At 38.7% G+C, this 115,343-nt stretch carries 99 protein-coding genes and 1 other annotated feature (2 of these 100 running past the window's edge); of the genes, 43 read left to right on the top strand and 56 right to left on the bottom strand.

Annotation, left to right across the window (positions count from 1 at the left end; translation table 11 throughout):
• Window positions 1-457 carry the 5' portion of a DMT family transporter gene (locus H5117_RS01370; protein WP_182735994.1) on the bottom strand. Its footprint begins 437 nt before the window's first position, so 457 of the gene's 894 nt are visible here — the first part of the coding sequence; its start codon is at window positions 455-457; its stop codon lies off the left edge, out of view.
• Window positions 458-673: 216 nt separating this feature from the next.
• Between H5117_RS01370 and H5117_RS01365 the strand changes: the two genes are divergently transcribed.
• Window positions 674-1,876 carry an aromatic amino acid transport family protein gene (locus tag H5117_RS01365; protein WP_182724557.1) on the top strand — a complete coding sequence of 401 codons (1,203 nt, stop codon included), beginning with the start codon at window positions 674-676 and terminating at the stop codon, window positions 1,874-1,876.
• Window positions 1,877-1,949: 73 nt separating this feature from the next.
• On the opposite strand, the gene H5117_RS01360 is transcribed toward H5117_RS01365, so the two are convergent.
• The 4 genes from H5117_RS01360 to H5117_RS01345 all read right to left on the bottom strand — a co-directional run bounded on the left by H5117_RS01360 (window position 1,950) and on the right by H5117_RS01345 (window position 5,891).
• Entirely contained in the window at window positions 1,950-3,140 is a 1,191-nt protein-coding gene (locus H5117_RS01360) for an amino acid aminotransferase (protein WP_002962951.1), read from the bottom strand.
• 80 nt (window positions 3,141-3,220) lie between these two features.
• Entirely contained in the window at window positions 3,221-3,880 is a 660-nt protein-coding gene (locus tag H5117_RS01355; protein WP_182724556.1) for a GAF domain-containing protein, read from the bottom strand.
• Between the two features lie 56 nt (window positions 3,881-3,936).
• Window positions 3,937-5,586 (bottom strand): SpoIIE family protein phosphatase, encoded by a 1,650-nt coding sequence (locus H5117_RS01350; protein WP_182712753.1) that lies wholly within the window; start codon window positions 5,584-5,586, stop codon window positions 3,937-3,939.
• Window positions 5,586-5,891 carry an STAS domain-containing protein gene (locus H5117_RS01345; protein ID WP_149602997.1) on the bottom strand — a complete coding sequence of 102 codons (306 nt, stop codon included), beginning with the start codon at window positions 5,889-5,891 and terminating at the stop codon, window positions 5,586-5,588. The genes H5117_RS01350 and H5117_RS01345 overlap by 1 nt, the downstream gene beginning before the upstream one ends.
• Window positions 5,892-6,026: 135 nt before the next feature.
• Here H5117_RS01345 and H5117_RS01340 point away from each other — a divergent pair, with 135 nt between their 5' ends.
• The gene (locus tag H5117_RS01340) at window positions 6,027-6,356 is read left to right on the top strand and encodes a translation initiation factor (RefSeq protein ID WP_002962947.1); all 330 of its coding nucleotides are present in this window, start codon (window positions 6,027-6,029) and stop codon (window positions 6,354-6,356) included.
• 12 nt (window positions 6,357-6,368) lie between these two features.
• Here the strand turns inward: H5117_RS01340 and H5117_RS01335 are convergent, their stop codons facing one another.
• Entirely contained in the window at window positions 6,369-9,383 is a 3,015-nt protein-coding gene (locus H5117_RS01335; RefSeq protein WP_182735993.1) for an EAL domain-containing protein, read from the bottom strand.
• Between the two features lie 192 nt (window positions 9,384-9,575).
• Window positions 9,576-9,693 (top strand) — a sequence feature (Phe leader region).
• A gap of 44 nt (window positions 9,694-9,737) precedes the next feature.
• On the opposite strand from H5117_RS01335, the gene H5117_RS01330 reads away from it, so the two are divergent.
• On the top strand, window positions 9,738-10,895 hold the full coding sequence (locus H5117_RS01330) for a chorismate mutase (protein ID WP_002962945.1): 1,158 nt from the start codon (window positions 9,738-9,740) through the stop codon (window positions 10,893-10,895).
• Window positions 10,896-10,956: 61 nt separating this feature from the next.
• Here H5117_RS01330 and tyrA read toward each other — a convergent pair whose 3' ends face one another.
• From tyrA to ffh, 6 genes are all read right to left on the bottom strand, one after another.
• Window positions 10,957-12,090: a bifunctional chorismate mutase/prephenate dehydrogenase gene (gene tyrA / locus H5117_RS01325; protein ID WP_002962944.1), complete on the bottom strand. Its 1,134-nt coding sequence runs from the start codon at window positions 12,088-12,090 to the stop codon at window positions 10,957-10,959.
• A gap of 276 nt (window positions 12,091-12,366) precedes the next feature.
• Window positions 12,367-12,726, bottom strand: a complete 360-nt coding sequence (rplS, locus tag H5117_RS01320) for a 50S ribosomal protein L19 (protein WP_002962189.1) — start codon at window positions 12,724-12,726, stop codon at window positions 12,367-12,369.
• A 33-nt stretch (window positions 12,727-12,759) separates the two neighbouring features.
• Complete coding sequence (gene trmD, locus H5117_RS01315) at window positions 12,760-13,527, bottom strand: tRNA (guanosine(37)-N1)-methyltransferase TrmD (protein ID WP_002962190.1); 768 nt, start codon at window positions 13,525-13,527, stop codon at window positions 12,760-12,762.
• On the bottom strand, window positions 13,527-14,063 hold the full coding sequence (gene rimM, locus H5117_RS01310; RefSeq protein WP_024596584.1) for a ribosome maturation factor RimM: 537 nt from the start codon (window positions 14,061-14,063) through the stop codon (window positions 13,527-13,529). Before rimM ends, trmD begins: the two co-directional genes overlap by 1 nt.
• Window positions 14,064-14,080: 17 nt before the next feature.
• Window positions 14,081-14,329, bottom strand: coding sequence for a 30S ribosomal protein S16 (gene rpsP / locus H5117_RS01305; protein WP_002962192.1), 249 nt, complete (start codon window positions 14,327-14,329; stop codon window positions 14,081-14,083).
• A gap of 260 nt (window positions 14,330-14,589) precedes the next feature.
• A complete protein-coding gene (ffh, locus tag H5117_RS01300; protein WP_002962194.1) occupies window positions 14,590-15,969 on the bottom strand; it encodes a signal recognition particle protein in 1,380 nt (459 codons plus the stop codon).
• Between the two features lie 252 nt (window positions 15,970-16,221).
• Between ffh and H5117_RS01295 the strand changes: the two genes are divergently transcribed.
• Window positions 16,222-17,028 carry an inner membrane protein YpjD gene (locus H5117_RS01295; protein WP_002962197.1) on the top strand — a complete coding sequence of 269 codons (807 nt, stop codon included), beginning with the start codon at window positions 16,222-16,224 and terminating at the stop codon, window positions 17,026-17,028.
• A 61-nt stretch (window positions 17,029-17,089) separates the two neighbouring features.
• A complete protein-coding gene (locus H5117_RS01290; RefSeq protein WP_002962198.1) occupies window positions 17,090-18,358 on the top strand; it encodes an HlyC/CorC family transporter in 1,269 nt (422 codons plus the stop codon).
• A 49-nt stretch (window positions 18,359-18,407) separates the two neighbouring features.
• On the opposite strand, the gene H5117_RS01285 is transcribed toward H5117_RS01290, so the two are convergent.
• A complete protein-coding gene (locus tag H5117_RS01285) occupies window positions 18,408-19,019 on the bottom strand; it encodes a transglycosylase SLT domain-containing protein (protein ID WP_002962200.1) in 612 nt (203 codons plus the stop codon).
• Window positions 19,020-19,166: 147 nt separating this feature from the next.
• The gene (gshA, locus tag H5117_RS01280; RefSeq protein ID WP_182735992.1) at window positions 19,167-20,744 is read right to left on the bottom strand and encodes a glutamate--cysteine ligase; all 1,578 of its coding nucleotides are present in this window, start codon (window positions 20,742-20,744) and stop codon (window positions 19,167-19,169) included.
• 589 nt (window positions 20,745-21,333) lie between these two features.
• Between gshA and H5117_RS01275 the strand changes: the two genes are divergently transcribed.
• Complete coding sequence (locus H5117_RS01275) at window positions 21,334-22,881, top strand: methyl-accepting chemotaxis protein (protein WP_182724992.1); 1,548 nt, start codon at window positions 21,334-21,336, stop codon at window positions 22,879-22,881.
• A gap of 52 nt (window positions 22,882-22,933) precedes the next feature.
• Here the strand turns inward: H5117_RS01275 and clpB are convergent, their stop codons facing one another.
• The 3 genes from clpB to rluD form a co-directional block, all read right to left on the bottom strand.
• Window positions 22,934-25,510, bottom strand: coding sequence for an ATP-dependent chaperone ClpB (clpB, locus tag H5117_RS01270; protein ID WP_182735991.1), 2,577 nt, complete (start codon window positions 25,508-25,510; stop codon window positions 22,934-22,936).
• Between the two features lie 96 nt (window positions 25,511-25,606).
• Entirely contained in the window at window positions 25,607-26,338 is a 732-nt protein-coding gene (pgeF, locus tag H5117_RS01265) for a peptidoglycan editing factor PgeF (RefSeq protein WP_182735990.1), read from the bottom strand.
• Window positions 26,338-27,315, bottom strand: a complete 978-nt coding sequence (rluD, locus tag H5117_RS01260) for a 23S rRNA pseudouridine(1911/1915/1917) synthase RluD (protein WP_149594281.1) — start codon at window positions 27,313-27,315, stop codon at window positions 26,338-26,340. Before rluD ends, pgeF begins: the two co-directional genes overlap by 1 nt.
• Before the next feature lie 141 nt (window positions 27,316-27,456).
• On the opposite strand from rluD, the gene H5117_RS01255 reads away from it, so the two are divergent.
• Window positions 27,457-28,221, top strand: coding sequence for an outer membrane protein assembly factor BamD (locus H5117_RS01255; RefSeq protein WP_002962210.1), 765 nt, complete (start codon window positions 27,457-27,459; stop codon window positions 28,219-28,221).
• Between the two features lie 50 nt (window positions 28,222-28,271).
• Here the strand turns inward: H5117_RS01255 and glnB are convergent, their stop codons facing one another.
• The gene (gene glnB / locus H5117_RS01250) at window positions 28,272-28,610 is read right to left on the bottom strand and encodes a nitrogen regulatory protein P-II (protein ID WP_002962211.1); all 339 of its coding nucleotides are present in this window, start codon (window positions 28,608-28,610) and stop codon (window positions 28,272-28,274) included.
• 160 nt (window positions 28,611-28,770) lie between these two features.
• On the opposite strand from glnB, the gene H5117_RS01245 reads away from it, so the two are divergent.
• Both H5117_RS01245 and H5117_RS01240 read left to right on the top strand, forming a co-directional pair.
• A complete protein-coding gene (locus H5117_RS01245; protein ID WP_165723617.1) occupies window positions 28,771-29,334 on the top strand; it encodes a GspH/FimT family pseudopilin in 564 nt (187 codons plus the stop codon).
• A 79-nt stretch (window positions 29,335-29,413) separates the two neighbouring features.
• On the top strand, window positions 29,414-29,944 hold the full coding sequence (locus H5117_RS01240; RefSeq protein ID WP_024596577.1) for a GspH/FimT family pseudopilin: 531 nt from the start codon (window positions 29,414-29,416) through the stop codon (window positions 29,942-29,944).
• A 6-nt stretch (window positions 29,945-29,950) separates the two neighbouring features.
• Here the strand turns inward: H5117_RS01240 and H5117_RS01235 are convergent, their stop codons facing one another.
• The 13 genes from H5117_RS01235 to murJ all read right to left on the bottom strand — a co-directional run bounded on the left by H5117_RS01235 (window position 29,951) and on the right by murJ (window position 44,861).
• Entirely contained in the window at window positions 29,951-30,367 is a 417-nt protein-coding gene (locus H5117_RS01235) for a type IV pilin protein (protein ID WP_024596576.1), read from the bottom strand.
• A 9-nt stretch (window positions 30,368-30,376) separates the two neighbouring features.
• On the bottom strand, window positions 30,377-33,595 hold the full coding sequence (locus H5117_RS01230; protein ID WP_182715387.1) for a PilC/PilY family type IV pilus protein: 3,219 nt from the start codon (window positions 33,593-33,595) through the stop codon (window positions 30,377-30,379).
• Window position 33,596: 1 nt separating this feature from the next.
• Window positions 33,597-34,100: a pilus assembly protein PilX gene (locus H5117_RS01225; protein WP_165723619.1), complete on the bottom strand. Its 504-nt coding sequence runs from the start codon at window positions 34,098-34,100 to the stop codon at window positions 33,597-33,599.
• The gene (locus H5117_RS01220) at window positions 34,088-35,065 is read right to left on the bottom strand and encodes a PilW family protein (protein ID WP_182712589.1); all 978 of its coding nucleotides are present in this window, start codon (window positions 35,063-35,065) and stop codon (window positions 34,088-34,090) included. Before H5117_RS01220 ends, H5117_RS01225 begins: the two co-directional genes overlap by 13 nt.
• A 1-nt stretch (window position 35,066) precedes the next feature.
• On the bottom strand, window positions 35,067-35,627 hold the full coding sequence (gene pilV, locus H5117_RS01215; protein ID WP_182735989.1) for a type IV pilus modification protein PilV: 561 nt from the start codon (window positions 35,625-35,627) through the stop codon (window positions 35,067-35,069).
• A gap of 185 nt (window positions 35,628-35,812) precedes the next feature.
• Window positions 35,813-36,514 (bottom strand): LytTR family DNA-binding domain-containing protein, encoded by a 702-nt coding sequence (locus tag H5117_RS01210; RefSeq protein ID WP_024596571.1) that lies wholly within the window; start codon window positions 36,512-36,514, stop codon window positions 35,813-35,815.
• Window positions 36,511-37,545 carry a sensor histidine kinase gene (locus tag H5117_RS01205; protein WP_002958233.1) on the bottom strand — a complete coding sequence of 345 codons (1,035 nt, stop codon included), beginning with the start codon at window positions 37,543-37,545 and terminating at the stop codon, window positions 36,511-36,513. The genes H5117_RS01210 and H5117_RS01205 overlap by 4 nt, the downstream gene beginning before the upstream one ends.
• 29 nt (window positions 37,546-37,574) lie before the next feature.
• The gene (gene ispH, locus H5117_RS01200; RefSeq protein WP_002958232.1) at window positions 37,575-38,504 is read right to left on the bottom strand and encodes a 4-hydroxy-3-methylbut-2-enyl diphosphate reductase; all 930 of its coding nucleotides are present in this window, start codon (window positions 38,502-38,504) and stop codon (window positions 37,575-37,577) included.
• Entirely contained in the window at window positions 38,504-38,944 is a 441-nt protein-coding gene (fkpB, locus tag H5117_RS01195; RefSeq protein WP_002958231.1) for an FKBP-type peptidyl-prolyl cis-trans isomerase, read from the bottom strand. Before fkpB ends, ispH begins: the two co-directional genes overlap by 1 nt.
• On the bottom strand, window positions 38,941-39,441 hold the full coding sequence (gene lspA / locus H5117_RS01190) for a signal peptidase II (protein WP_002958230.1): 501 nt from the start codon (window positions 39,439-39,441) through the stop codon (window positions 38,941-38,943). The genes fkpB and lspA overlap by 4 nt, the downstream gene beginning before the upstream one ends.
• 12 nt (window positions 39,442-39,453) lie before the next feature.
• Entirely contained in the window at window positions 39,454-42,282 is a 2,829-nt protein-coding gene (gene ileS / locus H5117_RS01185) for an isoleucine--tRNA ligase (protein WP_182715389.1), read from the bottom strand.
• 5 nt (window positions 42,283-42,287) lie between these two features.
• Window positions 42,288-43,238, bottom strand: a complete 951-nt coding sequence (gene ribF / locus H5117_RS01180) for a bifunctional riboflavin kinase/FAD synthetase (RefSeq protein ID WP_096793492.1) — start codon at window positions 43,236-43,238, stop codon at window positions 42,288-42,290.
• An 84-nt stretch (window positions 43,239-43,322) separates the two neighbouring features.
• The gene (gene murJ, locus H5117_RS01175; protein WP_370660919.1) at window positions 43,323-44,861 is read right to left on the bottom strand and encodes a murein biosynthesis integral membrane protein MurJ; all 1,539 of its coding nucleotides are present in this window, start codon (window positions 44,859-44,861) and stop codon (window positions 43,323-43,325) included.
• A 295-nt stretch (window positions 44,862-45,156) separates the two neighbouring features.
• Here murJ and rpsT point away from each other — a divergent pair, with 295 nt between their 5' ends.
• Window positions 45,157-45,417, top strand: a complete 261-nt coding sequence (rpsT, locus tag H5117_RS01170) for a 30S ribosomal protein S20 (protein ID WP_002958225.1) — start codon at window positions 45,157-45,159, stop codon at window positions 45,415-45,417.
• Between the two features lie 108 nt (window positions 45,418-45,525).
• Here rpsT and H5117_RS01165 read toward each other — a convergent pair whose 3' ends face one another.
• The gene (locus H5117_RS01165; RefSeq protein WP_002958224.1) at window positions 45,526-45,909 is read right to left on the bottom strand and encodes a response regulator; all 384 of its coding nucleotides are present in this window, start codon (window positions 45,907-45,909) and stop codon (window positions 45,526-45,528) included.
• Window positions 45,910-46,022: 113 nt separating this feature from the next.
• Here H5117_RS01165 and H5117_RS01160 point away from each other — a divergent pair, with 113 nt between their 5' ends.
• Window positions 46,023-46,466 (top strand): hypothetical protein, encoded by a 444-nt coding sequence (locus H5117_RS01160; RefSeq protein ID WP_024603734.1) that lies wholly within the window; start codon window positions 46,023-46,025, stop codon window positions 46,464-46,466.
• A 106-nt stretch (window positions 46,467-46,572) separates the two neighbouring features.
• A complete protein-coding gene (locus tag H5117_RS01155) occupies window positions 46,573-46,818 on the top strand; it encodes a hypothetical protein (protein ID WP_002958222.1) in 246 nt (81 codons plus the stop codon).
• A gap of 194 nt (window positions 46,819-47,012) precedes the next feature.
• On the opposite strand, the gene H5117_RS01150 is transcribed toward H5117_RS01155, so the two are convergent.
• A complete protein-coding gene (locus H5117_RS01150) occupies window positions 47,013-47,159 on the bottom strand; it encodes a hypothetical protein (protein ID WP_002958221.1) in 147 nt (48 codons plus the stop codon).
• A 96-nt stretch (window positions 47,160-47,255) separates the two neighbouring features.
• The gene (locus tag H5117_RS01145) at window positions 47,256-48,176 is read right to left on the bottom strand and encodes a glyoxylate/hydroxypyruvate reductase A (protein WP_182696008.1); all 921 of its coding nucleotides are present in this window, start codon (window positions 48,174-48,176) and stop codon (window positions 47,256-47,258) included.
• 129 nt (window positions 48,177-48,305) lie between these two features.
• Between H5117_RS01145 and H5117_RS01140 the strand changes: the two genes are divergently transcribed.
• A complete protein-coding gene (locus tag H5117_RS01140; RefSeq protein ID WP_024596629.1) occupies window positions 48,306-50,012 on the top strand; it encodes a lysophospholipid acyltransferase family protein in 1,707 nt (568 codons plus the stop codon).
• Between the two features lie 412 nt (window positions 50,013-50,424).
• On the top strand, window positions 50,425-51,078 hold the full coding sequence (locus H5117_RS01135; protein WP_024596630.1) for an OmpW family protein: 654 nt from the start codon (window positions 50,425-50,427) through the stop codon (window positions 51,076-51,078).
• 82 nt (window positions 51,079-51,160) lie between these two features.
• On the opposite strand, the gene H5117_RS01130 is transcribed toward H5117_RS01135, so the two are convergent.
• The gene (locus H5117_RS01130) at window positions 51,161-51,700 is read right to left on the bottom strand and encodes a thioesterase family protein (RefSeq protein WP_024596631.1); all 540 of its coding nucleotides are present in this window, start codon (window positions 51,698-51,700) and stop codon (window positions 51,161-51,163) included.
• A gap of 106 nt (window positions 51,701-51,806) precedes the next feature.
• On the opposite strand from H5117_RS01130, the gene H5117_RS01125 reads away from it, so the two are divergent.
• Entirely contained in the window at window positions 51,807-52,301 is a 495-nt protein-coding gene (locus H5117_RS01125; RefSeq protein ID WP_182696007.1) for a hypothetical protein, read from the top strand.
• 28 nt (window positions 52,302-52,329) lie between these two features.
• Here H5117_RS01125 and tyrR read toward each other — a convergent pair whose 3' ends face one another.
• From tyrR to bcsE, 4 genes are all read right to left on the bottom strand, one after another.
• Window positions 52,330-53,886, bottom strand: coding sequence for a transcriptional regulator TyrR (gene tyrR / locus H5117_RS01120; protein ID WP_002958215.1), 1,557 nt, complete (start codon window positions 53,884-53,886; stop codon window positions 52,330-52,332).
• A 171-nt stretch (window positions 53,887-54,057) separates the two neighbouring features.
• Complete coding sequence (bcsG, locus tag H5117_RS01115) at window positions 54,058-55,638, bottom strand: cellulose biosynthesis protein BcsG (RefSeq protein WP_182735988.1); 1,581 nt, start codon at window positions 55,636-55,638, stop codon at window positions 54,058-54,060.
• Window positions 55,635-55,811, bottom strand: coding sequence for a hypothetical protein (locus H5117_RS01110; protein WP_182735987.1), 177 nt, complete (start codon window positions 55,809-55,811; stop codon window positions 55,635-55,637). The genes bcsG and H5117_RS01110 overlap by 4 nt, the downstream gene beginning before the upstream one ends.
• Window positions 55,812-55,814: 3 nt before the next feature.
• Complete coding sequence (gene bcsE / locus H5117_RS01105) at window positions 55,815-57,431, bottom strand: cellulose biosynthesis protein BcsE (RefSeq protein WP_182735986.1); 1,617 nt, start codon at window positions 57,429-57,431, stop codon at window positions 55,815-55,817.
• Window positions 57,432-57,545: 114 nt separating this feature from the next.
• Here bcsE and bcsR point away from each other — a divergent pair, with 114 nt between their 5' ends.
• The 12 genes from bcsR to H5117_RS01045 all read left to right on the top strand — a co-directional run bounded on the left by bcsR (window position 57,546) and on the right by H5117_RS01045 (window position 77,534).
• Window positions 57,546-57,740, top strand: a complete 195-nt coding sequence (gene bcsR, locus H5117_RS01100) for a BcsR/BcsP family cellulose biosynthesis protein (RefSeq protein WP_182735985.1) — start codon at window positions 57,546-57,548, stop codon at window positions 57,738-57,740.
• Between the two features lie 15 nt (window positions 57,741-57,755).
• Entirely contained in the window at window positions 57,756-58,469 is a 714-nt protein-coding gene (bcsQ, locus tag H5117_RS01095; protein ID WP_182735984.1) for a cellulose biosynthesis protein BcsQ, read from the top strand.
• 2 nt (window positions 58,470-58,471) lie between these two features.
• Window positions 58,472-61,144 (top strand): UDP-forming cellulose synthase catalytic subunit, encoded by a 2,673-nt coding sequence (gene bcsA / locus H5117_RS01090; protein ID WP_182735983.1) that lies wholly within the window; start codon window positions 58,472-58,474, stop codon window positions 61,142-61,144.
• Window positions 61,137-63,383 (top strand): cellulose biosynthesis cyclic di-GMP-binding regulatory protein BcsB, encoded by a 2,247-nt coding sequence (bcsB, locus tag H5117_RS01085; RefSeq protein WP_182715392.1) that lies wholly within the window; start codon window positions 61,137-61,139, stop codon window positions 63,381-63,383. The genes bcsA and bcsB overlap by 8 nt, the downstream gene beginning before the upstream one ends.
• The gene (gene bcsZ, locus H5117_RS01080; RefSeq protein ID WP_182712578.1) at window positions 63,383-64,513 is read left to right on the top strand and encodes a cellulose synthase complex periplasmic endoglucanase BcsZ; all 1,131 of its coding nucleotides are present in this window, start codon (window positions 63,383-63,385) and stop codon (window positions 64,511-64,513) included. Before bcsB ends, bcsZ begins: the two co-directional genes overlap by 1 nt.
• The gene (locus H5117_RS01075) at window positions 64,504-68,322 is read left to right on the top strand and encodes a cellulose synthase subunit BcsC-related outer membrane protein (protein ID WP_182735982.1); all 3,819 of its coding nucleotides are present in this window, start codon (window positions 64,504-64,506) and stop codon (window positions 68,320-68,322) included. Before bcsZ ends, H5117_RS01075 begins: the two co-directional genes overlap by 10 nt.
• A gap of 247 nt (window positions 68,323-68,569) precedes the next feature.
• Window positions 68,570-70,063 (top strand): peptide MFS transporter, encoded by a 1,494-nt coding sequence (locus H5117_RS01070; RefSeq protein ID WP_182735981.1) that lies wholly within the window; start codon window positions 68,570-68,572, stop codon window positions 70,061-70,063.
• A gap of 147 nt (window positions 70,064-70,210) precedes the next feature.
• On the top strand, window positions 70,211-72,940 hold the full coding sequence (locus H5117_RS01065; RefSeq protein WP_182735980.1) for a metallophosphoesterase: 2,730 nt from the start codon (window positions 70,211-70,213) through the stop codon (window positions 72,938-72,940).
• Window positions 72,941-73,258: 318 nt separating this feature from the next.
• A complete protein-coding gene (hppD, locus tag H5117_RS01060) occupies window positions 73,259-74,305 on the top strand; it encodes a 4-hydroxyphenylpyruvate dioxygenase (protein ID WP_002958202.1) in 1,047 nt (348 codons plus the stop codon).
• Window positions 74,306-74,441: 136 nt separating this feature from the next.
• Window positions 74,442-75,755 carry a fumarylacetoacetase gene (gene fahA, locus H5117_RS01055; RefSeq protein WP_182735979.1) on the top strand — a complete coding sequence of 438 codons (1,314 nt, stop codon included), beginning with the start codon at window positions 74,442-74,444 and terminating at the stop codon, window positions 75,753-75,755.
• A gap of 143 nt (window positions 75,756-75,898) precedes the next feature.
• The gene (locus H5117_RS01050; RefSeq protein WP_182735978.1) at window positions 75,899-77,062 is read left to right on the top strand and encodes a M23 family metallopeptidase; all 1,164 of its coding nucleotides are present in this window, start codon (window positions 75,899-75,901) and stop codon (window positions 77,060-77,062) included.
• Entirely contained in the window at window positions 77,052-77,534 is a 483-nt protein-coding gene (locus H5117_RS01045; protein WP_002958196.1) for a polymer-forming cytoskeletal protein, read from the top strand. Before H5117_RS01050 ends, H5117_RS01045 begins: the two co-directional genes overlap by 11 nt.
• Window positions 77,535-77,555: 21 nt before the next feature.
• On the opposite strand, the gene H5117_RS01040 is transcribed toward H5117_RS01045, so the two are convergent.
• Window positions 77,556-78,029 (bottom strand): hotdog fold domain-containing protein, encoded by a 474-nt coding sequence (locus H5117_RS01040; RefSeq protein WP_182735977.1) that lies wholly within the window; start codon window positions 78,027-78,029, stop codon window positions 77,556-77,558.
• Window positions 78,030-78,212: 183 nt separating this feature from the next.
• On the opposite strand from H5117_RS01040, the gene H5117_RS01035 reads away from it, so the two are divergent.
• From H5117_RS01035 to H5117_RS01025, 3 genes are all read left to right on the top strand, one after another.
• Window positions 78,213-79,412 carry a multidrug effflux MFS transporter gene (locus H5117_RS01035; RefSeq protein WP_182735976.1) on the top strand — a complete coding sequence of 400 codons (1,200 nt, stop codon included), beginning with the start codon at window positions 78,213-78,215 and terminating at the stop codon, window positions 79,410-79,412.
• The gene (locus tag H5117_RS01030; RefSeq protein WP_024595670.1) at window positions 79,409-80,053 is read left to right on the top strand and encodes a LysE family translocator; all 645 of its coding nucleotides are present in this window, start codon (window positions 79,409-79,411) and stop codon (window positions 80,051-80,053) included. Before H5117_RS01035 ends, H5117_RS01030 begins: the two co-directional genes overlap by 4 nt.
• Before the next feature lie 66 nt (window positions 80,054-80,119).
• On the top strand, window positions 80,120-80,584 hold the full coding sequence (locus tag H5117_RS01025; protein WP_002958191.1) for a methylglyoxal synthase: 465 nt from the start codon (window positions 80,120-80,122) through the stop codon (window positions 80,582-80,584).
• 19 nt (window positions 80,585-80,603) lie between these two features.
• On the opposite strand, the gene yegD is transcribed toward H5117_RS01025, so the two are convergent.
• The 6 genes from yegD to H5117_RS00995 form a co-directional block, all read right to left on the bottom strand.
• On the bottom strand, window positions 80,604-81,968 hold the full coding sequence (gene yegD / locus H5117_RS01020) for a molecular chaperone (protein ID WP_024595669.1): 1,365 nt from the start codon (window positions 81,966-81,968) through the stop codon (window positions 80,604-80,606).
• A 62-nt stretch (window positions 81,969-82,030) separates the two neighbouring features.
• Window positions 82,031-82,873, bottom strand: coding sequence for a DNA ligase (locus H5117_RS01015; protein WP_182735975.1), 843 nt, complete (start codon window positions 82,871-82,873; stop codon window positions 82,031-82,033).
• A 33-nt stretch (window positions 82,874-82,906) separates the two neighbouring features.
• Window positions 82,907-83,563: an HAD family phosphatase gene (locus H5117_RS01010; RefSeq protein WP_024595667.1), complete on the bottom strand. Its 657-nt coding sequence runs from the start codon at window positions 83,561-83,563 to the stop codon at window positions 82,907-82,909.
• A gap of 75 nt (window positions 83,564-83,638) precedes the next feature.
• Window positions 83,639-83,938, bottom strand: a complete 300-nt coding sequence (locus H5117_RS01005) for a hypothetical protein (RefSeq protein ID WP_002958185.1) — start codon at window positions 83,936-83,938, stop codon at window positions 83,639-83,641.
• 105 nt (window positions 83,939-84,043) lie between these two features.
• Window positions 84,044-86,314: a TonB-dependent receptor gene (locus tag H5117_RS01000; protein WP_182735974.1), complete on the bottom strand. Its 2,271-nt coding sequence runs from the start codon at window positions 86,312-86,314 to the stop codon at window positions 84,044-84,046.
• Between the two features lie 414 nt (window positions 86,315-86,728).
• On the bottom strand, window positions 86,729-87,589 hold the full coding sequence (locus H5117_RS00995; protein ID WP_002958183.1) for a mechanosensitive ion channel family protein: 861 nt from the start codon (window positions 87,587-87,589) through the stop codon (window positions 86,729-86,731).
• Window positions 87,590-87,785: 196 nt separating this feature from the next.
• On the opposite strand from H5117_RS00995, the gene H5117_RS00990 reads away from it, so the two are divergent.
• The 5 genes from H5117_RS00990 to H5117_RS00970 all read left to right on the top strand — a co-directional run bounded on the left by H5117_RS00990 (window position 87,786) and on the right by H5117_RS00970 (window position 93,684).
• The gene (locus H5117_RS00990; protein WP_002958182.1) at window positions 87,786-87,992 is read left to right on the top strand and encodes a hypothetical protein; all 207 of its coding nucleotides are present in this window, start codon (window positions 87,786-87,788) and stop codon (window positions 87,990-87,992) included.
• A gap of 213 nt (window positions 87,993-88,205) precedes the next feature.
• Window positions 88,206-90,341: a M3 family metallopeptidase gene (locus H5117_RS00985; protein WP_024598247.1), complete on the top strand. Its 2,136-nt coding sequence runs from the start codon at window positions 88,206-88,208 to the stop codon at window positions 90,339-90,341.
• 115 nt (window positions 90,342-90,456) lie between these two features.
• On the top strand, window positions 90,457-91,308 hold the full coding sequence (locus tag H5117_RS00980) for a carboxylate/amino acid/amine transporter (protein WP_182733495.1): 852 nt from the start codon (window positions 90,457-90,459) through the stop codon (window positions 91,306-91,308).
• A 70-nt stretch (window positions 91,309-91,378) separates the two neighbouring features.
• On the top strand, window positions 91,379-92,704 hold the full coding sequence (locus H5117_RS00975) for a glycerophosphodiester phosphodiesterase family protein (RefSeq protein WP_182735973.1): 1,326 nt from the start codon (window positions 91,379-91,381) through the stop codon (window positions 92,702-92,704).
• A 245-nt stretch (window positions 92,705-92,949) separates the two neighbouring features.
• The gene (locus tag H5117_RS00970; protein WP_024597042.1) at window positions 92,950-93,684 is read left to right on the top strand and encodes a dienelactone hydrolase family protein; all 735 of its coding nucleotides are present in this window, start codon (window positions 92,950-92,952) and stop codon (window positions 93,682-93,684) included.
• A gap of 19 nt (window positions 93,685-93,703) precedes the next feature.
• Here H5117_RS00970 and H5117_RS00965 read toward each other — a convergent pair whose 3' ends face one another.
• Window positions 93,704-94,627 (bottom strand): LysR family transcriptional regulator, encoded by a 924-nt coding sequence (locus H5117_RS00965; RefSeq protein ID WP_182733496.1) that lies wholly within the window; start codon window positions 94,625-94,627, stop codon window positions 93,704-93,706.
• A 156-nt stretch (window positions 94,628-94,783) separates the two neighbouring features.
• Here H5117_RS00965 and H5117_RS00960 point away from each other — a divergent pair, with 156 nt between their 5' ends.
• The 5 genes from H5117_RS00960 to H5117_RS00940 all read left to right on the top strand — a co-directional run bounded on the left by H5117_RS00960 (window position 94,784) and on the right by H5117_RS00940 (window position 101,177).
• A complete protein-coding gene (locus H5117_RS00960) occupies window positions 94,784-95,467 on the top strand; it encodes a type 1 glutamine amidotransferase domain-containing protein (protein ID WP_024597040.1) in 684 nt (227 codons plus the stop codon).
• Between the two features lie 116 nt (window positions 95,468-95,583).
• Complete coding sequence (locus H5117_RS00955; RefSeq protein WP_002958175.1) at window positions 95,584-96,165, top strand: rhomboid family intramembrane serine protease; 582 nt, start codon at window positions 95,584-95,586, stop codon at window positions 96,163-96,165.
• A gap of 87 nt (window positions 96,166-96,252) precedes the next feature.
• Window positions 96,253-97,098, top strand: coding sequence for a glutathione-dependent disulfide-bond oxidoreductase (gene yghU / locus H5117_RS00950; RefSeq protein WP_024597039.1), 846 nt, complete (start codon window positions 96,253-96,255; stop codon window positions 97,096-97,098).
• A 259-nt stretch (window positions 97,099-97,357) separates the two neighbouring features.
• Window positions 97,358-99,298: a bifunctional diguanylate cyclase/phosphodiesterase gene (locus H5117_RS00945; RefSeq protein ID WP_024597038.1), complete on the top strand. Its 1,941-nt coding sequence runs from the start codon at window positions 97,358-97,360 to the stop codon at window positions 99,296-99,298.
• 499 nt (window positions 99,299-99,797) lie between these two features.
• Window positions 99,798-101,177, top strand: coding sequence for a VCBS repeat-containing protein (locus H5117_RS00940; RefSeq protein WP_024597037.1), 1,380 nt, complete (start codon window positions 99,798-99,800; stop codon window positions 101,175-101,177).
• 88 nt (window positions 101,178-101,265) lie between these two features.
• On the opposite strand, the gene H5117_RS00935 is transcribed toward H5117_RS00940, so the two are convergent.
• Window positions 101,266-101,721 carry a hypothetical protein gene (locus tag H5117_RS00935; protein ID WP_024603529.1) on the bottom strand — a complete coding sequence of 152 codons (456 nt, stop codon included), beginning with the start codon at window positions 101,719-101,721 and terminating at the stop codon, window positions 101,266-101,268.
• 12 nt (window positions 101,722-101,733) lie between these two features.
• Entirely contained in the window at window positions 101,734-102,009 is a 276-nt protein-coding gene (locus H5117_RS00930) for an EF-hand domain-containing protein (RefSeq protein ID WP_007581281.1), read from the bottom strand.
• Window positions 102,010-102,311: 302 nt separating this feature from the next.
• On the opposite strand from H5117_RS00930, the gene H5117_RS00925 reads away from it, so the two are divergent.
• Window positions 102,312-103,169, top strand: coding sequence for a PA4780 family RIO1-like protein kinase (locus H5117_RS00925; protein WP_002958167.1), 858 nt, complete (start codon window positions 102,312-102,314; stop codon window positions 103,167-103,169).
• 24 nt (window positions 103,170-103,193) lie between these two features.
• On the opposite strand, the gene H5117_RS00920 is transcribed toward H5117_RS00925, so the two are convergent.
• From H5117_RS00920 to fucP, 7 genes are all read right to left on the bottom strand, one after another.
• Entirely contained in the window at window positions 103,194-103,868 is a 675-nt protein-coding gene (locus tag H5117_RS00920; protein WP_024597035.1) for a response regulator, read from the bottom strand.
• Between the two features lie 38 nt (window positions 103,869-103,906).
• Window positions 103,907-105,352 (bottom strand): ATP-binding protein, encoded by a 1,446-nt coding sequence (locus H5117_RS00915; RefSeq protein WP_182735972.1) that lies wholly within the window; start codon window positions 105,350-105,352, stop codon window positions 103,907-103,909.
• A complete protein-coding gene (locus tag H5117_RS00910; RefSeq protein ID WP_024597033.1) occupies window positions 105,352-105,882 on the bottom strand; it encodes a hypothetical protein in 531 nt (176 codons plus the stop codon). The genes H5117_RS00915 and H5117_RS00910 overlap by 1 nt, the downstream gene beginning before the upstream one ends.
• Window positions 105,883-105,891: 9 nt before the next feature.
• On the bottom strand, window positions 105,892-107,547 hold the full coding sequence (locus tag H5117_RS00905; protein ID WP_182733501.1) for a YHYH protein: 1,656 nt from the start codon (window positions 107,545-107,547) through the stop codon (window positions 105,892-105,894).
• Between the two features lie 79 nt (window positions 107,548-107,626).
• The gene (locus H5117_RS00900; RefSeq protein ID WP_182735971.1) at window positions 107,627-109,552 is read right to left on the bottom strand and encodes a S9 family peptidase; all 1,926 of its coding nucleotides are present in this window, start codon (window positions 109,550-109,552) and stop codon (window positions 107,627-107,629) included.
• Between the two features lie 43 nt (window positions 109,553-109,595).
• Window positions 109,596-110,204: a flavin reductase family protein gene (locus H5117_RS00895; protein ID WP_182712565.1), complete on the bottom strand. Its 609-nt coding sequence runs from the start codon at window positions 110,202-110,204 to the stop codon at window positions 109,596-109,598.
• 131 nt (window positions 110,205-110,335) lie between these two features.
• A complete protein-coding gene (gene fucP, locus H5117_RS00890) occupies window positions 110,336-111,643 on the bottom strand; it encodes an L-fucose:H+ symporter permease (RefSeq protein ID WP_029753314.1) in 1,308 nt (435 codons plus the stop codon).
• Between the two features lie 226 nt (window positions 111,644-111,869).
• On the opposite strand from fucP, the gene H5117_RS00885 reads away from it, so the two are divergent.
• Together H5117_RS00885 and H5117_RS00880 are read left to right on the top strand one after the other, a co-directional pair.
• Window positions 111,870-113,087: an ROK family transcriptional regulator gene (locus tag H5117_RS00885; RefSeq protein WP_100218334.1), complete on the top strand. Its 1,218-nt coding sequence runs from the start codon at window positions 111,870-111,872 to the stop codon at window positions 113,085-113,087.
• A gap of 234 nt (window positions 113,088-113,321) precedes the next feature.
• Window positions 113,322-115,343, top strand: partial view of a TonB-dependent receptor gene (locus tag H5117_RS00880; protein ID WP_182735970.1) — the 5' portion only. It continues 567 nt past the right edge of the window; only the first 2,022 of its 2,589 coding nucleotides appear in the window; the start codon lies at window positions 113,322-113,324; the stop codon falls past the right edge of the window.

Raw genomic sequence — 115,343 nt, 5'->3', positions numbered from 1 at the left:
ACACATAAAGTAACCCGAGCCCTTGAGTTTGCGAGTTTTGTACTTGGTTATAACTAACAAAATATAAGCCGATTAGGGCGCACGCTAACGCCACTAATTTAATCGGGCTAAATTTAGGTTCATTTAGTAATTGCTGAGCAAGCAACCCTGACAAAATAGGTGCAATGCCAAACATAAGCGAAATAATACCCGAAGGGACTGTTTTAGCTGCCATATAGCTCAACAACATACCGCCAAAAATACCTATACTCGAATAAAAATAAAGTAAGCATGCATTTTTGCTCCAAGGTACTCTAATGTTTGTTATGGCAACAATTAAACCACCTAAAAACAACCCCACCAGCATACGCATTAATACAGCAAGCGTTGGCGATACTGTTTCACTGCTCCACACAATCCCCAGTGGTGTAGTAGACCAAATGAGAACCATAAAAAAATACGATACTTTTACCGGCACATGCCAATCCTTAGCGTTTTATAACGCAATCCAACGTATATAAAATTATACCCTCACCACCCTATTTTAATACTTTTAAATGCATACAAGTCCTTAATAAATACAGTTGTAAATTGTAGGTTACATTTTAATACCGCTCTTTTATTACAAAACTATTTGAGATTTGAGTAACTAGTTATATCGTGCATGTATATTAATAATAATTAAGGTAATTAAGTGCTTAAAAATAAAACAACTGGAAGCATGTTAATTGTTGCAGGCACAACTATTGGTGCAGGTATGTTGGCATTGCCAATTGCATCTGCCGGGCTTGGGTTTAGTACCGCGCTTGCATTGATAATTGCTAGCTGGTTACTAATGACCTACACCGCACTACTCATGCTAGAGCTACACCAATATGCACCACACGATGCAACGTTAAATACGTTGGCTAAATTATGGCTTGGAAAGCGCGGACAATACATCGCGAATTTTTCGATGGTTTTTTTATTTTACGCTTTATGCGCTGCTTATATTGCAGGTGGTGGTGCACAACTTCAAGCGCGTATAAATATAGGCTTTGATGTAAATATAGCCCCACAGTTTGGCTCTGTGATCCTCGCTGTTATTATTGCAAGTGTGGTAACGCTGGGCACTAGCAAGGTAGATAAACTAAACAGAGTGTTATTTACAATAAAAATTATTGTATTAGCTAGTTTGTTTTACATGCTAACCCCTTATGTACAAGGTAAGCATTTATTAGAGATACCTGTAGAGCAAGGGTTAATCCTTTCAGCTATACCGGTTATATTTACTTCGTTTGGCTTTCATGGCTCTATTCCTTCTATTGTTAAATATGTTGGTGTAGAAATAAAAGTACTGCGCAAAGTAATGATTGCTGGAGCCGCCCTGCCTTTAGTCATTTATATTTTTTGGCAACTACTTAGCCAAGGTATTATGAGCCAAGCTGACTTACTCAACAGCCAAGGCCTTAGTGGCTTTGTATCAAGCGTGGCAAGTATTGCGCATAACCCAAGTGTAGCAACGGCCGTTAAGTTATTTGCTGATTTAGCACTTGCGACATCATTTTTAGGGGTGAGTTTAGGGTTATTCGATTTTTTTGCTGATACATTTAAAAAAGGTGACAATAAAACGGACCGAATTAAAACGGCCTTAATTACGTTTATTCCGCCGCTTGGCTTTGCATTATTTTATCCTCAAGGCTTTATTATGGCTTTAGGTTACGCTGCAATAGCACTTGTCGTACTTGCAATATTTTTGCCTGTAGCAATGGTTTATAAACAGCGTACAACATCAAGTAAAACAGGCTACAAAGTTAAAAGTGGGAATGTTGGGCTTGGCATAGCAGCTATATGTGGCATAACGATTATTGCTGCGCAGTTTATGCAAATGGCGGGGCTAATTCCTGCTATCGGTTAAAGCTTTTTGTTTTAATTTAGATATAAAAAAACCGCACATCATTAGATGTGCGGTTTTTTTATATTAACTGCGTTTATTTACAAACGTCAGCTACAGCATTTGAAAAGTATTCAATATTTGACTGGCTAACACCTGCAACATTTACGCGGCTAGAACCTACAATGTAAATACCATATTCTTTTTGTAGGCGAGCAATTTGCTCTTTATTAATACCTAAGAAAGAAAACATACCGTTTTGACGTTCAATAAATGAGAAGTCTTGCGCAATATCTTTAGTTGCTAAGCTTTCTTTAATTAAGCTACGTAAGCCATTTATGCGGCTACGCATTTCATCAAGCTCAGAGTGCCATAATTGTGTAAGCTCTGTACTGCTTAAAATAGTATTAACAATATCAGCACCATGCGCTGGCGGCATTGAGTAAATACTACGTACAACGCTTAGCATTACAGAGTTTGAAATATCTGCTGTTGCGCTATCTTTTGCAATTAGTGAACATGCACCAATACGCTCGCGGTATAAGCCAAAGTTTTTAGAACATGAAGAACAAATAATTAGCTCTTCTACTGCATCAGCTAAAATACGTAAGCCACGTGCATCTTCTTCAAGTGAAGCTCCAAAGCCTTGGTATGCAATATCAACAAGTGGTGTAAAGCCAACTTCTTTTGCAAGTTCGGCAACTGTGTTCCACTGTGTTTCGTTTAAGTCCATACCGCTTGGGTTATGACAACATGCATGCACTAAAACCACATCACCTTTAGGCACTTGTTTAAGTGTGTTGATCATTTCATCAAACAGTAAGTCTTTATTTTCGTAATCGTAATACGGGTATTCTTTTACTGTTAAGCCTGCAGCTTCAAACAAGCTAATATGGTTTGCCCATGTTGGATTAGTTACCCATACTGTTGCATCTGCATTGCAACGCTTAATAAATTCAGCTGCAACGCGAAGTGCACCCGTACCACCTGGCGCTTGCGCAGTACGTACGCGATTTGCTAGCAATGCTTGATGTTCGCCTAGTAGTAACTGCTCCATCTTTTGGCAGTAATCTAAGTTACCCGCTAAACCAATGTAAGATTTGCTCATTTCGTTTTCAAGACGAAACGCTTCAGCTTTTTTAACCGCTTTAAGAACCGGTGTATTGCCTTGCTCATCTTTGTAGACACCTACACCTAAATCAATTTTATTAGGGTTTGTATCTTGTTTATAGGCCGCCATAAGGCCAAGAATAGGATCTGTTGGTAATGGTTTTAATACTGAGAACATTGGCTATCTCTTATCGTTATTTAGGGGTTAGCTGTTAAGCTAAGCTTAACATAAAAGCACATCATGTTGACTAGCGTTATTTACACTAGAAAGTGAGGAATTTTAATACAACATGCAATTAAAACGGCAAGCGTCTTTTCATCAAAAAAATCATTTTTAAAGGCTTCAGCATCTACAATACCAACACATTCATTTTGTGTATTAAATAAAGGTAAGCAGGTTTCTGATTTAACTTTAGGATCGCATGTGTAGTATTCACCACCTTGTGATAAGTACTCTTCAACGTTATTAATAATACGGCCCTTGTGAGATAGCGCAACCTGCACGTTATTACTACCTGCCGCAAATGCTTGCGTTAAAGGGAACAACGGACGACTAGGCGCACCATGATAAGCCAATTTTAATAGTTGCTTACCTTCACTAGTATTAGTTGATTGATAAATACCATACCAATCAACACTTGTTTGGTGCTCAATGTAGCTCACAATACTTTGTAAATTAGCTAGCTTGAACTGGGTTTGCTCATCATTTTCAAGATAATCAGTTAATTTGAATGGCTCATCTTGTAGGTAACCAAATAAACTACACGCACCGCCCTCGCCAAGCTCAGGTATTTGATACTCCCAACATACATCAGGCAAAGCTGTGTTTGCTAAATGTAGCTCAAGCTTTTCAAGCTCTGTTGAAATCAAAGCTGGATTAGCACTTAGTTGTGCTTTTTTTAGGTAAGAAGAAATCATTTGGCCATCCATACATCTAAAGTTTCGAGAATAATAGCATGGATATTTTTGCAGAGCTAGCTCAACTTGTAGCACATTTCAACTTGGTTACCGCTGGCGTTATAAGTTACTTTTTCGGCTATTTCTTCTAGTAAAGACACCCCTCTACCAAATTCATTATTAACCTTTGCCAACTCATCGTGCTTACTACTAAACCCTCGGCCTGAATCACAAATAATGAAATATAAACTGAGCGTGTCGGGGCAATAGCGCATATCAATAATAATCATAGCATCTGTAAGTTTAGCAAGAGCTGCCTCTCTTAGTTCGTAATATCGAAAAAAGCCGTCTTCTTGTTTTTTAATCTCTGAGTTAAGTCCTAGTACGCCATGATCAAGCGCATTGTTATAAGCCTCAGACAACAGTAAAAATATATTAGAACGATGGGCATTTAGCCCCCCAACACTGCTTAAAATATTAACAACGTCGTAAACGGGGTCTGTTTTTTTTATTTGTTCTGAGTTTAAACTCAAAGATAAATTAAACGCTAAAGTTGAGAATGCTTCTCGCTCTTGCTCCTCAGGGACTAAAGGCAGGCAGTTTAGTAAAACAATGCTTAAATCGTCTTGCTGTTTAGTGCCATCTGCAAACTTAGTAACGTCAGCCACTATATCTTCGCTACTAATCATCGATTTACTTTTTAAGGTTTGTAAAAAACGCTCTTCCCCAAAAAATGTATCTTCTTTGTTTGCTGTTTCTATAATACCGTCGGTTGCTAATACTAGGCGTGTATTACTATTCGTTTCAAAGTGAATAACTTCATATTCAAATTCTTGGTCGTCTAAAATCCCCAGCGCCATATGTTGCGACTCTAATGTTTGTTTTACATTACCGTCTTTATCTATTAGGTACGCATCTGGCAGGCCGCCCATCCATGCAGAAATACTTTTACCGGATGCACTAAGCTCTATAATGGTTGCAGCACAAAACATGTGTCCAGGTAGGAGATTGTAAAGCAGTGTATTTAGCTCACAGGCAATGTCATTAATCGCCATGCCTTTTTGTACCATAGTATAAAAAACACGAGAGATAGGTAATGCACCAATAGCTGCCGCTAAGCCGTGCCCTGTAAAGTCTCCCAACATGCAATACAGATTGCCTATTGGACTTTGCGCCACTAAAAACATATCGCCGTTAAACATAGACGCCGGCGATAAATTAAAATCGAGGTACTCTTTAAACTTGCCTTGATTCTCTAATGAGTTATTAAAAATATGCTCAATTATTTCGTGTTCACGTTCAATTTGATTGTGATGATATTCAAGCAGTTTTTTTTGTTGATTCGATTTTTTACTTAGCTCTCTGGTGCGGCTATGTGCTTTAATTTTTGCATGCAAAATAACTTTTTCAAATGGTTTATGAATAAAGTCATCGCCACCTAACGCGAGGCACCGCTCAAAACTTGCTTGATCTTCTAAGGAGGTTATAAAAATAATCGGTAAGTAAACTTCACTATACTGCTGCTTTATTTTTTCAGCTGCTTCAAAACCATCCATTACGGGCATTAATACATCGAGTAAAACAATGTCTATTTGCTCTCTTTTAAGTACATTAAGTGCATCTAGCCCATTGTAAGCCACTGAAATTTTGTAACCTTCCTGCTCAAGCATTTTACTTAGTAAAATGCGATTGAGCGCCTGATCGTCAACAATCAACACATGTATCATTAGCTAATATCAAACTTTTTATCAAAACGTGAAATTTGTAGGATTTTTCTAAGCTGAGGCTGGCAATTACTTATTTCGATGGTTTGTACTTGGCTATCAATGGTTTTTTTCATGTTAAGTAACATGCCAAGTGCTGAACTATCCATATAATCAGTCTCTCTTAAATCGATAATAACCTTTACTGTTTTTTCGCTCATTTGAGCATAAGCTTGGCGAAACGATTGCACTAAATTAAAATCAAACTTACCTTTAATTTGTATTGTTAATGTAGTGCCATCGACTGATTCATTCTTAGTTAAACTCATATTAAACTCCAATAATATTTCCTTTGAACTAAATATAACCTGTTAAAAGTATTTAGCAAAAAGAAAAACACACAACTTCAAATTTGCTATCATTTACACCAGTATTTAATTCATTTTTATCCACAAAGGTAAGGTATGAGTGATAGTCACTTAGTATATTCAACTAGTACGGGTCGCATTGACCAGCCGAAACCAGAAAAAGAGTTGCACGCTAAACTTTTTAAAGATGGTTTTATTCGCATTGAGCGTCAAACAAAAGGGCGTAAAGGCAAAGGCGTAATGCTAGTTGTTGGCATTGATCCAAAAGATCATGATTTAAAAAAGTTAGCTAAAACTATAAAAAGCAAAATGGGCCAAGGCGGCGCAGTAAAAGAAGGCATTATTGAAGTACAAGGTGATGACCGAGATAAACTAAAAGGCATTTTAGAAGCGTTAAAATTTAAAGTTAAAATTGCGGGTGGTTAACCCGCAATTTTATTAACTAGTTACTTCGCTATTTGCGAGTTCATTTAACCTTTCATACAAATTCGGTAGTTCGTGCTCAGCAATTGGCTTACTAAAATAATAGCCTTGCACAATGAAGCAATTATTATTTTGTAAAAACTGCATCTGCTCTATTGTCTCAACCCCTTCTGCGACCACGTCTAGCTTTAACTTTTGCGCCATGGCAATAATAGCTGCAGTGATTTCCATATCATTTGTATCCTCTGGGATATCTTTTACAAATGAACGGTCAATTTTCAATATATCAACCGGGAACCGTTTTAAGTAACTGAGCGACGAATAACCTGTACCAAAGTCATCAATAGAAATAGATATACCTAATGCTTTAAGCTCGTGCAATTGTGTAATGGCTGCCTCTACATTACCCATTAGCATGCTTTCGGTCAGCTCTAAATGAAGGCGCTTTGCTGAAACACCCGACTTAATTATCATTTTGCTCAGTGTTGTAACTAAGCTTGAGTCTTTAAACTGGCGGGCCGATAAGTTTATCGATATATTATTTTCTAGACCTTGTTCTGCCAATCTTACGGCAAAATTACAAGACTCTTGAAGCACCCATTCACCTAATTCAACTATAAGGCCTGTCGCTTCTGCAATAGGAATAAATTTATCTGGAGGGATTGCGCCTTCAGTTGGGTGGAACCATCTTAATAACGCTTCATAACCAACGACCTGATGAGTACGGCTATCAACTTGAGGTTGGTAGTAAACTACAAATTGCTTTTCTTTGAGCCCTATACGTAACTCATTTTCGATAAATAAACGCTCATTTGCGGCCGCGTTTAATTCTTGGCTATAAAAGTGGAAGGTATTACGTCCTTTTGCTTTTGCCTCATACATTGCCAAATCAGCATGTTTGAGTAACTGATCTTCCTCTAAGCTATCGTAAGGAGCCATAGTTATACCAATACTTGCACTGACAATAACTTCATTGCTACCTAGTTTTATGGGCACGTTCAGTGTTTTTTGAATTGTATTGGCAACATCAGCCGCGTGAGCTTGGCTTTCTATACCACTGAGCAACACTGCAAATTCATCACCACCTAAGCGCGCTATGGTGTCCTCGGCTCGTAAACGTTTTTTAAGTCTGTTTGCCACTTCAATTAATAATTGATCGCCAGCATCGTGCCCTAATGTGTCGTTAATACGCTTAAATTCGTCTAAGTCAAAGTAAAACAAAGCAAATGCATAATGCCCGCGCTCTGCTAATGCCATTGATTTACGCAATTGCATTCTAAAAAACGTTCTGTTGGCAAGTCCCGTAAGGGTGTCAAAGTAAGCCAGTTGTTCCATTTTACGCTGGCTTTCTTTTACAAACGAAATATCTTGTGCTGATGCTACATAACTGGTTATTTCACCGCCCTCTTCACGAATTGGCGAAACACTTAAAGACACCCAAATTGGCTCTTTGTTTAAACCAGCTATTAATGTGTCCCCGCGCCAGTAATTACGGCTGCGTAAATCTATGTCTATATCTTCAATTAAAATAGACATTTCTGAGGCAATAATATTAAGTAATGGTGCTCTATTAAAATGGCTTTCTGGATAGCCTGTCATTTCGAGCATTTTGGGGTTTACGTACTCAATGACAAAATTTTCATCGGTGATCACAACCCCAGTGCCCGAGAACGCGACCGCTTTAGATAAACGATTAGCTGCTTTTTCAGCAATTTCTTTTTCTGTAATTCTTTGGTTTAAACCATCAATAAGTTTGCGGATTTCTACCGTCATGTCTCTAAATGAGCCATTAAGGGTACCAATCTCATCTTTGTTTTCTGGCGGAAACTCTGTTGTTAGCTGACCTTTACCAAAGCTTGTTACTGCATAAACTAAAGTATGTAAACGGCGAAGTACTAGTTGATAAAGCGCCTGATGCAGCAATAAAGCAACTAATATTGCGTATAAAATAAAGAGCCCAAAAAACTTCAGTTTTAAATCTTGTAACGCAGATAACGTTGATGAACGTTTTTTATAAACCCCTATGTACCAATCTAAATCATCAATTTTACGGATATTAATAATGTGAGCTTCATCATTTTGTTCAAATGAATTGGCATATTCTGGTAACTTCACCGCAATTGCATCGTCAATAATTGACTGCAGTTCTGGGTTTACAAATTCGTTAGTAGCGAGTGCTTTATTGTCACTACCGTAGTCAGCTAATAATGCAGGGTTTAGATTGGGATGGGCTAACAATTGCCCTTTACTATCAAATACAAGTAAGTGTTTTTCTTTATCGCCAACAGGTAAAAATGAAATAAGTTTGTTAAGGGAAATATCGCTTCCCGTTACACCTAAAAACTCGTTATCAACATACACCGGCACTAGTAAGCTAATAACCCACTTTCGCCATACTGTATCGTAATAAACTTTTGACCATGCAGGCTCACGCTCTGACCCCAACATACTTTTAATATATTTATACGTTGTACCTTGCGTAACTCTAAACTCGGCTGGTGCATTTAATGCCCAGTTTGGAGGAGAAACACGAATGAAATCGTCATCGGTAATTAAATAAAAGTTAAAAAAGTCGTGTACCAGAGTCGGAGAAATTATACGCCATAACATTTCAGAATCATTAAATAGGCGTTTATAAAAAGGAGAGTAATTTTGCTGTGGTAAAAATGCTGCTGATAATCCATCAGCCGAGGCACTTCGAATGGTACCATCGCTATTAAACTGTAACTGTGATTTATTACCTAAATTAATTGGTGAATTAGATTGAAAAAGCTGCTCTGTCACTACGTTATTAGCTTGCTGAGCAATATTTATTTTTGTTTTAATACGCTCATTAAACTGCTTCACTAATAAATCTGTAGAGCTTTTTAACACCTCATGTTCTTCAAAAACAAGTTGTTTCTCTTCAGATTTAAGCATTAAGGCAGCCGCACATACCCCTGCTATTAAACAAATAGCAGATATAAGCAGTGAAAGTTTTACACTTAAAGAATTCAATCCAAAACGAGATGGAGGCCGTCTGTAAACCACGGGTCAACCTTAATTATTAATAATTGTTATTATTTGAACCAGTTAACGAAATATACCAGATCCGCATTCATATTTATAAATTATTTGTAAAGTTTCTATAATAATCACCTAAGGTAAATAAATAGTACCCTAAGCTTATTTAGATCTTTATTGACATTGTTGGCAACTCTCCATACATTAACCGTATGAACATATTTATATCTCGCACTTTTTTTTCGTTTTTTAGCTTCTTTATATAGAAGAGGCTTCCCTGTTTGTGAGATAAAATCAATCGAATAGTAAAGCCTCCCAACCGGGAGGCTTTTTTGTTTTTGCTGTGTAATAACAGCCTACTTTTGGAATGAGGATACCAAAATGACAAATGATGTATTAAATGCACTAAGACACGATATAAATGAAATAGACTCCGACCTACTCGTGTTATTAGCTAAACGTCGTCGCATTAGCCACGGTGTGGTTGAATATAAAATCGCCAACAACAAGCCAATTCGCGATGAAGCACGTGAACTCGCGCTTCTAGAAAAATTAATTGGTTATGGTAAGTCACTGGGTTTAGATGCTTACTACGTAAATAATGTGTTTCAAACTATTTTGGAAGATTCAGTTTTACACCAACAAGCAATGTTACAAAAAAACCTTAATCCAGACGCACTGAGTGAAACACACCGTGTAACTTACTTAGGTGGTCAGGGTTCTTATAGCCAGCTTGCATGTCATAAATACTTTAGTCGCCGCCCTGGTAAATTAATTGAAATTGGCTGTACATCGTTTGACGAAATAACAGGTAAAGTAGAAAACGGCCAAGCTGATTTTGGTTTATTACCGATTGAAAACACAAGCTCTGGTAGCATTAACGAAGTATTTGACTTATTACAGCACGCACAAGTCTCTATTGTTGGAGAAGTCACTCACAGTGTAGAGCATTGCTTACTCGCAAACCCTGATACTGAACTTAGCCAACTAACAAAAGTATTTGCACACCCACAACCATTTGCACAGTGCAGCCGTTTTTTACAGGGCTTAGGTGATTTACAACACGAAACATGTGACTCTACATCAAGCGCATTACAATCAGCTCTAAACACACCAAATAGTGCTGCAATTGGCTCTGCACAAGCAGGAAAAAATGTCGGCCTTGAAGTCATCAAATCAAATCTTGCTAATCAAAGCGAAAACCATAGCCGCTTTATTGTTGTTGCGCGTAAACCTCTGCAAGTGTCTAACCAAATTCCAACTAAAACTAGTTTAATCATGTCGACAAAACAGCAAGCGGGCTCACTAGCCGATGCGTTGATGATTTTTAAACAGCATAAGATTAATTTAGTAAAACTTGAGTCGCGCCCAACTCCGGGCAATCCGTGGGAAGAAGTATTTTATGTAGATCTTGAAGCAAACTTAGCTGATAGCCAAGTAAAAGAAGCGCTAGAAGAGCTTAAAGAACACACCCAATATGTGCGTATTTTAGGCTGCTATCAAAGCGAGTCATTACAGGCAGTAAGCGTTAATACCTAATACACACTTTCATAATTAAAAAGGGCCGATATCGGCCCTTTTTAGTAAAAAGTGACAAGTATTAGTCTAAAACTTTTGAATCATTCGCTTTATTTAATAAGCTTCGGCTTTGTGTTAAAAAGTGCTCTGTTGAATCAGAAAAGTAAACTTTCGCCTGTGCAAAGGAATCAATAAGCGCTGCTTTATCTCCTGCTTTTAATTTTTCCAATGTACTTGCAAAAGTGTCTTGGTACTGTGCGAGTAGGCTCTCTACATCATCGAATTGCGCTAACATAATATCTGAGTACAACTCCGGCGACTGTGCAAATAAACGCCCTACCATCATCAGCTCTAATTGATAAATAGGTGACGAGCAACTACGTAACTCTTCTAGTGTATGACTTTGTTTTGCTAAAAACTGTCCGTACACAAATGTTGTTAAATGGCGCATTACCTGAATAATTTGCATTGCTTCGTCGTGCTTTTTAGCATCAAGCTCAACAAGCTGACAACCCCATACTTGTAACTGCTGTAACAAGCCTTTTGCCGCTTGGTGCTCTCGCCCTTCACATACAACGACCGTTTGTTTTACCCAATGTGATATGTCAGGGCCAAACATAGGATGCAAACCAACCACAGGGCCACTGTGCGCAGCTTTTAGTGCTTTAATAGGCGATTGCTTTACCGATGTAATATCAACTAGTAAACAGTCATCATCTAGTTTAGGTAACTTAGCAACTACTGCGTCCAATGCATTAATTGGTACGCTAATCATTACCAGCTTGGCACCTTTTAAAATATTTTGCGCATCGTTTTGCTGATCTTTATCTAAAACTTTAACTTCGTAACCTGAGCGAATAAACTGCTGAGCAAATAGCTGCCCCATAGCACCTTGACCACCTACAATAACAATTGGCGAAAGCTCTGGCGCTGCACATGCAAGTTTTGCTTGTTGGTTTTGATAGGCTTCTCGCATCATGCGTCTTAGTATATCTTCAACTAGATCGGGGCTTACATTTTGATTTATTGCTTCTTGTCTTCTTGCCGCTAATAGCTCTGCTTCACGATTAGGTGCATGCAAAGGCGCGCCTGTTTGTTGTTTTATCTCACCAATTTTTTGCGTAATACCATTACGTTTAGCAAGTAAGGCAACAAGTTGTGCGTCGCATTCATCTATACCTTCTCTCAGCTGTGCTAAATCACTTATGTCAGCCACGTTCATACCACCTTAAAAAACAAATAACGTAAATATAAATTTACATAAAAGTAAACTAATCAATACGATAAATACTAACAGGATCAGCTAATTGATAAAAGGCTAAAGCTTAAATTTTACTAATAAGGAAATAAGAATTGATAATTGATAATTGATAATTGATAATTGAGAATTGAGAATTGAGAATTGAGAATTGAGATAATAATATTCTAAAACCAAAACGGGTTGCAACCCGAAGGATGCAACCCGTTTTTTTGCGTTGATAAACAGCGCGTATTAGTTAAGTTTTTCTCTAATACGTGCAGATTTACCAGAACGCTCACGTAGGTAGTAAAGCTTAGCACGGCGAACTGCACCGCGACGCTTAACTGCTACGCTATCAATAAGAGGGCTGTGCGTTTGGAATACACGCTCAACACCTTCACCGTTCGAGATTTTACGAACTGTGAATGCTGAGTGAAGACCACGATTACGCTTAGCGATTACAACACCTTCAAAGGCCTGTAGACGCTCTTTAGCACCTTCTTTTACTTTTACCTGTACAACCACTGTATCACCAGGGCCAAATGCAGGAACGTCTGTTTTAAGCTGCTCATCTTCAAGCGCTTTAATAATATTTTGGTTTACTTTTGCCATTATGTTTCTCACTTTCCTAGGTGTAACTGTCTTCTAGCCACAAGCTTTTTGGTACTCTTGCTGAAATTCTGCGAGTAATACCGCTTGCTCCTCAGTCAGAGCTAGGTTATGCAACAAGTCAGGACGTCGTAACCAAGTTCTACCTAATGACTGCTTAAGCCGCCACTTTGCTATCTCTTGGTGGTTTCCACTGAGTAATACAGCAGGAACCTGTTTGTCGTCCAATGTTTCTGGTCGTGTATAGTGTGGACAATCTAACAAGCCATCTGAAAACGAATCTTGTTCTGCTGACTGGTTATGACCTAACACACCTGGCACTAATCGCGCTACTGCGTCAATTAATGTCATGGCAGGTAGTTCACCACCACTCAAAATAAAATCACCAATTGACCATTCTTCGTCAACATATGATTCTATTATTCTCTCATCTATACCTTCATAGCGACCGGCAATCAAAATCAGTTTATTAGAGTTAGCGAGTTCGCTAGCGCCCTGCTGATCAAGTTTGCGCCCTTGCGGGGACATATAAATTACTTTAGCGCCATCACCAGCTGCTTTTTTAGCTTCGGCAATCGCTTTTTTTAATGGCTCAACCATCATTAACATACCTGGTCCGCCCCCGTAAGGACGGTCATCTACGGTTCTATGCTTATCTAAAGCGTAGTCTCGCGGATTCCAACAGTTAAAATCAATTAAACCATTTTTTACTGCGCGACCGGTAACACCTTGGTCTGTAATAGCGTCAAACATGTCTGGAAAAAGGCTTATCACCCCTACCCATAATGAACTAGTTTGCGTCATTAAAACCCTGGGTCCCAATCTACGGTAATTTCTCTTGCGTCGTATTTAACTTCTTTAATAACTGAATCAGTTAAAAAAGGAATCAAACGTTCAGCTTGACCAAATGCGTCTTTACTGTTTGCTTTCACAACTAGTACGTCATTTGACCCTGTCTCCATAAGGTCATCAACAATGCCTAAGCTATAACCTTTATCGGTTACAACAGACATGCCAATGAGATCTCGCCAATAGAACTCACCTTGCGGAAGTTCTGGTAAATGCGCTGCATCCATTGAGATTTCAGCATGGGTATAAGCCATTGCTTCGTCTCGGTCGTTTATCTGCGCAAATTTAGCGATAAAGCCTTTGTTGTGGCGACGCCAGTCGACCACTTCTAAGGACTGCCATTTACCTTGCTGCCCTATCAACCACGGGCTGAAATCGAAGATCCCTACGGGATCATCAGTAAATGAATGTACCTTAAGCCAGCCCTTTATACCATATGGGGCACCGAGCTTTCCTACGACAATTATTGATGAGGTGTTCTCTTGACTCATGGTTACACTTACGCCTATTAAGCCGCTTTACGAGCGTCTTTTACTAACTTAGCTACGCGATCTGAAAGAGATGCGCCCTGACCTACCCAGTGTTCAACACGTGGTAAATCTAAACGAATTTTTTCTTCTTGACCTGAAGCAATTGGGTTAAAAAAGCCTACTTTCTCGATGAAGCGACCGTCACGCGAGAAACGGCTATCCGCAACCACAATTTGATAGAAAGGGCGTTTTTTAGCGCCACCACGTTGCAAACGAATAGTTACCATACCGTCCTCTATAAAGATTGACTGTTTTCATTAATAAGATTTACTCCCCAGAATGGGGAGCTGGGGAATTGTACGAGTTTTTGGCAATAACGCAAGCAAGAAGTGAAGCAAAAAGACAGTTTAGTAGGTTAAACCGTGATCTCAACGACAAATTAGGGTTAAAGGTGTATTACATGCATAATTTATTCAACAAAAAAGGAGCTATTTGCTCCTTTAAATATGATTCGCTATTATTTTAAAAAATAACTCAAAAGTATTTTTTAAAACTTAGGACCACCGCCACCCATCATCCCAGGTGGTAACATGCCTTTCATACCACGCATCATTTTAGTCATGCCGCCTTTACCTTTCATCTTTTTCATCATTTTTTGCATTTGCGTAAACTGCTTAAGCAACTTATTAATCTCTTGTACTTGTGTACCAGAGCCAGCAGCTATGCGTTTTTTACGCGAACCTTTAATGATTTCTGGACGTGCGCGCTCTTTTTTAGTCATTGAGCTAATAATAGCTTCCATTTGGATAAATGTTTTGTCACCCATTTGGCCTTTAACAGCATCTGGTAAGTTAGACATACCAGGGAGCTTATCAAGCATCGACATCATGCCACCCATATTTTTCATTTGCTTTAATTGATCAGCAAAGTCGTCAAGGGTAAAACCGGCACCTTTAAATACTTTTTCAGCAACTTTGGCAGCTTGCTCTTTATCTACTTTCATTTCGACTTCTTCGATTAATGAAAGTACATCACCCATACCTAAAATACGCGACGCTATACGGTCTGGATGAAAAGGCTCAAGTGCGTCAGTACGCTCACCCACACCCATAAATTTAATTGGTTTGCCTGTGATATGACGAATAGATAAAGCAGCACCACCACGTGCATCACCATCGGTTTTTGTTAATATTACACCGGTTAGTGGCAGGGCTTCGTCAAATGCTTTAGCTGTATTTGCCGCATCTTGACCCGTCATTGCATCAACAACGAATAAAGTTTCAATTGGGTTGATTGCTTTGTGAAGATCTTTAATCTCGTCCATCATGTTGCTGTCAACATGTAAACGACCTGCGGTATCAACAAGTACTACATCTATAAATTTCTTTTTAGCATGAGAAATTGCAGCGTTTGCAATATCCACTGGCTTTTGCGAAATATCACTTGGAAAGAAATCAACGTCAACTTCTGTAGCAAGCGTTTCTAGCTGTTTAATCGCAGCAGGGCGATAAACATCGGCACTTACTACAAGCACTGATTTCTTTTTGCGTTCTTTTAAAAACTTAGCAAGCTTAGCTACACTGGTGGTTTTACCCGCACCTTGCAGACCCGCTACCATAACAACGGCTGGCGGTTGTGCATTTAGGCTTAGCTCTTCATTGGCCTCACCCATTGCTTTTTCTAGTTCTTCACGCACTATTTTTATAAATACTTGGCCTGGGCTTAAGCTTTTTGTAACTTCAACCCCAACTGCACGTTCTTTAACTTGTTTTACAAACTCGCGAACAACAGGCAGTGCCACATCGGCTTCTAAAAATGCCATACGCACTTCGCGAAGTGTGTCTTTTATGTTGTCTTCAGTCAGACGGCCACGGCCACTGATATTTTTTAAGGTTTTACCTAATCGTTCTTGGAGGTTCTCAAACATGTAACGGTTCCGATAAGACGTTTATATCAATCCATTAAAATTTTACGGTTAGTTTGATTTTCAATTAACCAGGATTGACTTATTAAGTTTCAATTAAAAGTAGTATACCGTATATGGCGTCTTACAATACAGTGTTCAAGTGCACCTTGTTGAGTTTCTTTTTTTAAGGTCTATGCATTTGCTTTGCTATAAAATACAATGGCTATATAACAACAAGGATTATTTTGTCTCAAATTAAGTGGCCCAAGCACAATGCTGATTATTAGTTTAACTATTATTGCCAGTTTATTTTATGTGTTAGCAACGTCTCACGTGCTCTCACGCCTGTTTCATCAACAAGGCCCTAGCCAAAAGGTAACCGTCATATTGAGCACGGTTGCTATAGTGGCGCATATGCTGCTGTTAGTTAACTCTGTTTTTAGATCCGACGGTCAAGACTTAAGTATTGTAAACGTCTCCCTTTTAACATGCTGGGTTATTGTAGTTTCAGTAACAGCTGTGTCGCTAAAGTTCCCTGCCACTTTATTATTGCCCGTTGTTTATGGTTTTGGTGCTTTACTTACAATTGCCAGTTTATTTATTCCTCATCATATTTTACTGCAAAGCATTAATATTGAGGTTGGCTTAGTAACACACATTTCCTTATCCCTATTGGCCTACTGTATTTTAATTATTGCTACTTTATATGGTGTACAATTCTACTTTATTGATAAACGTTTAAAACGTAAAGATTTAGCAATTGTGCATAGTCACCTTCCGCCTTTGATGGTTGTTGAGCGCCAGCTTTACCAACTCCTTAATTTAGGCACCATATTACTCACGTTCGCATTACTCTCGGGGTTTGTATTTCTTGATGGGATGTTTGCTAAAGAGTTCATTCATAAAACGATATTGTCGTTAGTTGCGTGGGCTATTTTTGCCATTGTAGCCATCGGGCATATGAAAAAGGGTTGGCGCGGTAAACCTGTGGTTATTACGATCATGGTCGCTGCATTTGTCCTCACACTCGCATATTTTGGCAGCCGTTTCATACAAGAAGTGATACTAAATAAGTTTTAACTTGACTCTGCTTGCTCACTCTAGCTTAATACTCATTGATTTATAAGAAAAGGATCCATCGTTGGACGACATATCGACAAGTACCCTATTTATCATTTTAGGTTTTTTGGTGCTTTTTTCTGCTTATTTTTCTGGTTCAGAAACCGGAATTATGTCAATCAATCGTATACGCCTGCGACACCTCGCTAAAGAGGATCATCGTGCAGCTAAACGAGTCAGTAAATTACTTAGCCGTCCAGATAGGCTCATCGGTTTAATCTTAATTGGCAATAATCTTGTCAATATAGCTGCAGCTCAAGTTGCTACCATTATAGGTATTCGCCTTTACGGTGACCTTGGTATTGCTATCGCTACGGGTGTGTTAACTTTAGTCGTGCTTATATTTGCCGAAGTAACACCTAAAACTCTTGCTGCCCTCTATCCTGAAAAAGTTGCTTTTCCAAGCTCAATAATACTTAAAGGGTTACTAAAAATTCTTTTTCCTTTTGTTGTTATCGTTAACTGGATGACCAACGGGATATTGCGATTATTTGGTATTAGTGCCGCTCAAATCGACGAGCACAGCATGAGCAAAGAAGAATTAAAAACAGTGCTCAATGAGTCAGGCGCACTTATCCCTGCTCGCCATCAAAGTATGCTGACCTCAATTTTAGATTTAGAGCAAGTAACCGTTGAAGATATCATGATCCCACGTAACGAAATTGTGGCTATTGATATTAATGATGATTGGAAACTAATTAGTCGCCAGCTTACCCATGCACAACATACTCGCGTGTTGTTGTATCGCGACAATATAGATGACGCAGTAGGTTTTATTCACTCTCGAGATGCACTTCGTCTACTTACAAAAGAGCAATTTGATAAACCATCGTTGCTGCGTGCTGTACGCGAAATTTACTTTATCCCAGAGGGAACATCACTTAACACTCAGCTGTTAAAGTTTCAGCAGTCTAAAGAGCGTATTGGCTTAGTAGTAGACGAGTATGGCGATATTCAAGGATTAGTAACGCTTGAAGATATTTTAGAAGAAGTTGTTGGCGATTTTACAACTACACAAACTCGTACGCCAAGCGAAGAAGTAGAAACTCAAACTGATGGCTCTTGTATTGTAGATGGCGGCGCTAACGTACGCGATTTAAATAAAGAGATGGGTTGGGATTTCCCACTAGACGGCCCAAAAACTTTGAGTGGTTTAATTGTTGAATACTTAGAAGATATTCCCGATGCAAATATTAGTCTACGTATTGCGGGCTACCCTATTGAAGTACTTGAAGTAAAAGAGAATATGATAAAACAGGTGAAGATTCAGCCTAATAAGCGTTCTCGCTAAGTAAAAAAAGGAGCCGATTGGCTCCTTTTATACATCCATTAATAACTCTCTAGCCAAATATAAGACGTTCAAACCAACCTTTATCAAGCTCGTCTTCACAGCGCTTTAATTGCGCGCCATAACGGCTCGCTCTGTGTTTAACTTTATTTGCTACACCCATTAACCACTTTTTCTTTTTATATGTGCCACGCTTATAGCCACCCCAACCTTCATGATAATTAAGGTATTGTGCGTAAGCATCCCATTTAGAGATTTTATTTACTTTATGCGTTTTATAAACAAACCACGCCATAAAGTCGATTGCATCGTCAAAGTCGTCTCTATCAGCACCATTGTTGCCTGTTTCACGAATATAATCTGACCATGTTGGTGTTTTAGCCTGTGAGTAACCATAAGCATCACTTGCGCGACCGGTTGGAATTATCCATAAGAAGTACTCCATAGGCGGAGCGGCATCATGCTTAAATGAGCTTTCCTGGTACATCATACTCATGAGTACATGCTTAGGAGAACCCCATTTTTCTTGCGCATCTTTTGCGTCAAAATACCAATCAGGTTTTTCTTCAAAGATTTTACATAGATCGTTAGGTTGTTTTGGAGGGGCTGTAGCACAACCAGCTAAAGTAATGGCAAGAGATAAAATAATTGCATTTTTTTTCATTTTTCTAAGATCTCACAGAACTTTTCTAAAAAGTGTGGGTCTGACTCAATGAATGCAGCAGTACAGCATTAGTTCATCCCTGAATATATATTTACGCAGCCTACTTAGGCTGCGTTTTTTTTGCTTAAATTTTACTAAGTATTAAGATTATTTACCGCCAAAATACGCATCTAAAAAGGCGGTAAATGACTGAGTATCTGCTTGCTCAATTGCAGTTTGTGCTTCGTTAGACTCTACAACTTGTTGTTCCAGCCAAGGCTTTAAAAACTCACTGTAATCAGTGTCTGCGTGGCTTTGTTTGTATTTATTAGCCAGTGCTAGTGCAAAGTGACCGTTGTCTAAACCAGACTCTTTTAATTGCGACACGTAACGTCCAGAATAAGTAAGCTCTGGATTATGCACCCACGTTGCCATGCGCTTTATAGTATCGGAGTAATAATTAACACCATAAGCATTATCCATCCATTTAGCGACATCAGTGAGCTGGGTAAATATTTCATCGCCCCACGACTGAAGACTACGCTGTGTGTTATTAAAGTTAAGCATTAGCCCTTCTTCTCGACCTTGATTGACTACTGTGTCGAGATTTTCAGTACTGCGTGCTTGTTCTTTCCAATCCATTGGAGCTGAATCTTTTAATAAACAATACGTTAAAAACACATCTAAAAAGTGAATTTGCTCAATATCAATACCAACTTCGCTAAACGGATTAACGTCTAATGCGCGAATTTCTACGTATTCAATGCCTGCTCGAAGCAGTGCATCTGTTGGCGTTTCGCCACTTTTAGCATTACGCTTAGGACGAATTGGCGAGTAAAATTCGTTTTCAATCTGCAGAATATTTTTATTTAACTGCTTAGGGTTTTCACTCTTATAGTCATCAAGATCACCATAAATTTCTGATGGTGTGTTGATTGCTTTTTTAAGGCCTGCTACATATTCATCTAACGAGTTATACATTACGCGTAGTGACGACTGAGCGCTATTTGTATAACCTAAATTGCCTAAACGCAGTGCCGTACCAACTTCTAAGTAAAGTGTACCTTTACCTAGTTTTTTAAATGGTAAATCGGTTTTTCGACCTTGTAAAAATGAGTTACACAATGCTGGCGATGCGCCAAACATATAACTTATTAGCCATAGTTCGCGTTTAAAGTTACGAATAAGCGCTAAATAACCTTCTGAAATAAAATCTTGAAGGCTTGCATTACTTTGTTGTAACGAATGAAGCGATTGCCAAAGCGTATCTGGGAATGAAATATTAAAGTGAACACCTGCAATTGCTTGCATCATACTTCCGTAACGATTTTTTAATCCTTCACGGTATAGTGTTTTCATTTGACCAGTATTTGAACTACCAAATTGAGCTAAAACAATATCATCTTGGTGTTCAATAAAGCATGGCATACTAATAGGCCAAAGCAGTTCATCGTCCATCTTTTCTAGAGTGAACTTTTGAAGATCTTTTAATTGCTTAAGAGTTTGCGTTGACGACTCACTAACTGGAGTAATAAATTCAAGTAAAGATTCAGAAAAATCAGTTGTGATATGGCCATTAGTTAATGCACTGCCCACCCCTTCTGGGTGGCCTTTAGGTGATATAGCACCATTCTCTTGTATTCTCAGCGACTCTCGCTCTATGCCACGTTTAATGCCTTTAACTGCATGTTGGTGCTCATTTACTGATAACGCTTCAAGTGCGTTAGCTAAATCATGTGTTGTCAAAAAATCTTTCCTCGGGCCACGTGGCTTAATCATAAGGTTATGGGGACTAATTACTTAGACTCAAGATTAATACCAATTTTTATTGAAAATATGATCATTGTATCGCATTAAATAGCGCACTCACTGCGTTAAAAATTATTCATATAGAACAACTATATGCCATAATTTTCGCCTTGCTATTGTGCTATTTTCTTAGCGCTATAATAGATCACTTATTTAATGCAACTGGTATAAATTGCTAAGAACTATATAACTTTTCAAATTTAATAATTATTTCCCCACTTTATACATGCGCTTAATATGACCAACATCATTATATTAAGTCGTAATATTGCCATTGCTATGTGCATTATACAAATGCTTTAAATACGTATTTAACTATAAATCAAATAAGTAAAATATCAGCTTAAAGTAATAGACCGGAACTTATGCAAAATCAGTTCGCTTTAGCTGTCCGGTATTTAAACTTGATCTAGATCAATAAATACAATTATTAGTCTTATGAGCATAGAAGGAAGGACGCTATTTTTTGCTTTGTAGAGTGTAAGCAATATAATGACTGCAACAATAAAGGATGATAATAAATACAATGCACAATGATAAAAGCTTAAAAAATGAAGAAGTATACTTTGATGAATCACAAGAGCTGGTTTCCACTACTGATCTTAAAGGTGTAATAACATACGTCAATCAAGCGTTTTGTGCTGTAGCAGGATATAGCGCACAAGAGCTTATCGGTCAGCATCATAATATTGTTCGCCACCCTGATATGCCAAAAGCAGCCTTTAAAGAAATGTGGGCAACATTAAAACAAGAACACTCGTGGCGCGGTATGGTTAAAAACCGCTGTAAAGATGGCCGCTATTACTGGGTAGATGCCTTTGTAACCCCCATTTTTGAACATGGCCGACTTGTTGGTTATCAATCTGTAAGAACCAAAGCAAACTCTCAACTTAAGCAACGTGCACAAACACTTTACAACAAAATAAATACCAACAAGTCATTATTTAAACTACGAGAACACACCACAATAAGACAAAGCCTTACTTTTATAAGCCTATTATTTTGGCTGATTTTTATTGCTGTTGCGGCATCAATCACCATTGCTGCAATTAGCCTATTTATTTGTGCTTTAGTTATTGTGCTAAATTATGACGAACTCATTGTTACCCCTAAAATATTACGCGAACAAAAAGCAAAAGCCGATTCAATCTCTCGTTATATTTACAGCGGCCATACACCGCACAGTGTAAGTGATTATAGAGAGCAAATGCTAAGTGCAAAATTGCGCACCGTCCTTGGCCGTATGAAAGACTCAACATTAAGCTTTAATGGCATCGCAACTGATTTAGACAAACAATCAACACTCACCGAAAAAGGGATTTCTTCTCAAGGTGAGCGTTTAGAACAAATTGCATCAGCGATGACTCAAATGAGTTCTACTATTGGTGAAATATCAGTAAATACCGCTCAAACAGCGGATAAAGTGAATAACACCCATCAAAGTTGCTCAGAGATAAAAGACCACATTGCTGATAATAGTAAAATGGTATCTGACTTAGCTTCTCAAGTAGAACAAGCTGCAAATACAGCCACCAGCTTAGCCTCTGAAGCAGATAAAATTGGTAAGGTAATGAGTGAAATAGAAGGAATTGCCGATCAAACTAACTTACTTGCTCTTAATGCAGCGATTGAAGCAGCTAGAGCGGGAGAACATGGTCGAGGCTTTGCTGTAGTCGCCGATGAGGTAAGGACTCTTTCGTCACGCACTCAAAATGCTACGACACAAATCCATAGTTCTATTAAAGAAATACAAGACACTTTATTTAGCTGGTCCAAAGTAATGCAAAGCACTAAAGCACAAGCCGATAACTGTGTTTTGACAACCGATAAAACCCAAGTTGAATTAGAGGATATTTTTATCCAAATCAGTGAAATATCTCACTTGGCAATACAAATATCATCCGCTGCAGAAGAGCAACAAATGGTTAGTAACGACATTAGTAATAATGTTTCGCAAATTAAAGATTTTGGCGATAACAACTTAAGTTTAAGCTTTAATGTGGCAAAAGGTGCAGCTGAGCTTGTTGAAGGCTCACGTAGAGTGAATGATTTATTACTAACCTTTAAAGTTTAACAAACATAAAAAAGCCGCTATTTCAGCGGCTTTAGAGTTTAATTATTTACAATCAGCGTTTGGTAAATACCAAAGAGTCGTCATTTGCATCAATAACAATCACGCTACCTGGTATGTAGTCCCCATTAAGTAGCTTTTGTGCTAGCGGATTTTCAATCGTTTGCTGAATAGCACGCTTAAGCGGGCGTGCACCGTACACAGGATCAAACCCACTTGCTGCAATTCGCTCAAGTGCAGCATCGCTTATTTCAAGCAGATACCCCATCTCTGTTAAACGCTCACGTAATTTCATTAACTGAATATCAGCTATTTCTTTTATATGCTCGTTTGCTAACGGGTGGAATACAACAGTCTCGTCAATACGGTTAATAAACTCAGGTCTAAACTCATTAATCAATACTTCCATTACTTTAGCTTTAAGGGTCGTATAGTCATTATTCCCCGCTTGTTCTTGGATAATATCTGAGCCTAAATTTGATGTCATGATAATAACAGTATTTTTAAAATCAACGGTTCTACCTTGTCCGTCAGTTAATCGGCCATCATCTAACACTTGCAGTAAAATGTTAAACACATCTGGGTGTGCTTTTTCTATTTCATCAAGCAATATAACTGAGTAAGGTTTACGACGAACAGCTTCTGTTAAATAACCGCCCTCTTCATAACCCACATAACCTGGAGGTGCGCCCACTAGGCGTGCAACTGAGTGCTTTTCCATAAACTCAGACATGTCGATACGTACCATGGCATCTTCGGTATCAAACATAAAACCTGCCAGTGCTTTTGTAAGCTCGGTTTTACCCACACCTGTTGGACCTAAAAACAAGAAAGAACCAATTGGGCGATTAGGATCTGCAAGTCCTGCACGTGAGCGTCGTATTGCGTTAGCAACAGCAACGACCGCTTCATCTTGCCCTATTACTTTACTGTGTAACTTATCTTCCATTTGCAGCAGCTTTTCACGCTCACCTTGTAGCATTCTTGCAACAGGAATACCTGTCCAGCGAGATAAAATTTCAGCAATTTCATCCTCACCTACTTGGTTCTTAAGCAGAGTCATTTCTTGCATTTCAGCTTGTGAGGCTAAATCAAGTTTTCGTTCAAGCTCTGGAATTCGCCCATATTGCAGCTCTGACATACGCTGTAAATCACTTGCTCTTCGCGCTACATCTAAATCTAATCTTGCTTGTTCAAGTTCGGCTTTAATTACTTGTGTACCTTGAAGCGATGCTTTTTCAGCATTCCAAATTTCGTCTAGTTCACGATATTGCCCATCAAGGTCGGTGATCAACTCTTGCATTTCAGTGCGACGTTTTTGACTCGCCTCATCTTTTTCTTTAGCAAGTGCATTATCTTCTAATTTTAATTGGATAATACGACGCTCAAGCTTATCTAACGACTCTGGTTTTGAATCAATTTGTAATCGAATTGAAGAACCCGCTTCGTCAATTAAATCAATTGCTTTATCTGGTAACTGACGATCGCTAATGTAGCGGTGAGATAACTGCGCCGCAGCAACTATCGCGGGATCAGTAATTTCTACTGAATGATGTAGCTCATATCGCTCTTTTAAGCCACGCAATATTGCAATGGTATCTTCAACCGACGGCTCTTCAATGAGTACCTTTTGGAATCGACGCTCAAGTGCTGCGTCTTTCTCTATATATTTACGGTATTCATCAAGCGTGGTTGCGCCAACACAGTGTAACTCACCGCGTGCTAAAGCAGGTTTTAGCATATTACCCGCATCCATTGCGCCATCACTTTTGCCTGCACCCACAATAGTGTGTATTTCATCAATAAATAAAATGACTTGGCCCTCTTCTTTAGCCAATTCGTTTAACACTGATTTTAAACGCTCTTCAAATTCACCGCGATATTTAGCGCCCGCAACTAGTGCTCCTAAATCAAGCGATAAAACACGTTTGTTTTTTAATCCTTCAGGTACTTCACCATTAATAATACGCTGTGCTAAACCTTCTGCTATTGCTGTTTTACCAACACCTGGCTCACCGATTAATACAGGGTTATTTTTAGTACGGCGCTGTAATACTTGAATCGTGCGGCGAATTTCGTCATCACGACCAATAACAGGGTCAAGCTTACCTTGCTCTGCTCGCTCAGTTAGATCAATCGTGTACTTTTCAAGCGCTTGGCGTGTTTCTTCGGCATTTGGGTCATCAACTTTTTGACTACCACGAATCGCTTTAATTGCTGTTTCAATTTTAGTGGAGGTAATATTTAACGATCTGAATATATCGCCAAGTGGACCTTTATCGTCGCATGCTGCCAGTACAAACAATTCACTTGAAATGTATTTGTCTTTGCGTTTTTGCGCATACTTGTCACATAGGTTAATAAGTGAAGCCATATTATTTGATAGCTGCACGTCGCCACCTACACCTTCTACTTTAAATAGTTTTTCTATTTCTTGAGAAAGCTTGGTGTTAAGTTCATCTGCGCTGACCCCCGTTTGTGCAAATAACGCGCGCACACTGGAGCCGCTTTGCTGCAGTAGTGAATACATTAAATGTACGGGTTCAATAAATTGATGGTCGCGGCCAAGGGCTAGCGATTGCGCATCAGAAAGCGCAGATTGAAATTTACTTGTAAATCTATCTAAACGCATGGTGTTACCTATTAAATAATCTAATTGCTTAATTAATGGGTATGTTTAGGTGTTTGTTCAAGGTGTAGAGAGAAATATAATAGCTAAAGGTGCTAATTACTTGCGCCAGATCAAACTTGCCATACGTCCGGTTTGCCCATCCCGTCGATAAGAAAAAAATAAGTCACTTTGAGAGACTGTACAATAGTCGCCGCCTGTAATATTTTTAACGCCTTGCTGGGTAAGTAAAGTACGCGCAATGCCATAAATATCAGCAAGAAATTTGCCATTAGCTTGTGGTGTAAATGCTTGAATAAATGAAGAAGACCTTTTTTGAAATAACTCAAACACTTCAGCGCCAACCTCAAATTGAGTTGGCCCAATTGCAGGCCCTAGCCAAGCATTTATATTTTCATACTTTGAGCTAAAACATTCTAAAGTATTTTTAATAATTCCCTGCTCAAGCCCCCGCCAGCCACCATGTATAGCTGCAACTTCCTTCTCATCATCACTCACTAATAAAATAGGCAAGCAATCGGCAGTCATGATAGCCAAAGGCTGATTTAATAACTGAGTATAAAGCGCATCAGCATTGTGTAACTTATTAGAGTCAAAATGTTCATCAACAATAACAACATCAGAGCTATGAACTTGATTTAGCCACACGGCAGGTTTAGGTAAGTGTTTGGTTAATAGTGAGCGGTTTTTTGATACATGATCTTGATTATCTCCAACATGGTATCCCAAATTGAAACTTTTAAATGGGTTTTTTGAAACACCACCTCCACAAGTAGTACTTAACGTTCCTACTTTATGAAGGTTTTGCCATGTCGCTGACAATAAGTGCATTATCTATCGATATCAGGATTAGCTTTAGTATCTTCACGTAGTGCATGTGTCATAGCAACCATATCATCAGGGATAGGTGCTTGCCATGTCATCATTTCACCCGTGATTGGATGCGCAATGCTCAATTTTACAGCATGTAGTGCTTGGCGTCTAAAGCTACGAAGTAACTCGAATAACTCTGGTGTTGCACCTTTAGGTGGACGCGGACGGCCGCCATAAGATTGATCGCCAATTAGCGGATGATTTAAATGTGCCATATGCACACGAATTTGGTGAGTACGACCTGTTTCTAAACGCAAACGTAAACGAGTATGAGCACGGAACTTTTCAGCAACACGGTAATGCGTAATTGCCGGCTTACCCATTTCATGTACGGCCATATGCGTACGCTGCGTAGGATGGCGGCCAATTGCTTTTTCAACCATACCACCAGCAGTCATGGTGCCATTACACAGTGCTTCATATTCACGAGTGAAATTTTCGCGCTTTTGTAGTGCTTTCACTAAATGCGTTTGGGCCTGAATCGTTTTAGCTACAACCATTAAACCGGTCGTGTCTTTATCTAAACGATGTACAATACCTGCGCGTGGCACGTTAATTATTTCAGGGTAGTAATGTAGCAATGCGTTTAGCACTGTTCCATTAGGGTTACCCGCACCTGGGTGAACCACTAGGCCCATTGGTTTATTAATTACCAAAATATCATCGTCTTCATAAACAATGTTTAATTTGATATCTTGTGCTTCGTATTCGCGTGGTGCTTCAATTGTTGTTTCAACACTTACAACTTCACCACCTAGTAGCTTTTCGCGTGGAGTGTTGAAAATTTCACCGTCTACAGTGATTTTATCATCCAAAATCCACGTTTTTATACGAGAACGCGAATAATCAGGGAACAATTGTGCTAATACTTGGTCTAGACGTTTACCACCTAATTCGGTTGGAACGTCGGCTTGAAGAGAAATTTGCTCTGACATTAGTAACTTTACCCAATTTACCAGTGCAAGCTTTGCTCGACTGGGTTAGAATCGCTTTTAATAAAAGCATAATATAATACGCATAGTTTACTCGGTTTTACCGACTTGGCCTAGCCGAAGACATCGAAGGTAACAAATAAAATGATAAATAAAATAGGGAAACGTGCATTTGCCATTGTTTTTTCAGTTTCTGTACTTAGTTTAGGCGCTTGTTCGTCTGCTCCAGACCAAGAAGACATTCAACGTGTACCGAATAAGTCTGCACACGCTTTATATGAAGATGCAAAAGAAACGCTAGATTCTGGTTTATATGCTCGTGCAATTGAACTTTTGAGCGCTATAGACTCTCGCTACCCATTTGGCCCATTCTCTAAGCAAGTACAAATGGACTTAGTCTATGCACATTATCAATCAGGTAATACTGAACAAGCACTTGCAACCATTGACCGCTTTATTCGCTTAAACCCAAATCATAAAGATTTAGACTACATGTATTACATGCGTGGTTTAGTAAATATTAAAGCAGATAAAAATGCGTTCCAAGAGTACTTTGGTGTAGATAGAGCCGACCGTGATGCTAACCGTACTCGTGTTGCATTTACAGATTTATCGACATTAGTAAAACGTTTTCCAAAAAGTGATTACGCGCCTGAAGCTAAGCGTCGTTTAGTGTGGCTTTTAAACCGCATGGCACGTTATGAATTAAAAGTAGCAACTTACTATTACGAACGTGAAGCTTATTTAGCTGCTGCTAATAGAGGTAAGTTTGTTGTTGAGCATTATTCACAAAGCAGTTACTTAGATCCCGCGCTTGAAATGATGGAGAAAAGTTACGACCAATTAGGTTTAACTGAGCTTAGTGAGCACGCAAAGCAAACACGAAAACTAAATAAAAGAACTAAATAAATAAAAAAGGCGCTTACTAAAGCGCCTTTTAACTACATAGAAAAACAAGCTTAAATCGCTTCTTCATCTTCCTCTGCAGTACGAATACGTATTACACGCTCAACATCTGTGACAAATATTTTACCATCACCGATTTTTCCTGTTTGCGCCGTTTTTACAATAACTTCAATTGCACGGTCTACATCTTCATCAGTCAATACAATATCAAGTTTTACTTTAGGTAAAAAATCGACCATATACTCTGCGCCACGATATAGCTCTGTGTGACCTTTTTGACGTCCAAAGCCTTTAACTTCGCTTACCGTCATCCCCGTAATACCCACATCTGACAACGCTTCACGCACATCGTCTAACTTAAAAGGTTTGATAATTGCTTCTATTTTTTTCATATTAATTACTTTTGAAAGCTTCAGTTGCCTCGATTTTAGACAATCATAGTGTTCATAGCAAACAAAGCAATTGAATTACGGTGATAAAACAACCGATCGTGGTATAATTTATTATATAAAAATAGCTATACTTAAATGACTAGCAGTAAATGAGATTAATATGAAAAACAAACAAAACGGGTTCACCCTTTTAGAACTCATGGTAACCGTTGCTATCGTTGGCATTATTGCATCAATTGCGATTTGGAATAGCAGCGATATGCTAGAAGAAAATAGAGCTGAGAATTTTTTGTTGGAATTAAAAAGAAATATTAGCTACGCCCGTGCTCAAGCTGCAAGTACGGATGAAATTGTTATCATATGCCCTGCTCCTATAAGTAAAGTTGAGATTAATAGATACTTTAAATGTCAAAGTTCATGGGGGGAGGATTCAATCATAACTCTCTTTGTAGATACTAATAATAACGGAATATATAACTGGAAAGAAGATACTATTTTACGCACCATGGAGCAGATAAATAGTATAGACAAGGTTAAATTTACTGGTGATAGTAGCCTTCGCTTTAATACTAGTGGGCGCATTACAACAAACCTAAACACCAGCGGTAACTTTGCTGGCTTTGTATACTGCCCTAATAATGACAATGAAAACAATAAAGCGCTGAATGTATCAGTATCTGGTACTGCTTTCTACCTTGGTGACACCACTGAAAAGTGCGATTAAAAAACGTACAATTATATCTTGTCATATTTGTATCATTTACTAGACTGAGTTAATCATTTATTAACTCAGGTCTTCAAGGATGAGATTATCAATATCAAAAAGTAAGGGAGTAACACTTCTCGAATTAATGGTATCTATGGCTGTTGTCAGTATTATCAGCCAATTATCTATGTGGTTTTACCCAGATTTTTTAGCTAAAAACCGCTTAGATAACCACGTAAACCTCCTACACCGAAATATAAATTATGGCCGTTTATATGCCATTGAAAATACTACTTACGTCACGCTTTGTGCACTAAAAGACAGTCAATGTACAAAGGACGAGTGGAATGGCCAAATGTCACTCTTTATCGACAAAGATAAATCAACCTCGTTAGATGATGATGAACTACTCTTAAGTACTTTTGAGGAGATCCATGAAGCTGACAGTCTTAAATACCCTCGCAGCGCAATTACGTTTCGTCCTGATGGTTCTTTGAATGGTTTTCAAAATGGTACTTTTATATATTGCCCCAACAGCAATAAGGCCAACCTCGAGGGGTTGGCCTTATCAGTAAGTCAGACTGGCAGAATACGTATTAAATCAACTGATAAGTGCCAGAAGAAGTAATCTAGGCTATCGACCCCAGCAATAACCAATATCGGTGTCTCCTTTAGACCCTTTTGCACCTTTGAGACCAATATCAGTGATTGAAAGCTCTTTACAATCAGTATCTCCTTTTACAGCACCGTCTATAGGCTTAGCTGTAATAGTGAAGGTATTACTATCGACTACGCTGATAGATAGTTCAAAGTGACCATTTTCGGTTTTACTTTGTAGCCCTAAGTCAGTAAAGGATTGCGTATACTCACGATTATCTACAAAATATTGCTCCTCTTTGTTTGCAGCATCTAACAATGCTGCAGCAGCTTCAGCGCGCGAAGCACGCTTTACATATTCTGTATAATTGGGCAATGCAATTGAGGCAAGTATGCCTACAATTGCAACCGCTATCATCAGCTCAATTAAGGTAAACCCATGTTGTTTCTTCATTTAATTTCCTTAATTATTAACTTCGTCATTTTCTTCACGTTTATAGATATATGTTTGTTGAGTTTTAAAGCCAAACCCTACAGCATTGTCATTAACCAATACAACTTTACCATCAACAATTGTTAAGCCAGGGCCCTTTATCTCAACAGGCTTCATTGGGTTTTCAGCATTTTCACCTTTGATACCCGGCCCAATTAGATAAAACTGACTTTCTTGTGTTACGTCAACTGTTGGGTTGTCATCACACTTACCATCTCCATTACCATCTACGCATGAAGGGCCTTCGCCAAAGTATAACTGAGGTGTATCTGGTACATCATAGCTGGTTGTAAATTTAAGATCGTCATACACTTTCGTACCATAATGTAGGTGAAATGCGTATAAAGAACCACCACCACCACTTAGGGAACATTGGTTTTCAGTCGATGTATCTGATGCAGGTGTGAAACTTGTAAAATAAGCAACACCTCCAACAACTGTAGCAGCAGCTAGTGATTTTTCACCCGTTCCTAACTCATATCTCCAACCATTAAATTTAGCCAAGTCGACTTCTAAGTCAACAAAATCATCAACGTCATCTAGAGCATTACCAAATGGGTCTGAATTCATTTGCATCAAATCAGCAGGTACAATAGTATCCGGTGCATTCGTTTTATATGATTTAGTAACTGTATTTTCATCTCTGATCATAAACAGTTGATCTTTTTCATTGGTACCGGTTGGTTTTGAGCGGTTACCACTACCAATAACTATTGCATCATACGGCGTATCTAAGCGTGTTATAACGGTACTACCATCAACGGTTGTCTCGCTTACTTTACTATAAATGGTTCGTGCAACGAGTGGTTTGTAAAAAAAGCGTCTGTCCTCAGTTGCTTTATTACTGCCAAGCTCAGCTAATTTAAAGTGACTAAATTCACTAGTACTAGTGCCTGGCATATCTATACGCCAAATATCTCCACCAGTATCTGCCGCATAAATTCGGTCTATATATCCATCATAATCTGAGTCAAGCGTGGTAATATCTGCAGCAATACTATGCTTACCTTTAAAGCCATTAATATCGGGTGTTAATGCCCATACTCTTTTACCTGTTTCTGCTTCAACAATGTAAATACCTCGCCCTGTACTATCTTCACTTTTAATCACCGCATCTTTGTTTGTATCGTACCCAGCACCAAAAATTAATAAAGGCTTGTCACCAAATGCTTTAATGTAGGCTATTTGCGGTTTTGACCATGTTTGCGCAAGCTCTTTAAAATCACCTTTTCCGCCTTCTATTGGTGCGCTCCATAGTTTTTTAGGCTGATCGGGATTTGTTATATCCAGTGCGTAGTAGTTTTTACCACCTCGACGCATTCCTGCAAAAGCCCATACTTCATCATCACCACTCGCATCAATAATCCCGTCGTTTAAACCATCGCTATTTAAGTTTTTATTATTAAAATAAACGCTGATTGGACCATCCATACCATATTTTTTACCCGTTTCTTTGTTGCGCAGCGGTTGAATAATGCTGTACAGATCTGAGGGTATAAATGCCCAGCTTTCAGATACTTCATTATTTGTATCATCGTCTTTAAACATATGCAAAAAGCCAGCATTGGTACCAATAAGAATACGAATATCATCATTACCGTAATCAAGCGCAACAGGCTTTGAATGCAGAGGATCACCAAAAATATCATCTCTTTGATCCGTGGTATCGTTATCGTTATCTTCATCATCAACATCAATACCCATAGCCCATTTAATATCTGAACTAGATAAGCTAATTGGGTTATTAGTTATTAAATCAAGAATGTCACTAACAATCGATGTAGTAAATCGTACTATATCGCCTTGTTTATCTGTATATAGTGTTCTTCGTTCTTCTGCGTTGGTTCCTGTTAAGGTACTTAGTTGATAATTAACGCCACCTTGTGCTACTAAGTTCCCATCTGCTGACTTACCATCAGGAAGCCAAAATGTTTTTGCATCAGTGTCTATCAAACCATTAGAATCAAGCGCTACATTGCCCGCTGAATCAACTATGTTACTACCCGATACCTTTAACTTTTTTAAGTTACCGCCCCAGCGGGTATTTGTCTCTGGGTAAAACATTGCAAAATAAATAGCATCTCGACTACGGGTTTGATCTACGTTGTTACTAGCAACGGACGGCGATGAAAAGCTATCATTTACTTCACGAATACGAGAAATTGCACTGTTTAATGATTCAGAAAGCTCATCTGGCGTACTTGCGGGCAAGTTTTCACCACCACCTAAAGAAGCGGCCCTACGTAAAAGCTCTTGTCCACTCGCGCTCATACCAGAGCCAAAACCGATAGTATATAAACGGCCTGTTTCATGAATATCGGGAGTCGACGGGTATAAATCAACAGTAGTATCACTTGTACCATGAATAATTTTAGCCATTTGGTGTAGGTAACTACTGTAGTAACTATCCGTATTCCAGTTTAATCCTTCCCCAAAGTACTTCTCATGCTCTGCACTAATTTGGCTGTCACTATCATTATCACCAGATGGGTCGCCATCGGTCATATAAATGATATTTATCGAGTTGTCGCAGCGCTTAGCCTCAGCGGTGCTATCTGCAAAGGGCGATATGTAAGTATACTCATAATTATTTGTAGTTACATTTTCACACTCATAACTCCAGCGACCTCTATTTCTAACCCAACCACATTCAAGCTGTGTAAACTCACTTCCAGTTCTTAACTCGACACTCGTATCACGTTCAAGAATTGTGGCCTCTAAGCCATATTGAACTTTTTGCCCTGTAATATATAAATAAGCTTCCCAAAGGGTTTCTGTCAAAGGAGTACCGCCAGCAGCAGGTAAAGCAGCAAGTGAATTTCGTATAATTGTAGAATCTTTACCAACTCCATTAACTATATAACCACCGTCTGTGGCTTTAAAGCGCATTAAACCAAAGTCGATAGTATCTTCGTTATCGGTAATAACTTTATTCATCGCAAACTGTGCTGCAGCTAATCGACTATCAGAACATAAAACCCAACCTCCACTCGAATATTGCCCACAATTACTACCTGTACTTGATGAAAAAGCCATGCTTCCTGATGTATCAAAAATCAGTAATACTCGAGGTTTTTCTTCAACATCCACATCATGATTAACATAAAGCTCTATATCTTCAGCATAAACTGACGCACTTATTGTTAAGCCAAGTAAAGAGGCTAGCACTTTGTTTAATTTAAATTTCATCTTAAATCCCCTTACTTACGCTAGCCATTTCTTGTGCTACACCTGTAACAATGGTTAGTTCATGCTTACTTTTAGAGCCATATTCTATTGTCGTGGCGACCTGTAACATATTGCACGATATACCTGCAGTAAAATTAAAGCGTCGAGGACACTCTAGGTCAAGCGCACCTTTGTTTAGATTAACCATTTTGCTTTGCATACCATCATGTGTTGCGATCACCATGCCTTCTTTATCAGAGGCTGCAATCGAAGTGACTTCATCTGGACTCAAAAAAAACTGATTATTCGCACCTTTATTTGCTTCATCAGAAATCATGCGCTGTACTTCGCCAATAAGTTCATTTTCGGCCACTTCACGCTCTTGCGCTGCATTGGTAATTTTAATATCAATACTACTACTGCTCATAAGAGTCACCGCTATACCCGTCACTGCAATTACCATTATTAGAGCAGTGATCAGTACTACACCCTGCTGCTTTTTCTGTGATTGTTTTAAATACGCCATAAATTTGATCCAACATTATTTAATCGAATAGTCGTGGTAAACACTGTGCGTCTGAAACTATCTGTGAATTTCAATTCACGCTTGTTTTCATCTTCACCTAATATGTAAGTTTGGTTTTTAATTTTAACCCCAGGGTCTGGCTCCAATGCGCGTATTAATAAAAATACCTGTACTGTTAAAATACCCTTTCGATTTTCCCAATCAGTGTGCTCCATACTTTTAATACTTCGGTATGTATCTACACGATTGTCGCTGTTTGTATCGAGACCAAAAACAAACCGCATGTTTTCGACACCTTCCATAATAGTTTCTGTGGTGATATTTCCACCAACTAAGCGCTTTCTCATTAATGCAGGTACAGTTAGGTTCTTGTTATTTACTTTATATGTTTGCTCTGAAATATAATAAACATGATGGCTATACGGCCAAATAGAGGCATTAACAGAACTTCCTGTAATTTCACCTCGCTTGAATTGAGCTCTCTCTTGCTCCGCTATGAAATAGTTTTCACTCGTTTGAGTCTCAGCTTCAGTTAATTGATCACCTTGTAAAAACTTTAACTGAATAATATCGGTACCTTTTACTGGACTCGTTACGCAGTTTAGTTCTTTTGAAGCATCTGCAACCTTCGCATAAATAGTTCTAAAGTTACTCGCAGTTGCCAAATCAGGAAAACTACCGTTATTTAGTCCTTCGAAACAGTCATTTAGCGGGTTTGATAATGCTTCTGTGTTTACCGAAGTAAAAGAATCATCATAATAAGTGCCCCAAAAGCCAATTTGCTCAATATCACGTTGCATTATGTTAATCGCAAGGCGTCCTGATTCTTGAAGTTCACCAATAGTCATCGTATCTTTAGTGGTTACTTTCATACCTATATAGGTAAACATAACGCCGCCTAAAATTAACCCACCAATAAATAATGAAATCATCATTTCTACAAGTGTAAAACCTTTTTGCTTCATGTTAGCTCCTAAGGTAAATATAACTAGTTAAAACAACTAAACGGCGCTTTTTATCAGCCGTTCCACACTTTATAGCGCCAGTAGCATCATTTGCATTAAACTCTTGACGCCCTTGCCAAGATACAACGACCTCTAAATTAAATGCTTTACCACCTGTACCTGCAACTGCAGTAGCCGCAATACATACAGTTGCGTCATCTAAAGAGCCTGTGTTTTCCCTTGCTTTTATAGCTCTTTTCCATTGCTCAAGGTCTAGGGCTGCAACTTGCGCTGCGCTACAAGTGCTTGTAAAACACGTCTGTGAGGTTTTAGTTGAGGCTTCGCTATTAAATGTTTGGGTATATAGGCTAGCTATTTGCGGGGTATCGTTAGCACGGATACGCTGCACAATATCATTACCAAGTGCAACTGCAGCAGCACGCTGCATAGAATCAAAGCTTGCTTGCTTTGCTTTTGCTTGCAAAGCAACTGCGCCTAAAAGGCCAAAACTAAGAATAATAAATGCAATTAGCACTTCAATCAGAGTGAAGCCTCTTTGCACTTTTACGTGAGGTGATTGCATAATAAAACCAAATAAAAATTATCTGATTTTAAGTTTATGTTATTTATTTGAGGAATCAATGAGGACTAAGACAAGCGGTTATATTTGTTGATAAACGGTTAATTAAACCTGTTTATTCAATAACACCGTTGATAATTAAGACTCAAATGTATTTAAATCAAGGGGAGGTTAATTGCAAGGTAAGCCTAAAGCGAATTTTTTACTAATTTAAGCTCACGGCGGCTCACTGGCAATAACTCACTGCACCCTTGTAGCTCAATCATATGATTGCCATTCGCTTTTGAATGCAAAGCAATTACTTTTTGTTTATTAACCAATGTATTGCGATGAATTCGCAAAATATGTGTAGGAAATTGTAACTCTAATTGTTTTAGACTTTGTTCAAGTAAAGCTTCTCCGCCACAGAATATCATTTTGGTATACTTTTCTTCGGCACTAAAATACAAAACATCATTTATATCAACACTGCGTAGAGTACCAGCTAGCTGATAAGAGATTTTTACATTTTGTTGTTTTTGAATATGTACTTTATTTAAGCGCCCGACTTGCTTAAGCACCTTTTGCAATGATTGCTCTGAAATAGGTTTAACTAAATAACCTGCAGCGCTTAATTGTAAAGCATCGAAGGCATGCTCAGGGTGAGCAGTTATAAAAACAATAGCAGGAGGTAGAGTTAAACTATTGAGCTCATTAGCAACTTGTAAACCATTCATACCAGGCATATCAACATCTAAAAAAATCAAATCCGGCGTTTGCTTTTTAGCCAGTACTAGGGCTTCATTACCATTACTTGCCTCGCCTTGTACAACTATGCTTTTATCATGTGCCAACAAACGAATTAAGCGCGATCTCGCAAGAGGTTCATCATCAACAATGAGTACGTTCATACACTGCCCTCAATTAGCTTAGGAATAACGACCTTGACCCTAAACACATCATTTTTATTAGTAATTGTTAGCTGCGCTTTATTTTTATAATAAATATTTAATCGCTGGCGAATATTTTCAAGCGCCATGCCGTTATTAGGCCTAGTTTGAGCATTAGAAATTGTTATAGGGTTAGAAACAATCATGGTTATATAGCCGGTAGTAATATGTAGCTCTACTTTTATTTCTGCACCATGCTCACTTGTTTCAACACCGTGGCATACTGCATTTTCAATTAATGGCTGCAGGGTTAAACAAGGAATGCTCAATGCAGGTAGTTCATTAGGTATTTGCCAATCAACGCTTAAGCGATTACCGAAACGCCATGTTTCAAGTGCTATATATTGCTTACTCAGCGTTATTTCATCGTCAAGAGATACATTTTTTCCTGAGTGCATTGCAGCCTGCGATAAGGCGGCTAATGCTAAAATAGCCTGCTCTGCCGCATCGGCATCATGATGAGTAAGCTCTGCAGCGGTGTTTAAACTATTATATAAAAAATGAGGACGTATTCTAGCTTGCAAGGCATCAAGCTCAGCTCGAGAAAGCGCTTTAGTTTGCTGCTCTTTCTCAAAATGAATTAATAAAAATTGGACGAATAAAGCCGCCAGCAAAGCCACTATAATGCAATTGCGAAGTGTGAAATAAATTAAGTTATCTGTATCATCTATATCAAAAGCAAAATGGGAAAATAAAATACTAAAAATGCATGTAGATAATAAAAAAAAGATAAAAAACAAACTTAATTGAAAAGTTTGAGTGCGCGTTTGTAAGAAAAATCTACAAAAGTATAAAGAAGAGGTACCGACTAAAACAATTAAATGCATAAACAAACTGATGATCCCAAGTCGAAGCCAAATATCTCCTTCTACATTGGGTGCAAAGGCTAAAACAATAGCAATAACTTGAGAAACAATAAGCGAAGCTAGTACGCCTCGCTCATTAAAAAGAGCCGAAAAAAGCAAACCATCATTTTTTAGTGACTTGCTCATAACGACTCTCCTATAATCTAAATTTTAAATTAACGTAGCTCTACAGGAACAGCAAATACGATATTCTCTTCTTCGCCTGGGTTTTCAACAACCTGCGTACCACCAAGATCTTTTAATCGGCTTATAACTTGTTGTACAAGTACTTCTGGCGCAGATGCACCCGCAGTTACACCCACTGATTTAGAACCTGAAACCCACTGCTCTTGCACATCAGTTGCATCATCAATTAAATAAGCAACAGTGCCCATTTTATCTGCAAGTTCACGTAAGCGATTAGAGTTAGAGCTGTTTTTAGCGCCAACAACTAATAGCACATCAACTTTGTCAGCTAAGTCACGAACAGCATCCTGACGATTTTGCGTTGCATAACAAATATCATCTTTACGAGGTCCGTCAATTGATGGAAACTTATTGCGTAGTGCGTCAATAACATCTGCTGTGTCATCAACTGAGAGTGTTGTTTGGCTGCAATAAAAAAGATTTTCAGCATTTTTTACATTAAGCGCAACAACATCATCAACGGTTTCAACAAGATAAATACCACCGTCTGAGTTATCATATTGTCCCATTGTTCCCTCTACTTCAGGGTGACCATGATGTCCAATTAAAATACACTCAATACCTTTGCGACTCGCACGTGTAACTTCCATATGCACTTTAGTTACAAGCGGACACGTTGCATCAAATACTTTTAAATCACGACGTTTAGCCTCGCTGCGAACCGCTTGCGATACGCCATGTGCGCTAAAAATAACAATACTGTCGTCAGGTACTTGATCAAGCTCTTCAACAAATACCGCACCACGACTTTTTAGTCCATCAACCACATAGCGGTTATGTACTACTTCGTGGCGAACATAAATTGGCTTTTCAAAAATATCTAAAGCGCGCTCAACAATACTAATAGCACGGTCAACACCAGCGCAAAAGCCGCGAGGATTAGCTAATAATATTTCCATTAACCTTCCACCTCAATAATATCAACTTCAAACGTTAAACGCTGGCCAGATAAAGGGTGATTAAAATCAATCGTTACCGACTCACCTTGCACTTCGCGGACTAAACCAGGAAGCTCAGTGCCATCAGGTTGAGTAAACGCAATAATTGCACCTACCTTAGCTGGTGTTTCTGGACCAAACTTACTACGGTCAACGTAGTAAATATTATCTGGGTTTGGTTGACCAAAAGCATCTTCAGGTTCTAATTCAAACGTTTTACTTTCACCTGCAGTTAAACCTAATAAACACTTTTCGAAGTTTGCCGTTAAGCTGCCATCACCCATTGTTAATTTAGCAGGTTTGTTGTGCACCTTGGTAGAATCAGCGGCAGAGCCATCTTCTAATTTAATAGAAAAATGGAAAATAACTTGCGAGTTTTCACCAATTACAGCTTGGCTCATGCTTTATGCTCCTTTGGACTCTCGCCGGTGAAGGCGTCAAATAACAATAATGCTGCGCCAATACAAATAGCGCAATCGGCAATATTGAATACAGGAAAATGTGAGTCTTTATAAAAAACGTGAATAAAGTCGATTACATAACCATACGCAATACGATCGTATAAATTACCAATAGCGCCAGCAAGTACCAATGCATAAGCACCGCATAGTACTTTATTTGTAGCAGGTAAGCGTTTTAGCCACCATACAAGCAAAGCACTAATAGCAACGGCAATTGCACTTAAAAACCAACGCTGCCAACCACCCGCTTCACTTAAAAAGCTATAAGCAGCACCATAGTTATGTACATAAGTAATACTAAAAACAGGGAGTAAGTTTATAGACTCTTGATAAGCCATAGTCCCTACAACAAGTGTTTTACTGGCAAAGTCTATTACTAAAAGTAATAGACTCAACCAAAGCCACACTAAACCACTTTTTTGGGCTAGTTTGCTCACTAAGAATAACTCCTAAGCGAATTGACGCTTTTCACCTTCGCCGTCAACATTACTTACACAACGACCACAAATTTCAGGATGAGCAGGCTCAACGCCTACATCTTCGCTGTAATGCCAACAACGCTCACATTTAGCAGCATCTGTTGCAGCAACGCTAATGAACAAACCTTCAATCTCGGTAGCTTGTGTATCTACAGGCTGGCTATCAACTTCAGTAACATTCACGGCTGATGTTAACAATACAAAACGCAGTTCATCACCAAGCGCGTTTAATTTAGCGGCAAGCTCTTTACCCGTAAATAAATTCACCGTTGCTTGAAGTGTTGCACCAATGACTTCTTCTTTACGTGCAGCTTCTAATAAGCGGTTTACTTCGTCACGTACAGTTAAAATCTCTAACCAATCATCGTTACTAAATTGGCTATTTGTTGGTGCTTGTAAGCCATCGTACCAAACTGATGTAAATACGTAGTCACTACGCTCACCAGGTAACGCTTCCCAAATTTCTTGTGCGGTAAAGCTCATAATAGGTGCCATCCAACGCGTCATTGCTTCTGCAATATGATAAAGCGCAGTTTGACAAGAACGACGTGCATGGCTATCACTCTTAGCTGTATATTGACGATCTTTAATAACATCTAAATAGAACGAGCCAAGCTCACCCGTACAGAAGTTCATTAGCTTTTGAGTTACTAATAGCATTTGGTAGCTGTCGTATGCGGCTAAAATCTCGTCTTGCAACTGAGCTGCGCGACCAACAATCCACTTATCAAGCTCAACCATATCATCAACAGCTACTTGATCTGTTTCTGGGTTAAAACCATTTAGGTTAGCAAGCAAGTAACGGCTGGTGTTACGAATACGGCGGTAACGATCGGCTGAGCGTTTAAATATTTCATCCGACACAGTCATTTCTGCCGTGTAATCGGTAGAAGCCACCCACAAACGTAGAATGTCAGCACCTAGTTTATTCATCACATTTTGTGGTGAAATAACATTACCTAGTGACTTAGACATTTTGCGGCCGTTTTCATCAACAGTAAAACCATGAGTCAATACTTGGCGGTATGGCGCATGACCATTAATAGCAACAGATGTCATCATTGATGACATAAACCAACCACGGTGCTGATCAGAACCTTCAAGGTATAAGTCAGCTGGACCAACCAGGTCTTCACGTGCATCTACTACACAAGCGTGTGACACACCTGAGTCAAACCATACATCTAGCGTATCTTGCACTTTCATGTATTGCTTGGCGTCTTCTTCACCAAGTAAAGTAGCTGGTTCTAAATCGTACCATGCTTGTATACCAGACTTTTCAACAAGCTCTGCTGCTTGAGCAATTAACTCTTGTGTATTTGGGTGAAGTGCACCGGTGTCTTTATCAACGAACAATGCAATAGGAACGCCCCAAGTACGCTGGCGAGAAATACACCAATCTGGGCGGCTTTCAACCATGTTAGAAATACGGCTTTCGCCCCACTCTGGTAACCACTGCGTGTTTTTAATCTCAGCAAGAGAATCTTGACGTAAGTTAGCCTGATCCATACTTACAAACCATTGTGGTGTAGCACGGAAAATGATTGGTGTTTTATGACGCCAGCAATGTGGGTAACTATGCGTAAGCGCATGGTGATGCATAAGCGCACCACGCTCTTTTAACACTTCAATTACGCTCGCATTCGCCTTAAATACATGCTGACCTGCAAAAAGTTCGGTATCTGGTAAATAAACACCATTTGCACCAACAGGGTTAGCCACTTCAAGGTTGTAATTTAAACCAGCCACGAAATCTTCTTGACCATGGCCTGGGGCGGTATGTACAACACCAGTACCTGAATCAGTAGTTACGTGTTCTGCAACAATCACTGGTACATTAAAATCATAAAAAGGATGGGCTACTTGCAAGTTTTCAAGCGCTGCACCTTTTACATACCCTAGTACGTGAAAGTGATTAAAACCAAAACGGTCCATAGCATCTTTAACAAGCTCAGAACCTAAAATTAGACGTTGTTGTACGCCTTCATCTTCAACCTGTACTAACGCATACTCTAAATCGGCATGCACAGCCACAGCGCGGTTTGCAGGAAGCGTCCACGGTGTTGTTGTCCAAATAACAGTACCAACACTGCCTTCACCTTTATGACCATCAGCCAGATCAAAGGCACTAACAACAGCATCTTGATCAACAAATGTAAAACGCACATCGATTGCTGGTGACTGCTTATCTTGGTATTCAACTTCAGCTTCTGCTAATGCAGAGCCACAGTCTGTACACCAATGCACAGGCTTGGCGCCTTTATGCAAATGACCTTTTTCAATAATTCGACCAAGCACACGAATTGCATTCGCTTCAAAGTCAAAGTTCATTGTTAAATATGGCTTATCCCAATCTGCAAATACGCCTAAACGTTTAAAATCAACTTTTTGACCTTCAACTTGTTTTTTAGCGTATGCACGGCATTTTTCACGAAACTCACTCGCAGTAACTTTTACACCCGGCTTGCCTACTTTTTTCTCAACCATTAACTCGATTGGTAAACCATGACAATCCCAACCTGGAACTAATGGTGAATCAAAGTCAGATAATGTTTTAGACTTAACAATAATATCTTTTAATATTTTATTAACTGAGTGGCCTAAATGGATATCGCCATTTGCATACGGAGGGCCGTCATGCAAAATAAAGGTTTTTTTACCTTTCTTAGCGCTGCGAATTTGACCATAAAGGTCGTCCTCATACCATGCTTTAAGCATTTTTGGTTCACGTTGTGCCAAATTGCCACGCATTGGAAACGGTGTTTCCGGTAAGTTCAAAGTATGTTTATAGTCGCTCATTTATCCTACATTCCGTCTCTATCGGCTACCTGATTTAAACCAAAACACTGCTTAGCGGCAGCAACATCAGTTGCTATTTGCGCCGTTAATTGTGTTAATGTCTCGAATTTTTTCTCATCGCGAAGTTTTTTTATTAACTCCACATGCATAAATTGTCCGTAAATATCCTGTGCAAAATCAAAAAGGTGAACTTCTAATAATGCACGAGTTCCATTAAATGTCGGCTTATTACCTACATTTGCAACTCCAAAAATCTGTTTTCCTGCAATCGTTGCTTGCACTGCAAACACTCCGTTGACAGGACACACTTGGCGTTTTAGGGCTATATTTGCCGTTCTAAAACCGAGTTCACGTCCTCTTTTCCAACCATGTATAACACGCCCAGAAATAGCATAATCGTGACCAAGCATTATTTTAGCACTCGCTAAGTCACCGGATGCTAAAGCATCTCGTATTAAAGTGCTGCTTACTCTAGCATTTAATTGACGAAAGCTCGCGGTGCTTTTTACATCCATGCCCGCTTGCTTACCCATGCTAGCAAGTAAGTGAAAGTTACCTTGGCGTTGCTTTCCAAACTTAAAATCATCACCAACAGTAAGTGCTTTAACACCTAACTTTTTAATCAAAATCTCATTAACGAATTGCTCAGCATGCATGTTTGCAAATTGCTGATTAAAGCTAATGCAAATAACTCGCTCAATACCTAAATCACTCAATAAACGTAACTTATCTCGTAAGCGCGTTAACCGTGCAGGGGCATTGTTTTTAGCAAAAAACTCTTGTGGCTGGGGTTCAAACAGCATTACAGTGCTAGGCAAACTATGCGCTTTAGCATCGCTAAGTAAACCTTTTAGTACTTCTGCGTGGCCTAAATGAACGCCGTCAAAATTACCAATAGTTAACACACAACCAAAATGGTGTGGGCGAATATTGTGTATACCTCTAATTAACTCCATGCCACCTAATGCCTTGTTTAGCGAGCTATTAATTACGGCTAAAAAATGATTAAAGCCGCAGAGTTGCCGATTATAATCTTTTTTTTAGTTTGATTCAGTAATTGCTACACTTTTTATCGTATTTAGTCTAACGCCCATCACAAATAGCATTGCAAAGTAGCTAATACCTGCCAAAGCCACTAGCGCTACTAATAATATTACTTGCTGTGTAAAGGCCCATGTAGCCCAATAATAGTAACTGCTCACAAACCATGTGACAGCTCCCATAACAATACTTGCAACAACACATTTAAGTGTAAAACGCATACTCATTGATGAGAACTGGTATACATTTTCTTTTTTAAGCTGTCTGTATAATAAAAATGCATTGCAGCTAGCCGATAACGAAGTAGCAAGTGCCAACCCTAAATAACCAATGAAAGGAGCCAGCATAATGTTAAACACCATATTAAGTACTAAGGTAATAATACCAATACGCACCGGTGTTTTTGTATCTTGACGAGCATAAAAGCCAGGAGCGAGTACTTTTATTAGCATAAAGCTTACAAGTCCGACCGAATATGCGACTACGCCTAAGCTTACAGCTTTGACATGATCAATACTGTCTTCTTTAAATGCACCGTGGTCGAACAACACGGTAATAATAAGTGGGCTGATGATCATCAAACCTATCATTGCTGGCAGGCCTAAAAATATAACAAAACGAACTCCCCAATCGAGAGTATGCTGAAAGTCGCTACTTTTTTTACTGCTATGTAGTTTAGAAAGCGCCGGTAAAATAACTGTCGCAATACCAATACCAAATAACCCCAGCGGAAATTCAATTAAGCGGTCTGAATAGTAAAGCCATGCAATTGAGCCCGTCATCAGTAATGACGCAATCATGGTATCGAGCAACAGATTAATTTGACTAATAGAGACACCAAACAAAGCCGGTAGCATAAGTTTTCGTACTTTTTTTACGTTTTCGTCTTGCCATGCCCAGCGCGGACGCGCCAACATTTTAGCGCGATACAAGAACGGTAATTGAAATAGTAGCTGCACTACACCACCGACAAATACACCTATGGCAAGTGAATAAGCACCTACCGAAAATTTATCATGTAAAAAAATTGCACACGTAATAATAGAAACATTAAGCAAAACTGGTGTAAATGCAGCAACAGCAAAACGGTTATACACATTCATTACCGCACCACTAAGTGCAACTAAACTTACAAAAAATAAATAGGGGAATGTAAGTTTAAGTAGTGAACTTGCAAGTTCAAATTTTTCGGCATTAGGTCCGCCTTGCCACCAATCTATAAACCAACCGGTACCAAATAGTGCTGCAATAACAGGGGAAGCAACAACACCAATAATAGTGACAATTAGTAAAATGGTTCCTAATGTGCCTGCTGCTTGTGCAACAAAAAGTCTGACCTTGTCGTCGCCTTGCTGTTCTTTAATTTCACTTAGCACAGGTACGAATGCTTGTGCGAAGGCACCTTCTGCAAATAAACGGCGTAAAAAATTAGGAATACGGTTAGCAAATAAAAAAACATCAGCCGCTGCACTTGCGCCTAATAAATTGGCAACGACAGCATCTCGAACGAGCCCTAAAATACGCGATATCATAGTCATACAACTAACAATCATACCAGAGCGAAATAAACCTTTTGACACCTTAAACCTACTCAAAAATCCTCAAGATAGGCGATTATGCCACAGTCTTTTTTATAAATCGCTTTAAAGCACTAGGCTGGGGGTCTGTGCTTTGTTACAATGTCTATATTAACTGCTAAAGCGGCAAATTGATGCTCGTTATATGGTGCAGTTTTTCTTGGATTGTTAAATTTAAATTGACATCCATGATAGAAACAGGCATATTCCACGGCCTTTAATTTAAGCTTTATTTTAAGATTGTTAGGAGCAAACCTTGGCTAACATCAAGTCTGCAAAAAAACGCGCTATCACAAGCGAAAAAAACCGTCAGCACAACGCAAGCCGTCGTTCAATGATGCGCACTTACTTCAAAAAAGTAATTGTTGCTATTGAAGCGGGCGATAAAGAAGCTGCACAGCAAGCTTTTTCTGTTGCTACACCTATCCTAGACCGTTACGCAACTAAGGGTCTAATTCACAAAAACAAAGCAGCTCGTCATAAGAGCCGTATAGCAGCTAAGATTAAAGCTCTATAATTTGTTTTTGATAGAATATAAAAAACCGGCTTTTGCCGGTTTTTTTTTATCTAAGATTTAATCTCATACTTTAATAACAGTCGACATAAATATTTAAACAGATTGGTGTCATACATTTTCCAAGTCTGGATAAAACTTCTTAAGCATTGCCGCTATTTTTTTAGGTGTAAACGGCTTCACTACAAATCCTTTAGCGCCTTTATCAATTGCATCCTTAACATTTTCAATACCTGAATGTGCAGATACCATTACTACATTTGTCTCAGGGCTTAATTCATTGATTTGCGCAATCAAATCTTTGCCATCGCCGTCCGGCAGTTCTATGTCTAAAAAAATGATATTATAATTTGCAGCCTGGCACTCACTAATACATTGTGAGGCAGTAGATGCTTCCTTTACGTTATCTATCCCTAAGTGCATGAGCGTTTGGCTCAAAAAACTACGCACTGTGCTAACGTCATCTACAATTAAAATTGATAGCTGCGTATTCATCTTTATTCCTCGTAGGCTATAAGCTAACTTTAAGTTATCATAATAATTAGCTTAGTATATAAATTTGCTCATTTAATTATAGAGACCTACGGAAAAAAGGCCAGATTTGCTTTATGTCTAAAACCCCAAATAAACAGTCGTTGCTAGGTAAAGCACCAACAAGAAAAAAAACAGCGCAAAAAAGAAAGCCGCAACGCCCTACTCAGCGCTCTATACCCGCAGAGGAAAAAACAAACATAAACAATGGCACTAGCCAAAAAACAAAGTCAAAAAAGGGGCTATTTATATCTCTGGCCATTGTTATTGTAATAATTTTAGCTTTTCCAAAACCAACCTTGCTCACCTATAAAAAATTAGGGATGGTAAGTGAGAGTGTTTACTGGCCTGGACTTTTAGGTTACGGAGCTACTTTAATTGATTCCAACTTGCACCCCAACTATGATTCTAGCCGTGAATCCCTTTATTTATGCAGTGATTTACAAAAACCACAGAGCTGTCAGAAGTATCAAGTAATTGCTGACAATGGTTTGTTTTCGGCAATTGGCAGTTACTTTTAGCATTAAAAAAACTAATCTGAAAATTTAAAATTACTTGGTTGAAAGGTGTGCAAAAGATCAACATAATGGCGCTCCTTTTTTCAACAACTGAACTATTGAAACGACCATGCTAAATGAGCTAGATTGGCTTTTAAATACTACACTACTTGCACTAGGTTTAGGTGCATTCTTTATTAACCAGATAACACTGCTGCGCGTTGCCGCCATTAGTGCATGTGGTTTATTATTCTTATCATTTAGCCTAGATCTTATGTCGTCGAGCGTTATTTCAAATATGAGTTTAGTGTTGATCAACACTTTTTACCTGTTTAAAGTTTATACATTTGGGCAATTTAATGTAACCCAAAGTTAACAACTTCTCCTTAGAATATTTAATAGCCCAGCATTGCTGGGCTTTTTTGTTGCGAATTTTTAAAATATTAGAAACACGTTAGATCAGGACAGTATTAAGCGCCACTAAAGCACCACTGCAATAATGGTGCTGTGCATGTACTGTTGAGTGAAACGAGAAGAAAGACGAAAACTGAAAATACCTAATAAGCTAGGTTAATCTGCTATTGTTAATTCACTTTGGGTTTGTGTTTTAGATGGACTATCTTCAGCGTTAGCCTGATTAAACCAAGCTGAAACACCTAGCACGATAATTGAAATAACAACGAGGCTTAATTTAGCCCCACTTTGACTGGATTTCATAACACCCTCTTTATATTTTTATTAGTGAGAATACCTTTTACACTAATGAAAATTACAAATGTTAACAAGCTGTTTTTTAAACTAATTAGCTATCAGCTAATAACCTTTAGTTCTATCCACTGAATTATTGAGTGCTAAGCCCATATTCAAACGTTCAATATTATCGGCTATTTGGTCTATAACGCTATTTAAATCAGATAGCGCTGCACAATGTGGTGTAAGTGTTATTTTGGGGTTTCCCCAGTAAGGGTGATTCTGCGTTAAAGGTTCTTGGTCAAAAACATCCAAGGTAGCAGCGCGTAAGCTATCGTTATTTAATGCATTTAATAAATCTTGCTCAACCACATGAGCACCACGTGCTACATTAATAACAACAGCATGTGAAGGTAGCTTAGCGAGCATTGAGTGATTAATAATACCCTTCGTTGCCTGCGTAAGAGGTAATAAGCACACGAGATAATCAATCTTACAAAGCATATCGCTAAGTCCTTCATCGCCATAATAAACCTCGACATTAGTCGTGTTTTTATTACTTTGCGCCCAGGCACTTACTTTAAAACCATTAGTTACAAGTTTTTGCGCACATGCTTTACCTAATTCGCCAAATCCAAGTATACCAACATGTTTATTACTAAAAGCTCGTTTTGGCTTCCATGTTTGCTGTGTTTGTTTAGTGTAATACTCTTTTAAGCGTAATTTTTGAGCTAAGACATGTGTAAGTACATATTCCGCCATATCTTCAGCAAGTTGCATGTCAACAATACGTACTACTTCGACATGTTCAGGTAATAATGTTAAATCGATACTGTCTACGCCTGCACCAAATGACGACACAGCTTTTAAGTTAGGCAGCTGCGGCCACAGAGACTCAGGAGCATTCCACGCAAGTACAAAATCCACATTATTTGCGTTTTTGCAATCAGGCCATTGCTCTATCAATGTATTTGGTAATCGCTCTTGTAACTTCGTTATTAGCTTTTCGTTGTTGCGCCCCGTTATAGCCACCAATACCGACATAAATTCTCCTAGCAATTCACAGTTTATAATTTAGTACTTTAAAAAGTCACACTACTGCAAAGTAACTGTCACACCCTTTTTTTAATCTTACATGTATAGCGAATAGACCAAACGGGATATGAGGTTAATATGATAAGTGTTGATAAAGTAATTGCAGCAAACTTACCACAACTAGAGAACTCTCCAAAAGTAAAAGGTTTAGTAAAAAAGGGCTTAGGTTACTTATTGCATGAACAAGAGTTTATCACCTTTGGTAATACGTACCCTCACCTACAAGGATTAGAATTTGTTGAGCAAGTACTTGATGAACTCAATTTTGATACGCGCTATAAACCTAAGCAGATAGAACATATTCCTAACGAGGGTAAACTTGTTATTGTTGCTAACCACCCTATTGGTTCACTAGATGCTTTAGCACTTATCAAAGTACTCTCTACAGTAAGGCAGGATTTAAAAGTAGTCGCAAACCGCATGTTAATGTCGGTCAGCGCAATGCATTCTCTTTTACTCCCTGTTGATAACTTATCTGGTATGAGTAAAAAGCAAGAGCTTAGTAATATACAAAACCATTTAAAAGGTGGAGGTGCCTTACTTATATTTCCTGCAGGGGAAGTGTCGCGCCTAGGACCAACCGGTATTAAGGATTGCAAATGGAATAGCGGTTTTTTACGTATGGCAAAAAAAGCCAACTGCCCCATTTTACCTATTTTTATTAAAGCCAAAAATAGTCCGCTTTTTTATGGTACATCAATGATTTATAAACCTTTGGCAAGTTTACTATTAGTGGCCGAAATGTTTAAGCAGCGCCAAAAATCTTTAGAGTTTGAAATTGGTGCTTCTATCCCTCCTGAGTCCTACTTGATAGAAAACCTTAAAGATAAAGAAATTGTAAACCTCATACGTAAGCAGCTTTATAGGCTTACAACTAAAAAAACACTGCCGCTAAAAACACAAACACCTATTGCTGTGCCCGAGTGTAGAAAAGAACTAAAAAGAGCAATTGAGCAATGTCAGCTTCTGGGTAAAACACACGATGGCATGCACATTCATTTATATCAATATGTAGGTAGTTCACCTATTTTTAGAGAGTTGGGACGCCTCAGAGAAATTGCATTTAGAGCAGTAGGTGAAGGAAGCGGTAAGCGTCGTGATATAGATAAATACGATATGGATTACCAACACCTTGTACTGTGGGACCCTATGCAACTAGAGCTAGTAGGTGCTTATCGATTAGCCTGCGCACAACAGATAATACAAAAACATGGACGTGAAGGTTTATATACCGATAGTTTATTTTCTTACACCGACGCTATGACGCCCTATCTGCACCAAGGTATTGAGCTTGGTAGAAGTTTTGTACAACCTAAGTATTGGGGACGTAAGAGTCTCGACTATTTATGGTACGGTATTGGTGCTTTTATAAAAAACTACCCACAGTATAGATATTTATTTGGGGCTGTAAGCGTGTCCAACGCTCTACCTGAGCAAGCCAAAGCCATGCTCGTTTATTACTATCAACATTATTATAAAAGCAGTATAGAACTAGCTACGCCTAATAATGAGCTTAAATTAACTGAGCAACAGCTAACTCAATGCAATATTCTTTTTAATGGAAACGATGTTAAAGAAGATTTTGTAGAGTTAAAACATGTGTTAGCTAATATGGGCGCTCAAGTCCCTACTTTATTTAAACAATATACTGAGCTTTGCAACCCTGGCGGTGTACAATTTTTAAGCTTTAGCATTGATCCCGATTTTAATAATTGTATTGATGGATTGGTATTAGTCGATCTTAAAAGTGTGAAAGAAAACAAAGCTAAACGTTATTTAGAATAACTATTGATAAGTAAAGTCAGTGCACCGAGTATTTTATGTATTATAAAATACTCGGTTTATATTTCATTATACAAACCGACTCAATCGCATTTAAGTCTTCCAATACTTTTTTAAGTGTCGGCTGTTTTAATTATTTTTTGAACCCTGCTAAAAACATATTTTCTTGTTTATTAAGGCCCTTGGTTAAACACGAGATTATGGCAAGGCAGTGCCTGCCTTAATATATTCATGTGACTGTTAATTAAATAAATATGTCAATCTTTACAAAAGCATAACGACACTAAAATTAATCTAAATCAATAAAATATTTTATAAGCTTCAAATGCTTTTTAAACTTTGATCTAGAACAGGTTTTCATATTTATTGCTCGGTAATAATAGCGCCAATCAAACAGTAGTTCTTGGAGAACAACATGAAAACTCAAATTAGCATCGCATTATTAACCTCTTTATTAGCACTCTCTCCAGCTGCACACGCTAACTTTAGCGTAAATGTTGGCGCTATTAACGTAAACCCTGATAACAGTAGCTCAGCGATTAATGAAGCACCTACGCTAGGCCTTAAAGGTGATTCAGATACTCAACTAGGTATCACCGTAGATTATGCATTTAACGATCAATGGGTGTTAGAGCTGATAGCAGCAACACCGTTTTCACACGATGTAAATGGCGCAGACGGCTTAGCAGGCAACAAAATTGCAGATATAAAACAACTTCCACCGTCATTGGTTGCACAATACCACTTTTTAGATACAAGCTATGCGCTAAGACCTTTTATAGGCGTAGGCATAAACTACACTACATTTTTTGATGAGCAACCCTCTCAAGCACTTAAAGCAACGCTAGGAACAGACGATGTAGAAGTAAAGTTAGATGATTCGTTTGGCTTTATGGCTCAGGTAGGTGCTAACTATAAAATTGATAAAAACTGGGGTTTACACGCTATGGTATCAATTATGGATATTGATACCGATGCCACTGTTTATGCTAATGGTGCAAAATCGCTTACATCAACTGTTGAGCTTGACCCTGTTGTGGCTATGTTTGGTGTTAGGTACAGCTTTTAAAGCATATATGAAGTAGTACATAGTTACCCAATTACAATGTATGTTAAAAGGCCGAAAGGCCTTTTTTCTCATTTGTAGGGTATTAGCGATTTGGCAGGTTACTTAACTTTTTCTGCTCTAACATTTCTTTCCAGTGCATTACTTCACTTGGCAATATAGGTGTTTGCCCATCAAAACCAGCAACTTCAAGCATTTCTTCAATACTTATAATACCCTTTTTACTTTTAAATACACCGCGTACATAAGCAATAGCATGTAAGCCTCGCTCTGAGTGAAACTTTTGCTCAATATAAAAGTATTTATGATCCCAGCCAACTAACTTAGTACTTATTGTATATCGCTGCATAGGTTTAATATCGCGGATATAAGTAATAGCAGTTGCGTTAACAATCGGAAACCAACGACGCTTCATTATTTGCTTTAGTAAGCCAACACGCTCCGTCATCCACGTGCGAGATAAATCCATCATCGCAAGATAGCGTGAGTTCGTTAAATGTAGATTAATATCACAATCAGTCGGCAAAGCTTTGTAATCAATATCTACTGTATCAAGTAGATTTTGATATTGCTTATTGCGTTTAATTTTGAAAAATAATAATAAAAGTCGAATATATAAGTTCACAGTAAAGGTCTTACCAGTTAAATTTATTCGAGTGTAGCATAGCCCCTTGCGAAGACGAATATTCTACTTTAATCTTAAATCATTATTACAATAAAAAAGATAGCTAATGAAATCAAAACTAAAAATTATCGCTGCACTGGCCCTATTAGTCCCTAGCTACAATGCTTTTGCCGATTTCTCGTTACCAGGTAAAGGCTCAGTAACTTACCCTACCGGTGTAGTTAAAGAATTTAAATTTGGTTTTGAATGGCAGCAAAAAGCTGAGAAATTCACTATTGGATCTAAAAGTTACAATATGGAGCAAATTCCTAGCTCTTACTCTGTCGCCATCACGCTTTCAAAAGATGACAGCCAAGTATGGGTTCAAGAATTTAATAACGGGTTTATTGAGGAGTTTGAATGGCAAATTGGCGAACATACAGTCACTCTAAAAAAGCAGCAGTTTAGCGATCCGGTAAAAGGTGACTATGTTATTGAGCTAAATGGCCGTAGCTATTTTTTCACTCGTAATAACGCCAGTATCGTAATGAACTTTAACGGAGAAGGTATTGAGACGATTGCAATTGATGGGGTAACAAAAAATATGGGCACTAAAAATTAGTCCCCATATTTTAATTTCTTTAAGTCAATTACACTTTTACTGTTTTTCGATTAATCCCGTAATCACGTAACTTATTAGCTACAGCGGTGTGACTTAGGCCCAATCGCTTAGCTAACTGACGCGAGCTTGGGTAAGCGGGGTAAAGTTTACGAAGTAAAGTCGCTTCAAAGCGCTTAACAGCTTGATCTAGTGAGCCCTCAAAATCAGACTCTAAATACCCTAAATCATGGGTAAAAGTTGGTAACTGTAAATGCTCTACGCGAAGCTCGCTATCATCTAGTAACGACACTGCACGGTAAATGGCATTTTCCAGCTGACGAACATTTCCAGGCCACGGATACTCTTGTAAGAAGCTTAAACACTCTTGTGATAAAACAGGAATTGCATGACCATTTTGCTGTGCATATTTTTGAATAAAATGCTCTGCAAGTGGCCCTACATCTGCTTTTCTATCTCTTAGTGGCGCTATTTCTAAAGTAAGCACGTTTATACGGTAGTATAAGTCTTCTCTAAAAACCCCTTCTTGTACCATTGCAGGTAAGTCTTTTTGAGTAGCAGCTACAATACGAACATTTACTTTAACTTCGTTCTCATCGCCTACTTTTCTAAACGTACCATCTTGTAAAAAACGCAGTAACTTAGTTTGTAGTTGAGTCGACATTTCGCCAACTTCATCTAAAAATACAGTTCCACCATCAGCTTGCTCTAATACACCACGCTTTGGCGCTGCGTTTTCTTCGTACCCGGCATAACCAAATAATTCAGACTCAGCAACATCATCAGGAAGCGAAGCACACGATAGCGCAATAAAAGGCTTAACAGAGCGATTAGATGCGTAATGACACGCGCGAGCTAATAACTCTTTACCAGTGCCAGTTTCGCCAGTAATCAAAATAGGGGCTTCTAGTTGCGCCATTTTGCGTGCTTCGCGCACAACTCGGCGCATTGCCGTACTAAAGTTATGAATAGTAGCAAAGCTTTCTTGCCCGTAGCGTCTAAATGCACTGACCTGCTGCCCTAAGCGGCTTTGCGATTTAATGTTAATAACCGCACCCGCAAGCACATCACCTTCACTACCTTGAGGGACTGCAATTGGTAAAATGTCTGCAATAAAATCTTCACCCGCCACTTCAACGCGCGTGGTTTGCCCAAGCACTTCTTTACCTTCTAGCCAACGCGTAAAGTTAAACCCTTTAAGTAAGTTATTAATATTTGCACCAATAACTTCTTTTTCAATTAACTGTAAGTCCTTACATGCTGCATCGTTGCATAAGCGTACCCAACCTTTAGCATCAATAGAGATAACACCATCAGGCAATGCACGTAGCAAGGTATTTAATTCGTTATGCTCTCGCTCAGAAGGGAGAAATGCGGTAGTGCGTACATCATGCACACCATCAATCAGACGGATAGAAGGCATGATTTTTTGAAACTGCTCAAACTCTATTTCTGGAAAGCTCACATACATACGGCAATTGACAGAATCGACCTCAATACCTTTTAAATCAACACTGTAGTTAACTAAAATATTAAGGATTTCTTGGGCTATACCGATCCTATCAGCACAGTGAATATCTAGACGCATACATCCTCAAAGCAGGAAAAACTAAATTAGCCGAATAATACGCTAAGTCGCTTTGATAAGGTAGCTTATTGTAAACATTTTTGGACAAGTCTGCGTTTTAATTAACACATAAGAATAACAACATAAACACGCTACACAGCAGAGCTAGCCTGCTGCGTAGCTAAATTACTTTTAACCTTGAGGGTAAGCAGACCATTCTTCGCCATCAAGTTGTATGTAAGGTCGTTTATTAACATACATCATGATTGTGCCGGCATTTTCAGCAACTTTTGGTGCTTTTGGCAAGTTTTCAACTAAATTGGCAATGCTGTTATTACCCCCAAAAACATTTGTCTCAAGTGTTTTTGCAACAATTTCAGATAAGGCAAAGTAACTAGTCGATTCGTTAATCATAATTTGCGAATAACTTTTAACGTCTGGGCCAATAAATTTTATAGCAGCTGGTACAGATACAATAGTAGGGCTTGGTATTTCACGAAGGCCAGCAAACTGTACCTTGTCACCTTTTAATGCTGCACCATGTTCGGGTACTACCATTAACATGACATTACGGCCGCGCTTTTCAAGGTTTTGAATAAAACGATTAATATCAGATAATAAATTAGCGTGCCTGATTGGGTAACTTTCAAGGCTGTTCATGCGTTTTTTATTGGCCAGCTGGTTACCATCGTGAAGGCTTGTTGTGTTGTAATACATTGCACACGGCTCACAATCTTGCGCTTCATTTTTAAGCCAACTATCTAGCACTGCACCGTCAGAATAAATAGGACTGTCGTCAAAACCATATTGCGCTACTGGAAGCGAATCAATATTAAGTGATTTATCGTTTAGGCCACCAAAACGATTAACCAGGCCTTTAAAGTCATCGAAGTGGCCATCGTGGTTCATCACAACGCTACTTTGATACCCTAATTTTTCTAAATTTTTAAATAGATAACATTGCTCTGGTGCATCACTAAATAAAGCCGTTTGGCTTGTTTGCCCACAGCTTGCGCGTAAAAGTCTAATAGCTGCAGGCCCACTGTATGATGTTGCTGAGTTAAAATCTGAAAACACCACATCAAAATCATTAAACATATCTTCAACACTAACGCCAATAGCGTTCAAGTCATCAATCGCCATTGAACAAATATTTAAAACGATGACATCGAACAGTTCGCCATTAACTTGCGAAGGAAAATGGCTAATTAAATGGCTTTGTTGTTGATAAAAGTCTGACAATTTTTGATCAGGCGTTTGGCTTTCGCGCGTGATGACTTGTGTTTGATTAATAGGCTCATTTCTAATTGTTGTATTTGTAGAGTTGGCATTTACTACTGTGTCTGGTTGTTCACCCTCTCCTTGCCATCCAATCAAAAGCAGCCCAACAATTGTAATTGTTGTAAAACGTAACCACTGAGATGTATACCAAAAACACACGGTAATAACGAATAATGCCAATAGCATATCTACACTGATTACACGTGCTAAAAGTTCAAAAAAATAACCAAAGCTGAAATCTTGAACATTACCAGCTTGCTTTGTCAGCCTATTTATTGGGGGCAACCAAGAGTCTTGGTAAAGTATGACAATCGCAAAAATACCACCAAGTACATGTTTTAACTTTTCAATAATCGCTTTTTTAAATTTGATTGCTAAAAATGCTGCAAGGGCTGCATTGGTTAATACATTAAAATCAATTGCGCCGTAATAAAACAAGGCGAATTTAGCTAAGAAATAAAGATTCCACGCTCCTAAACCTGATAATTTCACTGCTCATCCTTCTTTTTTTTATTCGGTGTATAAGGTTCAAGTACTTCGTGTTTAAAAGTAAGCTTGTAATAATATGTTTTTACTCTGACCAATATTTGAGTTGCCGACATACAAAGCACAATACCGACTATAATTGCCAAAATAACGGTAATAAAAAGCTGATTAATACTCATTGGTTAAGCCTTTAATCTCATTACAAATGACACAGCATCGGGGCGCGCATCATTTGTAAACTCAGGTGTGTCTAACGACTCAGTAATCCCTTTTGACACACCGGGTTCAAACTTATAGCTATCATTCTCTGTTAACTGTTTAGAATAATCAGTAACCTGTTTACCGCTATAAAGCCGCCTTAATTGCTTACATTCTTGCTGTATATGAAAATGATCTGAAATAACATTTTGCTGCACAAAAAAGTCACTCGTTTGTAGCTTGAACAAATGCTTAATTGCATTATTTACGTCGTTCTCTCTACACGCATGCAAGTACAAATACACGGTGTTATCTGCAAGGCTAAATACATCCCCTTCACGCTTAATATGAAACAAGTGTAAAGGGTGAATGGGCTCTATTCGGGGTAGTAACTCAAGCTTAACCAACACGCCGCTAACCCCCAGATTAACAGCCGAGTCACTATGAACCTCTACTTGGCGCGTAAATTCATCAAAAGGTAAATAGCCTTTAGAAAACGTATTTTCAGTATATTTCAGAACGTGCTCAACAGATGGCGGTAACGGTCTAGAAAATTGAAACCCTTGAATAGATTGAATTTGAGATAATAATCGCGAAGGTTCAGAAAAGCTATACAAAATAAGGTTAACGCCTAAAGTTAAAAATAAACATTCATCTTGATGGCGAATAACGCCATCAACATTTTGTACTACCAATTTCAACCAACGACCACAGCTTTTTCTAAGTTCAAAGCACTGTTTGCCAAGCAGTGCTAAATCTGTGTAACGCGTCACAGCAAACACCAATGTTGCCGCTTTTAATTTGGGGCCTTTGTCAAACAGCTCATTATTGTCTTTTGCGGTATAATAATGCGTAGGCAATTTTGTACCGATTGGTACCGCGCTTTGCACTAACCAAACATCGTCCTCATCTGGAAAATGCGAGCCATTGAATACTTTTAGATCGTTTACAGTTCCCTCTTGTACCAAAAACTGATTATCTTCAAGCGACAGTTGAAACTGCATATCAGCAAATACACCCGTAGTGTGGTGCCAATAATCGTACTCTAAAACGCGGGTAGCGGAATCATTATCTACAAAAATTAATCCATCAAAAGATTTATTAAGCTGCCTTATTAAAAATCGATAGTGTGTTACTTCTGGACCAGATAACAAAAATAATAAGGTAACCCCTGTTTTTTTTGCAAACTCACTGTAATCGTTCATTATTGCTTTTGTGCTAGCTTCGGTTGCTGAACTAAGTAGCTCTGTGTTGAAGTGAATAAACACTAGCGCATTTTTTAATTTTTTATACGCGGCTATCTCTTTAATTATACCTTTGTTTATTCGCTCTATTGAGTAATGCTGTGTCTCAGATGAGAGAGAAAATGGATGAACTTTACTACGTTTGTACGCAGTATTAATTGCTGCAGAAAATGACGACTCAAAAAAAGATTCAACATCTTGAGAAACAATGTAAATATCGTTTGCGCAATTTTGGTTAATTGCATGTAAAGCAAATTCAACTACAAAATTGTCTAAAGGCGCTAAAACAGCATAACTTGAAGCCGATTTTAACTCTTTTGCAGCCGGCTCTAAACCCGTTATGTTAAAGTTATGCACTTAAAAAGCCCTCAAAAAAAATACTTTTTTACTAGTTTTACCCGCTATTCTATATATAATAGCCAAATATTGTCCACTTTTAATAAAAATAATATTACGCTTACAAAGGTTGTGATGAACAATTTAGCTACAAAAAGCTCACAAACACTCACATCAAGTGACATAGAAAACCTAGCTCGCCGTTTTGGTGGGAAAAGTGACGACTACATAGAAATTATGAATACACAAAAAAATCAAAAAACAATTAACAAGTATGCGCTATTGAAAGAAATTGATGACGCATTAAAAACATCTAAAGAAAAAAAATAAAAAAGGTAAACTCCATTGCAAAGGATTTTTATTAAAGGTATCAAAGGCGGCACAGGTAGCACATCAGTTGTTGCAAACTTAGCGTGCGTTTTGAAAAAATCTGATGTTGATGTGGTTGCCATAGACCTAGATGCTAAAAGTGACCTTGGTTTGCACTTTGGCCTTAAGTGGACAGCCACAAAAGGTTGGAGCAACGAGAGTACTTTTGACGATGCGTTATTGCATTTTCGTAAAGACAGCGATGGCGTTCTTTTTTTACCCCATGGCGATAACGAAGCAACGTTAGATGAAATTATAGCCACAATTAACAATTGCAAAAAACTGGACTATAAAGAATCTGCTTGGATATTATTCGACTGCCCTTCACACATTAATATTTCTCACTACTCGTTAGAAGAAAACGATATTGTTATTGAGCTAGTCACTTGCGATGCAATTTGTCATAGCCTCATATACAAGCGCCTACAAACCCTTAAGTCAGTAGAGTCAAGCTGGAAACACTTTTTTGTCGTTAATCGTTACAACGCAGCCTCAGTGTTAGAATTTGATCTATTTTCTCTTTGGCAATCTACATTGCCATTTATGGCGCCGTTTTTTATCAACAGTGATGAAGTTATTAAAGAGGCCACAGCTAATCGTAATGTAGCCCTTAATTGCGCACCATACAGTGTAGCGAACGATGACTTTGAAACACTGGCCGGTTGGCTTGTAAGCAAGGCGGCGAACTGACGATGAGCTTTACTCTTTTTTACAAAAGGCCCATACACAGTACATTGTATATTCTATTGAGTATATTATTCACTGATAAGCTTGTGCGTTACATTTTATTTAAATTTCATAGTTACTTTAATCAGCACAAAGTAAATGTAATTGAAGCCTTTTTAATGCCCTTCATAACTTTGTTCGGTTCATTATTTGTGAATATTAAAAAGAACAAAGAAAACTTTGAGTTAGCGTTGTATAACTATTATCCACATTTAAGATTGCCATATAGAACTTATATCTATTCCAATATTATACGCTTTGTTATTCAGAGCATATTTTTGCTTTTTGCTGTTCATAAACCCAAAAGAAAATCAGTGTCTATAAAAAAGCATGCTGTAAATTATTTTTATGATGGAGTCAGTTACAGCCTAAGGCAACTTCGTTGGTACGACCTTAAATTAGGCCGATTAATAAGGCGCCTTTTTTCCAAAAACAACAAGCCTAAAAAAAGTGCTTTTAAAACAATGGCCGACGCTCGTATTTGGCAGAACAAACTTATTAAATACATCGTTGTTGCACTGATATTATTCTTGCTTGCCATATTTGTTACTATTCCCTTTAGCCTTGAAGCGCAAGCGGTGTTTATTAGCTTTATTTTACTGGTTGCTTACGCGCTCAAACGCGTAAAAGGCCATATGGCCACGATTGTAATGATCACCTTATCTGTCACTACATCTTCTCGATACTTGTGGTGGCGATACACTGAAACACTTAACTGGGATGACCCTTTAGCACTTACATTAGGTGCAGGCTTGTTACTAGCAGAAACATACGCATGGATGGTACTTATTTTAGGTTTTTTTCAAACTATTAACCCACTTGAAAGAAAACCTGTCATGTTGCCAAAAAATACTGACTTATGGCCAACGGTAGATATTTACATTCCTACTTACAACGAGCCTTTAAGTGTTGTAAGGCCGACTACCCTTGCTGCATTAAGCATAGATTGGCCAGCAGATAAACTAAAAGTCTATATTTTAGATGATGGTAAACGCCCAGAGTTTGGTGAATTTGCTAAACAAGTTGGTGCGGGTTATTTAACAAGACCAGATAATAACCATGCAAAAGCTGGGAACATGAATAGTGCTATGCGCTACACAGATGGTGATTATATTGCCATTTTTGATTGCGACCACGTACCTGCACGTTCATTTTTGCAAATGACTATGGGACAGTTTTTAAAAGACAGTAAAGTGTGTTTAGTACAAACACCACATCATTTTTTCTCCGCAGATCCATTTGAGAGAAACTTAAATAACCACAGTCAAATTCCAAATGAAAACATGTTGTTTTACGGGCTTATTCAAGACGGAAACGATATGTGGGATGCTACGTTCTTTTGTGGTTCGTGTGCGGTGCTCAAAAGAGAAGCGCTTGATGAAATAGGTGGCTTTGCTTTTGAAACCGTCACCGAGGATGCTCATACTGCACTGCGAATGCAACGCGCAGGTTATAAAACTGCCTATATAAATATTCCTCAAGCTGCTGGCCTTGCCACTGACAGTTTATCGGCTCATATTGGCCAGCGAATTCGTTGGGCACGGGGCATGGCGCAAATATTTAGGCTCGATAACCCGCTGTTAGGCAAAGGCTTGAACATACCTCAGCGACTTTGTTACTTAAATGCTATGCTGCATTTTCTATCAGGTATTCCGCGCATTGTATTTTTAACCGCGCCCCTGGCACTTATATACTTTAATGCATACATTATTTACGCGCCATTTTTAGCTATTTTTATCTACGTTGTACCTACACTTATTCAGATAAAAGCAACTAACTCACGAATACAAGGTAAGTATCGCTATTCGTTTTGGGGCGAAGTTTACGAATCTGTGCTTGCTTGGTACATATTAAAGCCAACAACAGTTGCTTTGTTTAATCCAAACAAAGGTAAATTTAACGTTACCGAAAAAGGTGGCTTAAACGATAAAGAGCATTATGACTGGGGTATTTCTAAGCCATATTTGGTTTTACTCGCCATTAATTTAGTAGGTATGTTAATTGGTATTTTACGCCTGTTTTTTGGCGACCCTACGCAAGTTGGTGTACTGCTGATTAGTATGGGGTGGGCGCTTTATAATATTATCATTTTGGGTGCTGCGGTTGCCGTGGCAGCAGAAGCACGCCAAGTGAGGCATTCACACCGTATTAAAGCAAACTTCCCAGCGGGAGTTCGTTTAGCAAATGGCCACACATTAAAAGTAAAAATTACAGATTACTCCGATAACGGCGTAGGAATAGAAACCGACCATGCACATGCTTGTCGTGTAAACGATAAAATAGAATTATTAATGAGCCGCGGTAATAAGCAATTTTCGTTTACTACCCATGTTTGTAATACTCGGGGTAATCAAATTGGCTTAACCATTAAAGATTTATCTCTTGAAAAACAGCGCGCATTTATACAATGTACATTTTCACGAGCTGATGCGTGGCTTGACTGGCAAAATAACTTTAGACATGACCGCCCATCTTACAGTTTTAAAGAAGTGCAAAAAACAAGCCTCAGAGGGTTTAGTAACTTGCTCTTCCACGCACCAAGAGTGCTTCAACCTATCATTCAGTTTATGACTAATTTAGTTGTATACGTAAACTCATTTACTCCAAAAAGACCAATAGTGCATAATAATTATGATTAAAAAGTTGCTTAATATATCCCTAACATTGTCGCTTATTTGTTGCGCTTATTTTGCGCATGCAATTGAGCCATTACAAAATAAATCAATGTTCATTAATGGATACCCTGAGAGCGCTCAGGTGTCGAGTTTACGCTTAGATTTTGAAGCGTTAGGCTTTACAGGTTTTAGGCTCAACGGGGTAAATAATAACTCCCGCGTTGACTTTACAAACCGAATAGATAAATTGAGCACCAATTTAAAGCTTAACTTTTCGTATACTAACTCGCCTTCATTAATCGCGAATGTTTCGCACTTAAAAGTATACTTTAATGATAATTTAGTCACTGTTTTACCTATTAACGAACAACTTAGTATTGTAAAGAACACAGTGCAGCATAGCCTCGATCTTAACGCTAAATACATTCAAGATTACAACCAAGTCCGCTTTGAATTGGTTGGTTATTACGACCTTAGATGTCAAGACTACTTCAGCCGTACTATTTGGACAGAAATAAATAAATCAAGCAACATAACGCTCGACCAAAAGCAGCTTGCTATCGATAGCCGTTTAGAATACCTCCCAGAGCCGTTTTTTGATGAAAAGGATTACAACAAGCTTAACCTTCCATTTGTATTTGCTAAAACACCCAATACCCAAGCTATTGAGGCAGCAGCAACGCTATCGAGTTGGTTTGGAGCCCAAGCTGATTGGCGTGGATTTAATTTTCCCGTAACGTTAAATAAATCGCCTGATCAACACAGTGTGGTTTTTATTACTAATGATTCAAAACCTGATTTTTTGAAAGATTACCCAGATGTTGAAAAACCAACGATTGAAATCATTTCAAACCCATTTAATCGTTATTATAAAATGTTACTGATATTGGGCCGTGATGAAGCTGATTTAAAAACAGCGGTGACTGGCCTTGCATTTGGCCACAAAGTAATGACTGGAAGAAGCGCAAGTATTGAAGCCATAAATCAGTTGCCACTTCGAAAAGCGTATGATGCACCACGCTGGCTTAGAAGCGATCGTCCAGTGCATTTTGACGAGCTTATTGACTACCCTACGCAACTACAGGCGCAAGGTCTTAATAATGGTCCAGTAAAACTAAACATTCGCTTTGCACCTGATCTATTCACGTGGCGTGAAAGAGGAATACCTATTACTCTTCAGTACCGTAGCACGCCAGAATCAGAAGCCATCGACTCTCGTTTAAATATGCTAATAAACCAAGAATTTATAAGTGGTTTTTTACTAGATGAAAACAACGATTTATTACAAACAACACAAGCGTTGTTGCCACTAGTTGCCAATACTGACACCACACAAAGTACAGAAGGCTTTTCTGTCAATGGCATTAATTTAGCTAACAGAAATGAACTTAACTTTGACTTTAGGTTTGGCGTACTCAAAAAAGGCGAATGTGCTGTTGCACCTCCTGGCGGTGAGTTTGGTGTTATTGATGGCGATTCAAGCATTGACGTAAGTGAATTTGATCACTACATCGCATTACCAGATCTGAACGTATTTGCTAATAGTGGCTTTCCTTTTACCAAATATGCTGATTTACAAAAAACACTTGTACTTATTGATGAAAACCCAACACCTAATGCTTTAACCGTTTTATTTAACTTAACGGGGCACTTTGGCGCAATCACCGGCTACCCAACCCACAGAATGAGTGTTGCTCATTTAAATGAGGACGCTGATTTAGATGATAAAGACATACTCGTTATTGCTAAACCTAACAGTATTGCTAATGACTTAGATGAAGATGCACAAACAAATGTTTTGCTTAACAATAATCAGCGCGCAATTAAACAAGCAATTTATAATGGTGCATACGACGAACAAACGACCGATAAAGTAGAGGTTAGTATTAAAAGTAGTGGCGATATGGCTGTTATAACAGGGTTTCAATCACCGTTTGACTCAGACCGCTCTATCGTCTCGTTGAGTGCTACGACGCAAAATGCATTTACTATACTTGACGATGTTCTAATGAACTCAGAAAAATTAGCTCAAGTAAAAGGTAGTGCAGCCATTATCAACTCACAGGGTATTAAAACCATTCAAGTAGATGAGCAATACTTTGTAGGCCATATCCCAGTCTATACATTAGTGTGGTTTCACTTATCTGATCATCCATTTATTTTGGCATTACTGTCTATTTTAACGCTATTGCTGATCTCATTTATCTTATGGCGATTATTACAAGCACTAACTTACAAGCGTTTAGCTGAAGGAGACGAATAATGAAATCACTCGTTAATATGTTTTTTACTGTGATGGCACTATTTGCTTTCAATGCCAACGCACAAGTTGAACAGTGCGAACCTTGGCAGTCGTGGCAAGTGTTTAAAAATCATTTTATAAGCCAAGACGGCCGCGTTATTGACTTGGGCAGTGATCAAAGTATCACAACCTCTGAAGGCCAATCATATGCACTATTTTTTGCGCTTATTGCCAACGATAAAGCCGCTTTTGATTCTGTTTTAAATTGGACCCAAGAGCATTTATCAGAGGGCGATTTAAGTACGCGTTTACCAGCATGGAAATGGGGACTAGATAAAAACCGCGTAGGGGGTATTTTAGATTCAAACCCTGCGTCAGATTCAGACCTATGGATTGCCTACAGTTTATCGCAAGCGGCAATTTTATGGGATGAACGCCGCTATAGTATTTTAGCCGCAGTGCTTGCTCAACGTATAATCAGAGAAGAAACCGCCTACATAACGGGCCTTGGCCTGTCTTTACTCCCCGCACCTGCAGGTTTTGAGTTTGACAATGAGCGCTATAAGCTAAATCCTAGCTACTCGCCGTTATTTATTTACCAGCAATTTAAAAAGCTTTATCCACATTCACCGTGGCACCAACTGCACGAAGGATCAGCTAAGCTAATTTTAGATACCGCACAGCAAGGCGTTAGCCCTGATTGGGTTATGTTTGATTCAAACCGTGGTTTTTACTACAACAGAAAAAATACAGATTTAGGTAGTTATAATGCAATTCGTGTTTACCTTTGGGCAAGTATGATGGCAAAAGATGCACCCTACAAACAAGAGCTTCTTGCTCAGTTTGCACCATTTGTGGATACTATTGAAGAGCGCGGCTATGTTCCTTTAAATACGTACGCTCAATCAGGTAAATCTGAAAAAAGAGGACCTTTGGGCTTTAACGCTGCCCTGTTGCCTTTGTTAGCAGAGCAAGGTAATGATGAGCTAGTAATGGCCATTCAGCAAAAGCTAATGATTGATAAGTCTTTTACGCAAACACGTTATTACGACAGTGTATTGCATTTATTTGGTGAAAGTGCTGTAAACAAGCGCTTTAAAATAACGGCTGATGGAACGCTACAACCTACTTGGAGCACTGAATGTCGTTAAGGTTGGCCTTAGCTTGTACATTGGCACTAAGCACTAATTTAAATGCCGCAACAATAAATGATATTGATACACAATCGGTTGATTGGTTATTAAACCAAATTAGTATTGGTGAAGCACAACAAAACAAAAGACTTGTTGAAGATAGCCTGCAAAAATTGGTTGCAATTGCCCCTACGCGAATAGAAACGCAATGTGCGCTTGCACATTACGACTTTACGAATGGCAATACAGACCAGGCAAACTTGTTATTAAATAAGCTTGATAACCAACTAACACAACAAACACCTTGCGTAAAAAAACTCAAGGTTATGTCTCGTATTCAAGGTAAAGACAAGGCAGTAATTCAAGAAGCAAAGCTGCTTGCTCGTGCCGGCAGATATGAACAAGCACGTCAAATTTACAATAAAATATTTAATGATGTTTATCCTACTTTAAACTTTGAGCTTGAGCATTTAGGCTGGTATGCGCAAGACAGCGCTCAATGGCAAGGGGTTAAAAATGGTTACAAGCAATTATTAAAACGCTATGACAACCTAGGCACTATAGAAGTTGCTTATGCCAGACATTTGCTAAGACGTAACCCACGCGATAAAGCAGCAATGCGTATTTTAAGTAAGTATGGATCGACATCGGGTTTTAGTGATGAAGTTGAAGGTATTTGGCTCTCTGCATTAAAAAATATGCCAATAAACAGTAATACTGACAAGCAATTTCAGCAATACTTTATACTTTACCCGTTTAGTAATAAGGGAGAGTTACAGTATCAAGACTTTAAAAAGCAATTAAAAGCACGCCAAAAATTATTAACCGACCCGGCTTATCAGCTTTGGTTAAAAGGCAATAAGCTACTCGAACAAGAAAGATTAAATGCAGCAGAACCTCTTCTATTAAAAGCATTAAAAGGCCGCCCTACTGACGGCGAAATAATGAACAGCTTAGGCATGCTTTACCTACAATTAGGGGAGCATGGTAAAGCCTATAACTATTTTACACGTGCACAAAAATACACTGCCGACTTTGCAGAGCGAAATACCCTTAAAAGCATGGCTAAAACAGCTAAGTTTTGGCTGTATATTCGCCAAGCAAGAGACGCTATAGACAGCAGTGAATTTAGAGTTGCCAAATTAAAACTCGATTTAGCCGCCGCATTAGAAGAAGAACCTAATACCGTACTGGCAAATCGTGGCACCTTACAATTTGCCCAAGGGCTATATTCACAAGCTGCGCTTACCTACCAAGTGGTGCTTAAAAGCGAGCCGTTAAACGAAGGCGCCCTATTTGACTTACTCGAAATTGCAAAGCTTGAACAAAGTGAAAAAACGCTCACCTCTTTTTTTAATCGACTTTCATTTTCACAAAAAGAAATATTAAGAGCGTCATATTTAAGCTCATTAAGTAGCGTGTATAGAACTAAGGCAACAAAGCTAACTGAAGCTGGTGAATTAGAAGAGGCTGAAAAAATATTAAAAGAGGCTATTCAAGCAACACCAGAAGAGCCTTGGTTATATTACGACTTAGCGTTTATATATCAACAAAAAGGACTCACCGACAAAGCCCGCTCATTGTTTAATAATGTATTGTGGCAATTTCCGCTAAATTCACAGCTTAGGTATAGCCATGCACTGTTTTTGCGTGCTTTAGACGATTACCAAGGTGCGCTTGCTACGCTTCAGTATATTCCATTTAAATCTCGCGATGCTGACATTGTATCTCTTGAACAACAGTTACAACTTAATGAGTCTTTAGCACAAAGCGAACGTTTTATTAATTCTCAAAATAAAGCGGCTGCTATTTATCACTTAAGTGCGTTAGAAGCGCAAAATTTAACGCCACCAATGAAAGCTGAGCTAGCACGAAGCTGGTTTAGCATAGAAGAACAAAACCACGCTTTAAAACTCATGCGTGACGCATTAGCTGAAGACCCCTCATTATCAGCCTATTGGCATATGCTGTATGGAGAATGGCTTTTAGCACAGGGTAATAAAACTCAGACTACGGATTGGTTTAATCAATATCGGCTTCCTGAAAATGCCTCTGATGGTGAAATAGATCAGTTTGTGCAATTACAAAATGCCTATTATTCTGAGTATTTTAGTGGCAGTGATCTTATTGCGAAGCTAAATCAGCTTGATCAAAAATACCCAAGTTCATCAGCTACAACAACTGCGCTAATAAATGCAAACTTAGCACTTGAACAAAACCAATCTGCGATTATTTTATACGAACAAAAAGTAAAAAATAATCAGCTAATTGAACCTCAAGCTTTAATGGCAATATCCAAAGCCTACAGAGCGCTTGGTGATGATTTCCAATCGAAAGAAGTCACACAACTCGCGATTGAACAAAGTACAACGCAAGAAAGTTATTTTCAGCGTCAAATTATGGAGTCGTTAAACGATTTTAACTACGCAGGTGATGCCCTTTACTTAGCTGAACAGCTTATTCAAAAAGCACCTAATGATTTAGAGCTTCATTATTTAGGCGCGCAAGTTGCCTCTAATTTTAATGAAACAGAGCAAGCACAAACGTGGTACGCACAAACGCTTTCACCTAATCGTCAACTGAATGAGAAAGAACTCTACACATCCCTTTCGCGCATCAACGAAAACGACGAGTGGTATATAAACGGTGCCAAACGAGAACTACTCAGCCAACAAAACAAAAACCAAGCCTACATTGCCGTTGGTGTAAATTTTAGCGGACAAGTAAGTACTGAAAGTGAGGCCACATTGGGCGCTGGTTTAGTCCCTATTGAAGCGTACTTTCCGCTTTGGCAGGGGCAAGGCTTTGTAAAAATAGATCCTACAAGTATTAGCGCGCAAACAACACGATTTGACGAGCAATTTGCTGGCAGTCGATACGGTCAAGGCGCTTTGTGTATATTTACCTGTGGTATTGACGAGGTAAGTCCTGAGCAAGATGGCGTTGATATTGGCATTGGTTGGCAGAACGAAAACTGGCGCGTAGATATTGGCACAACACCACTGGGCTTTTTAATCGAAGACATTGTATGGGGTGTTAACTATTCGGACGACTTTGGTGACTTTGGCTATAGCCTTGAGTTAGAAAAACGACCAGTAACCAGCTCAGTACTCGCCTATGCAGGCCTTGAAGACGTTAATACTGGTAAAATTTGGGGGGGGGTTCGCTCAACTGGTTTAACCGCTAATGTTTCTCATGATTTAGGCGGCAATTGGGGATTTTGGTCTAGTGCTGACTTTACATTGTACAAAGGTCAAAACGTAAAAGATAACCAACGCTACCGCTTGATGGGCGGCACCTATTATCGTGTGATAAGCAATCAAGACCGTGAATTTACAGTGGGTGCAAGTTTATTGCATTGGGCCTATAAATTTAATTTAAGTGAAGAAACCTGGGGCCACGGCGGTTATTACAGTCCGCAAAACTATGTAGGTCTATCCGTGCCTCTCACTTATGACGCGCGTTGGGGCGATGATTTTGTTTATCGATTAAAAACCGGTGTTTCGTACTCGCAAACAAAAACTCAATCTATTGATTTCTTCCCTAACGATAGCGATTTGCAAATAGCTGCGTATGATAGAGAATCAATAACAGGTGTTGACCCTGTATTTGAAGGTGAAACAAGTTCTGGTGTTTCATATAATCTTGAAGGTAGTTTTGAGTATAGAATAACGCCGAATTGGTTCTTTGGTGGCTACTTAGCCATCGATCGTTCTGACTTTTACGAACCAAACTTTGGTCAACTTTACATACGTTACTATTTTAACCCTGTTTATGGAACGCTTGAGTTCCCAGGTACCCCTATTGTTCCTTATGCTGAGTTCTAACTTGGCATAAGGTGATACACCGCGCAATACTTCCCCTAGCACTAAGGTATATGTATACTTGTGCTCAATTGTAACTAGGATAAGGGTGTGTCTCTTACCTTCTGGTGTTACTACCATATAGCAAATCATTATCTTAGCTACAAATAATAAACTGATGGTCGAGCATTTTAGTATGACTAAATATTAAGATAGCTAAAGCAAAAAATTATAAGGCCATTACAACAATTCTTAAAGTTAGGAAGTAAATATGAGTTCAGCTCCAGATAGTGGTTGGTTTGGCCACCCTAAAGGACTTTCGACATTGTTCTTCACTGAAATGTGGGAACGAATGAGTTATTACGGTATGCGAGCTATGCTCGTATTATTCATGACAGCAAGCTTACAAGAAGAAGGCCTTGCCTTTACTGTTGCATCAGCTGCTGCAATCTATGGTTTGTACACAGGCGCAGTATACTTTTTAGGCTTACCGGGTGGGTGGCTAGCTGATAGATTGTTTGGTGGTCAAAAAGCAGTTTGGTATGGCGGCATAATTATTATGATTGGCCATATTATTTTGGCTATTCCACATGATTATTCTTTCTTCGTTGGCTTAATATTTGTAGCAACAGGTACTGGTTTACTAAAACCAAATATCAGTGCAATGGTAGGCCAATTATATAGCGATGCTGATGAGCGTCGTGATGGCGGTTACGCTATTTATTACATGGGTATTAACATGGGTTCTTTAATAGGTTACTACGTATGTGGTTACTTTATGGAGAACGTAGGCTGGCACTGGGCATTTGGTGCGGCAGCTGTAGGTATGGCCATTGGTTTAGTACAGTACAAACTCACACTTAATAACTTACCAAAGCACAGTGCTTTACCGGCTAATCCATTAGGCTCTAAAGGTACTTCACGTGCATGGGGCGGTATTGCTGCATTTGTAATTGCAGCTGCTGCAGTTACTACGGCTGCAATGACCGGCGCTATTGTTATTAATCCAACTGTAGTTGCAGGTTACACAGCCATTGTATTTACTATTATCTTTTTTGTTTATTTTGGAGTTATTTACTTTACAGGTAGTTTAACAGATGCAGAAAAACAAAGAATGTGGGCACTATTTTTAGTATGTATTGCATCTGCATGTTTTTGGTCTGGCTTTGAACAAGCTGGTTCATCATTAAACTTATTTGCTCGCGACTATACTGACCGTCTTATTGGTACTTTTGAAATCCCTACAACGTGGTTTCAATCATTAAACTCACTGTTTATTATTGCTTTATCGCCATTTTTTGCAGCGCTTTGGATTAACTTATCTAAAAGCTTAGTATCACCTAGCTACAGCGTTAAATGTGCAATTGGCTTAATTATCATGGCATCAGGCTTTTTAGTTATGTTTATGGCGGCTCATTACGCAGCTGAAGGCTTAAAAGTTGCGCCTTACTGGCTTGTTACTACGTACTTTTTACATACAGTGGGTGAGCTTTGTTTAAGCCCTGTAGCATTAAGTGCTGTAAGTAAGTTATCGCCTAAACGTTACACTGGCCAAATGATGGGTGTGTTTGTATTAACTTACTCAATCGGTAACATCATCGCAGGTTTACTTGCTGGTAATTTCGATCCGAATAATGTTGATGAAATTCCTAACTTATACTTACAAATTGCATTATTTAGCATTGGTGTTGGTGTTGTTTTAGTACTAATGACTTTTAAAGCTAAAGTATGGGAAAAACAAGGTTTAGAAGAGAAAGTCTCTTAATTATTGTTTATTTCAAATGTAGCAATATAACCTAAGACAATTCCTCCATAGCTTCTATGGGGGAATTTTTTATTCAACTTTGCCCTGCCCCCGTTAACTGATATTATATCCTGATTGGTTATTGAATAGACTCAGGGACATCCGTAGATGCAATCGTTAACGATATCACGTGTTATTATATTTATATTTCTTAGCTTTATTCTAACTGCCTGTGGTAGCGGTGATGAAGTGACGGTTAATCCAAACGATCCTGTTGAGCCTGAACCTAGCAAATTAACACTATCAAGCGCTAATGGTTTAGAGGCTACATTAGACGAAGGCAATTTTATATTTAATGCACCTTCCAGCGCTATTTCTAGTGATGTAGAGCTTACCTACGAGAAAACATTATTAGATGAGACGAATATACAACAAAATATAATTTCTGATTTACATGCGCTTACGCCCTCCACGCTTACTCTTGAAAAACCTATTACCATTACAATAAAAATCCCTGATGACTATGCATTAGGCGGACAACTGTTTATCGCAAAACTATCGGGCGCTAATTGGGATACTGTTACAAATTCAATAGTTTTAGATGGGTTTGTTAGCGCTCAAGTAACAACACTGGGCACATATGCAATACAAATGCAGCGCAATGAAGCTTTCGCAAATATCGGCCCAACTTGCGACGCTAATGCAACAGAGCAATCGGTAAGGTTTGTTCACGTTGCAGATTTACATGCTCGCTTTGGCTATGAAGAGCAATATTTCAGCCGGATCAAAGCCTACTACAACCAAGTAGCAAGCCAAACCCCGCACACCTTATTTACAAACGGTGGTGACGACTATGAAAAAGGCACCGTTGCTGAGCAATTATCACAAGGTACCGCGACAGAAGAAGCTATAAAAGCAATGCAGTTTGACCTGCGAGTCGTTGGAAATCATGATTATGCTTGGGGCCCTGAAAAATTACTAAGTTATTCCCAAGACGAGAATGCAATTGTACTTGCTAGTAATACTCGTTATGAAGCAGAGCAACTACAAGATTTTGCAGGCGTAGGATTTGCAAAAGTACAAGTAGGGTGTATTACACTTGGTGTCTTTGGCATGACCTCAGTGCCATGGAATGAGCTAGATGAACCAATTCAAGATGATCCGATCCCTGATTTTATTAAACAATTTAAAATGAGCTGGCAATGGCAACAAATCGCACAAAGCATCGTAAACCAATACAGTGATGATGTAGATTACATGATTATGTTGAGCCACTTAGGTGTAGGCCAAGATACTGATATGGCAACAAACGTACCCGGTATAGACTTAGTACTTGGCGGCCATACACACGGTGGGGAAAGCTACACAACCCTTGATAACGGCGCTATTGTTTTACAACCGGACTTTTACGCTAAAGGTATTACGGACTTAACGCTTAATTTTAATTTAGCTGATAAATCATCCCCAGTTGTTGATTACAAAACGATTGAAACCGATACAATTGATGAACGCGATGAGGCAACAAAACTAGCTATAGATGAGATAATGGGGCGTTATGCTCCCGATGCAGAAACGGAAATCGCTATTTCTGAAAACTATCCAACTGATGCGCAGCTAGCCGAAATTACCGCCTTAGCCGCAAAACATTCAAGCACAATTAGCGCAGCATTACTTAATCCTGAACTAGTACAAAAGCGCTGGACACCCGGCACACTGACTCAAGAAGACTTCCATAAAGCTTTTTACGTAGAAAGGCAGCCATCAAATACGCCAGGGTTTAACTCTATTTATAAAGTAACAGTATCGGGAAGCGACTTAACAACGATGTTTGCAAGTCAACCAGATTGGTTTTTACTTAAACCTGAAGATATACAACCCACTAATAATTACGAAGTTGCACTATTTAAAGGAGCAGCTTTGAATCCTGATTTATTTTTTAATAGTGTTACATTCTCAAACGTAGAACCAATAGCTGAAGCTTGGTGGCTACTTGATAAATATGCACGTGCTAGAACAAGTCAGTGCCTACACCTTGACACTGACACCGAACTTTATTCATGTAACAACTTAGCAAATGTAACCGTATGGAACTTTGACGATACTAACAACCCGTTAGCAGCTGATTTTGGACCTTCGGTACTTAGCTACTTTGATCCAGATGAAACAAATTGGGGCACTGCAGAGACACAATATAGCACCACTACTCAATTAAATATTGATGATTTAAGTGATGGTCCTTCAGGTGTTATGGCGTTTTCTCGCCACGCTCCAACAGAAGGCTTACTTATTGATTTAAACACACCAGCAAATGGTGACTTTGCAAATGAAGGAATGGTGTCTGACTACACCTTGGTAATGGATTTATACTGGCCCGCAGAAGGTAAAGATATTTACCGTGCAATTATGCAAGCCAATACAACTGATTATCTTAATGATGATGCCGATATGTTTATTGACCCAAGCGGCGGCTATGGACAAGCAACTAGCGATAGCGGCTATTTTGGCAATACACAACCTGACTCTTGGCATCGTATAGCTTTTGTATTTTATACAGCACCAACCAACGGGGTGTTTGAAGTTTATATAGATGGAGAACTTGCTGGCGTAAAAGAGGATGGCGAAATCGATAGTCGCTGGGCACTCAATCAATCTGTATTGCTTTTTACAGATAACAATTATGAAACAGTACCAGGGTACTTAAATTCGCTGCTTTATGCAGGACGTGCTATGACCAGAGATGAAATTAAAAGTATGGGCGGCGCACAACAAAAGCTGTCTTTTGAGCAACCGACGCGAGTGCTAAATCAAACCATTGAGCGCCATTACCAAGCAGCTCCAGCAATTAAAACTAACATGTGGATAGAACAACGGAACAAGTTCTTTGGTAACGGCTCTTAAAGTGTAAACAATTACATACAAAAAGGCTTTTACTTATTAATTGTAAGAGGAGGTTTAGCGCAGGTTAAACCTCCTTTTTAGTATTTAAATACAATGACTTAAAAACAAATGCTCCCACTTGAATTTATACCATATAACTTCATTTTACTTAACTGTATTACAAACACGTAACTTTATAATAACCGTCCTATAAAATTTACACATGCACTACATACTAAATAGCGCCCCCCTCTTCCCCAAATTAAAAATCTGGTTGATTATCTACTGCAATATGACAACAACACATAATCGCAGTGCTTAATTGCGGGAGTAATAATAATGAGTGAAGTAAATAACTATTTGGGTTTAGTCGGTATTGAGTTTACCGAGTACGCAACACCTGATGCTGATTATATGGATAAAGTATTTACTGATTTTGGCTTCTCTAAGCTTAAAAAATTCAAAGGTAAAGACATTGTTTATTACAACCAAAACGATATTCACTTTTTACTGAATAACGAGCGTGAAGGTTTTTCTGCAGAATTTGCTAAAAGCCATGGCCCTGCTATTTGTTCAATGGGTTGGCGTGTTGAGAATGCGCAAAAAGCATTTGAAACAGCTGTAGAACGTGGTGCAAAACCAGCGACCGACTCAACGCATAAAAATATGCCTTACCCTGCGATCTATGGTATTGGCGACAGCCTAATTTACTTTATTGAACAATTTGGCGACAAAGGCACTATTTACGAAAGTGATTTTGAAGACTTAGAAACGCAAAATGTTGTAGAAGATAAAGGCTTTATCCGAATCGATCATTTAACCAATAACGTTTATAAAGGCACCATGGAAAAATGGGCTAACTTTTATAAAGACGTATTTGGTTTTACTGAAGTACGCTACTTTGACATTAAAGGTCAAAAAACAGCGCTTATTTCGTATGCACTTAAGTCCCCTTGTGGCACCTTCTCTATTCCAATAAACGAAGGTAAAGGTAACGATAACAACCAAATTGATGAATACCTTGGTGAGTACAACGGCCCAGGCGTTCAACATTTAGCGTTTTTAACAGATGACTTAGTAAGCTCTCTTGATAAGCTTGATAAATCAACAATTGCCACTTTAGATATTATCCCAGAGTACTACGATACTATTTTTGACCGTGTACCTTGGGTTGCTGAAGATAAAGAAAAAATTCGTGAGCATCAGATACTCGTAGATAGCCAAAGTGAAAATTGTTATTTATTACAAATTTTCTCTAAAAACTTATTTGGTCCAATCTTTATAGAAATGATCCAACGCGTTGATGATGGTGGCTTTGGTGAAGGTAACTTCCAAGCATTATTTGAATCAATCGAACGTGACCAAGAGCGTCGCGGCGTTTTATAAAATATTTGAGTAAATTAAAAGCAGCGAACTTCGCTGCTTTTTGTCGTTTTAATATTTAAAAAGTATGGCGCCAAGTACAAGTATGATTAAATAAACTATACCTTGTCGCCATACAGTAAAATCCAAAGGAAATGTAATGAGCCTAATTAACGAAACCCACGATATTAATTTAACCAGCTGGGTAGAATCAGCTAATGTTGATAATTGCGACTTCCCGATTCAAAACTTACCGTTTGCAGAATTTCGTCGTAAAGGGTCTGATGAGGCCTTTCGTGGTGGTGTTGCAATTGGTGACCAAGTAATCGATTTAGCAAAACTAAGTAAATTAAACGTTTTAACAGGTGACGCTAAAACAGCCGCTGATGCAGCAAGTGAAGCAACCTTAAATACATTTATGGGTTTAGGGAAGCAGTATTGGTCAGCTCTTCGTTTAGCGCTTTCAAAAGCACTAAGAGCAGGCTCTGAGCACCAACAAGCGCTTAGCGATACATTGGTTGCACAGTCTGATATAGAGTATTCTTTGCCTTGTCGTATCGGTGACTACACCGATTTTTACACTTCTATTTATCATGCAACAGCAGTAGGTAGTTTATTTCGCCCTGATAACCCATTACTACCTAACTATAAATGGGTACCAATTGGTTATCATGGTCGTTCTTCATCTATTGATGTGTCTGGGCAAACATTTCACCGTCCTAAAGGACAAACTAAAGCACCTGATGCTGATGTACCCTCATTCGGCCCATGTAAACGCCTTGATTACGAGCTAGAGCTTGGCATTTACTTAGGTAAAGGCAATGCGCTTGGCGATGCAATTGCAATCGAAAATGCAGAAAATCATGTATTTGGCTTTTGTGTGTTTAACGACTGGTCGGCCCGTGACTTACAAGCTTGGGAATACCAACCATTAGGTCCGTTTTTAGCGAAAAACTTTGCATCAACAGTGTCTCCTTGGATTGTTACAACAGAAGCACTCGCACCGTACAGAACAAGTTGGACCCGTGATGAAAACGATCCACAACCTATGGAATATCTAGAGTCTGCCGCTAATCGCGAGCAAGGCGCATTTGATATTCAAATGGATGTAAAAATTCAAACCGAAAAAATGCGTAGCGAAGGGCACTCTCCTACCCGCATATCTACCTCTAGCTTTAAGCACTCTTACTGGACTGTAGCTCAAATGGTAACTCACCACACAGTTAACGGGTGTAACTTTATGCCGGGTGATATGCTGGGTTCGGGTACGCAATCGGGCCCAACACATGAAGAAGCGGGTTCTTTACTTGAACTTTCTCGTGGCGGTAAAGAAAAAATCACGCTAAGTAATGGCGAACAACGTAGCTTTTTAGAAGATGGCGATAACGTTATTATGCGTGGCTGGTGTGAAAAAGAAGGCTATGCACGTATAGGTTTTGGCTCTGTAGAGAGTACTGTACTGCCGGCAAAATAATACGCATATTAAAAAATTTATTAAAAGGGCTGCTTACTAAAAGCAGCCCTTTTTTATTAATTTTTGAACAGTTACAATTTTTTTCTAGCTTTTTTAACTCAAATTGCTATCTTAATTCGGTTAATAGCCAGTGTTTATATGCCATGTCAGTATTTATAAAGTCTTTTTATCATAAATTTTTCCCTGCTCGTCAGCTACTTATTCGTCAAAATGGCGAAGTTAAGCATGTTGTTTTAGCCTCTTGGTTTCAACTTCTTGTAGCGTTGCTTATTTTAGTCACTTTTACTTGGCTGAGTATTTCAAGCTTTCGTGTTTATACACAAACAAATAAAATCTCTGACATAAAACAAAATCAAATAACCGAGCAAACGCTGTGGCAACAAAAAGTCAGTGAGCAACAAGCCCTTCAAGCAACGCAGTTAGAGCAACTTGCAATACTTGAGCAAAAGCAGGCGCTACTGCAAAGTATGATAGAATCCCTTCCTGCTTCAATTAGCAAAGATGTTATTAAGCTTGATACAGAACTTGATGTACCTATTAATGAAAATGGCAATGAATTTCATGAACCATTAGTCGATGAAAATCAAAAAGGTAAACAAGCACAGTTAATCGCTCCAATTACATTCGCAACAAGAGTGGCCAACTTAAATAATCATTATGAGCAAAGCTTTACCTATTTAGATAACCAAATTAGTGAACGTCACCAAGCTATTTTAGCTATGGTCAAAGGCGCAGGAATTGAGTCTGCGCTTGAGCAACACCTAATATTAAGCGCCCAGACAACTGCACAAGGTGGGCCACTTGATATATTTAACGAAACAAAAATTCCGAGCCACTTTTTAGTCATCGTTGATAAGTTATTAATATTAAATAATTTAGAAAACTTTTTAACTGAGCTACCAAACACCCTGCCTTTAGCTAAAGCTAAATACTATATTTCGAGTAATTTTGGCCTTAGAAAAGATCCTATGAATAGTAATCACGCCTTTCATAAAGGAATTGATTTAGCCGGTTGGCATAAAACCGAAATATTCGCCCCAGCAGACGCTGTAGTTCTTCGTGCCGGTCGTAATGGTGGTTATGGTAACTTTATTGAGCTTGAACATAAAAATGGCTTAGTGACTCGATTTGGACACTTAAATAAAATTAAAGTAAAGAAAGGTCAATCAATCACTAAACATGATGTGATCGGCCTAATGGGCAGCACCGGCCGAAGCACAGGCACGCATTTACACTACGAAGTATTACTTAATGGTAAACAAGTCAATCCTCTAAAAATAACAAAGGCGCTTTCTCGTGTTTGGTAGAAAAAAACAAAAAACAGTTAGCTCTAATTTAAAAAGAGTGAATCACACACCGTCTATTATTTCTGAAGACGTACGCCTTACAGGCACTTTAGTTAGCCAAGGTGAAGTACAGCTTGATGGCCGTATTGATGGTGACATAAAAGTGGAGCATTTAGTTATTGGCTCAGCGGGAGTTGTTGAAGGTATTGTTGAAGCTAAAAGCGTTATTGTTAAAGGTAAAGTTATTGGGTCAATTAATGCCAGTGAAGTAAAAGTACAAAGTGGCGCTCATGTTCATGGCGATGTATTTCACGATACATTGAGTATTGATGCAGGCGCAGTAATTGAAGGCAGTTTAAAGCAACGCTTTGAAAAAGAAGAGCCGGAACTAATTTCGAAAGAACTAAAACCCGCAAAAGAAGTTAAAGCATTATTGAAAGAAGATGGCAGCGACTTATCATTTGTAAATAAACAAGCCGCTGATAAAAGCTAAGTCAAATTAGCTTTACGTAAATTAATTTTTCTCAGTAATGTACATAGTAATATCTGCAGTGAAAACAAGCTCATTGCGGGTATTATACAGTTTAACCGGTACTACTAAGTCTTCTTTATCAATCCACTCATGTGGTAAATCAATTTCAGCGACTGCTCGTACATCTGTATCTACTTTAGCCAAATACCTAACTGTCATCCCTTTTGGGATCCAACGATGCGTTTTAACTGGCACTGTTGCATCAACCATTACACCTGCACACAATTCAGCTAAGTTACACTGCGCAATAGCATGAATAGTTCCAATATGATTATGAACGCTTCGGCGGTTTTTAACCACCGCACTACAATGGCCCTCTCTCAAATCGAGTACGTAAGGTTTCATCGAACCAAAATATGGCGCTTTAAAGCAAACAGCTTTAGTAAAAAGCCAATTCCCAAAAGGTAGGCGCTTAAATTTATGCCATGTTTGTACAAGTGCAGATTTATTACTCATTATTATTTTCCATCAACAGTTACTTTTTTAAAATTAACACATCAGACCAGTTTTAAAAAGTGCATTTATGCTGGCTTTTTCGCTTAATCCAATCAAAAAGTAAGAATGACGACCTATGCAGGGGTCATAAGCCCTTTCTTTTTTATGAGTGCCCACCTAAAATACTCGACAAAAGGAGACTCAATGCAAACACAGCCCGCTAAACCTAATATGACTTTGTTACTTATCTTAGCGTTACTCGTTATATTTTGCCCTATGGCAATCGATATTTACCTACCTGCTTTCCCTACTATTGCAGAACAATTTGCAGTTACTGAACAACAAGTACAGCAAACCGTTGCTATTTTTATGCTTACAGTGGGTTTAGGCCAATTAATTGCAGGTCCTTTAGCTGATAAATTTGGCCGAAAGCCAGTGGCTATAGTGGGCATTAGTTTATATGCAAGCTCTGCATTACTCGCATACTACTCGCCTTCTTTTGAGATATTACTAATAGCACGTGCTTTTCAGGGATTTGGAGCGTGTGCCACATTTGTTGTCGCATTTGCGATAGTGCGTGATAAATATGGCAGTGAACGAAGCGGACAAATGATTACCTACCTTAACGGGATTGTGTGCTTTATTCCGGCAATGGCACCTATTTTAGGGGCTTGGCTTACCGTACAGTTTGGCTGGCGTATGAACTTTATGTTTTTAACCGCGTTTGCTATTTTGGGCCTTATTGTTACCCTATTCTTTTTTAGAGAAACTCGTCCTGCTGATAGTCATTATCAGGGGCATATTTTAGATTTACGTCGCTTTACACCGATTATTAAAACACCGGTATTTTTGTTTAATAGCCTAATTTGTATGGTCTCAATGTCAGCCATATTAGTGTATGTAACGCTCGCACCAGGCTGGCTTATTACACATTTAGGCGGCACCGTAGCCGACTTTACTTTTTGGTTTACGTTAAATGCCGTAATAAGTATTGTCGCAAGTTTTATTTTACCTACCTACATTAAACGAAATAGCCAACGTGCTTTGCGTGTCGGTGTGAGTGTACTGGTTTTCTCAGGCATTTTAATGCTAGCCTTGAGTCATATAGAAACAGCATTTTCGCTTATGCTACCTATCTTAATTGCTGCATTAGGGTTTGCTTTAAGTTTAGGCTCTGCTGCAGGAATGTCTCTGTCTAGCTTTCCTAAACAAGCAGGCACAGCCTCTGCATTACTCGGTGCTATGCAAATGAGTGGCGCGAGTATACTTGTTGTTTTAACCCAATATTTAGGGCTAAGCACACCGTGGTTGATTGCTTTTCACTTATTATTGCTAGTTCCGCTTTGGCTTATTTTAATGAGCAAAAAAGCACATACTTTACACCCGGCTAAAAGTACTCAATGATCAATCCTGACTTTCTAGTCTCATTTTTATTAGCCAGTTTTTTAATGGCAGTAGCGCCTGGGCCATCAAATGCATTTTTGATGGCGCAAACATTTGCTAATGGTCGAAGTGCTGGTATGCAAAGTGCTTTTGGTTTTGCATTAGGTGGGGTTGTTCATACGCTATTTGCTGTTGTAGGCCTAAGCGCAGTACTGAAAGCTTCCCCTAGTGCCTATGCCGCAGTGCAATATGCAGGCGCAGCATACTTATGCTACTTAGGGTTTATGATGATTAAAGGCACGCTAAAGCAGCCAGAGCCGACATCTGATGACAAGCAAACCGATAAACCGCATATAAGTACCAGTAAAAAAAGTAATGTCATGTTTCAGGCCATGATGACTGAAGTATTAAACCCTAAAGTAGCATTATTCTTTATTGCATTTATTCCACAATTTGTAGATCCAACGCTTTCATCGGCTACTTTTCAGCTCGCATTTTTTGGCTTACTTTACCCTCTTTTTGCTTTTCCGATTGACTGCACGTATATTTATTTTGGCGACAAAATTGCACAGTTTTTTAGACGTAACCCAAATAGCCAACTTTGGATTGATAGGATCACTGGCATTGTATTTATTGCCCTTGCTATCAATCTATTATTTTAACTAACCTGCACTTTGGTTAAGAGATTTATTCTTCCGAGTTTAGGTTCATCAATAAAAAGAATTAGCATGGAACAAAAAACACAATCTCTTCCCGCACAAAAAAATATTGCTTTAGTGGCACACGATGGTAAAAAAGCAGCACTAAAATTATGGTGTGAAAAGCACAAAGAAATACTAAGTAAGCACACTTTATATGGCACAGGTACTACGGGGCATTTAATTCAAAAAACTACGGGGCTTGATGTAGTTCAGCTTTTAAGTGGTCCTATGGGCGGCGATCAACAACTTGGCGCTAAAATAGCAGAACATGAGATACATGTTTTAATATTTTTTTGGGACCCATTAGCATCACAGCCTCATGACCCTGATGTTAAAGCGCTGCTGCGTTTAGCAGCTGTTTGGAATATTCCGGTGGCGTGTAATGAAGTGAGTGCAGATATGTTATTAAGCTCACCGCTTATGGACGTAGAGCTTGAACGCACATTGCCAGATTACGAAAAATACCTCGCAACCCGACAAATAGATCTTTAAACCTCAATTGTAATCTAGGTTATTTATAAAGCATGCTGGCCCATTTAGTCAGGCCAGCGGTTACACTACCAAAGTGATCCCCGTTAACCATCTTTATATCGCCTAAGTGCTCACTTAAAGCCGCTTTAATCAATGGTGACTGTGCACTACCGCCTGTTAAGTAAATAATGTCTGGCGTGGTCGCAGCGTCGCTGATTGCTTGTTTTGCTAAAGTAACTATTTGGCTAATACTACTCTCAACGGCAACAGCTAAATCTCTTACAGATACATTTTTATTCAGCCCACTATCTAAAAAACTTAAATCACAATCAAACACACTAGCAGACGAAAGTGCTATTTTAGCCGCTTCACCTTGTTGCACTAACTGATGGCCTTGCTTGTTTTGCTGTAAATGTATTAAACGTTTATAAAGCTCAGGTGCACTTACATCACGTAATTGTGCGTTTAGCTCTCGGGTATGGCTTTCACTATAAAATTGGCTTTGTAAGTTTACATCGTTAATTTTACACGCTTGCCAAAACGCTTGATTAGGCAAAGGCAAACCCGATTTAAACGTACTACCTAAACCCAATAACGGCATTAAACCATGAAAGCTCAAAGCAATATCTAAATCGTTTCCGCCAACACGTTTACCACTGTGAGATAAAAAATCGCTATCGCGCTGGCTATTTCCTCTAAAGCTTGGGCCCATTTGTACAAATGAGCAGTCACTTGTACCACCACCAATATCAATAACGAGTACTTTTTGATCCTGAGTTAAATCACTCTCGTAATCGATACCCGCAGCAAGTGGCTCATATAAAAACTCTACGTCTTTAAAACCAGCACGTTTAGCAGCACGCTCTAAAATACCGACCGCTTGTTGATTTGATTGCTCACCACCCACAGCTTGAAAGTTTACTGGGCGACCAATCACTGTTTGTGTAAGTGTTTTACCTAAAGAGAGCTCAGCACGTTGCTTAATTTTTAAGATCATCGCGGTTGCGATATCTTCAAAAAAGTTAATTTGACCTTGCTTTAAACCTGTTGCACCAAAAAATGATTTAGGAGACTTAACAAAATAGCCTTCTTCAGGAAACTGCACGTACTCGCTAATCGCTTCACGACCAATAAATAGGGTTTCATCTGAAGGTTGTAAATCAAGGTCTGACTTAATACGAGGTAAGGTATTTAATAATGCTTGGCGCTGCGTTAAAAAGTCATGCTCATGGGCTGTGCCATGTAAATGCTTAGCAACAAAATCAACAACCAACGCGCTGTGATGAGTGTAAAGTGTAGACGGTAAGTAATGTTTTCCTTGCTCTAGCGGTACTAATTGAACATTACCCTCGCTCATTACACCCATAGCACAATTAGAACTACCGTAATCAAAACCTACAAACATACTTCACCACACATTACCAAAAAGGCCGCGCAATTTAGCACACTTTGTAAAATTTATAAATGTTATAAACTATCTCTGGCCCGTAAAAAACTGGCAAAACGCGGTAACCCATTTTTTGTTAAGCCATGAAATCGGTACGTTACAGTACTACCAATCTCCGGTGGTATGGAGCGCTGTGCATCATTAAACCCAGTACCAATAGAAAATACCTGCCCCTGCGCTGTTTTTACCCTTAATGCCCCTAACATACCTTGATATTTACCTTTGCCTGGTAAGTGCGCAATTACAACCGCTTCTGCATCTAAATAAGGTTTTAATTTTAGTAATGCATTACTTCTTCCATTGCTGTGCTTCGCGCTGGCCAAATGAAGCATTACGCCCTCGCCGCCCTGCTTAGTTATGTTCTCAAAATACTCTGTAAGTTGCTCATTATTTGTAAAGCTATATTGAACTACAGCACTAATGTGCGGCGAGTTTAGGCTAGTAATAAGCTCATTATAGTTTTTATAGCGAGTGCTAAAAGGCAGATTTTTATCTGGCATATCAAATACTTTATAAGTAATAGTTTGCCAATCATGATTATTAGGTTTTTTAGTTCTGACTATGCCACTAAGCGCAGAAAAGTGCTCACGTTTAGTCCACAGCTCACCATCAAGCCATACATTTGGCAATGGCACTGTAAACCAACTTGGCGCATTGATAATATTACCCTTACGAGTGACAAACTGCGTGCCGGTCCAGATAGCTCTTACGCCATCATATTTTTCACTGACTAAATATTTACTTACATCATAATGCTTCGTTTCGTCATATACTTTAGCCAGTAAAACAGACGGTTGTGCTGCACTTATGCATTGCGTAAAAAGTACAATAACAATTAAAAGCAGGTGTTTAATAGTAAACATTGGCGCATCCAAGCACGTAAAAGTTGGCTTAAACTATAGTTGAGATTGCGCCCATTGCCAAAACTCATCTAAGTTGCTCATTTGATAGGTAGCTTGGCTAAAGTCGTGATCTTTAGTATGGCTATTGGCAATGGCTACAACACGTAACAAAGCATTATTAGCAGCTGTTACCCCTGTGTAAGTATCCTCAACAGCAATTGCATTGCCAGGTTGTATATTTATCTGCTCAAGTGCCAGTAAATACGGATCCCCTGCAGGTTTAGGATTAGTTACATCATCTTTTGTAACCACCGTATCAAACAGCTCATAAAACCCTAAGCCTTTCAGTATTGGCATAGCTTCACTTTTAGCACTGCCTGTTACTAGCGCCATTTTTAAGCCACTCGCTTTTACAGCTTTCAATGTTTGCTCTGTAAATGGCATCAGTGGAGGTAAATGTGTTACTACATATTCACCAAATAAACGGTATTTTTCATCTGCTAAAAACTGTGCACTTACCGATAAGTTATGCTCTTGCTTAATTTCAATTGCGGCTTCTAAAGTTGGCCGTCCCGAAAAGCGCTGACAAAAATCATTTTCTAAATAACTAACACCGTAGGGTTTAAGTAATTTACTCCAGCATACAAAGTGCATGCTTTCTGAATCAACTAATGTGCCATCCATATCAAATAATATTGCTTTTAAAGTCATCCTCATTCCTTATTTAACTTGAGCTAAATTTTGACAATAAAAAAGGCGCCTTAAGCACCTTTTATATAAATACAGTTATTGCGTTAAGCCTGCTGGCGGCTCACCCGTTGCTTCCTCACCCGTTTCAACATCAACAAGCTCGTAGCCACGCGTTTTACGTACAACTTTAAGTACTGGTTTATCAAATGCAGTTTTTAAACGCTCAGAGTCATCTTTCAACTCATCTAAGGTTGTTCCAAAAGGGGCTGCGCCAGTTTCTGACCAGTTAGTTACTTTACCATTTAGGTTATATTCTACTTCATGTATTTGATATTGCGCTGCTTCGTCTTTCGTTGCTTCACAAAAAATTACACGGTAATTCCAAAATCCAGCCATCTTTTTATCTCTTTAAATTAATTAACGCTACTTTACCAGCTTTATAAAAACATAAAAGCCTGCACAAGGCAGGCTTTTAAAAATTAATATAATTTAAGGTTATCTCTAGAAGAAGTTAACTTTAAATTCAGCACCAACATAACGCTCTTCGTTAACAATACCTGTATTGTTATTGAAATCTACAGCACCAATAACTTGTTGCTCGTCAAATAAGTTACGAACAAACGCAGCAACTTCGTATTCGTAATCGCCTTCAGACCATGTGTAACCTGTACGAAGACCTGTTTCAATAAGCTCTTTACCTTCAAACTCTACTGATTCGTAAAGGAACATATTGATTTTACTACGATAAGAAATATCACCGCTTGCGAAGAAGTTACCATCGGCAAGTTCTTTAGTGTAGCGAAGCGTAAAGTTAGAGATCCACTCAGGAGCATGCGGTAAGCTATTACCATCAAGTACAGCAAAGACTGAATTATTAATTGGATCAGTCACGTTTAATGTGTCACGGTCAGGTACTGGTATTGATATACTGTCATCTTTTATTTCGGTTTTATTGTAGCTTAAGTTAAATGTTGCATTAAACTCATCACTTAGTACCCACTGTGTGTCTAGCTCGAAGCCGTAGCCCGTTGTTTTGTCTGCATTGATTAAGCTACTAGAATTAGTGTCACCACCTACAGCAGTCAATTGTTGATCGCTCATTGTGTAGTAGAACACAGTTGCATTAACGCGACCTTGTCCGTCTAACACGTCTGATTTAATACCCGTTTCGTACGATGTTACTGTTTCTGATTCAGCTGTTGTTACTTTTTCACTGAACAAAATACGCCCTTGTAAGCTTGGTGCACGGAATGTGTTTGCTACACGTCCGTACCAGTTAACTTCATCGTTTACTTTGTAGTTTGCAGAGAAATCCCAACTTACATGGCTATCGCTTACGTTTTCAGGAATAGTTTTTGGACCAGCGCCAATTGGGCTAAGTGTACGATCAGCTACAAAATCTTTGTCATCATCTGAATAACGAAGTCCCGCTGTTACTTTTAAATCATCAGATACGACATAATCTACAGAGCCAAATACTGCCCATGCTGTTGTATCTTGTTGCTGCTCAACATAACCATTTAAAACACCATTATTTGAAGTGTCATAACTAAAGTTTTCAATCGTTAGTTCTTCATCAAAGTAAAATACACCTACTTGATAATTTAAGTCACCATCAAAGTTACTAGATAAACGTAGTTCTTGCGTCAACTGGTTGTGATCTGGAATGCCATCAGCACTTTCTGAAGAGAAAGGAATAAAACCAGGTCCCATAGCAACTGGAACGTCATCTATTGAGAAGCCGCCGTAACCGCCGTCAATATCAGCGCGCGAATATATTTCAGCACTTTCCCATGCAGAAATAGAAGTGATTGTGTGGTTTTTAAGTTCCCACTCAAGCTTTAAGCTTGCACCTTCCGATTCTACTTGTTGAGTAGAGCGAGATGCCGCATCTTGATAAACAACATCATTTTCGTAGTTATCTACTAGCTCATTAGTACCCGCTTTAATTACATTTGCACGAAATGCAATTGGTGAGCCATCTAAGTCACGTGTGTGATAGTTTAATAAAGCAGTAAAATCATCGCCTTCATATAAAAACTGAACGCGTGCCGCTTTTTCAGTGTAACCACCTTGCTCATCTTTAGCTTCAAAGCCTGGAGCTTGGTTATCAATGTAATCGTCTTTGTCTTGCCATAATAATGAAACACGAGCAGATAAACGGTCAGTTAAAGCACCACCTACAGCACCACTTGTATCTACAGCACCACGGCTACCGTATGAAACAGAGCCATAACCATCAAATTCTTGGCTTGGTTTAACAGTATCAAACTTAACAAGGCCAGCTGGCGTGTTACGGCCAAATAGCGTTCCTTGAGGACCACGTAATACTTCTACGCGTTCAACATCAAATACTGGGAAACCTTTTAAAATTGCATTTTCTTGAACTACTTCATCAACAACAAGTGATACTGGTTGTGATGCATTCAAATCGAAATCGGTATTACCTAAACCACGAACGTAAAAGCGTGGGAATGAACGACCAAATGAAGACTCAATAGATAAACTTGGAATTTTCGCATTTAAAAAGCGAATATCCATACCTGCAGAGCTATATGCATCAAGGTTATCACCTTGTAATGCAGATACAGCTACAGGTACTTCTTGTGCATTTTCTACGCGTTTACGGGCGGTAACTTGAATAACTTCTAGTTGATTGCTTTTTTTAGCCGTTTCTTCTTCAGCGGCGAATGCTGAAATAGATGTGCCAGCAGCAGATAGTAGTGCAGCGTTAATAATTGTCGCTATTGCAGATTTCTTTAATGATTTCATGTCGGGTATTAACCTTTAGTATGCACTCTTGTTCAACGGTTTTTTGTGTTGCGCAATGTATTCATTGCGGGCTCGTACAATTTTTCGCGACTTGCTATATGGCGCGCGGACCTCATCACCGAGAGTACAAAACGGAGTAACAAGGCTGAACGAACGATTAAGATTATACCATTGTGTAATAATTTTACTGCATAAATATGAACATAAATGGAAACTTTTTTGCAACATTTAACTACAAGATTACGTGTTTTTATCAATATTTAGATGCAAAAACCTAATAATGAGGACATATGTCCTTTATTGAAGATCGCGAAGTAAAGTAGGAAAAATGGATTGCTTTACATATTAACCCAAAATAGAAACGTTGTGGTTACTCATAAAAAAGTCACCCGCAAGCGACTTTTTTTATTAGAACTACGACCTTTTAAAAGCAATTTCACCATCTATATGAATATCGCGCTGTGGAAACGCAATCACGACATCATGCTCTTCAAATACAGCATAAATACTAAAACGAATATCACTGCGCACTTTTCTAAGCATGGTTTCAGACTCGGCGCATACCCAAAAAATAGCATTAAATACAAGCGAGCTATCTGCAAAGTCATCAAATAACACTGATGACTTTGGATTAACCAATATTGCGTCATGATCATCAAGCACTTGCTGGATAAGCTTTTTAACCAGTATAACGTCTGAACCATACGCAACGCCGACACTGACCGATGAGCGTGCATTGCCATCTATCAGCGTCCAGTTTGTTACTGTATTTTCGAGCAATTGAGAATTAGGTATAAGCATATGTACGCCGTCATTTCGGCGAATACGTGTAGAACGCGTATTAATAGTTTCAACTACGCCCTTTGCGTTACCTACCTCTAAAAAGTCACCAATGCGAATTGGACGTTCCCACATCAATATCCAACCGCTGATAAAGTTATTAATAATGTTTTGTGCACCAAAACCTACACCAATAGCAATCGCACCGGATACAAAAGCAAATGCCGTAAGCGGGATGCTGAGCACTTCAAGCGATGTAAAAATTAAAATTGCGATACTTAAAATAAAGTAAATACGAGTAAACAAATGCACTGCATCTTGGCTTATTTTTTTAGCGAGTAATGTTTTTTTAATAAGCTTGCCAATACGTGTGACTACAAACCACATAGCAAACAATATAAGTGGCACTTGAATTACTTTTGCTACCGTAATATTCACATCGTTATAAGTGAATATTACAAAGGCTAAGTATTGATTAATTTGTTCGAGGGTCATAAGTGTTCCCAATATCTTTTTTGATTGTTATTTGTTCACTAAAAATAAGTGTGGTTCAGTTTTCGCTAAGCTTAGCACGTCATAATATAACTAAAACGCCAAGTTAATAAGTTCAATATGAATTTTATAAACAATTTATTAACTCTTTATTGCACCGAGTGCTATATAAATAGTGTACAAGCACTGGAGATCACATATGACACAACTTACTCTAAATCAAAGACTCGCTACTTTGCAGCCGCAGGTAGATTTAAAATTGTTTGAAAGCAGCCTAGATTACCGAAATAAAGTTTTGTGCTTGCTGGCCGAACAAGAGCAAACTCTAGCAACTATTAATAAAGAGTTTGGGCAGCAATCTAATAGCTTTGGCTCAGAGAAAAAATTTGTTTTAGGTTATAACTAACCCCCTCTCAAGCACACAATCGTATAATTAAGTAGCTTTAACGTTTGATTTTAGAGCTACTTTTACCCACCTTAATACTAATTATTAGCTAATTTGCGTTCAAATCCCCCTTAATACCGATAAACTTTATTGTATAAACCCACAAATTTGATAAGTTAACTAGGTTTTTCGACTCGCAAAGCCTATTTCGGCTAATCTTTTTATGGAGTTATTATGCGTAAAACCCTGATCGCCACTACTATTGCTAGTGCCCTAATCCTATCGGCTTGTTCTTCTAACGAACCTCAAGACATGGCAAAAGAGAGCGCAGCACAAGTGCAAGACATGAACGCAAACAATGTTTTATTCAAACCAAGCCCATTACAATACATGGCACCTGAGTTTGATAAGTTTGGTACAAAAGACTACGAAGCCGGCTTTGATGCTGGTATTGCTCAGCATACTGCGCAAATACAAGCTATTGCTAACAACCCAGCTCCTGCAACTTTTAAAAATACATTAGTTGAAATGGAAATGTCTGGCGAGCTACTAAACCGTGTATCAGCTGCTTTTTATAACCTTTCAGGTTTGATTTCTGATGACGAATACCAACGTATAAGTAAAAAAATGGCGCCGGTATTATCTGCTCACTCTGACGACATTTACTTAAATGGTGCATTATTCAAGCGCGTACAAACTATTTACGACAACAAAGACTCGCTTAATGCTGAAGATCAACGCCTTGTGGATTTTTACTATAAGCAATTTGTAAAAGCAGGCGCTAAATTAAATGACGCTGAAAAAGCAAAAATGCGTGAAATCAACTCACAACTTGCAGAGCTTTCTACTGCGTTTTCTCAAAACATTTTAAAATCGTTTAAAGAAGATGTCATTGTAGTTACCGATAAATCTAAACTTGCTGGCCTTTCTGAAGGTGAAATTGCAGGTCTTGCGGCCGCTGCTAAAAAAGCAGGTAAAGACGGCTACATGATCACGCTGGTAAATACGACCCAACAGCCAATTTTATCAAGCCTTGAAAACCGCGACCTTCGTGAGCAAATATTTAAAGCCTCTGCTAACCGTGCAGCAAAAACTAACGGCCCAATTATTATTGAAGAAACAAACCTCCGCGCTCAAAAAGCAGAGCTACTAGGGTTTAAAGATTGGGCATCGTATGTAATGACTTCGCGTATGGCACAAACAACTGACAACGTGTACGGCATTTTAGATGACCTAGCACCAAAAGCAGTTGAAAAAGCTAAAATTGAAGCAGCTGCTATTCAAAAAGTAATTAACGATTCAGGTGAAAGCTTTGAGCTTAAACCATGGGATTGGGCTTTTTACGCAGAAAAAGTACGTGCTGAAAAGTACGACTTAGATCCTGCCCTTGTTAAGCCTTACTTTGAAATGGATTCTGTAATTCACGATGGTTTATTCTTTGCAATGAACAAGCTATACGGTATTACATTTAAAGAGCGTAAAGATTTACCGGTTTATCATGAAGATGTTACAGCCTACGAAGTATTCAACGCTGACGGCAGCGCCATCGGTTTATTTTACCTAGACCCATACGCACGTGAAGGTAAGCGTGGCGGTGCATGGATGAGCGCTTACGTAAGTCAAAGCGGCTTAAAAGGCACTAAACCTGTAATTTACAATGCCCAAAATATTCCAAAACCTGCTGCAGGCGAGCCAACGTTAATGACGTTTGACGAAGTGTCAACTATGTTCCATGAGTTTGGTCATGCGGCGCACGGTTTATTCTCTGACGTTAAATACCCAAGCTTAGCAGGTACTGCTACAGCGCGTGACTTTGTTGAGTTTCCGTCGCAAGCGAATGAAGATTGGATGATTGAACCTACGGTACTTGCTAACTACGCCAAACACTACAAAACAGGTGAGCCAATTCCACAAGCTTTACTTGATAAAGTACTTGCATCGCAAAAATTCAACCAAGGTTTTGGTACCACTGAATATTTAGCAGCTGCTTTACTTGATATGGAATGGCACTCGTTTGGCTCAGATAAAAAAATTACTGATGTTCAAAAGTTTGAAAGCGATGCGCTAAAAGCACACGGTATTGATTACTACCCTGTACCACCGCGCTATAAATCAAACTACTTTAGCCATACATTTGCCGGTGGTTATTCTGCGGGTTACTACGCATACCTTTGGACTGAAGTATTTGCAGCCGATGCCTTTGCACACATGGAAAACAACGGCGGCTTAACACGTAAAAATGGTGATAAGTTCCGTAAAGAAATCCTATCTAAAGGTAACAGCCGCGACTTAATGCAAAGCTACATTGAGTTTAGAGGTCAAAAACCAACTACCGACGCATTACTTAAGCGCCGTGGTTTAGTTGAGTAAATAACTTAATTTATTAAGCTCACTTTTATAAAAGCCCGCTTGCGGGCTTTTTATTGTTTATACCCTCACATATAACAGATAAACTTAGCTCAATATTTATTAAAAGATGATGGTTATGCAGTACTTATTTGCAGTCACTTTGCTTTGGGCGTTTTCGTTTAGTTTAATTGGTGTGTATTTAGCAGGCCAAGTTGACGCTTGGTTTAGCGTATTAATACGCATAGCACTGGCAACACTGATTTTTTTACCTTTTTTAAAGCTCAAACAAACGCCTAAACCTTTAGCCTTAAAGCTTATGCTGATTGGCGCTATACAACTTGGTGTTATGTATAGCTTTTACTACCACTCATTTTTATTTTTAACCGTTCCCGAAGTGCTGCTATTTACTGTAATGACTCCTTTGTACATTACCCTGCTAAATGATGTATTGAACAGACGCTTTAACCCACGCTTTTTTATAGTCGCACTAATTGCTGTAATCGGTGCAATTACTATTCGTTACGAAAACCTAAATAGCGATTTCATAATCGGCTTATTAATCGTTCAAGGGGCGAATATAAGTTTTGCTGTAGGCCAAGTTACCTACAAACGCTTAATGAATAACAATCAGCTTGATGACAAAGCCGTATTTGGATGGTTTTTTATAGGCGCACTTATTATTGCCACAATTTGCTATGCATTATTTGGTAACTCAAACAAATTACCAACCACTATCACACAGTGGGGCATACTAATTTATTTAGGGTTGGTTGCATCAGGACTTGGTTACTTTATGTGGAATAAAGGCGCAACCCTTGTCAACGTAGGTGCTTTGGCAGTTATGAATAATTTGCTTATCCCAGCTGGGATTATAATTAACGTGCTGATCTGGAACCGAGATGCCGATATAGTCAGGTTAAGTATTGGGGCTGCTATAATGTTAGGTGCATTATTGGTCAATCAAATGCTTAATAAAAAAGTAAATTAATAAGCTTGTAGCAAAATTGTCATTAAAAATCATTAAGGTAGTACAAATTTTACTTTTTTAAGGATAAACAATGAAACGTATTACCTTACTTACAAGCTGTATATTGTTAGCCACACTTGCAGGCTGCGACGACGATGTAGAAATAGTAGAAAAAGAAGTGGTTGTTACCAACACCGAAGTGGAAATTGTTGAAGTACCTACGCCCATTGTTGTAGAGGTTGCTGAAGGAGTAAATATTCAGCTAGGGACTCGCCCTGACTATTTAATTAACGATATGGCTCAAAGCACACTAAAAACAAAATTAGAGTCATGCAGCGAAGGTCCTTTTTACCGCACCGATTTTTCTATTGGTCATCGCGGTGCATCAATGCAATACCCCGAACACACTAAAGAAGCCTACATTGCGGCAGCGAGAATGGGCGCTGGTATTGTTGAATGCGATGTTACATTTACAAACGACAAAGAGCTTGTTTGTCGCCACTCTCAATGCGATTTGCATACCACAACTAATATTCTAGCCATTCCTGAACTTGCAGCTAAATGCAGTGTGCCATTTACACCAGCCGACCCTGCTAATGGTATTGCCGCTTCTGCAAAATGTTGTACCAGCGATATAAGCTTAGCGGAGTTTTTAACCCTTGAAGGTAAAATGGATGGTGCAAACACTAATGCAACGACCGTAGCCGATTACATGGATGGCACACCAAGTTGGCGCACTGATTTATATGCCACCAACGGCACATTGATGACCCATAAACAAAGCATTGCACTGTTTAATGAGCTAGGTGTAAAAATGACACCAGAGCTAAAATCGCCACAAGTAAGTATGCCATTTGATGGAATGACACAAGAACAATATGCGCAAAAAATGCTAGACGAGTACACGCAAATGGGTGTGCCAGCCTCAAAAGTTTATCCGCAATCATTTAACCTTGAAGACGTAAAATACTGGATTAACAATAACCCTGACTTTGCAGATAAAAGCGTATACCTAGATGGACGTGACAGTGAAGCCGGATTTGATCCAAGTAACCCACAAACATGGCAACCGAGTATGGATGAGTTAGTGGCTAATGGGGTGAAGATTTTAGCTCCTCCAATTTGGATGATGCTAACAATAGATAACGAAAGTAATATTGTGCCATCGCAATACGCTATTGACGCAAAAGCAGCTGGTTTAAAGCTTATTGCATGGAGCCTTGAGCGCTCGGGCCCGCTTAATGAAGGTGGAGGTTATTACTATCAATCAATTGCTGATGTTATAGATAACGATGGCGACATGATGACAGTAGTCGACGTACTCGCAAAGGACGTGGGGGTAATGGGTATTTTTTCAGATTGGCCGGCTACGGTAAGTTACTACGCCAGTTGTAATAAAATGCCTGCAAGTATTTAATACCAATCTGCTTATATATGGGGTCTATTTAACGTTAAGAAAATTACGCTAGAACTAGGCAAAAATTTTTTTATCTAGTTGTTCTAAATAAAAAATTTTTAACGACGTTGTAGTGAAATTTAATTCGTTAAATTGATCAAAGATTTATGCAGGTTGGTATAAATACTCAACGACAAAAGTCGTATATTTTATCGCGCTCAGTTACCATATCAGCATATATAATTTTATTTTACTGAGCGCTTTTTATGATAATCCAACAACATAATGCTGACTTGCCAACACCGACAGGTTTAATGCGAACAACTGTATATCGCCCTCAAGCGCAAGGACAGTTCCCTGCTATCATTTTTTATTCTGAAATATTTCAGCAAACTGCCCCCATCGCACGCAGCGCAGCTATTTTAGCAAGCCATGGCTTTGTAGTGTTAGTGCCTGAAGTGTTTCATGAGTTAAACCCTATAGGCACTGTGCTTGCTTATGATGATACAGGTAAAGACAAAGGCAATGCCGACAAGTGGGCAAAGCCACTTGAGCACCACGACAGTGACACACAAACTATGATCGACTTCATTAGATTACAAAGCTATTGCACAGGCTCCGTCGGCGCAATGGGCGTATGTATTGGCGGTCACTTAGCTTACAGAGCGGCACTAAATCCTGAAATTAATGCGGCTTTTTGTTTATACGCAACTGATATTCACAGCAATACATTACCTGCGCAACCTGGAAATAACTCATTCGAGCGTATGGCTGATATACAAGGCGAAATTCACTTTATATGGGGCAAACAAGACCCGCATGTGCCAAAAGAAGGCCGCGCTAAAATATACCAGCAATGCGTAAGCACAGGCATCAATTACCAGTGGCAGGAAGTTAACGCACAGCATGCCTTTATGCGTGATGAAGGTGAGCGATACGATGCAGCCCTTGCGATAAATATGTATCAACAAGCGGTGGCATTATTTAGCCGAACTTTATAAATGCTGTAAAAACTACTCATTAAGTACTTTTCAGCATACCTAAAGCGGTATGCTGTTTTACAAAGTATGCTTTTAAGTAATCAATAAACAATCGTAGCTTTTTAGAGCCCGCAGCCCCTGGCGGAAATACCCCGTAAAGCTCAATATCTTTGCTTTTATAATCATCTAATATTATTTCAAGCAGTCCAGCTTGCACTTTTGGCCACGCATCGTAAAGCGGAATACGCCCAATGCCATGCCCTGCTTCAACAAAAGCAGTACGAGCAGCGGCATTATTGGTGCTTAAGGCGCCTTGCATTGTAATATCGTGTTTTTTGCCATCTTTTTGAAGTGTTAATGTTTTACTGCCCAATTGATAAACGACCCATTGTTGCTCTGCTAGCTCTAAAGGCGTTTTAGGTTTACCAAAATGTGCAAAGTATTCCGGCGCGCCACAAATACAAGTGCTCATTGTAGTCAGCTTGGTTGCCTGCAAGTTGGAGTCACTCAGTGCCACGCCCCTAATTGCAAAATCAAACCCATTTTTAATAATATCAACCACATCGTCAGTAAGCTGTAAGTCTATTTGAATTTTAGGATATTGGCGCTTAAACGTATTTATTGCAGGCACAATTAACTGCATTCCCACATTTACTGGGCAACTAATTTTAAGTAAACCTTGTGGCTCGCTCTTTATATTTTCTATTTGCTGATTAGCCGCATTAGCTTGTTCGGTAATTATTCTACAACGCTCATAATAAGCAATGCCCGCTTCAGTGAGCGCCATGGTACGGGTTGAGCGATTTAGTAAAGTAACTTCAAGCTGCGTTTCTAATTTTTTTAAATGATAACTTGCAACTGCTCGCGTAAGCCCTAGCTGTTTGGCAGCAGCGGTTAAGCTGCCCTGCTCTACAATTTGTGCAAATACAACCATGCTCTTTAACTGCTCAAACGACACTTTCATAAATGCTCCGTAGTGTGTTTTAAATTCAACCTTTTTATTGTATCAATTATTAAACCAATAAAGTTAAATTTATCATCGTTGTTTAAAGCAGTGTTAGTGCATATAGTAATTGGTAAGCAAGATAAACTAATTCAATCATCAGAAGGAATATATTCAATGTCTAAAAAAGTACTTATGGTTCTTACATCTCACGCAGAACTTGGTAACACTGGCGAAAAAACAGGTTTTTGGGTAGAAGAATTTGCAGCCCCTTATTACGCCTTCGTTGATGCAGGCGTTGAAGTAACATTAGCGTCTCCAGCTGGCGGCCAACCACCCATTGATCCAACAAGTACACTTGCCGATTTTCAAACAGATGCAACTAAACGTTACGACGCCGATAGCGCAGCACAAACACTTATGGCAAACACTAAAGTGTTGAGTGAAGTAAAATCTAGCGATTTTGACGCTGTATTTTACCCAGGCGGTCACGGTCCATTATGGGACTTAGTTGATAACACAGATTCAATCTCTCTTATCGAAAGCTTTGTAAAAGAGCAAAAACCTGTTGCTGCGGTATGTCATGCAAGTGCTGCATTTTTAAATGTTAAAGATGCCGATGGCAATGCACTAGTAGCGGGTAAAAAAGTAACTGGTTTTACTAACTCTGAAGAAGCTGCAGTGCAACTTACCGATATCGTGCCATTTTTAGTTGAAGACGAGCTAATTAAAAAAGGTGGCGATTATCAAAAAACTGACGACTGGGGTGTATTAGCACTAGAAGACGGTTTAGTAATTACCGGCCAAAACCCAGCAAGCTCTGAACTAGCTGCAAAAAAACTATTAACTAAATTAGGTTAATAGTGAGTAATAATTAAAATTAAGCACAGCATTTAATGCTGTGCTTTTTTAATTGCTTTTCATTAGCAAATACAATTCCTATACTGGCAACTCTTAAAGTCAATTAGGGCGATTATATGGCAACCAAGCCAACCACACTGTCATTACTAACAAGTACCCGTTTCGCAATATTTAGTATTGTTGTTATTTGCTTCGTACTACAGGTGATCAATAGTCTACCTGGCATAAATCTTAATGGTTTAGGCATATATCCACGCAGTATCCAAGGATTAATTGGCATACTATGCGCACCTTTTTTACATGGTAGCTGGTGGCACTTTGCCAGTAATATGATCCCATTTGTAGTATTAAGTTGGCTAATTTGCCAGTACAGCGTAAAACGTTTTTATAACGTATTTATTTTTACCGCTCTAATCGGTGGACTTTTAGTTTGGGCATTTGGGCGCAGTAACATACATGTTGGTTTAAGCGGTGTTATATATGGTTTATGGGGCTTTATTCTATGCTACGGCTTAGTAAGACGCTCATTAAAATCAATTATAATTGCAGTTGTAGTGGCTATACTTTATAGCGGTTTTATATGGGGTGTTTTACCTCAGCGCTATCATGTATCGTTTGAAAGCCATTTATTTGGAGCGCTAAGCGGGTTGTTTTTAGGTTATAGATTAGCAAAAGCCGATAAATTAAAAGGTCGGTAAATTAAATATTTAGGGCCTTTAATTAATTTTTTATGGCCACATTTATGAGTAAGTATTAAACATTTCCATTTAACATTGAGGTTATTTATGAGTGATCAAAACGAATACACGCCACCAAAAGTATGGACGTGGGAAAGTGAAAGTGGCGGTAAATTTGCCAGCATTAACCGCCCAATTGCAGGCGCGACTCATGACAAAACTCTACCTATTGGCGAGCACGCATTTCAGCTTTATTCTCTTGCTACGCCAAATGGCCAAAAAGCTACAATCATGTTTGAAGAGCTTTTACAGCTTGGTTGCACCGATGCAGACTATGACGCATATTTAATAAACATAGGTGATGGCGATCAGTTTGGATCTGACTTTGTTGATATTAATCCAAACTCAAAAATCCCAGCGCTAATGGATCATTCAACTACCCCACCTACTCGCGTTTTTGAATCGGGTTCTATTTTACAATATTTGGCTGAAAAATTTGATGTACTCATCCCTAAGGATTTAAAAGCTAAAACGCAGTGTCGTAACTGGCTATTTTGGCAAATGGGATCAGCGCCATACTTAGGTGGTGGGTTTGGTCACTTTTATAGTTACGCACCAAGTAAAATGCAATACCCTATTGATCGTTTTACCATGGAAACTAAACGCCAACTTGACGTGTTAAATCGTCATTTAAGCGAAAATGAATACATGGCGGGTGATGAATACTCAATTGCCGATATTGCAATTTGGCCTTGGTATGGCTCGCTTGTTTTAGGCGACTTATATGATGCAGCTGAATTTTTAGATGTTGCCTCATACACTCATGTTGTTCGTTGGGCAAAACAAGTTGCTGATCGCCCTGCTGTAAAGCGCGGCCGCCGCGTAAATCGCACATGGGGCCCTGAAGAAGATCAAATGGCAGAGCGCCATAACGATAGTGATTTCGAAGGTTAAATCTACTAAACAGCAAGTAAAGTCGTTAACACTTTAACCTGCTTAATAATTTTAAGGCTCATAATGATTATTTATTATGAGCCTTTTTACTGTGCTAGCTTTTTTTTTTGCTTTCATAAACTATATTTATTCTTATACTCAGGATTAGAGCCTAACTAATCGATGTTTAATACGCTTTTGTTCATCTGAAATATTTGCTGTATTTCTTGAACGTTTCTCCATCGCTAGTTGGAGTGACTTTTGTATAAGGTTTTACTTAGTGCCATATAAAAATCTAAATAGTGAAGAACGCAGAGAAACCGTTAAAATTTTATACTCTAATGCCATCTCTGGCATTGCCATTTCGATTGTAGTCAGTTTTATATTAGTGTTTGCTTTTGATTTAAATAACCAGAAAATATCCTACGAAAAAAGTATCTGGCTAAGCATTATGGTTGTCTTATTAGCAGCTCGCGCTATTGATGTAATGTGGTTTTATAAAACCAAAAAGGATAGCCCGTTATTTAATGCTGACACATACTCAAAAAGATTTTCAACCGGGTGTATTTTAACTGCGCTATCGTGGTGTGGGTATGCACTTTGGTTTCATAGCACCTCATCAGCAATAGAGACGACGACCACGATTGCTATTTTATCTGCCTTCGCAGGAGGCTCTGCAAATCTGCTTTCAGGAAGCCGAGTAACCGCTGTACTCTATAGCATTATTTTATTGGCGCCCTACTCTTTTTTATTAACCTTTTCTAACGAAAACTACAACTCTGTCCTCGGTATTTTAGGCCTAGCATTTACTGCTATTATGGTGGCTTCATCGTACAAATCAGCCACATTTACACACAGCGCAATCAAGCTCAAAAACCAAAACAGAGAGCTGCTTAATGAAATGGAAAACAAGGTAGAGCAACGCACTGAAGAAATTTACCACCTGTCTAATACCGATCCACTTACAAATCTATTAAACCGAACCGCATTTTTAAAAAATGCAAACAGACAACTAGCAGACAACCCTCAAGAACCCTTTGCTTTATTATTCGTAGATTTAGATGGATTTAAACAAATAAATGATTCGTTGGGTCATAAAGTAGGCGATAAAGTATTAAAAGAAATAGCACGAAGAATTAGTAATGTATGCAATCAACAGCTTTTTAAATGCCGATGGGGCGGGGATGAGTTTTTAATTTTAGCAACGTATCAAAAACAAGCTGAGCTTATCGAGTTTGCAGATAAAGTACTTCAAAGCATTGGTGCCGAGCATGAAACATATAAATATCAAAAATGGGTATCTGCAACTATTGGTATTGCCATGTATCCTGAGCACGGGAGTGATTTTAATACTTTAATTCGCTCTGCTGATACTGCAATGTATCACCAAAAACGCATCGCGAAAGGCAATATGAATATTTATAACGATTCACTCAAATTAATACAAGAAAGAGAGTATCTTTTGAGTCAACGCCTAGCCAGTGCCATAGAAGAAAATAGTTTAAGGCTAGTATTTCAACCAATTGTTGATAGCAAAACCTCAAAAGTAACCTCTTTTGAATCATTATTACGCTGGCAACTAGATGGTGAAAATATTTTCCCTGATGAATTTATAGCTATTGCCGAGCAATACGGTTTAATAACCGAGTTAGGTATTTGGGTAATAGAACAGGCATGTATACAAGCAACAAAATTAAGTCACTTACAACCACAAATTGCTATAAGCGTAAACGTATCGGTTATTCAGCTACAAGATCCTGATTTTGTATCTAAGGTATTAAAAATAGTAAATCGCCACCAGGTAGAACCTAAAAACCTACACATAGAAATTACTGAGTCAGTATTTGCCGAGGATAAACTCACATTTTTGACAGCCGTTAAAGCACTACAAAAACAAGGCTTTTGTATTTCAATTGATGATTTTGGTACAGGCTACTCATCACTATCAAGCATGCTTGATATTGGTGTAGATATAGTAAAAATAGACAGAAGCTTTATTCAAAATATGGATAAAAGAGGGTTAAGTATTATTCATGCAATTGTACAAATGGCCTCTACTTTAGATTTTACTGTTGTTGCAGAAGGCGTTGAAACTATTGAGCAAGCAAACACACTCACTAAAATTGGTGTATCTCACCTACAAGGTTATTACTTTTCAAAACCGATGGAAGTAGGTTTTGTAGATGCTTATTTAAATGAGCAAAATAAGCAATGTAGTTAATAGCAAACACCTCTAAAAGCGCTTAGCTGCCATATGAGTTATGCGCTACCTTTCTTATTAGGGCCTGTTTATTTTTTGAGGTTGAATTTGCAGTAGACTGTCTGGTATTTAAGCAAGGCAGAGCCTATGAAGTGTGGTTATTAACCATACATAGTTGATAACGTAGTATTAATGCCAAACATGCGCTGCCCAAAGGTTCTGCCTAGGGAGATAGACTCTTTGTTACTAGGTTACAAACCTCGCGCCGCGATTAAATCGTCCTTAGATTGAACAAATTTCAATCCTTAAAGGTCAACAGCCCCTTCCTAAAACATAATCTTACAATTGCTTACACCCAGTACATAATAATTAGCGTAGGCTAAATATAATCCAACTTACATATGTATATTACGTTTAAACGAAAAAGCCCCAGCGCTGGATAGTACGTAAAATTATGCGCTGACGCTGCTTAAATAATAAAAATTTTAACGATACAACTAAATATAAAAAAGGAATTTGCATGATAAAACCACTTTGCTATTCACTCATCACTTTACTTACCCCCATAAGCGTTATAGCTCAAACAATGGCAATAAAAACAACGGATGAATTAGTATCAACCGATTCAGAGATTTTATTTGCATATAATAAAGAATTAAAACAATTAGAAGCCATCAATTTACTTACATCACTTAGTAGTGAACTTGCTTTACCAAAAAACGCCATCGGGTTTGATGTGGCAACACTTGCTAACATCACCGATAAACAAGCACTCGTACTAACAAGTGATGGCGTATATAAAGCCCAAGCAGGTAAACCAACATTGTTGTTTAATTATGAGTCGGTTCTTAATCAATTAAAAATAGATAAATTTGAAAAAGTAGACTTTGTTTTCGATGCTAACAACGATGGTCTAAGCGATATTTTCATTCCTGGGTTAGCAAGCAGTACTTTATACATTCAAAATAAAGATGGCAGCTTTAAGCCTAACCAATTTAAGCAAATACCTAAATATGAAGGCCGCTTTTCAGGAAAAGGGCTTTCTTTAGAAGTTAATATTAACAATAAACCTGTGGTTATCGATTTTAACCACGACGGATTAAACGACCTGGTTTTTTCAAATGACTTTGGAGCAGATGTACTACTTGCTAATTCAGAGGGCTTTGAGAAAAAGCTCACCTCAATTGATTTTAGCATTGAGCTAGGCGAGCTAAGCAATGGCGAGACTCGCAAAATAAAGCAAATTATTGATATTAATAACGACGGATTTCTAGATTTTACAACCAGACAGTTTAAGCCTACACAAGGTATGGACTCGCTAGATATAAAAATAGCACATACTTTGTACCTAGGGAGTGCTAAAGGTTTTGCTAATACGCCCATTACCTTATTTGAAACACAGGGCCCTAGTGAGTTATTGCTCAAAACTGATTTTAATAATGATGGCTTAATTGATTTACAAAAAATGGACTTAGATATTGGCTTAGGTACTATCGCCTCTATGGCATTAGGCGGTGGCAGTACTGATGTAGATGTAGAAATGAATCTTTATAAGCAGCAACCCGACGGCTCATTTGCCAATAAATCGAGTATTGAACTTGATTTAGAAATGGAAGTGGGGATGAATGGCGATGAATCAGAACCGGCTCTCTATTTAGGTGACATTAACGGCGATAGCTATATTGATGCGGTATACAAATACAGTAAAAAAACGCTGTATATTTATTATGGAGAGCAAGACTCACTGCTAAATGATAAACGCAAAAAATTAAAGCTAACGCTGCCTAAAAATAATAAAGATATTCTTCTGGTAGATATAAACCAAGACGGTAAAAAAGATTTTGTATTTAAATTTACCGAAGAAGATGGCACCAGCAAAATAGAAACACGATTAAATTAAGCCAATAAAAAAGCCCAACAGAATTAACCGTTGGGCTTTGGACTTAAGACTTTCGAGTAACAGTCAGCTTTACTCTAAGTAATAACACCTAAGCAGTTACATTTAGCAGTGAATCGCCTTCACTTAAACCAAACTTCTCTTGCACTGATGCAAGGATTGATTCTTTATCTTCATCAGACAACTGGTTTGAATACTCAGTTAAGAGCTCATCTAAGTAGCTCACTACCTCGTCTGTATCGACTGATTCTAATGAGTTTTGTGGCGGTGGCGGCGGTCTTTGACCTTCTGCTCTTCCTGCATCACCAATGCTTTTAGCATCAAACTCGAGTTCGCCCATTAAATCAGCAAGCTCTTTTGTTGGTTCAATACCTTGTTCTTTAAATGCAGCTTGAATACTTTGCGCATCGTCGCTAGTTAAGTTTTCTGCATCAAACTGTGCAAGCGTTTCTTTAACAAAATCACTTTGCTCTGTTGTTAATTTTGCAGCTTGACTACTTTGTTGCGGCACAAAACTCACAGAGCTGCTGCCAATATTATTAATCATTTTAGTATCCTTTCAACGTTCACGACGAGGTGGTTTATGATCGCTAAGCTCTTGTTCACTAATTTCGCCATTACCATCGGCATCTATAGAATCAAAAATTGTTTGTGCATCACCGTGCGGCGGTTTTTTAGCACTAAACTCTTCAAAGCTGATTACGCCATCACCATCAGTATCAATAGTTGAAAAGTCAGGTTTTTCAGGAGGATTGTCACCGCCTCGAGCAGCTACATTAGCTGAAAAAGCAATAGATAATATTGCCACAGTGGCAAGAGTTGAAAAATGCTTCATAGTAATAACCTCGTATTTAAGAATTAAACTAAGCTTACGCTTTAAAAACGCAAACAATGTGCAAATAATGAGGAAGTAATAAATTATTTTTAATAAAAACTGATGATTCAAAAAAAGTTCTGGTTGATTGCTTTGCAATCAATATATAAGCTAATAAAATAATACGATTAATTACTCTCTGGCAGTAGTGTTACTGCCCTTAATTCTCAAAGCTGATATACTGCTTGAGCCAATTAAACAAACAAATACAGAGCACTTTCATAAATAATGATTAATAACCAACCCTACTTAGCAGGCAATCTGTGAAAATACCTAAACGCCTACAACCTCTTGTTGATGATGGCCTTATTGACGAAGTAATAAGCCGACTAATGAGCGGTAAAGAAGCCGATGTATTTATTGTGCGTTGTGGTGAACATATTCGCTGTGCGAAAGTGTATAAAGATGCGGTTAAACGTAGTTTTAAAAAAGCGGCACAATATCAAGAAGGCCGAAAGGTACGTGGTGGACGCCAAGCGCGTGCTATGGGTAAACGCTCTAGCTATGGCCGCCAATTAGAAGAAGAAATTTGGCAAAATGCCGAAGTTGATGCGTTATCTCGTTTAGCTGGCGTGGGTGTACGTGTTCCTGATACTTACTTTTGTATTGATGGCGTGCTGCTTATGGAGCTCGTCTCTGATGAAGATGGTAACGTAGCCCCTCAACTAGGACATGTCGTTTTTAGTGAAGAGCAAGCGATTGAGCAGTATAAACTCATGATACATTACATTAAGCTAATGCTTTGCGCAGGTATAATACACGGTGATTTATCTGAGTTTAATGTACTTGTAGATAATAACGGCCCTGTAATTATAGATTTACCGCAAGCCGTTAACGCCTCAGCAAATAACAGTGCACAAGCTATGTTCGCACGCGATGTCAATAACATACGCCGATACTATGGTGAATTTGCGCCAAGCATACTAAAAACTCAATACGCTAAAGAAATGTGGGCACTATTTGAAGAGGCCAATTTAACGCCTAATTCAACGCTTACAGGTGAATTTGAAGACAGCGACGAACTTGCTGATGTAGATTCTATTCTTGATGAAATCCAAGCTGCCGAATACGAAGAGTTTGACCGTTTAGAGCGAATTAAAAATGCTGACGACGATGAGTAACTCATCGTCATAGCTCATTCCACCTTACTGTGGATGCACAAACCGGTAGCCAACCCCATAAACAGACTGGATAACACTTTCAGTTTGTGTCACTTCATCTAGTTTTTTACGCAACTTTTTAATATGGCTATCAATTGTACGGTGGCTCACAATACGCTGATCGGCGTACATAGTGTCCATTAAGCTATCGCGCGAATAAATACGATTTGGGTTGTTAAACAAAGGTTTAAATAGCTGAAATTCAAAGTTCGTCAATTCTATGCTGTTAGATTTATATTTTACGCTATAGCTGCTTTCGTCAAGCTTCATTGTTGACTCTGTAACGTCACTTGCGTTATTTAATCGCCTTAAAATAGCTTTTACGCGTGCCACCAGCTCAGCATAACTAAACGGCTTACAAATATAATCATCTGCACCTAATTCCAGCCCAAGCAGCCTATCTATTTCTTCTACTTTTGCCGATACCATAATAATAGGCACATTTGAAAAGCGCCTGATTGCTTTACACAGTTCAATACCACTTTGACCTGGTAACATTATGTCTAGCAAGATTACACTCGGCCTGTTAATTTCAAGCCAAGGTAATACTTCATTCCCGTGATGTATTTGATGAGTAATAAAGTGATGGCTGCTTAAAAAGTCACTCATTAAGTTAGCTAGCTTTACTTCATCTTCCACAATTAGTATTTGTTCACTCATAGGCATCTCTGTAAGTAACCTTAACTTTATTTTATAAGCTAAATAGTTGGCAATCTAATAATAATAGCAAGGCCGCCTAAGCTGGCTTTTTCTGCAGCGATTTCACCTTTATGACCTTTAACTATATGCTGGCAAATAGATAAACCTAAGCCAGAACCGCCTTCTTGGCGATTACGCGAACTATCTACTCGGTATAAATACTCAAATAAATGCGATAAATGCGACTGATCTACACCTACGCCATTATCTTCGATTATAAGCTCTAAATAAGTTTGCCCTTTAATGCTTATATTATTAGCCGTTAAAGAAATAGTTGTACATTGTGCATAGTGTACTGCGTTCATTAGAATATTATCGAGTAGCTGCAAAAGGCGTGTTTTATCTGCTTGTACAGTTATGTGTTTAGCGCTATTTAGTAGGTATATTTTTATATTATGTTGTTCAAGCAAAACCTGATACTTTTGCTCAATAGTATTTAATAATAACGCCATATCAGTAGGTTGCATAGTGTAGTGCATACCTCCTAACTCTGCGCTATTGAGCATATGCAAGTCGTCTATTAAGCGTTTTAAATGTAGGGCTTCATCGTTAGCCGAACTTATATTTTTTGCGTTCGGTTCTCGTATACCAAGTAGCATAGCTTCAAGTTCACCGAGTAAAATACTCATTGGCGTCCTAAGCTCATGAGAAATATTAGCAAGCCAACGCTTACGTACTTGCTCATCTTTAGCGAGTGTAAATGCAAGCGTATTAAAATCTTCGCTCAACTGTCCTAGCTCGTCTTTTCGCTCAAGTGTGAGTTTGGTCTCGTAATTACCTTGTGTTAAGCGATGCATACCGTTAGCAATTTGCTTTACAGGGCTTACTAGGTGACGAGACAATAAAAAAGTAACCATTAATGTTAGCAATACCGCAGCTAAAGCAATAAACCATAAGTAGTTAGTTTGCTGCTGTAAAAAATCAAGCTCATAGCCATCAACCAAGCTATCTCTTTTAGAAACTGCTAAGTAACCCACTATTTTATCGTTAACAATAATTGGGGTTGTTATATATTTTAAATCGCTGAGGTATCTACCTACTACTCGCTGTTTATTTTCGTCAAGCAAAGCGTAGTGAGCAATATTTTCTGGCGGTGGGCGGCGATCTTCCTCCAAACGAATATGATCTGGCGGCGGTCGTCGCATCATTCGCCCACGCGGACCAGTGCCTTCTTGTGGCCTAGGCAAAAACTGGCTATTTTCTAATTGCGATTCAACACGTTTTCTAAAGCTTTCGCCATTGCCGACAACATGCTCCCATGAGGGTGTTTGTTCGTATTGCTTTGCAAATTGCACAACAAGTGGTTCAAGCGCTTTCACCTCTTTTGCATTAACAAAATCAATTACGCCTTGCCCTATGCTCCACTGTATAAGAACCACAAGCCCTGCAATAACACTAAAGGTAAAACTAAATAGTATTAAAAAAAGTTTATTATGAATTTTCATTAATGCGTGTTTTCAACCTTGCTAGGAAAGCTCTCAAATCGGTATGTTATAAACTCTTTGGTTTGGTCGTTAACATACAGCGTAGCAACTATTTTTTTACCTTGAGCGGTCCAATACATATGACCATGATTATTTAAAGTAACCGATACGGTATTTATACCAGTTTTAAATAAGTTAGCAGGTAAATGCAACGCTTGTCCGTAAATTCGCTGTATTTTAACCCCATTAATGTATAAATGAGCATGACCTTGTAAAAAACCGGTGTCTTGGTTTGTTGTCACGCCCATCATTTGTTGCATGTTCATCGTGCCCTCTGGCGGCACAGACAAATCATAACGCTGTGTATCTAAAATTAAGTTATAACCCGACATACTATCTTTTAATAACTTAAGGCTTAATGCCGGGATTGGCGTGTCATTTGGCACAGCTATAGGCATATGGCTATGATCCATCATTTCCTGCTGCGCAAAGAGCTTGAAGCTCAATAGCGCAGCAGTTGTTAGGATCAATGCGTATTTAAAATAACGCATAGTTACTCCTTACATTCCCGGTGGTGGACCCATTGTTTCGCCAGTATCACAGCGACCAATTGAATTAGCGGCTAATTGACCTTTAAAACGAGGCCCTATTTGATAAGGAAAAGAAGGCTGTAATTTACCATCACTGTCTAACGTTAGTGTTATATGGTAGTGATAACCCTTACCATCATTAGTATCGTGGCCGTTATGCTCATCTAATTGAGCACCGGTTACTGTTTTTTGCGCGTAGTAATAATCTTCAAAGTAATAACCATCGTCGGCATTCAATGTATTACCAGAGAGCGTCGTTACTTGTGCACCTATAGCAGGACCTGCATCACTTGTTTGTGTACCTTGGCTAACATCGTATTGATCAACTAAGGTACAGCTTCGCTCACCCTCAGTACCACAACCCCCTTCACTTGTAGGTGCACCGTAATCTCGCATTTCCCAGCCACTTAATGCTAGTTGTCCGTTACTTTCATAAGGACCATAAAGCGGATAGCCATCAGCTGCAAACCCATAGATAGGTGAATGCGCATCGCCATCATCTTCAAGTAAATCAGCTAAGCAACTAGTATAAAAATGGTGATGATATTCACCGTTAGCAGCATGTCCGCCACACACATCAACATCATATTGCTCAGCAATGGGCGCTAATGTATACCAAATATTATTTCCGTAGCTCATACCATCGCCCCAGTTAAATATACTGGTGCCATTAACCATTAAGCCAACTGTACCTAAACCTGTTTCGCAAGTTTCAGCGTCAGATAAATCGGTAGGTGTTAGCGGAAAATATGCTTCAACCGCTTGTTCTGTTGGGCAACCCGGTCCTGGAGGCCAATAACCTGCACCGCCTGTGTCATCACAGTTTTCAGTGCTGCTGTTATAGCCAATATCTTCACCAAAGGAAATGGTTTGCCCTACTGCTGCAGAAGTTACACCGTTATAAAAATCGGTAGCTGCACGCGGGCGGTTATTTAACGCGTCTACTTGGTCTTGTGTAAGCGTTACATCATATTTAGGAATGTCAGTAGTTTGCACATACATGTATTCAACGTCAGCATCTTCCTCAGTAACGCTAACAACCTCAACTGATTGAACATCTTCAACCACTGCACCATTATTTTGTATGTATGTAGAAGTTGTATCGTTGTTAATTAACCAGCTGGTAAGTTTTGCACTATTATCAACTGTATCTGAGTCTGATGAAGCAATAACATTAACTATAACTGTATCTACAACGACATCGTTTGTGCCATCATCTGCACTAATTTCAAATACAAGTGCTTCATCGGTTAAAACTTCAGGTGCAACAAACTCTGTAGACGTTGCAGTACTTGAAGATAAACTAACGGTAGTGCCTGATGTTTGTGACCAACTAACCGATACTTCACCGTCATCTTCAACCATTGAACTTAAATAAACGGTATCGCCCGCATTAACAGTTTGGTCAATACCAGCATCAACCGTTGGAGCACTATTACTGACTGTATCGCCGTCTGTTGCAGTACTTGTTGAATCGCTATTACATGCGCTTAAAGCGATACAAAGCGCACTTAACGCAAATAACTTAGTTGCATTAGCGGCTTTTGTTTTAAGAAGTGTTTTCAATGCTTGAACCTTTACTTTAACGTTTAATAAAACAAAGTTAACAAGTAAAAGTGCAAACAATGTGCACAAACAAAGGAAGATTGTGATCAAAAAAGACAACCTAAGTTGTCTTTTTGCTATTTAACTGGAGTCTGGCTATTTATTTTTTCAAATGTTTATCAAAAAAGTCTAAAAATGCCTGAAGAGTTTTAACTCTGTGTTCTTGATAAGATAAGTAATGATCGCCATCCTCAAGCTCAATATAAGTTACATCTTTTGCTTCATCATCAAGTTCATCCTGCATTTCTCTACTATGATAAACAGGTACCACACTGTCGTCAGTTCCATGTACAAGCAATATTGGTCTTGTTATTTTTTTAGCAAAATTCACTGGAGAATTAGCTTCTAGTAAATCATCATCAGTTCCAAACTGCTTTCTAACGATATTTTTGTTTGTAAAGTGTCGTGCTTTACTCACTAAATACTGTAAATCACTTACCCCAGCAAAACTAGCTGCACATTTAAACGTTTCTGGGTGCTTAATTACAGCCATTAACGCTGCATAGCCACCATAGCTAGCACCACCAATACAAATGCTATCTGCTTGTGCTATTCCTTGGTCAATTAACCAGTTTGCACCGTCTTGCAAGTCATCTTGCATAGCCAAACCAAAACCTTGAATTGACTGCATTAAAAAGTCGTGCCCATAGCCACTCGAACCACGGAAATTAGGCTGTAAAACAGCATATCCGTTATAGGCTAATAAAGCTGTCCAGTAATCAAAATTAGCATAATCCCTTGCCATGGGGCCGCCATGTGGAAATATAATTGTTGGTAACTTATCACCTTCTTTATATTCTACTGGTAGAGTTAGATAGCCTTCTATTTTCAAGCCATCTCTTGCCTTGTAGCTAATGCGCTTTTTGCCTCTGTATACAGAGGCATCTATTTGCGGATAAACATCAGCAATTGCACTCACCTGCTTTTTTACTCTATCCCCAAATAAATAACTACCCGACGTTTTGTCTGAGCTGATATAGAGTATATATTTTTGCTGATCTTTACTGGTACTTACAATGTCTAATTTATATTCATCTTTAGGGAGCGATACGCGCAAAGAACGATGTAATTTATCTAAGTCTTTATCCCAATATTTAATACCATCATCTAAATGTGAATCAGTAAAGCCTGCTACTTCGCCAGTTTGTTGTGAATAAAAAATAGACCCATCAAAATCATATTTACTATTACTGTAAATTAGCTCGCGAGCTTTAGTCGTTAAATTGAGTTTAAATAATGCATCGCGTCCTTCATGTAACGCAGTGATGTATAAAAAATTAGAGTCTTTATCAAACCCTAATATAGAAATACTTTGCTTACTAAAAACCTCATAATCAAATAAAGTTTCCCACGACTGTTTATTCTCATCAAAATAATCGTAAGTAAATTGCGTATCGTCCATTTTTTTTGCAATACGAACTTTACCTTGCCTGTCGGCAAACCAAGTAACTACATTACTGCGTGGTCTTTGTATTTGTGTCTTACGTAATGTGGTTAAATCTAACTCATAAACTGCTGGGGTATTTGCTATTTTAAAATCCCCTTGAACTAAAATTTTATTTTCTTTTTCAGGTAAAAAACTAACAATTCGGTCTGAATATTGTGGCTGGATTTCATCTCTTACTGTGTTGGCTTTAAAAGCTAATTTAAGACCTTTATCATTTTTAAAGTTATACGCATACATAAGCGTTGATGTATATTTAACTCCGCCAAACTGATATTTTATATAGCGAGCACCAAGTAACAGTACGTCATCATTTGCCCAGTTATACCAATCAAAAAACACTGTATGGTTATTTGAGTTTATAATTGGTGTTGTAACCCCCGTCTCCAAGTTTTTAACCATTAAGATTAAAGTCCCTTGATGGTTTCTTACAAAAGCGAGGTTCTTACCATTGGGGGATAGCTTAACTTGGCTAAAATCTTTTAAGCCGGCAAAAACTTCTATAGGTAGTTTTTTATCTTGTGTGGCAATAGAGCCAAAACTTTGCAAAGCAATTAACAAAGTGAAAATGAACTTAAACATTCGTAAATCCTTTTATTATTGTACTCCTAAGTAAACGATTATTTCACAACTGTGGCCTTTTAAGCAAAAACTTATCTTTGGTTGTACTAAAGTAATCGCCGCCCATTTTGCCCACTGCATTTAATAATTCAGGGTCAATATAGCCACCACTCATCACTTCATCGTCTATACAAATACCCACTACATCCAGCAACATCATTTTTCCGCCGCCAGGCTCATTTGAAATACTAATAACTTCGCGTAATTTACATTCAAACCGTACTTTTGAATCGGCAACGCTTGGTGCATTTACTAACTTACTTGGAGCTTGGGCAATGTTAGCTGCATCAAATTCGCTTATATCACTAGGATAATTTGCACAACTTTGATTCATTTTTTCAACTAGCTCTTGGCTGACAATATTAACCACACATTCTTTAGTTGCCATTAGATTACTGAGCGTATCTTTATTCGTTTTATCACTAGGGTTTACTTGCGTAACACTTAAAACAGCTGGCTTGCAACTAGCCACAGTAAAAAATGAATAAGGCGCAATATTTGCAATACCTTCGCTATTTAATGTACTTATCCATGCGATAGGCCGTGGGCTGATACCGCCTACTAAGTAAGAGTAAACATTTTGGTTGGTATTTTCGGTGAGATCTAAAAACATATTTTTTCAACTAAATAAGAATATCAACATGCCTAATATCTTAATCCGATGAAGGTTGGGGTTAAAGAAGATTTACAAATGAGAAAAGTTAAAAAGTAAAACCGAGCCTTCAGGCTCGGTTTTCAATCCATTTAGCAAGGCGCTACATTATTGAATACTCTGACTTTTGTTTTTAAATCAAATGCAGCATAAGCTGCAACAATAATAAAACACCCCGCAGGCACAACATAAGAAAACGCGACACTGTATGTATCAATAAACACAGCTTGGAATACAGGAACTATCGCTCCACCTAAAATAGCCATTACTAAACCAGCAGCACCTAGTTTTGCATCATCGCCTAACCCATGTAGTGAAATCGCGTAAATAGTTGGAAACATTAACGACAAGCAAGCCGATATACTTACCAGCGCCCATACGCCACTTATATTTGGCATTTTCACCATATAAAAACACAGCAGCATTGCAATAATAGAGGTTGCCATTAACAGTTTGGCAGGACGAATAAATCCCATAAGCCAGGTCATTACAAATCGAGAAACTAAAAAGGTGATCATACTGTATTGTAAAATACTTCCCCCGGTAACTTCATTTGTATCGAGTGCCTCCATTACGTACTGGATGGTAAATGTCCATACACAAGTTTGCGCCGCAACATTAAAAAACTGGGCGATAACACCAAAGCGGTAATGGGTATTTTTAAACAAACGCTTAAACGTTGCACTAAATTCTACATGCTTAGAGACTTTTTTTTGCTTACAAAAATTAGGTGTTTTAGTAAACGCAATTGCCAACCAAATAAAAACCAACACACAAGCCATACCAACATAAGGCACCATAACTGCATCAAGTTCTGCGCTTATAATGCTAGTTAATTGCTCACTATTCATATTTGTGCGCTCACCAGAGGTTGCGGTATTGAGCTTTGGTAAAATAAGGGTAGCGGCTAAAAAAACACCAATGTTAGTACCGACAGGGTTAAATGATTGCGCCAAATTCAACCTGCGAGTTGCACCTTGTTGGGTGCCCATTCCCATTACATAAGGGTTTGCTGATGTCTCTAAAATAGATAAGCCTCCAGCTAACACAAACAAAGCCACTAAAAAAAAACCATAAGTCATTGCTTGGCTGGCGGGATAAAACAAAAATGCTCCGATTGCAGCCATCCCTAAACCGGTTAACACACCTGTTTTATACGAAAAGCGTTTATTGATATATGCCGCCGGAATAGCTAGGCAAAAGTAAGCTCCATAGTAGCTAAATTGTACCAATGCAGACTGCACTGACGACATAGTAAAAATTTTACTAAACACTTTTACTAGCGGATCAGTCATGTTTGCCGCAGCTCCCCATGCAGCAAAGCACAGAACAAGTAAAATAAAGGGAACCACCATCTCCTTGGAGACAAGAGGTGTTTGTGTGTGTGTGTGTGTGGTCATTGCCGTGTCTCAGTTGTTAATGTTAAGTAAAGCATTTAACCAGTTAAATATCATTCCGTCAATAAATCAACTATAGTTATTTATTGACCTCCTGTGACTTATTAATACTCTGTCGTAAATTTAATAATAAGAAATGAACCCGGCAATAAAGCTAATATAGTCGCCAATTACACACACTCGGTGTACAATTAATCAGGTTATTCAAGATAATAACAACTAGGTAGGAATAATTATCAAATCTAAAAACCCTCGACTCTCTTTACAAGAAGGCCGAAGCCAATCTGGCCTGCGTGCTCATAATGAACGCCGAATTATGTCATTAATTCGCCAACACGGTAGTGCTCCAAAAGCTGAAATTGCACAAAAAACAGGGCTTTCAGCACAGGCCGTCACAGTAATTATCAATAGTTTAGAAGCCGAATCGTTATTAATACGGAAAGACCCTCAGCGTGGTAAGGTTGGCCAACCAACCATCCCATTTGCGTTAAATCCAGATGGTGCATTTGGAATTGGCTTAAAAGTAGGTCGTCGCAGTTTTGATTTAACCTTGATTGACTTAGTAGGAAATATACGCGCAACTTTGCACGAAAACTGCGCTTACCCCACAGTACAGAGCTTGCTAACCTTTTTAGAGAAAGGGATCAGCGTACTTAAAATGAGCTTAAGTGACGAATTAGCCAAGCGTATCTTAGGTGTGGGTGTTGCAACCCCTTACGAAATTTGGAACTGGACAGAAGAAGCCGGCGCTCCAAAAACAGTATTGAATGAATGGAAGTCTTTTGATTTTAAAGAAAAAATAAATCAAATTGTACATCTTCCCGTGTATGTATGTAATGATGATACCGCTGCTTGTTCAGCTGAATTAAGCTTTGGTAATCCTGCTCGTTTTAGCGATTTTTTATATATTTTTATTGGTACTTTTATTGGTGGTGGAGTTGTTATAAACGAAACCTTATTTACTGGTAAAAAAGGTAATGCCGGCGCTATAGGTTCATTACCTAGGCCTATGCTTAATAGTGAAGGACAACTAACCTCCCAACAACTTATTATGCAATCATCACTGTATATTCTCGAAAAAATGCTCAAAGGTGATGGCTACAATACTGACATACTATGGAGTTCAAAAGAGTATTGGGGAGACTTAGGCCCCGTACTCGATAAGTGGATAGACCAAGTTGCAGATGGCCTCGCCTACGCGGCATTGTGTTCTTTAGCTATTTTTGATTTTGAGGCAATTGTCATTGATGGCGCCATTCCTATCAATGTCAGAGAAAAAATAGTTTTGGCAACAAAGTTAAAATTGAGCCAGGCTGATCATCGCGGTATTAATCGCTGTGAAGTACAAAGTGGCTCTATTGGCGCCAAGGCTCAATCAGTAGGCTGCGCTAACCTTCCGTTACTTATCAACTTTTCTCAAGATCACGCAAGCCTTTCACACCACTAATATACTTTAAAGTTAAAAAGCAGCCATCGGTAACGTTGGCTGCTTATTTATTTTTTATCAGAGGTAAAAAATTCACTTAAACAATCAAAAAGCTGTACAAAAAATAATAAGTAATAATAGTTGATTTATTATTTTAAGTTCTCTACATTCTATTTACAAATTTGATAACACTGACATGTTTGATTAATAAAACCGCAAGTTTGTATACACACACAACAAAGAGAGAACAGAAAAATGAAAGTATCAGCAAAAATGACTCTAATTGCAGTCGCTGTAGGTCTATCCATATCCCCTAGCGTCTTGTCACAAGAGCAACAAGAAGCAAAAAGTGATTTAGGGTTTGAGCGCATCATTGTAACGGGAACATCTCGGCCAAAAGAGAAAATCGAATCAACTAATGCAATAACTACCTTTAACGAAGCAAAGTTAGAGCAATTGGCTCCGCACAGTGTTGCTGAATTAGTGCGAAGTATTCCTGGTTTTCATGCCGAAGACACCGGTGGAGAAACCGGTAACAACGTAGCCCCACGAGGCTTTCCGTTATCAACGCAAACAGAGTTTACAGCACTACTTCGTGATGGTATGACCGTGTTTTATAATCAAGATATTTTATTTACTCAAAATGATCGCTTTACCCGTTTGTCTAATTTTGTTGGCAGCGTTGAAGCTATTCGTGGTGGTGCCTCGTCAATTTTTGTTGGTAGCGCGCCAGCTGGGTTTATTAATTTTATTTCTCGTGAAGGCTCCGATGATACCCAAGGTGATGTGTTTTTTGAAACCAACAGCAACAACCGCCTAGGTGGACAAGGTTGGGTTAGCGGATCAATAGACGATCAGACAACCTATGCTGTTGGCGCTTGGTATCGCAAGGATGACTCCGCACGCGATCCGGGGTATACAGCTAACCAAGGTGGTGAGCTTAATGGCAATATTAAGCACTTTTTTAAAGATGGCAGCGGCTTTACCCGCTTTGAGTTTAATAAACAAAACGATAGATCATTCTTTTTTATTCCTCAGCCATTAATAGGCTCAACCACCAATGCTAAAACAATCCCAGGCGGGATGGATATCAGAGATGGCACCACCGGTAACTCAGCAGGTGCGCGTTTATTAACTCTTAATAACACCCCAAGCGGCGACATTGATTTGGATATTGCAGATGGTAACTACGCTAATGTGACCTACTTTGGCAATACAACCGAAATTGAAATCAACGAAAACTTAGTCTTTTCAAATCAAATGCGTTATACCGATATGCTAACAACCTTTACCGGCATCATTAACGTAGGTAACGCCGAATCGTTAGCTAGTAAAGCACAAGCTATATATTCTGCAAATACTGATGTCCTTGCAGGTGCCATGGTTGATGGTAACCTAAGTTACGATATACGCGATGCAGGAAACGGCTTTGTATTGGCTGATTCAAGCAACGTAAATACCTACAACACCAATGGATACGGAATAAACGCAGGCTTTTGGCATAGACGTTTTGAAGGCGATAACTTTCAAAACGAAACCAGATTCAACTACACCTTTGATGATGTAGGCGAAGGGACTCTTTATGCTAATTTTGGCTTATTCTTCTCTAATATTAATGGCCATGTTACCGACTATCGAATTAATACACTGCAATCAGTAGAGCCCCTGCCGCAGCGCTTAGATGTTGTATTTACAGATGCACAAGGTCTTGACATTGCCAGCGGTACTTACAAAGGTATTCAGGCTGGATCACATGGTTTTGCCGATATTGTTTATAGTGAAAATACCCTTGCGCCCTTTGCTGACTTTGAATACGAGCTTGAAGATGTGTCGTTTAATCTGGGCCTAAGGTACGAAACCCTCAAAGCAGATGGGGAAGCGCAAAACCAAGCTAATTACACAATTGACAGTTTTGCCAGCGATACTGATACCGTCAATGGGAATATTACCCTGCCCTTTGGTGATGGGACTTACCGAAACTTTGATGTTGAATACAACGAAATGGCATGGACAATTGCAGCTAACTACAAATTTAACGACGACTTAGCGGTATTCACTCGATATGCAGATGGTTTTCGTATGCCTGATGTAGATAAATACATGGCGATTACCAACCTAACTAGTCAAGAGGAAATTAATCAATTTAATAACTCTGAGAGACGCGAAACACAACCAGCTTCAACGGTAATGGCCGAGGTGGGCATTAAATATAACGAAGGTGATGTCGCAGCATTTGTAACCGGTTACTTCGCCGCTGCGGATGATTTATTCTTTAAT

Origin of the sequence: Pseudoalteromonas sp. SG45-1 (assembly GCF_014164135.1) — a bacterium.
GTDB lineage: Bacteria > Pseudomonadota > Gammaproteobacteria > Enterobacterales > Alteromonadaceae > Pseudoalteromonas > Pseudoalteromonas distincta.
Note: the sequence above shows the minus strand (reverse complement) of the source record. Positions and strands in the feature narration are given on the sequence as shown.

Excerpts from the sequence above, each read along its gene's own strand:
- H5117_RS01360 (WP_002962951.1), bottom strand. The coding sequence starts at position 3,140 with ATGTTCTCAGTATTAAAACCATTACCAACAGATCCTATTCTTGGCCTT.
- H5117_RS01355 (WP_182724556.1), bottom strand. The coding sequence starts at position 3,880 with ATGATTTCTTCTTACCTAAAAAAAGCACAACTAAGTGCTAATCCAGCT.
- H5117_RS01350 (WP_182712753.1), bottom strand. The coding sequence starts at position 5,586 with ATGATACATGTGTTGATTGTTGACGATCAGGCGCTCAATCGCATTTTA.
- H5117_RS01345 (WP_149602997.1), bottom strand. The coding sequence starts at position 5,891 with ATGAGTTTAACTAAGAATGAATCAGTCGATGGCACTACATTAACAATA.
- H5117_RS01340 (WP_002962947.1), top strand. The coding sequence starts at position 6,027 with ATGAGTGATAGTCACTTAGTATATTCAACTAGTACGGGTCGCATTGAC.
- H5117_RS01330 (WP_002962945.1), top strand. The coding sequence starts at position 9,738 with ATGACAAATGATGTATTAAATGCACTAAGACACGATATAAATGAAATA.
- rplS (WP_002962189.1), bottom strand. The coding sequence starts at position 12,726 with ATGGCAAAAGTAAACCAAAATATTATTAAAGCGCTTGAAGATGAGCAG.
- trmD (WP_002962190.1), bottom strand. The coding sequence starts at position 13,527 with ATGACGCAAACTAGTTCATTATGGGTAGGGGTGATAAGCCTTTTTCCA.
- rimM (WP_024596584.1), bottom strand. The coding sequence starts at position 14,063 with ATGAGTCAAGAGAACACCTCATCAATAATTGTCGTAGGAAAGCTCGGT.
- rpsP (WP_002962192.1), bottom strand. The coding sequence starts at position 14,329 with ATGGTAACTATTCGTTTGCAACGTGGTGGCGCTAAAAAACGCCCTTTC.
- ffh (WP_002962194.1), bottom strand. The coding sequence starts at position 15,969 with ATGTTTGAGAACCTCCAAGAACGATTAGGTAAAACCTTAAAAAATATC.
- H5117_RS01295 (WP_002962197.1), top strand. The coding sequence starts at position 16,222 with ATGCTGATTATTAGTTTAACTATTATTGCCAGTTTATTTTATGTGTTA.
- H5117_RS01285 (WP_002962200.1), bottom strand. The coding sequence starts at position 19,019 with ATGAAAAAAAATGCAATTATTTTATCTCTTGCCATTACTTTAGCTGGT.
- H5117_RS01275 (WP_182724992.1), top strand. The coding sequence starts at position 21,334 with ATGCACAATGATAAAAGCTTAAAAAATGAAGAAGTATACTTTGATGAA.
- clpB (WP_182735991.1), bottom strand. The coding sequence starts at position 25,510 with ATGCGTTTAGATAGATTTACAAGTAAATTTCAATCTGCGCTTTCTGAT.
- pgeF (WP_182735990.1), bottom strand. The coding sequence starts at position 26,338 with ATGCACTTATTGTCAGCGACATGGCAAAACCTTCATAAAGTAGGAACG.
- rluD (WP_149594281.1), bottom strand. The coding sequence starts at position 27,315 with ATGTCAGAGCAAATTTCTCTTCAAGCCGACGTTCCAACCGAATTAGGT.
- H5117_RS01255 (WP_002962210.1), top strand. The coding sequence starts at position 27,457 with ATGATAAATAAAATAGGGAAACGTGCATTTGCCATTGTTTTTTCAGTT.
- glnB (WP_002962211.1), bottom strand. The coding sequence starts at position 28,610 with ATGAAAAAAATAGAAGCAATTATCAAACCTTTTAAGTTAGACGATGTG.
- H5117_RS01245 (WP_165723617.1), top strand. The coding sequence starts at position 28,771 with ATGAAAAACAAACAAAACGGGTTCACCCTTTTAGAACTCATGGTAACC.
- H5117_RS01240 (WP_024596577.1), top strand. The coding sequence starts at position 29,414 with ATGAGATTATCAATATCAAAAAGTAAGGGAGTAACACTTCTCGAATTA.
- H5117_RS01235 (WP_024596576.1), bottom strand. The coding sequence starts at position 30,367 with ATGAAGAAACAACATGGGTTTACCTTAATTGAGCTGATGATAGCGGTT.
- H5117_RS01230 (WP_182715387.1), bottom strand. The coding sequence starts at position 33,595 with ATGAAATTTAAATTAAACAAAGTGCTAGCCTCTTTACTTGGCTTAACA.
- H5117_RS01225 (WP_165723619.1), bottom strand. The coding sequence starts at position 34,100 with ATGGCGTATTTAAAACAATCACAGAAAAAGCAGCAGGGTGTAGTACTG.
- H5117_RS01220 (WP_182712589.1), bottom strand. The coding sequence starts at position 35,065 with ATGAAGCAAAAAGGTTTTACACTTGTAGAAATGATGATTTCATTATTT.
- pilV (WP_182735989.1), bottom strand. The coding sequence starts at position 35,627 with ATGCAATCACCTCACGTAAAAGTGCAAAGAGGCTTCACTCTGATTGAA.
- H5117_RS01210 (WP_024596571.1), bottom strand. The coding sequence starts at position 36,514 with ATGAACGTACTCATTGTTGATGATGAACCTCTTGCGAGATCGCGCTTA.
- H5117_RS01205 (WP_002958233.1), bottom strand. The coding sequence starts at position 37,545 with ATGAGCAAGTCACTAAAAAATGATGGTTTGCTTTTTTCGGCTCTTTTT.
- ispH (WP_002958232.1), bottom strand. The coding sequence starts at position 38,504 with ATGGAAATATTATTAGCTAATCCTCGCGGCTTTTGCGCTGGTGTTGAC.
- fkpB (WP_002958231.1), bottom strand. The coding sequence starts at position 38,944 with ATGAGCCAAGCTGTAATTGGTGAAAACTCGCAAGTTATTTTCCATTTT.
- ileS (WP_182715389.1), bottom strand. The coding sequence starts at position 42,282 with ATGAGCGACTATAAACATACTTTGAACTTACCGGAAACACCGTTTCCA.
- ribF (WP_096793492.1), bottom strand. The coding sequence starts at position 43,238 with ATGGAGTTAATTAGAGGTATACACAATATTCGCCCACACCATTTTGGT.
- murJ (WP_370660919.1), bottom strand. The coding sequence starts at position 44,861 with ATGACTATGATATCGCGTATTTTAGGGCTCGTTCGAGATGCTGTCGTT.
- H5117_RS01165 (WP_002958224.1), bottom strand. The coding sequence starts at position 45,909 with ATGAATACGCAGCTATCAATTTTAATTGTAGATGACGTTAGCACAGTG.
- H5117_RS01160 (WP_024603734.1), top strand. The coding sequence starts at position 46,023 with ATGTCTAAAACCCCAAATAAACAGTCGTTGCTAGGTAAAGCACCAACA.
- H5117_RS01155 (WP_002958222.1), top strand. The coding sequence starts at position 46,573 with ATGCTAAATGAGCTAGATTGGCTTTTAAATACTACACTACTTGCACTA.
- H5117_RS01150 (WP_002958221.1), bottom strand. The coding sequence starts at position 47,159 with ATGAAATCCAGTCAAAGTGGGGCTAAATTAAGCCTCGTTGTTATTTCA.
- H5117_RS01145 (WP_182696008.1), bottom strand. The coding sequence starts at position 48,176 with ATGTCGGTATTGGTGGCTATAACGGGGCGCAACAACGAAAAGCTAATA.
- H5117_RS01140 (WP_024596629.1), top strand. The coding sequence starts at position 48,306 with ATGATAAGTGTTGATAAAGTAATTGCAGCAAACTTACCACAACTAGAG.
- H5117_RS01135 (WP_024596630.1), top strand. The coding sequence starts at position 50,425 with ATGAAAACTCAAATTAGCATCGCATTATTAACCTCTTTATTAGCACTC.
- H5117_RS01125 (WP_182696007.1), top strand. The coding sequence starts at position 51,807 with ATGAAATCAAAACTAAAAATTATCGCTGCACTGGCCCTATTAGTCCCT.
- tyrR (WP_002958215.1), bottom strand. The coding sequence starts at position 53,886 with ATGCGTCTAGATATTCACTGTGCTGATAGGATCGGTATAGCCCAAGAA.
- H5117_RS01110 (WP_182735987.1), bottom strand. The coding sequence starts at position 55,811 with ATGAGTATTAATCAGCTTTTTATTACCGTTATTTTGGCAATTATAGTC.
- bcsR (WP_182735985.1), top strand. The coding sequence starts at position 57,546 with ATGAACAATTTAGCTACAAAAAGCTCACAAACACTCACATCAAGTGAC.
- bcsA (WP_182735983.1), top strand. The coding sequence starts at position 58,472 with ATGAGCTTTACTCTTTTTTACAAAAGGCCCATACACAGTACATTGTAT.
- bcsB (WP_182715392.1), top strand. The coding sequence starts at position 61,137 with ATGATTAAAAAGTTGCTTAATATATCCCTAACATTGTCGCTTATTTGT.
- bcsZ (WP_182712578.1), top strand. The coding sequence starts at position 63,383 with ATGAAATCACTCGTTAATATGTTTTTTACTGTGATGGCACTATTTGCT.
- H5117_RS01075 (WP_182735982.1), top strand. The coding sequence starts at position 64,504 with ATGTCGTTAAGGTTGGCCTTAGCTTGTACATTGGCACTAAGCACTAAT.
- H5117_RS01070 (WP_182735981.1), top strand. The coding sequence starts at position 68,570 with ATGAGTTCAGCTCCAGATAGTGGTTGGTTTGGCCACCCTAAAGGACTT.
- H5117_RS01065 (WP_182735980.1), top strand. The coding sequence starts at position 70,211 with ATGCAATCGTTAACGATATCACGTGTTATTATATTTATATTTCTTAGC.
- hppD (WP_002958202.1), top strand. The coding sequence starts at position 73,259 with ATGAGTGAAGTAAATAACTATTTGGGTTTAGTCGGTATTGAGTTTACC.
- fahA (WP_182735979.1), top strand. The coding sequence starts at position 74,442 with ATGAGCCTAATTAACGAAACCCACGATATTAATTTAACCAGCTGGGTA.
- H5117_RS01050 (WP_182735978.1), top strand. The coding sequence starts at position 75,899 with ATGTCAGTATTTATAAAGTCTTTTTATCATAAATTTTTCCCTGCTCGT.
- H5117_RS01040 (WP_182735977.1), bottom strand. The coding sequence starts at position 78,029 with ATGAGTAATAAATCTGCACTTGTACAAACATGGCATAAATTTAAGCGC.
- H5117_RS01035 (WP_182735976.1), top strand. The coding sequence starts at position 78,213 with ATGCAAACACAGCCCGCTAAACCTAATATGACTTTGTTACTTATCTTA.
- H5117_RS01030 (WP_024595670.1), top strand. The coding sequence starts at position 79,409 with ATGATCAATCCTGACTTTCTAGTCTCATTTTTATTAGCCAGTTTTTTA.
- H5117_RS01025 (WP_002958191.1), top strand. The coding sequence starts at position 80,120 with ATGGAACAAAAAACACAATCTCTTCCCGCACAAAAAAATATTGCTTTA.
- yegD (WP_024595669.1), bottom strand. The coding sequence starts at position 81,968 with ATGTTTGTAGGTTTTGATTACGGTAGTTCTAATTGTGCTATGGGTGTA.
- H5117_RS01015 (WP_182735975.1), bottom strand. The coding sequence starts at position 82,873 with ATGTTTACTATTAAACACCTGCTTTTAATTGTTATTGTACTTTTTACG.
- H5117_RS01010 (WP_024595667.1), bottom strand. The coding sequence starts at position 83,563 with ATGACTTTAAAAGCAATATTATTTGATATGGATGGCACATTAGTTGAT.
- H5117_RS01005 (WP_002958185.1), bottom strand. The coding sequence starts at position 83,938 with ATGGCTGGATTTTGGAATTACCGTGTAATTTTTTGTGAAGCAACGAAA.
- H5117_RS01000 (WP_182735974.1), bottom strand. The coding sequence starts at position 86,314 with ATGAAATCATTAAAGAAATCTGCAATAGCGACAATTATTAACGCTGCA.
- H5117_RS00995 (WP_002958183.1), bottom strand. The coding sequence starts at position 87,589 with ATGACCCTCGAACAAATTAATCAATACTTAGCCTTTGTAATATTCACT.
- H5117_RS00990 (WP_002958182.1), top strand. The coding sequence starts at position 87,786 with ATGACACAACTTACTCTAAATCAAAGACTCGCTACTTTGCAGCCGCAG.
- H5117_RS00985 (WP_024598247.1), top strand. The coding sequence starts at position 88,206 with ATGCGTAAAACCCTGATCGCCACTACTATTGCTAGTGCCCTAATCCTA.
- H5117_RS00980 (WP_182733495.1), top strand. The coding sequence starts at position 90,457 with ATGCAGTACTTATTTGCAGTCACTTTGCTTTGGGCGTTTTCGTTTAGT.
- H5117_RS00975 (WP_182735973.1), top strand. The coding sequence starts at position 91,379 with ATGAAACGTATTACCTTACTTACAAGCTGTATATTGTTAGCCACACTT.
- H5117_RS00970 (WP_024597042.1), top strand. The coding sequence starts at position 92,950 with ATGATAATCCAACAACATAATGCTGACTTGCCAACACCGACAGGTTTA.
- H5117_RS00965 (WP_182733496.1), bottom strand. The coding sequence starts at position 94,627 with ATGAAAGTGTCGTTTGAGCAGTTAAAGAGCATGGTTGTATTTGCACAA.
- H5117_RS00960 (WP_024597040.1), top strand. The coding sequence starts at position 94,784 with ATGTCTAAAAAAGTACTTATGGTTCTTACATCTCACGCAGAACTTGGT.
- H5117_RS00955 (WP_002958175.1), top strand. The coding sequence starts at position 95,584 with ATGGCAACCAAGCCAACCACACTGTCATTACTAACAAGTACCCGTTTC.
- yghU (WP_024597039.1), top strand. The coding sequence starts at position 96,253 with ATGAGTGATCAAAACGAATACACGCCACCAAAAGTATGGACGTGGGAA.
- H5117_RS00940 (WP_024597037.1), top strand. The coding sequence starts at position 99,798 with ATGATAAAACCACTTTGCTATTCACTCATCACTTTACTTACCCCCATA.
- H5117_RS00935 (WP_024603529.1), bottom strand. The coding sequence starts at position 101,721 with ATGATTAATAATATTGGCAGCAGCTCTGTGAGTTTTGTGCCGCAACAA.
- H5117_RS00930 (WP_007581281.1), bottom strand. The coding sequence starts at position 102,009 with ATGAAGCATTTTTCAACTCTTGCCACTGTGGCAATATTATCTATTGCT.
- H5117_RS00920 (WP_024597035.1), bottom strand. The coding sequence starts at position 103,868 with ATGAGTGAACAAATACTAATTGTGGAAGATGAAGTAAAGCTAGCTAAC.
- H5117_RS00915 (WP_182735972.1), bottom strand. The coding sequence starts at position 105,352 with ATGAAAATTCATAATAAACTTTTTTTAATACTATTTAGTTTTACCTTT.
- H5117_RS00910 (WP_024597033.1), bottom strand. The coding sequence starts at position 105,882 with ATGCGTTATTTTAAATACGCATTGATCCTAACAACTGCTGCGCTATTG.
- H5117_RS00900 (WP_182735971.1), bottom strand. The coding sequence starts at position 109,552 with ATGTTTAAGTTCATTTTCACTTTGTTAATTGCTTTGCAAAGTTTTGGC.
- H5117_RS00895 (WP_182712565.1), bottom strand. The coding sequence starts at position 110,204 with ATGTTTTTAGATCTCACCGAAAATACCAACCAAAATGTTTACTCTTAC.
- fucP (WP_029753314.1), bottom strand. The coding sequence starts at position 111,643 with ATGACCACACACACACACACACAAACACCTCTTGTCTCCAAGGAGATG.